At 59.0% G+C, this 85,824-nt stretch carries 92 protein-coding genes, 2 tRNA genes and 7 pseudogenes; 55 read left to right on the forward strand and 46 right to left on the reverse strand.

From position 1 onward, the window contains the following. Both dnaX and JCM12178_RS03015 read right to left on the reverse strand, forming a co-directional pair. On the reverse strand, positions 1–1,209 hold a 1,209-nt coding region (gene dnaX, locus JCM12178_RS03010), incomplete at its 3' end, for a DNA polymerase III subunit gamma/tau (protein WP_157054705.1). Positions 1,210–1,289: 80 nt separating this feature from the next. Beyond that, a complete protein-coding gene (locus tag JCM12178_RS03015) occupies positions 1,290–2,216 on the reverse strand; it encodes a branched-chain amino acid transaminase (protein WP_054648642.1) in 927 nt (308 codons plus the stop codon). Between the two features lie 366 nt (positions 2,217–2,582). Here JCM12178_RS03015 and JCM12178_RS03020 point away from each other — a divergent pair. From JCM12178_RS03020 to JCM12178_RS03060, 9 genes and pseudogenes are all read left to right on the forward strand, one after another. Further along, a pseudogene (locus JCM12178_RS03020) lies at positions 2,583–3,757 on the forward strand (aminotransferase class I/II-fold pyridoxal phosphate-dependent enzyme). Positions 3,758–3,762: 5 nt separating this feature from the next. Further along, positions 3,763–5,072, forward strand: a pseudogene (locus JCM12178_RS03025) (homoserine dehydrogenase). Between the two features lie 9 nt (positions 5,073–5,081). Further along, on the forward strand, positions 5,082–6,272 hold the full coding sequence (locus JCM12178_RS03030) for a cofactor-independent phosphoglycerate mutase (RefSeq protein ID WP_054648644.1): 1,191 nt from the start codon (positions 5,082–5,084) through the stop codon (positions 6,270–6,272). Next, entirely contained in the window at positions 6,272–6,685 is a 414-nt protein-coding gene (locus JCM12178_RS03035; protein ID WP_054648647.1) for an acyl-CoA thioesterase, read from the forward strand. Before JCM12178_RS03030 ends, JCM12178_RS03035 begins: the two co-directional genes overlap by 1 nt. A gap of 86 nt (positions 6,686–6,771) precedes the next feature. Continuing rightward, positions 6,772–7,557 (forward strand): amidohydrolase family protein, encoded by a 786-nt coding sequence (locus JCM12178_RS03040; protein WP_054648649.1) that lies wholly within the window; start codon positions 6,772–6,774, stop codon positions 7,555–7,557. A gap of 119 nt (positions 7,558–7,676) precedes the next feature. After that, complete coding sequence (locus JCM12178_RS03045; protein WP_054648651.1) at positions 7,677–7,967, forward strand: 4Fe-4S binding protein; 291 nt, start codon at positions 7,677–7,679, stop codon at positions 7,965–7,967. Between the two features lies 1 nt (position 7,968). After that, positions 7,969–9,141 (forward strand): pyruvate ferredoxin oxidoreductase, encoded by a 1,173-nt coding sequence (gene porA, locus JCM12178_RS03050; protein WP_054648653.1) that lies wholly within the window; start codon positions 7,969–7,971, stop codon positions 9,139–9,141. Further along, complete coding sequence (gene porB, locus JCM12178_RS03055; protein ID WP_054648655.1) at positions 9,134–10,096, forward strand: pyruvate synthase subunit PorB; 963 nt, start codon at positions 9,134–9,136, stop codon at positions 10,094–10,096. The genes porA and porB overlap by 8 nt, the downstream gene beginning before the upstream one ends. Before the next feature lie 115 nt (positions 10,097–10,211). Then, on the forward strand, positions 10,212–10,439 hold the full coding sequence (locus JCM12178_RS03060) for a YgdI/YgdR family lipoprotein (protein ID WP_054648657.1): 228 nt from the start codon (positions 10,212–10,214) through the stop codon (positions 10,437–10,439). Between the two features lie 12 nt (positions 10,440–10,451). On the opposite strand, the gene JCM12178_RS19225 is transcribed toward JCM12178_RS03060, so the two are convergent. Continuing rightward, positions 10,452–11,132 (reverse strand): hypothetical protein, encoded by a 681-nt coding sequence (locus JCM12178_RS19225; protein ID WP_245628583.1) that lies wholly within the window; start codon positions 11,130–11,132, stop codon positions 10,452–10,454. Beyond that, positions 11,105–11,743: a deoxyguanosinetriphosphate triphosphohydrolase family protein gene (locus JCM12178_RS19230; protein ID WP_245628584.1), complete on the reverse strand. Its 639-nt coding sequence runs from the start codon at positions 11,741–11,743 to the stop codon at positions 11,105–11,107. The genes JCM12178_RS19225 and JCM12178_RS19230 overlap by 28 nt, the downstream gene beginning before the upstream one ends. 115 nt (positions 11,744–11,858) lie before the next feature. Between JCM12178_RS19230 and JCM12178_RS03070 the strand changes: the two genes are divergently transcribed. Continuing rightward, positions 11,859–12,707, forward strand: coding sequence for a sugar phosphate nucleotidyltransferase (locus JCM12178_RS03070; protein WP_083465710.1), 849 nt, complete (start codon positions 11,859–11,861; stop codon positions 12,705–12,707). Positions 12,708–12,767: 60 nt separating this feature from the next. On the opposite strand, the gene JCM12178_RS03075 is transcribed toward JCM12178_RS03070, so the two are convergent. The 9 genes and pseudogenes from JCM12178_RS03075 to JCM12178_RS03110 all read right to left on the reverse strand — a co-directional run bounded on the left by JCM12178_RS03075 (position 12,768) and on the right by JCM12178_RS03110 (position 21,623). Then, on the reverse strand, positions 12,768–13,115 hold the full coding sequence (locus JCM12178_RS03075; RefSeq protein ID WP_054648661.1) for a DsrE family protein: 348 nt from the start codon (positions 13,113–13,115) through the stop codon (positions 12,768–12,770). 54 nt (positions 13,116–13,169) lie between these two features. After that, on the reverse strand, positions 13,170–14,018 hold the full coding sequence (locus JCM12178_RS03080) for a 2-oxoacid:ferredoxin oxidoreductase subunit beta (protein ID WP_054648663.1): 849 nt from the start codon (positions 14,016–14,018) through the stop codon (positions 13,170–13,172). Between the two features lie 15 nt (positions 14,019–14,033). Then, a pseudogene (locus JCM12178_RS03085) lies at positions 14,034–15,718 on the reverse strand (2-oxoacid:acceptor oxidoreductase subunit alpha). 550 nt (positions 15,719–16,268) lie between these two features. Then, a complete protein-coding gene (locus JCM12178_RS03090) occupies positions 16,269–16,775 on the reverse strand; it encodes a ferritin (RefSeq protein ID WP_054648665.1) in 507 nt (168 codons plus the stop codon). Between the two features lie 192 nt (positions 16,776–16,967). Further along, complete coding sequence (locus JCM12178_RS03095) at positions 16,968–18,347, reverse strand: MBL fold metallo-hydrolase (RefSeq protein WP_054648667.1); 1,380 nt, start codon at positions 18,345–18,347, stop codon at positions 16,968–16,970. Positions 18,348–18,463: 116 nt separating this feature from the next. After that, the gene (locus JCM12178_RS03100; RefSeq protein ID WP_054648669.1) at positions 18,464–19,450 is read right to left on the reverse strand and encodes a hypothetical protein; all 987 of its coding nucleotides are present in this window, start codon (positions 19,448–19,450) and stop codon (positions 18,464–18,466) included. A gap of 64 nt (positions 19,451–19,514) precedes the next feature. Continuing rightward, positions 19,515–21,182 (reverse strand): Na/Pi cotransporter family protein, encoded by a 1,668-nt coding sequence (locus tag JCM12178_RS03105; RefSeq protein ID WP_054648671.1) that lies wholly within the window; start codon positions 21,180–21,182, stop codon positions 19,515–19,517. A 79-nt stretch (positions 21,183–21,261) separates the two neighbouring features. Then, positions 21,262–21,417, reverse strand: coding sequence for a hypothetical protein (locus JCM12178_RS18130; RefSeq protein ID WP_157054709.1), 156 nt, complete (start codon positions 21,415–21,417; stop codon positions 21,262–21,264). Between the two features lie 130 nt (positions 21,418–21,547). Next, a tRNA-Asn gene (locus JCM12178_RS03110) sits at positions 21,548–21,623 on the reverse strand. Positions 21,624–22,009: 386 nt separating this feature from the next. On the opposite strand from JCM12178_RS03110, the gene lysS reads away from it, so the two are divergent. The 10 genes and pseudogenes from lysS to JCM12178_RS03155 all read left to right on the forward strand — a co-directional run bounded on the left by lysS (position 22,010) and on the right by JCM12178_RS03155 (position 31,868). Then, the gene (lysS, locus tag JCM12178_RS03115; RefSeq protein WP_157054715.1) at positions 22,010–23,518 is read left to right on the forward strand and encodes a lysine--tRNA ligase; all 1,509 of its coding nucleotides are present in this window, start codon (positions 22,010–22,012) and stop codon (positions 23,516–23,518) included. 12 nt (positions 23,519–23,530) lie between these two features. After that, positions 23,531–24,759, forward strand: a pseudogene (locus JCM12178_RS03120) (lipoprotein-releasing ABC transporter permease subunit). Next, the gene (locus JCM12178_RS03125; RefSeq protein WP_054648674.1) at positions 24,752–25,432 is read left to right on the forward strand and encodes an ABC transporter ATP-binding protein; all 681 of its coding nucleotides are present in this window, start codon (positions 24,752–24,754) and stop codon (positions 25,430–25,432) included. The pseudogene JCM12178_RS03120 and the gene JCM12178_RS03125 overlap by 8 nt, the downstream one beginning before the upstream one ends. After that, positions 25,422–26,207 (forward strand): POTRA domain-containing protein, encoded by a 786-nt coding sequence (locus JCM12178_RS19235; protein ID WP_245628585.1) that lies wholly within the window; start codon positions 25,422–25,424, stop codon positions 26,205–26,207. Before JCM12178_RS03125 ends, JCM12178_RS19235 begins: the two co-directional genes overlap by 11 nt. After that, on the forward strand, positions 26,159–28,138 hold the full coding sequence (gene bamA / locus JCM12178_RS03130; RefSeq protein WP_245628586.1) for an outer membrane protein assembly factor BamA: 1,980 nt from the start codon (positions 26,159–26,161) through the stop codon (positions 28,136–28,138). The genes JCM12178_RS19235 and bamA overlap by 49 nt, the downstream gene beginning before the upstream one ends. 33 nt (positions 28,139–28,171) lie before the next feature. Then, positions 28,172–28,699: an OmpH/Skp family outer membrane protein gene (locus JCM12178_RS03135; RefSeq protein WP_054648676.1), complete on the forward strand. Its 528-nt coding sequence runs from the start codon at positions 28,172–28,174 to the stop codon at positions 28,697–28,699. A gap of 4 nt (positions 28,700–28,703) precedes the next feature. Continuing rightward, positions 28,704–29,732, forward strand: coding sequence for a UDP-3-O-(3-hydroxymyristoyl)glucosamine N-acyltransferase (gene lpxD / locus JCM12178_RS03140; protein ID WP_054648678.1), 1,029 nt, complete (start codon positions 28,704–28,706; stop codon positions 29,730–29,732). Positions 29,733–29,736: 4 nt separating this feature from the next. Then, positions 29,737–30,198, forward strand: a complete 462-nt coding sequence (fabZ, locus tag JCM12178_RS03145; protein WP_054648786.1) for a 3-hydroxyacyl-ACP dehydratase FabZ — start codon at positions 29,737–29,739, stop codon at positions 30,196–30,198. Further along, positions 30,199–31,011, forward strand: coding sequence for an acyl-ACP--UDP-N-acetylglucosamine O-acyltransferase (gene lpxA, locus JCM12178_RS03150; RefSeq protein WP_054648680.1), 813 nt, complete (start codon positions 30,199–30,201; stop codon positions 31,009–31,011). Between the two features lie 29 nt (positions 31,012–31,040). Beyond that, positions 31,041–31,868, forward strand: coding sequence for an LpxI family protein (locus JCM12178_RS03155; RefSeq protein ID WP_054648682.1), 828 nt, complete (start codon positions 31,041–31,043; stop codon positions 31,866–31,868). Positions 31,869–31,940: 72 nt separating this feature from the next. On the opposite strand, the gene JCM12178_RS03160 is transcribed toward JCM12178_RS03155, so the two are convergent. Genes JCM12178_RS03160 through JCM12178_RS18135 form a run of 5 tightly spaced genes read right to left on the reverse strand, consistent with a single transcriptional unit; the run spans position 31,941 to position 34,547 of the window. After that, positions 31,941–32,174 (reverse strand): FmdB family zinc ribbon protein, encoded by a 234-nt coding sequence (locus JCM12178_RS03160; RefSeq protein ID WP_054648684.1) that lies wholly within the window; start codon positions 32,172–32,174, stop codon positions 31,941–31,943. A gap of 12 nt (positions 32,175–32,186) precedes the next feature. Then, on the reverse strand, positions 32,187–32,552 hold the full coding sequence (locus JCM12178_RS03165; protein ID WP_054648686.1) for a CGGC domain-containing protein: 366 nt from the start codon (positions 32,550–32,552) through the stop codon (positions 32,187–32,189). Positions 32,553–32,564: 12 nt separating this feature from the next. Further along, positions 32,565–33,425, reverse strand: coding sequence for an ATP-binding protein (locus tag JCM12178_RS03170; RefSeq protein ID WP_054648688.1), 861 nt, complete (start codon positions 33,423–33,425; stop codon positions 32,565–32,567). Beyond that, entirely contained in the window at positions 33,422–34,291 is an 870-nt protein-coding gene (locus JCM12178_RS03175; protein ID WP_054648690.1) for an ATP-binding protein, read from the reverse strand. The genes JCM12178_RS03170 and JCM12178_RS03175 overlap by 4 nt, the downstream gene beginning before the upstream one ends. Then, positions 34,266–34,547, reverse strand: coding sequence for a hypothetical protein (locus JCM12178_RS18135; RefSeq protein WP_157054710.1), 282 nt, complete (start codon positions 34,545–34,547; stop codon positions 34,266–34,268). Before JCM12178_RS18135 ends, JCM12178_RS03175 begins: the two co-directional genes overlap by 26 nt. A gap of 207 nt (positions 34,548–34,754) precedes the next feature. On the opposite strand from JCM12178_RS18135, the gene JCM12178_RS03180 reads away from it, so the two are divergent. Genes JCM12178_RS03180 through JCM12178_RS03190 form a run of 4 tightly spaced genes read left to right on the forward strand, consistent with a single transcriptional unit; the run spans position 34,755 to position 40,140 of the window. Beyond that, positions 34,755–35,603: a damage-control phosphatase ARMT1 family protein gene (locus tag JCM12178_RS03180; RefSeq protein ID WP_054648788.1), complete on the forward strand. Its 849-nt coding sequence runs from the start codon at positions 34,755–34,757 to the stop codon at positions 35,601–35,603. A gap of 18 nt (positions 35,604–35,621) precedes the next feature. Beyond that, the gene (locus tag JCM12178_RS03185; protein ID WP_054648692.1) at positions 35,622–38,552 is read left to right on the forward strand and encodes an AsmA family protein; all 2,931 of its coding nucleotides are present in this window, start codon (positions 35,622–35,624) and stop codon (positions 38,550–38,552) included. Then, a complete protein-coding gene (locus JCM12178_RS18140; RefSeq protein WP_157054712.1) occupies positions 38,549–38,686 on the forward strand; it encodes a hypothetical protein in 138 nt (45 codons plus the stop codon). Before JCM12178_RS03185 ends, JCM12178_RS18140 begins: the two co-directional genes overlap by 4 nt. Positions 38,687–38,745: 59 nt before the next feature. Further along, the gene (locus tag JCM12178_RS03190; RefSeq protein WP_054648694.1) at positions 38,746–40,140 is read left to right on the forward strand and encodes a YihY/virulence factor BrkB family protein; all 1,395 of its coding nucleotides are present in this window, start codon (positions 38,746–38,748) and stop codon (positions 40,138–40,140) included. On the opposite strand, the gene JCM12178_RS03195 is transcribed toward JCM12178_RS03190, so the two are convergent. Genes JCM12178_RS03195 through nth form a run of 3 tightly spaced genes read right to left on the reverse strand, consistent with a single transcriptional unit; the run spans position 40,137 to position 42,544 of the window. Further along, positions 40,137–40,787: a YdcF family protein gene (locus JCM12178_RS03195; protein WP_054648696.1), complete on the reverse strand. Its 651-nt coding sequence runs from the start codon at positions 40,785–40,787 to the stop codon at positions 40,137–40,139. The genes JCM12178_RS03190 and JCM12178_RS03195 overlap by 4 nt on opposite strands. Then, positions 40,788–41,906 (reverse strand): tRNA guanosine(34) transglycosylase Tgt, encoded by a 1,119-nt coding sequence (gene tgt / locus JCM12178_RS03200; protein WP_054648698.1) that lies wholly within the window; start codon positions 41,904–41,906, stop codon positions 40,788–40,790. Next, positions 41,906–42,544, reverse strand: a complete 639-nt coding sequence (nth, locus tag JCM12178_RS03205) for an endonuclease III (RefSeq protein WP_054648700.1) — start codon at positions 42,542–42,544, stop codon at positions 41,906–41,908. Before nth ends, tgt begins: the two co-directional genes overlap by 1 nt. Positions 42,545–42,675: 131 nt before the next feature. Between nth and cutA the strand changes: the two genes are divergently transcribed. The 12 genes and pseudogenes from cutA to pal all read left to right on the forward strand — a co-directional run bounded on the left by cutA (position 42,676) and on the right by pal (position 52,360). Further along, positions 42,676–42,990, forward strand: coding sequence for a divalent-cation tolerance protein CutA (gene cutA / locus JCM12178_RS03210; protein WP_054648702.1), 315 nt, complete (start codon positions 42,676–42,678; stop codon positions 42,988–42,990). A 74-nt stretch (positions 42,991–43,064) separates the two neighbouring features. Beyond that, positions 43,065–43,996: pseudogene (locus JCM12178_RS03215) on the forward strand (carbohydrate kinase family protein). Positions 43,997–44,028: 32 nt separating this feature from the next. Continuing rightward, positions 44,029–45,111, forward strand: coding sequence for a phosphotransferase family protein (locus tag JCM12178_RS03220; protein WP_054648704.1), 1,083 nt, complete (start codon positions 44,029–44,031; stop codon positions 45,109–45,111). Next, positions 45,111–45,701, forward strand: coding sequence for an adenylyl-sulfate kinase (locus tag JCM12178_RS03225; protein WP_054648706.1), 591 nt, complete (start codon positions 45,111–45,113; stop codon positions 45,699–45,701). The genes JCM12178_RS03220 and JCM12178_RS03225 overlap by 1 nt, the downstream gene beginning before the upstream one ends. Before the next feature lie 77 nt (positions 45,702–45,778). After that, positions 45,779–47,125, forward strand: coding sequence for a tRNA (N6-isopentenyl adenosine(37)-C2)-methylthiotransferase MiaB (gene miaB, locus JCM12178_RS03230; RefSeq protein WP_054648708.1), 1,347 nt, complete (start codon positions 45,779–45,781; stop codon positions 47,123–47,125). Then, positions 47,119–47,613, forward strand: a complete 495-nt coding sequence (locus JCM12178_RS03235; RefSeq protein WP_054648710.1) for a bifunctional nuclease family protein — start codon at positions 47,119–47,121, stop codon at positions 47,611–47,613. Before miaB ends, JCM12178_RS03235 begins: the two co-directional genes overlap by 7 nt. Positions 47,614–47,622: 9 nt before the next feature. Further along, a pseudogene (locus tag JCM12178_RS03240) lies at positions 47,623–48,272 on the forward strand (histidinol phosphate phosphatase domain-containing protein). Between the two features lie 48 nt (positions 48,273–48,320). Beyond that, on the forward strand, positions 48,321–49,010 hold the full coding sequence (locus tag JCM12178_RS03245; protein WP_054648712.1) for a MotA/TolQ/ExbB proton channel family protein: 690 nt from the start codon (positions 48,321–48,323) through the stop codon (positions 49,008–49,010). Between the two features lie 9 nt (positions 49,011–49,019). Continuing rightward, positions 49,020–49,436 carry a protein TolR gene (gene tolR, locus JCM12178_RS03250; protein ID WP_054648714.1) on the forward strand — a complete coding sequence of 139 codons (417 nt, stop codon included), beginning with the start codon at positions 49,020–49,022 and terminating at the stop codon, positions 49,434–49,436. Positions 49,437–49,459: 23 nt separating this feature from the next. Further along, complete coding sequence (gene tolA, locus JCM12178_RS03255) at positions 49,460–50,380, forward strand: cell envelope integrity protein TolA (RefSeq protein WP_054648716.1); 921 nt, start codon at positions 49,460–49,462, stop codon at positions 50,378–50,380. Between the two features lie 7 nt (positions 50,381–50,387). Then, entirely contained in the window at positions 50,388–51,695 is a 1,308-nt protein-coding gene (locus tag JCM12178_RS03260; RefSeq protein ID WP_054648718.1) for a PD40 domain-containing protein, read from the forward strand. Between the two features lie 110 nt (positions 51,696–51,805). After that, positions 51,806–52,360 carry a peptidoglycan-associated lipoprotein Pal gene (gene pal, locus JCM12178_RS03265; RefSeq protein WP_054648720.1) on the forward strand — a complete coding sequence of 185 codons (555 nt, stop codon included), beginning with the start codon at positions 51,806–51,808 and terminating at the stop codon, positions 52,358–52,360. 223 nt (positions 52,361–52,583) lie between these two features. On the opposite strand, the gene JCM12178_RS03270 is transcribed toward pal, so the two are convergent. From JCM12178_RS03270 to JCM12178_RS03320, 11 genes and pseudogenes are all read right to left on the reverse strand, one after another. After that, positions 52,584–52,660 (reverse strand) — tRNA-Val (locus JCM12178_RS03270). A 49-nt stretch (positions 52,661–52,709) separates the two neighbouring features. Beyond that, positions 52,710–54,820: pseudogene (locus tag JCM12178_RS03275) on the reverse strand (RnfABCDGE type electron transport complex subunit B). A gap of 13 nt (positions 54,821–54,833) precedes the next feature. After that, positions 54,834–55,193: a cupin domain-containing protein gene (locus JCM12178_RS03280; RefSeq protein WP_054648722.1), complete on the reverse strand. Its 360-nt coding sequence runs from the start codon at positions 55,191–55,193 to the stop codon at positions 54,834–54,836. Between the two features lie 10 nt (positions 55,194–55,203). Continuing rightward, positions 55,204–55,779: an electron transport complex protein RnfA gene (locus JCM12178_RS03285; protein ID WP_054648724.1), complete on the reverse strand. Its 576-nt coding sequence runs from the start codon at positions 55,777–55,779 to the stop codon at positions 55,204–55,206. Positions 55,780–55,794: 15 nt separating this feature from the next. Beyond that, complete coding sequence (locus JCM12178_RS03290; RefSeq protein ID WP_054648726.1) at positions 55,795–56,304, reverse strand: DUF2059 domain-containing protein; 510 nt, start codon at positions 56,302–56,304, stop codon at positions 55,795–55,797. Continuing rightward, positions 56,294–56,788, reverse strand: coding sequence for a DUF2059 domain-containing protein (locus JCM12178_RS03295; protein ID WP_054648728.1), 495 nt, complete (start codon positions 56,786–56,788; stop codon positions 56,294–56,296). Before JCM12178_RS03295 ends, JCM12178_RS03290 begins: the two co-directional genes overlap by 11 nt. Before the next feature lie 8 nt (positions 56,789–56,796). After that, on the reverse strand, positions 56,797–57,471 hold the full coding sequence (gene rsxE / locus JCM12178_RS03300; protein WP_054648729.1) for an electron transport complex subunit RsxE: 675 nt from the start codon (positions 57,469–57,471) through the stop codon (positions 56,797–56,799). 9 nt (positions 57,472–57,480) lie between these two features. Then, positions 57,481–58,071 (reverse strand): RnfABCDGE type electron transport complex subunit G, encoded by a 591-nt coding sequence (gene rnfG / locus JCM12178_RS03305; RefSeq protein ID WP_054648731.1) that lies wholly within the window; start codon positions 58,069–58,071, stop codon positions 57,481–57,483. Beyond that, positions 58,068–59,027, reverse strand: a complete 960-nt coding sequence (locus JCM12178_RS03310) for an RnfABCDGE type electron transport complex subunit D (RefSeq protein WP_054648733.1) — start codon at positions 59,025–59,027, stop codon at positions 58,068–58,070. Before JCM12178_RS03310 ends, rnfG begins: the two co-directional genes overlap by 4 nt. Further along, positions 59,024–60,193 (reverse strand): 4Fe-4S dicluster domain-containing protein, encoded by a 1,170-nt coding sequence (locus tag JCM12178_RS03315; protein WP_172677063.1) that lies wholly within the window; start codon positions 60,191–60,193, stop codon positions 59,024–59,026. The genes JCM12178_RS03310 and JCM12178_RS03315 overlap by 4 nt, the downstream gene beginning before the upstream one ends. Before the next feature lie 19 nt (positions 60,194–60,212). Then, positions 60,213–60,854, reverse strand: a complete 642-nt coding sequence (locus tag JCM12178_RS03320; protein WP_054648738.1) for a cytochrome c3 family protein — start codon at positions 60,852–60,854, stop codon at positions 60,213–60,215. Positions 60,855–61,239: 385 nt separating this feature from the next. Between JCM12178_RS03320 and JCM12178_RS03325 the strand changes: the two genes are divergently transcribed. Further along, positions 61,240–62,736, forward strand: coding sequence for an alkaline phosphatase (locus JCM12178_RS03325; protein ID WP_054648739.1), 1,497 nt, complete (start codon positions 61,240–61,242; stop codon positions 62,734–62,736). Between the two features lie 65 nt (positions 62,737–62,801). Then, positions 62,802–64,013, forward strand: coding sequence for a YibE/F family protein (locus JCM12178_RS03330; RefSeq protein ID WP_083465713.1), 1,212 nt, complete (start codon positions 62,802–62,804; stop codon positions 64,011–64,013). Here the strand turns inward: JCM12178_RS03330 and JCM12178_RS18145 are convergent. After that, positions 63,920–64,207 (reverse strand): hypothetical protein, encoded by a 288-nt coding sequence (locus JCM12178_RS18145; protein ID WP_157054713.1) that lies wholly within the window; start codon positions 64,205–64,207, stop codon positions 63,920–63,922. The two genes, JCM12178_RS03330 and JCM12178_RS18145, sit on opposite strands and share 94 nt — an antisense overlap. 104 nt (positions 64,208–64,311) lie before the next feature. On the opposite strand from JCM12178_RS18145, the gene JCM12178_RS03335 reads away from it, so the two are divergent. Next, complete coding sequence (locus JCM12178_RS03335; protein WP_054648741.1) at positions 64,312–64,932, forward strand: PilZ domain-containing protein; 621 nt, start codon at positions 64,312–64,314, stop codon at positions 64,930–64,932. Here JCM12178_RS03335 and JCM12178_RS03340 read toward each other — a convergent pair. From JCM12178_RS03340 to JCM12178_RS03360, 5 genes are all read right to left on the reverse strand, one after another. After that, positions 64,919–65,827: an NAD(P)/FAD-dependent oxidoreductase gene (locus JCM12178_RS03340; RefSeq protein ID WP_054648743.1), complete on the reverse strand. Its 909-nt coding sequence runs from the start codon at positions 65,825–65,827 to the stop codon at positions 64,919–64,921. The two genes, JCM12178_RS03335 and JCM12178_RS03340, sit on opposite strands and share 14 nt — an antisense overlap. A gap of 72 nt (positions 65,828–65,899) precedes the next feature. Next, positions 65,900–66,691, reverse strand: a complete 792-nt coding sequence (locus tag JCM12178_RS03345; protein ID WP_054648745.1) for a sterol desaturase family protein — start codon at positions 66,689–66,691, stop codon at positions 65,900–65,902. 11 nt (positions 66,692–66,702) lie between these two features. Then, positions 66,703–67,791 (reverse strand): tetratricopeptide repeat protein, encoded by a 1,089-nt coding sequence (locus tag JCM12178_RS03350; RefSeq protein WP_054648747.1) that lies wholly within the window; start codon positions 67,789–67,791, stop codon positions 66,703–66,705. 39 nt (positions 67,792–67,830) lie between these two features. Then, positions 67,831–68,634: an HD domain-containing protein gene (locus tag JCM12178_RS03355; RefSeq protein WP_054648749.1), complete on the reverse strand. Its 804-nt coding sequence runs from the start codon at positions 68,632–68,634 to the stop codon at positions 67,831–67,833. Next, positions 68,631–68,951: a hypothetical protein gene (locus tag JCM12178_RS03360; RefSeq protein ID WP_054648751.1), complete on the reverse strand. Its 321-nt coding sequence runs from the start codon at positions 68,949–68,951 to the stop codon at positions 68,631–68,633. The genes JCM12178_RS03355 and JCM12178_RS03360 overlap by 4 nt, the downstream gene beginning before the upstream one ends. Before the next feature lie 152 nt (positions 68,952–69,103). On the opposite strand from JCM12178_RS03360, the gene JCM12178_RS03365 reads away from it, so the two are divergent. From JCM12178_RS03365 to JCM12178_RS03385, 5 genes are all read left to right on the forward strand, one after another. Then, entirely contained in the window at positions 69,104–69,502 is a 399-nt protein-coding gene (locus JCM12178_RS03365; RefSeq protein WP_054648753.1) for a response regulator, read from the forward strand. Positions 69,503–69,807: 305 nt separating this feature from the next. Continuing rightward, positions 69,808–70,254, forward strand: a complete 447-nt coding sequence (locus JCM12178_RS03370) for a TIM44-like domain-containing protein (RefSeq protein WP_054648755.1) — start codon at positions 69,808–69,810, stop codon at positions 70,252–70,254. Between the two features lie 42 nt (positions 70,255–70,296). Beyond that, positions 70,297–71,016, forward strand: coding sequence for a class I SAM-dependent methyltransferase (locus JCM12178_RS03375; RefSeq protein ID WP_054648757.1), 720 nt, complete (start codon positions 70,297–70,299; stop codon positions 71,014–71,016). Further along, on the forward strand, positions 71,017–72,753 hold the full coding sequence (locus JCM12178_RS03380) for a YcaO-like family protein (protein WP_054648759.1): 1,737 nt from the start codon (positions 71,017–71,019) through the stop codon (positions 72,751–72,753). Positions 72,754–72,946: 193 nt separating this feature from the next. Next, positions 72,947–73,264 carry a TusE/DsrC/DsvC family sulfur relay protein gene (locus JCM12178_RS03385; RefSeq protein ID WP_054648761.1) on the forward strand — a complete coding sequence of 106 codons (318 nt, stop codon included), beginning with the start codon at positions 72,947–72,949 and terminating at the stop codon, positions 73,262–73,264. Between the two features lie 84 nt (positions 73,265–73,348). Here the strand turns inward: JCM12178_RS03385 and JCM12178_RS03390 are convergent, their stop codons facing one another. Further along, positions 73,349–73,822: a phosphatidylglycerophosphatase A family protein gene (locus JCM12178_RS03390; RefSeq protein WP_054648763.1), complete on the reverse strand. Its 474-nt coding sequence runs from the start codon at positions 73,820–73,822 to the stop codon at positions 73,349–73,351. A gap of 95 nt (positions 73,823–73,917) precedes the next feature. Here JCM12178_RS03390 and JCM12178_RS03395 point away from each other — a divergent pair, with 95 nt between their 5' ends. Next, on the forward strand, positions 73,918–74,304 hold the full coding sequence (locus JCM12178_RS03395) for a hypothetical protein (protein ID WP_054648765.1): 387 nt from the start codon (positions 73,918–73,920) through the stop codon (positions 74,302–74,304). Positions 74,305–74,354: 50 nt separating this feature from the next. On the opposite strand, the gene JCM12178_RS03400 is transcribed toward JCM12178_RS03395, so the two are convergent. From JCM12178_RS03400 to JCM12178_RS19240, 3 genes are all read right to left on the reverse strand, one after another. After that, positions 74,355–74,939: a DJ-1/PfpI family protein gene (locus JCM12178_RS03400; RefSeq protein WP_054648767.1), complete on the reverse strand. Its 585-nt coding sequence runs from the start codon at positions 74,937–74,939 to the stop codon at positions 74,355–74,357. A 125-nt stretch (positions 74,940–75,064) separates the two neighbouring features. Then, entirely contained in the window at positions 75,065–75,622 is a 558-nt protein-coding gene (locus tag JCM12178_RS03405) for a hypothetical protein (protein WP_054648769.1), read from the reverse strand. 182 nt (positions 75,623–75,804) lie between these two features. Next, a complete protein-coding gene (locus tag JCM12178_RS19240; protein ID WP_245628587.1) occupies positions 75,805–76,050 on the reverse strand; it encodes a GNAT family N-acetyltransferase in 246 nt (81 codons plus the stop codon). 683 nt (positions 76,051–76,733) lie between these two features. Between JCM12178_RS19240 and JCM12178_RS03415 the strand changes: the two genes are divergently transcribed. Next, a complete protein-coding gene (locus JCM12178_RS03415) occupies positions 76,734–77,243 on the forward strand; it encodes a GNAT family N-acetyltransferase (protein ID WP_054648771.1) in 510 nt (169 codons plus the stop codon). Between the two features lie 201 nt (positions 77,244–77,444). After that, positions 77,445–78,167, forward strand: coding sequence for a DUF6125 family protein (locus JCM12178_RS03420; protein ID WP_054648773.1), 723 nt, complete (start codon positions 77,445–77,447; stop codon positions 78,165–78,167). A gap of 135 nt (positions 78,168–78,302) precedes the next feature. Here JCM12178_RS03420 and JCM12178_RS19245 read toward each other — a convergent pair whose 3' ends face one another. Further along, positions 78,303–78,653 carry a DUF362 domain-containing protein gene (locus JCM12178_RS19245; protein ID WP_245628588.1) on the reverse strand — a complete coding sequence of 117 codons (351 nt, stop codon included), beginning with the start codon at positions 78,651–78,653 and terminating at the stop codon, positions 78,303–78,305. A gap of 15 nt (positions 78,654–78,668) precedes the next feature. After that, positions 78,669–79,016: a flavodoxin family protein gene (locus JCM12178_RS19250; RefSeq protein ID WP_245628589.1), complete on the reverse strand. Its 348-nt coding sequence runs from the start codon at positions 79,014–79,016 to the stop codon at positions 78,669–78,671. A 230-nt stretch (positions 79,017–79,246) separates the two neighbouring features. Between JCM12178_RS19250 and JCM12178_RS19255 the strand changes: the two genes are divergently transcribed. From JCM12178_RS19255 to JCM12178_RS17550, 4 genes are all read left to right on the forward strand, one after another. Next, positions 79,247–79,456, forward strand: a complete 210-nt coding sequence (locus tag JCM12178_RS19255) for a helix-turn-helix domain-containing protein (protein ID WP_245628590.1) — start codon at positions 79,247–79,249, stop codon at positions 79,454–79,456. A 56-nt stretch (positions 79,457–79,512) separates the two neighbouring features. Continuing rightward, entirely contained in the window at positions 79,513–79,827 is a 315-nt protein-coding gene (locus JCM12178_RS19260) for a TetR-like C-terminal domain-containing protein (RefSeq protein WP_245628591.1), read from the forward strand. A 432-nt stretch (positions 79,828–80,259) separates the two neighbouring features. After that, positions 80,260–80,751: a hypothetical protein gene (locus JCM12178_RS03435; protein WP_054648775.1), complete on the forward strand. Its 492-nt coding sequence runs from the start codon at positions 80,260–80,262 to the stop codon at positions 80,749–80,751. Positions 80,752–80,984: 233 nt separating this feature from the next. Beyond that, a complete protein-coding gene (locus tag JCM12178_RS17550) occupies positions 80,985–81,641 on the forward strand; it encodes a NeuD/PglB/VioB family sugar acetyltransferase (protein WP_083465714.1) in 657 nt (218 codons plus the stop codon). 109 nt (positions 81,642–81,750) lie between these two features. Here the strand turns inward: JCM12178_RS17550 and JCM12178_RS03440 are convergent, their stop codons facing one another. Then, on the reverse strand, positions 81,751–82,371 hold the full coding sequence (locus JCM12178_RS03440; protein ID WP_054648791.1) for a Maf family protein: 621 nt from the start codon (positions 82,369–82,371) through the stop codon (positions 81,751–81,753). Positions 82,372–82,543: 172 nt separating this feature from the next. Between JCM12178_RS03440 and JCM12178_RS03445 the strand changes: the two genes are divergently transcribed. The 4 genes from JCM12178_RS03445 to JCM12178_RS03460 all read left to right on the forward strand — a co-directional run bounded on the left by JCM12178_RS03445 (position 82,544) and on the right by JCM12178_RS03460 (position 85,245). Next, on the forward strand, positions 82,544–82,873 hold the full coding sequence (locus JCM12178_RS03445) for a flagellar motor protein MotB (protein WP_054648777.1): 330 nt from the start codon (positions 82,544–82,546) through the stop codon (positions 82,871–82,873). After that, entirely contained in the window at positions 82,843–83,223 is a 381-nt protein-coding gene (locus JCM12178_RS03450) for an OmpA family protein (protein ID WP_054648779.1), read from the forward strand. The genes JCM12178_RS03445 and JCM12178_RS03450 overlap by 31 nt, the downstream gene beginning before the upstream one ends. 36 nt (positions 83,224–83,259) lie before the next feature. Next, entirely contained in the window at positions 83,260–84,153 is an 894-nt protein-coding gene (locus tag JCM12178_RS03455; RefSeq protein WP_054648780.1) for a motility protein A, read from the forward strand. 90 nt (positions 84,154–84,243) lie between these two features. Beyond that, a complete protein-coding gene (locus tag JCM12178_RS03460; protein ID WP_054648782.1) occupies positions 84,244–85,245 on the forward strand; it encodes a glycosyltransferase family 2 protein in 1,002 nt (333 codons plus the stop codon). A gap of 76 nt (positions 85,246–85,321) precedes the next feature. Here the strand turns inward: JCM12178_RS03460 and JCM12178_RS03465 are convergent. Continuing rightward, on the reverse strand, positions 85,322–85,824 hold a 503-nt coding region (locus JCM12178_RS03465), incomplete at its 5' end, for an aldehyde ferredoxin oxidoreductase C-terminal domain-containing protein (RefSeq protein ID WP_218185623.1).

Genomic DNA, 85,824 nt, shown 5'->3' on the forward strand with positions numbered 1-85,824 from the left:
CTCGGCTGTTGTGCGCCCTGCGGGCGGTTCATGGCCGGAGGCGGTCCCTGCCTTCCCGGGAGCCTGACCGCGCGGCGCGGCAGCGGGCGATCCGCCTGCTTTGGAGAGGCTGACCAGCTCGGGCAGCGAAGCGAGGTTGAAGAGCAGCAGCTCCAGCGAAAGCGCGGGTTCGAGGCTGGACATGACCTTTTTCTGGCCATCCAGCGTCATCTGCCACGCGGCGTGGATGTGGCCCGGCTCGAATTTTCCTGCCCAATCGAGCCATGTTTCGGCTTCCTCGCCGGAAAGACCGAGCAGTTCCAGCGCGTTCCTGCCGGACTGTCTGAGCAGGAACATGTTCCGCCAGCAGCCCACGAGTTCGCGCAGGAAGAAGCCGAGGTCGAGCCCCTGATCCAGCACTTCGCGCAGCATGGTGCCCAGCGCCACGAGGTCGCGCTCGTGGATGGCACCCATGAGCCGGAAAAACACGTCCTGACCGGCGAGGCCGAGGAAGGTGCGCACATCGGCTTCGTTCAGGCCTTCGGTGCTGAGGGCCAGCGCCTGTCCGAGCAGGGACATGGAGTCGCGAACGCTGCCCGCCCCGCGCTTGGCGATGATTTCCAGCGCGCCGGGCTCGAAGGAGACGTTCTCCTGCGTCAGGATGCTGGTCAGGTGCGCCACCAGTTCGGCCTGCGGCAGCATCTTGAATGTGTAGTGCTGGCAGCGGCTGATGATGGTGGCGGGAAATTTGTGGGCCTCGGTGGTGGCCATGATGAACGTGGCCCGCGGCGGCGGCTCTTCAAGCGTTTTCAGCAGCGCGTTGAAGGCCTCCTTGGTGAGCATGTGCGCCTCGTCGATGATGAACACCTTGTAGCGGGCGTCGATGGGCGCGTAGCCGACGTCTTCCTTGAGGGCGCGAATGTCGTCGATGCGGCGGTTGGACGCGCCGTCCATCTCGATGACGTCCACGGCGGCCCCGGCGGTGATCTGCTTGCAGTGGATGCACTGGTTGCAGGGCTCGGCCGTGGGCGCTGTCTCGCAGTTGAGCGCCTTGGCGAAAATGCGTGCGATGGTGGTCTTGCCCACGCCGCGCGTGCCGCTGAAGAGGTAGGCCGGGGCGACCCGGTCGTGCTCGGCGGCGCGGGAGAGGATGGTCTTGACCGCCTCCTGCCCGGCAACGTCGGCAAAGGTCTGTGGGCGGTATTTGGCGGTAAGGCTGGTGGTGCTCATGCTGTGCGCTCTCTGGGATGAAAAAAGGGGAATCCGGCAGTGGCCGCCGAACTCCCCGGTCAATAACAGATACGCGGCCGCTAATCCAGCGTGTAACGGTGCAGCCAGTGCTCGTAGTCGGGGTTGTCGCCCTTGAGAATCTTGAAGAATTCGGTCTGCAGGGTCTTGGTGATTTCCCCGGCCTTTCCTTCGCCGATCTGGCGGCGGTCGATCTCGCGGATGGGGGTCAGCTCGGCGGCGGTGCCGGTGAAGAACACTTCGTCGGCGGTGTAGAGCATGTCGCGGCCGATGGACATCTCGCGAACTTCGAAGCCGAGGTCGGTGGCGAGCTGCATGACGGAGTCGCGGGTCAGCCCGGCAAGCACCTGCGAGATGTGCGGGGTGTAGATGACGCCGTCGCGCACCATGAAGATGTTCTCGCCGGAGCCTTCGGCGACGTGGCCGGTGGTGTCGAGCAGGATGCCTTCGTCGTAGCCGTCGGCAACCGCTTCGGTCTTGGCGAGCACGGAGTTCACGTAGTTGCCGCAGGCCTTGGCCTTGGTCATCATCACGTTCACATGGTGGCGGGTGTAGGAACTGCACTTGACGCGGATGCCCTTTTCGAGGGCGTCTTCGCCAAGATATGCGCCCCACGGCCATGTGGCGATGCACACGCGGATGGGGTTGTTGCCGGGATGAACGCCCATGGCGCCTTCGCCAACAAAAACGAGCGGGCGGACGTAGGCTCCGGCCAGCTTGTTGACCTTGAGGGTGTCCTCGGTGGCCTGAATCAGTTCTTCAAGGGAGTATGGCACCTTGAAGCCGATGATCTTGGCGGAATCCAGCAGGCGCACCATGTGCTCGCGAAGGCGGAAGACCTCGGAGGAGCCGTCGGTGCACTCGTAGGCGCGGATGCCTTCGAAGACGCCGGTGCCGTAGTGCAGGGCGTGGGTGAGGACATGGACGTTTGCCTCGGCCCACGGGACCTGTTTGCCGTCAAACCATATGAACTCGGACTGCTGAACCATTCGTATACTCTCCTTTCGAAAGGGTAATGCTCAAAGTATGGAACGAAAGAGGCTAATTCAAGGCCGCTTCGTGGTCAAGAATCCAGTCTCCAATTTGTCGCTTCATGCGGATGGTTCTTCCGGACCGGTGGCTGGTTTTGTGTTCGGGTTTTTTGATTGGAAAGTTGGTGCCTCCTCAGGCAAGCCCTCATGAAGAAACCAGACCGTGAACGTGTGGGATTGTACCGCGAAACCGGATTGTTGCCGACGTTTTCGCGCTGGCATTTCTTTTCGGAACCGTGCAGAATCGTTTTGACAGTTCCCGCCCGGCGCGGATATGTACACTGTTTCCAGCTTTAACCTTTTTACCAAGCGAGGAGTTCGTCCATGCAGCAATTCGCCCGCGTGCACCGGCTGCCGCCCTATGTCTTCGCTCAGGTCAACGAACTGAAGATGCAGATGCGCCACCAGGCGCCGACATCATCGACCTGGGCATGGGCAACCCCGACGTGCCCACACCCAAGCACATTCTGGACAAGCTTGCAGAGGCGGCGTACCGCCCCGGCAACTCCCGCTACTCGGCGTCCAAGGGGATCAAGGGACTCAGGAAGGCCATAGCGGACTGGTACAAGCGTCGCTACGACGTGTACCTCGACAAGGACATGGAAACCTGCGTGACCATGGGCGCCAAGGAAGGGCTCGCGCACCTCGCGCTGGTCATGCTCACGCCCGGCGACGTGGTGCTCGCACCGGACCCGGCCTATCCCATTCATCCTTACGCCTCCATTATCGCAGGCGCGGACGTTCGCCGTATTCCTATCGGAAAGGGGCGCGACTTCTTCGAGGACATGAGCACGGCCGTGCGCCATACGTGGCCCAAGCCCAAGCTCCTCATTATCAACTATCCGCACAACCCGACAACGGAGTGCGTGGACGTCTCGTTCTTCCAGCGCATTGTTGATTTTGCCAAGGAAAACAACATCTACGTCATTCACGATCTGGCGTATGCGGACTTCACCTTTGACGGCTACGAGGCCCCGAGCTTCCTGCAGGCCGAAGGTGCCAAGGACGTGGGCGTGGAATTCTTCTCGCTCACCAAGAGCTACTCCATGGCCGGGATGCGCGTCGGCTTCTGCTGCGGCAACCCCGACATGGTGCAGGCCCTGACCCGGATCAAAAGCTATCTTGACTACGGCATATATACTCCCATACAGGTAGCGGCGACCCATGCTCTCAATGGCGATCAGGAATGCGTCAAGGAGATCATGGACATCTACAAAGACCGCCGCGACGCCCTGTGCGAAGGGCTCAACCGCATCGGCTGGGAAGTGACGCCGCCGCAGGCGACCATGTTCCTCTGGGCCGAGATTCCGGACGAGTTCAAGCACATGGGTTCCGTGGAGTTTTCCAAGCTGCTGCTCAGGGAAGCCGAGGTGGCGGTCTCGCCCGGCCTCGGGTTCGGGCAGTACGGCGATGACCACGTTCGTTTCGCCTTCGTGGAAAACAGGCACAGAACCAATCAGGCAATACGAAACCTGCGAAAATTCTTCGCAAAGGGGTAATATACATGGAAAGTGTGAAACTCGGACTCGCCGGATTCGGCACAGTAGGCTCCGGCCTCGCCGCAATCCTTGAGGAAAACGGGGACTGGATCGAGCGCCGTATTGGACGCAAGCTCGAGATCAGAACCGCGGTCGTTCGCGACCTGAACAAGGCCCGCGCAGTCAATCCGGGCCCTGATACCGAGTTCACCACCGACATGACCCGCCTGACCACCGACCCCGAAATCGACATCGTGGTGGAATGCATGGGCGGGCTCGAAACAGCATACGACCTTATCCGGACCGCGCTCGAAGCGGGCAAGCATGTGGTCACGGCCAACAAGCACCTGCTGGCCGAGCGCGGTCCGGAACTCTTTTCCATCGCCCGCAAGAGCGGCAAGGGCCTTTACTACGAGGCGAGCTGCGCCGGGGGCATCCCCATCGTGGAAACGCTCAAGTCCAGCCTCGCCGGGGACCGGGTGCTCGAAATGCTCGGCATCCTCAACGGCACGGCCAACTATATCCTCTCGGAAATGACCACCAAGGGCATGGACTTCGGTACCGCGCTGGCGCTGGCGCAGGACCTCGGATATGCCGAGGCCGACCCGACCTTCGACATTGAGGGGTTCGACACCGCGCATAAGCTTTGCGTGCTCTCCCGGCTTGCTTTTGGTGTGGATTATCCGCTCGACAGGCTGCCCATTCAGGGTATCACCTCGGTAACGCCGCTGGACATCCAGTTTGCCCGCGAGTTCGGCTACCGGGTCAAGCTGCTGGCCCATGCCCGGTCCGTGGAAGGGCGAATCGAGGCGGGCGTGCATCCTGCGCTGGTGCCGTACACCTATCTGCTGGCGCGTGTGGGCGGCAACTACAACGCCGTTCGCGTGGTGGGCAATGCCGTGGGACCTGTCATGCTGCACGGGCAGGGTGCCGGGGACAAGCCTACCGGCAGCGCGGTGCTGGCCGATATCCTCGACATCGCCAAGCACATGAACCGCCCCGGATGCGAAGAAGCCTACCGCCCGGACAACACCGGTTTCGGCAACGCCGACCTGCCCGAAGCGGACATCCTTCCGCCGGAGGAAGCGCGCAGCAAATACTATTTTCGCTTCACCGTGGCGGACCGGCCCGGCGTCATGGCTGCCATCGCCAAGAGCATGGCCGATCATTCCATCTCCATCGCGCAGGCCGTGCAGAAGACCGACGAGGATTCCGAAGGCGTGCCCGTTGTCTTCATCTCCCACGAGTCGCGTGCCAAGGATGTGACCGACTGCATCGAGCCATCGACGCCATGGACTTCACGGTTCTGCCTTGCGTCTGCTTCAGAATTCTTTAAGGTGTCGACATGAAATTCCTCTCCCTCGTGGCCGACGGCATGGGCGACTGGCCCTTGTCCGAACTCGGCCACCGTACGCCGCTTGAGGCTGCCGTCACGCCCGTCATGGATGAACTGGCCCGAACCGGAATCGTCGGCCGCTGCGCCACCATTCCGAAGTCCATGCCTCCGGGTTCGGACGTGGCCAACATGGCGCTGCTCGGCTTCGATCCCGAAAAATATCACACCGGACGCGGCCCTATCGAGGCTGCAGCCCAGAACCTCAAAGCCGGACCCGACGACCTGATCTGGCGCATGAACCTCGTGACCGTGGAGGACTACGGCCCGGACGGCATCATGCGTGACTATTCAGCAGGGCACATCGAGACGGAAAAATCCCGTCCGCTGGTGGAGCGGATGCAGGAGGTGGTGGGCAACGATACCTATCAGTTCATCCCCGGCATCCAGTACCGCCACCTGCTTTTGCAGAGCGGCGGCGCGCTCGCTCCCGAGGCCGATCTGGACATCAACCCTCCGCATGACATTCTGGACAAGCCCATCAACAAGGACATGCAGCGGTATTCGCGCAATCCCGAGTTCTGGGACGTGCTTCAGGAAGCGCGGGAGATTTTGGTCAAGAACGGCACGACCCGCGCCAACGCGGTCTGGCCGTGGGGGCAGGGCAGGCGACTCTCGCTTCCGGATTTCGAAAAGACCTTCGGCATGAAGGGCGCTGTCATCTCCGCCGTGGACCTCATCAAGGGGCTCGGCTTTGCCTCGGGCATGGAGGTCATCGACGTGCCCGGCGCTACCGGCCTGCTGGATACCAATTACGAGGGCAAGGTTCAGGCCGCGCTCGAATTTCTCAAGACCGGGGATTTTGTCTTCGTCCACCTTGAAGGCCCGGACGAGTGCGGGCACGGCGGCGACGCAGACGACAAGCGCGAAGCCATCGAGCGGTTCGACAGCCGCGTGGTGAAGCCGCTCCGCGAGGCGCTGGCAGACGAAGAGACCGCGTGGCTCATCTGCTGCGACCACTACACGCCTTGCATCGAGCGGACGCACACAAAGGACCCGGTGCCGTTCATCGTCAATGCTCCGGGCTGTGAGGCTTCCGGCCTCGACCACTTTACGGAAAAGACCGCCGATTCCACAGGCGTGCGGGTGGACGACGGCTTCGAACTGCTGCCGTATGCGCTTGAGCACGCGAGGAAAAAGTAATGGCAAAGGAATTTCCAGAACCGGAGTTTAGGTACCACCATTTTGTCTCCTACGGCGAAACCGACGCCATGGGCGTTCTGTATAACGCCGAATATCTGCATCTTTTTGAACGCGCCCGCAGTTTTGCCATGCGGCAGCTCGGCATGAGCTACGCCGAGGTGGAAAAACGCGGGGTCATCCTGCCCGTGCGCGAGGCCTCCTGCCGCTACCGCAAGCCCGTGACCTACGATGAGGAGATCATCGTCAGGGTAGGCGTGGAACAGTGGAAGAAGGCCTCCATGCGTTTTGCCTACGAGATTCGAAGCACGGACATGGAGACCCTCTACGCCACCGGCATGACCGAGCACGCCTGCGTCTCCCCCGAGGGCAGGGTGGTTCGCTGCCCGGACTGGCTTCGCGATATGTTCCGCTGATGCCGTAAACCGTTCTGATGTTCATGCCGCTTCGGTTTCGAGGCGGCATGTTTTCGTTTCATCTTCCCACGCAGGCTGCACGACCAATGAAACTCGACGTCCACACCCACGCTTTTCATCCCAAGATCGCACACAAGGTGCTTGCCCAGCTCAACGACCATTACGGCATCGATCCGGTGGGTTCCGGCACCGTTGACGATCTGCTCGACCGGGCAGAAAGCGCCGGGCTGGACGGCGTGGTCATTCACACTGCGGCCACAGACCCCTCGCAGGTCATTCCGGCCAACAACTGGGCCATGGAGCTGACGCGCGACAATCCCGGCGTCATCGGCTTCGGCTCCATGCACCCGGACTTTGACCGCATTGAGGATGAGCTTGACCGCATTGAGCGAAAGGGCGTCAAGGGCCTGAAATTTCATCCGGACTTTCAGGGTTTCCGCATGGACGACCCGAAGTTTTTCCAGCTTATGGAGATTGTCGGCGGTCGGTTCACGCTCATGTTTCATGTGGGCGACGTGCTGCCGCCGGAACAGAATCCGTCCTGCCCGGCCAAGCTGGCTCGGTTGCGGGAAATGTTTCCGGAACCGGTCATGATCGCCGCGCACATGGGCGGGTATCGCCACTGGGAATATGCCCTGGAACACCTTTGCGGCAAGGATGTGTTCTTCGACACCTCCAGCACGCTCGATTTTGTGGACGACGACCTGCTCGGCAGGCTGTTCAGGAGCCACGGCATCGACCGGCTGCTCTTCGGCAGCGACTATCCGCTCTATGATCCGGGCAGGGAATTGGACGAGCTGAAGCGGCGCATGTCGCTTGGTTCCGCCGATCTGGACGCCCTGCTTACCACCGCCTCCACGCTGATCGCCTGACCGCCGTTCACCGTTTCTAACGGCCGCTTGTCGAAATCTTTTTGTTAATCACCGGCGAGTTTGGTAATAGAGAGCCTTCGAAGGATTGCACCAAATGCCAACCAAGGAGGAGGCTCGACATGAGCAAACAGTCCATCTGCGCGTGGCAGAAGCTGGAACTGGGCGCGGCCATCCGCGACCCGGGCAACGCGTCTGCCCTGAAGACAGGTGACTGGCGCACTCTCGTTCCGGTTCTGGACGAGGAAAAGTGCATCAAATGCACGCTCTGCGCCATCTACTGTCCGGAATTCTGCATCAGCGAGCGGGAAGACGGCCTGTTCCGTCCCGATCTCAACTACTGCAAAGGCTGCGGCATCTGTGCCAATGAATGCCCCAAGTCCGCCATTTCCATGGTAATGGAGGACAAGTAGCATGACCAAAAGAATAGGCACCGAAGTTTCATTGGCCGTGGCCGATGCGGTGAAGATGGCAAAGCCGGACGTTATCTCCGCCTATCCCATCACCCCGCAGACCCACATCGTTGAAGAGCTCTCCGAATTCGTGGCGAACGGCGAGCTTGACGCGGAATACATTCCTGTCGAGTCCGAACACTCCGCCATGAGCGCGGCAGTGGGAGCCGCCGCAGCAGGCGCGCGCGTCTATACGGCGACCTCGTCGCAGGGGCTTGCGCTCATGCACGAAATCCTTTTCATCGCCTCCAGCATGCGGCTGCCCATGGTCATGACCGTGGCAAACCGCTCCATCTCCGGTCCCATCTCCATCTGGAACGACCACTCCGACATCATGGCCCAGCGCGACATCGGCTGGGTGCAGCTGTTTGTTGAAGACGGTCAGGAAGCGCTGGAGCTCACTTGGGCAGCCTTCAAGATCGGCGAGGACAAGCGGGTATTGCTGCCCGTGGCCGTGAACATGGACGGCTTTATCCTCTCCCACATGATCGAGCCTGTCGTGATTCCGGAGCAGAGCGTGGTGGACGGGTTCCTTCCCGAGTTCGAGCCGCAGCTCAAGCTTGACCCTGCCGACCCGGTCACGTTCGGCCCGGTGGGCGTCCCTGAAGTGTACCTTGAAGCCAAGAAGCAGTGCGAGGTCGCCCTGAACGGCTCCAAGGCCGTGGTGAAGGAAGTGCTTGACGACCTCAACAAGACCTTCGGGCGTAACTACGACCTCATCGAGACCAACGGCAACACCGGTGCGGAAACGAGGATCGTGACCATGGGGTCCCTCGGCGAGTCGGTCATGACCGCTGTTGACCGCATGAATGGCGATGGCCGCGAGGTTGGGCAGATTCGCATCCGCCTGTGGCGTCCGTTCCCGGCCGAGGAGTTTATTGAAGCCGCAAAGGGCGCCAAGCGTCTTGTGGTCATCGACCGCGCCATCAGTCCCGGAACCGGCTGCGGTCCCGTGGCGCAGGAGCTCAAAAGCGTTTTTTACGGCCGCCCCGACGCACCGGAGATCGTCAACGTCATCGCCGGTATTGGCGGGCGCGATGTCCCGGTCAGCGATTTCGTGAAGATGGTCGAAATGGCCGAGAAGGGCGAACTGGCCGAAACCTATACGCTCTGGGGGTTGAACAGCGATGCTTAGAGATATCGACCTGAGCGGCGTCGCCAAGACCAAGCTCAAGGAAATCCATACGATGGAATCCATGGTCTCCTCGGGACACCGCGCCTGTCAGGGCTGCGGCGAAGTCCTCGCCATGGGCATGGTCACCCGCGTGGCCGGACCGGATACGGTTGTCTGCAACGCCACCGGCTGCATGGAAATCATCACTTCACCTTTCCCGGAGACCGCATGGAAGGTCCCCTGGATTCACGTTGCCTTTGAGAACGCCGGTGCCGTGGGCGCGGGCGTTGAGGCCGGAATCAAGGCCCTGCATCGCAAGGGCAAGGTCTCGAAAATGCCCAATATCATTTGCTTCGGCGGTGACGGGGCAACTGCGGACATCGGCTTCGGCTCGCTTTCCGGAGCCATGGAGCGCGGCCATAATCTCCTTTATGTCTGTCTCGACAACGAGGCCTACATGAACACCGGTATCCAGCGCTCCAGCTCCACGCCGTATGGTGCGTCTACCACCACGTCACCCTGCGGTTCCGCGAGCATCGGCCAGCACACGCAGAAGAAAAACATGCCGCAGATCATCGCGGCCCACGGCGTGCCGTACGTCGCAACCGCCAGCCCGAGCCATCCCACAGACCTCATGGACAAGGTGGCCAAGGCGCTGGCAGTGGAAGGCCCGGCCTATCTGCACATCTATTCGCCGTGCCCCACCGGCTGGGGAACCAAGGGCGAAAAGTCCATCGAGATCGCGCGGCTGGCTGTCGAGAGCAACAGCTTTCCGCTCTATGAAGTGGTGGGCGGGCGTTACGCCATCACCAAGAAGATCAAGAAGGTCAAACCGATACAGGACTACCTCAAAGTCCAGCGTCGCTTCCGCCACCTCACGGACCGCGACATCGCCTTCATTCAGGAAGGCGTGGACAACTCCTTCGAGCAGCTTGAGCGCCTGTGCGCGGCAACGGCCAAGCCCGAAGAAGAATAGATCTGTGTTGAAAGAATAGCCAAAGCCCCCGGTGCCGCGTGGTGCCGGGGGCTTCTTGTGTCATTTCTTGCGAAAATGCGGTACGGAAAGGGAAAATCAATCTGGAGGAATTGCCATGAAACGCATTCTGCTTCTGACGGCCGGTCTGCTGCTTGCTCTGTCCCTCACGGCCTGCGGGTCCAAGATGTACATCGTGGAAACCCACGGCGGTGAGAGCTACACTTCTGAGGGCATGCCCGAGTATGACTCCGCATCGGAAACGTATACATTCAAGGACGAGAAGGGCGCGGAGTACGTCATCCAGAAGAGCGACCTCAAGGTCATCCACGAAGAGATGGACTAGCCTGATTCCGGGTTACACGAGGTCGGTTATGGAGCCGAACTGCGGGTCGAACAGGCGGCGGTAGGTGCGCACCACGAAGCCGTCGGTCATGCCCGAGATGTAGTCGCAGACGATGCGGCGTTTCCAGCGCTTGTCATCGGCAGCGGCGATGGCTTCGGCGTAGTGTGCGGGAAGTAGCTGGTAGCGTGGTTTGCCGAGCCGCACGTATTCCTCGTCAAAGACCTCGAAGAGCCGCTTCAGGATGTTGCGGCCCTTGTATTCGGTCTGGTGAATCTGCGGGGTGCGGAAGACTACGGCAATGGACAGCTTCTTCATGAGCTTGCAAAGCTTGTGCATTTCCTCATCCACCACGAGTTCGTATCCGTAGCGGTTGGTCTTGCGGGAGAGAGGATTCTCCGCTCTCTGCTTGATCGAGGTGCCGTGGATGAAGTCCCCGATGAGCCTGTTCAGGTGGCTGTTGTGCTTGTCCTTGAGGATGGCCTCGCAGAGGGCGTTCAGCACGGAATCATCGTTCCCGGTATAGTCCTCGTCCTTGCCGTCCTGCCAGTTGCGGATGCTTTTAACCGTGACGAATCCGGCTTGAATGCCGTCCGAGACGTCGTGAATGCTGTAGGCGATGTCGTCGGCCCAGTCCATGATCTGGCATTCGATGCTCTTGAAGCTGTTCAGGGCCTGCTCGTCGCCCTCAAGCATGGTTTTGAATGTCGCTCGCCGGATACGAAATCCAACACACCTTCCTGAAAATCATATACGAAGTGGTTTCGCTTTTTCGCTGAATCATTGAAGAGCGTTTTGTACTTGAGCATCCCGTCCAGAAAGGCCCGGGTAGGCTTCATGCCCTGCCAGCAGGGGCCGCTGCGGTAGAAGAGGTCATCGAGAATCCGCAGGTTCTGGGCGTTACCTTCGAAGCCGCCCGCGTCCCGGTCGCACATCATTTCGTTCAGTACCGCCTCCCCGGCGTGGCCGAAGGAGGGGTGGCCGATGTCGTGCGCGAGGCAGATGGCTTCCACGAGGTTCTGGTCGATGATGAAGTCATCACCGAGCAGCCCGTCATCGGTGCGGTTCAGGTGGTTGCAGATGGAGCGGCCGATCTGCGAGACCTCTATGGAATGGGTCAGGCGGGTGCGGTAGAAGTCGAACTCGCCGGACAGAAATACCTGCGTCTTGTTTTGCAGCCTCCGGAAAGCGGGGGAGTAGATGATGCGGTCCCGGTCCTGCTCGAAAGGGGTTCGGCCTTTTTCCTTTCTGGACTGCCCGCTCTGGTGGCACTCGGTGTCGAAATCGTTGTAGAAGCTGCTCAGCACGGTTGTCTCCATCGGTTTCGGGCAATCTAGCCCAGCCGCGGGCAAAAGAAAACCGGGCAATGACAACGGAGCGGGCAAAGGGTATGGTCCCCGAAACGTTCAATCGAGGAAATCAATGCATACGATACGACACATGGTCATCCCCGCAGCCGGGCTCGGCACGCGGCTGGCCGGGGCCATCCCCGGCATCCCCGGTCACTTCCCCAAGGAGATGCTGCCCATCGGCGGCAAGGCAGCCATTCAGCACACCGTGGCCGAGGGCTACTACGCGGGCATCCGTGAATTCTGCATCGTTACCCGGCGCGGCAAGGAGATCATCCGCACCCTTTTCGAAAAAGGGGAGTATCCCGGCGGCATGGACGAAGCCAAGCAGGCCGAACTGGATGAAATCCTCTCGGAAAGCACGTTTCACTTCTTTGAACAGGAAAAGCTCGACGGCGAGTGCGGCGCGATTCACCTGACCCGCGAGGCCGTGGGCGACAATCCGTTCGTGGTGGCCTACCCGGACAACATCTGCAGCCCGTCTGGCACTGTAGGCCGACTGTTGCAGGCCTTCGGGGAAAAGCCCGTTGACCTGCTGTCGCTCATGCTGGTCAACGAGGAAAACATGATGTGCCTCAGTGATTCCGGCCGTGTGGACCTAGAGGGAGACAAGGACTCCGAACTGTACCGTATCACGGACTTTTTGCCCAAGGGCGGGGGCTGTTTCGAGCCGCGTTTCGAGGGCGAACTGCGAACCTGCGGCATCTACGTGGCCCTGCCGCATTACTTTGACTACATCGCGCAGGAGCTTGAAGGCATCGGCCGCGCCGAGCTGACGGACGGCATAGTGCGCCGGACCATGCTGAAGGACGGCGTATCGTTCTACGGCCTGCCGGTTCCCGAAGAGATTCACGATGCGGGCAACCCCGAAGTTCTGGCGCTGTGCGCAGGAGTTTGCGCGGAGTTGATGGTCGGGGATTGATCGACCGGAATGAAAGGAAAAAACCGGCCCGGACGTGTGCTTCACGCCGGGCCGTTTGTTTTAGAAGGTCAGAATCTGATAGCCTTTCTCCATGTATTCCCGCATGGCAGGATGGCCTTTTACGCCGTCAAGCAGCGGCAGGCCTTCCGCCTGAACCGCTTCCACCGCGCCGAGCTTGGCCGAACAGGCCTTGCAGGCACCCTCGATGAGCTCCTGCTCCTTGGCCTGTGTGTAAAGCCCGTGGAACGGGTTGGACTCGTTGGCGAGTTGCTCCACCAGCTTGACTGACGCGCCTTCGAACACGATGGTCGGGTCCATGCCGTTTTCCTTCATGTCCAGCGCGTTCAGCAGCACATGGACAAAGCACATCAGCTCTCCGTTGAATGCGAACAGGGCGACTTTCTGCATGATATCCTCCGTTTTTCGTCGGAAAAGAGAACGGGGGCCGAAGCCCCCGTGTGGTTATGCGAATGATTTGACGACGTCCGCCAATGCGGTTTTGTCGTATTTCCGTGTGGCGAGCGGTTCACCGTTCATGGCGGGGTTGTCCTCGCCGAAGACCGGCTTGTCGGTTTTCCAGATCACGCCGATGGGAATCTGCTCACCAAACTCGGCGGCCTTGGCTATGGCCGCTTCCCAGTTGGTGGGGTCATGGTCCTCAAGGTGGTAGCAGCGTTCCTTGTACCACTTGAACGTGTTGATCTTGTTGAAGGAAACGCAGGGCTGCAGGATGTCCACGAGGGCAAACCCCTTGTGGTTGACCGCCTGCTTTATCATCTTGGTGAGGTGATCCATGTCGCCCGAGAAGGATCGGGCCACGAAGGAGGCCTTCATGGCCGTTGCCACCAGCACCGGATTGAACGGCTCGCTCGGCGCGCCGTAAGGCTGGGCCTTGGTTTTCTGGCCGTGGGCGGTGGTGGGGCTGGCTTGCCCCTTGGTCAGGCCGTATATCTGGTTGTCATGCGCAAGCAGGGTCATGTTCACGTTGCGGCGTACCGCGGCCATGAAGTGGTTGCCGCCCTCGCCGTAGGAGCAGCCGTCGCCGGAATCCACGATGACCGTCAGTTCCGGGTTGGCGAGCTTGGCTCCCTGAGCGGCGGGAAGCGAGCGGCCGTGCAGGCCGTTGAACATGTTGCAGTTAAGGTATTGCGGCGTCTTGGCCGCCTGCCCGATGCCGGAAACCATGCCCAGCTTGTGGGGCGGGATGTCCATGTCCGCAAGGGCCTGCTTGAGGCTCTTGAGAATGCCGGTGTTGCCGCATCCGGGGCACCAGGCGGTCTCGAAGCTGCCGAAATCGTCTATTGTGGTCATTGGTTCCTCCGTGCCTTACAGGATGCTTTCAAGCCCTTTGAGAATGTATGCGGACGTCATGGGCCTGCCGTCAAAACGCAGGATGAAGCTGGACAGGCCGAGGCCCGTCTCCTGCCGTAGCAGGCGTCCGAACTGTCCCGTGGCGTTGCCTTCCACGCAGACCACGTTTTTCGCGGCCTCGATGAAGGGCATGAACTGGTCTTCCTTGAGGGGGTAAACCTGCTTGAAGTGCAGGACTGCGGCCTTGCCGTCGTATAGCTCCATGGCTTCGAGGCATGCTCCGACCGTGCTGCCCCAGCACAGGAAAAGCAGGTCGGGATTTTCCTCGCCATAATAGGAGGGCGGGACCACTTCCTCGAACAGGCCGCAGCCCTTGCAGAGCCGCTTGCTGTTCTGGGCCACGCGGGTGGGCGCGTCCTCGACGATATGGCCGTGCTCGTCGTGCTCGTCGGAGTCCACCTTGACCAGCGCCTCGGAAAACCCGGGCACCGCACGGGGCGAGATGCAGGATTCGCCGAGGGCGTACCGTTTGTACTCCTTGGGATTTTCCGGCTCCAGAACCGGCCCGGCCACTTCGGGCAGGGCGTCGAGGTCGAACGGCTCGACTGCGGTATAGGCGTCAGCCAGATGCTGGTCCGAGAGGACGAACATGGGTGTCTGGTAGCGTTCGGCCAGATCAAAGGAGAGGTGGGTCAATTCGAAGCATTCGTCCACGGTTCCGGGCGCGAAGATGGCGCGAGGGAACTCGCCGTGGCCTGCGTACAGGGCAAGATTGAGGTCTGCCTGTTCCGTGCGGGTGGGCAGGCCTGTTGCCGGTCCGGGCCGCTGCACGAGGATGGTCACCACGGGCGTTTCGGTGATGCCCGCAAGGCTGATGCCCTCGACCATCAGGCGAAGCCGCCGCCGGAGGTGGTCACGATGGACCGCGCTCCGGCCCACGATGCGCCAAGCGCCATGTTCATGGCCGCGATTTCGTCTTCCACCTGTTCGGCCACCAGCCCCAGCTTTGCGCCCTTGTTGATGAGGGTCAGCGCCACGGAGGTGGAGGGCGTCATGGGGTAGAAGGAAAGGAAGTTGGCTCCGGCTGCCAGCGCGCCCATGGCGATGGCCTCGTTGCCGTTTATCATGATCCGTTCGGGCGCGTTTTCCTCGGCCGGGGGCATACAGGCGAAATCAAATTCCTGTTCTTTTACCCAGTTGTAGGCGTTTCGCAAAACATCGAGGTTCGCGTCCACGATCTCGTCGCCCTTCTTGCCGAAGGTCTCCCGGAGCAGTTTTTCCAGAATCCCGATGTCGGAACAGATGGAGGAGCCGAGTACGCCGAGGGCCACCACGTTGTGGAAGAGCGGTTTGGGAGCCAGCTCCTTGAAGGGCACCTTCAGGGCGTTCAGGCCCGAGCAGTCAAGGGACTCGTCCGCCACAACTATGGCGCGTTCGGTGAGCTGCGGTTTGTGCAGCTCGATGGTCTCCTCGTTCAGGGCCACGAGGATATCCACGGCTTCAACTGCGCTGTGGATGGGCTCGGGACCGGTGCGGATGGCGAAGAAATTGTGCCCGCCGCGAATCCGGGACATGTAGTCCTGATTCACGAGCACATGGTATCCGCCGCGGACAAGGGCTTTGGTCATGAGCTGGCCGATGGTGGCGAGCCCCTGCCCGGCCTCGCCGCCGATCAGAATGTTGATGCTGGTTTCAGACATCGGTTCTCCCGTTTGTTTAGGCTCCGTCGAGGTTGCCGGACATGGCCCAGCCTCGGGGTCTTCGTAGTAGTAGACGAGGTCGGAAAGCATGGTCACGTTGTCCCGCAGCGTCTTGGTCATGTGAAGGGCGAACTTGCGCTCGGTCTCGTCGTCGGCCTCGTCTTCCCATTCGGAGTAGAAGTCGAGCACGGACTTTTCCATTTCAAGGCCCATCTCGGCGGTGCTGTTTTCCGTGGTGCAGGCTTCGCCCTCGTATTTGGCTGCGAAGGTCGTGAAGGTTTCCTTGATGTCTTCCTCCTCGTCGGGAGGCAGAGTGCAGGCGTTTTCCCACGCGTCGCCTTCACGGATGGATTCGTGTACCGAACCGACAAAGTCGAGGGTGTCTTCGGATCGATCCAGCAGCATTTCAAATACTTCTCGACCCAGCCCGTCCGGGCAGCCGTCCAGTTCGTCGCGGTAGAACTCGACGCTCTTGTCCGCCAGTTCCAGTGCCTTGCATAGTCTGTCGTACGATTCGCTCATGGTTTGCCCTCCCTCGTTGCAATCGTGTCTATTCGCCCTGCGGAGGCGTGAAAGCGCGCGTGGACAGGTCCCGGTCCAGCATGAAGAGCGCGCCGCCGTCGCCCACCAGCTTGAGCTTGCCGACGATGTCGCCCACCGTGGCCTCTTCCTCAACCTGCTCGGAGATGAACCATTGCAGGAAAATCGAGGTGGCGTGGTCGCTCTCTTCGCGGGCTATGTCCATAAGTTTGTTGATACGGCTGGTAACGAGCTGCTCGTGCTCCAGCGCGGTCTGGAAGGCAGCCAGCGGGGATTCCCACTCGGTGGCCGGGGCGTCGATGGCCGAAATGGTGGCCCGGCCGCCCGTTTCGTTCACGTAGTCGAACATCTTCATGGCGTGGAAAATCTCTTCCTGATACTGGGCCTTCATCCAGTTGGCGAAGCCCGGAAGGCCGTTTTCCTCGAAGTACGAGGCCATGGAAAGATAGATGTGCGCGGAATAGATCTCGAAGTTCATCTGGTCGTTAATGGCGTCTTCCATGCGTTTTACAAGCATATTATCTCCTTGGAATACAAGTTGTTGTTAATTCTGATGCGAGCGTCGAAGCTACAACGCTAGTCTGGATTCTACACACAATAGGATTTTTGCCAAGAGGTCAGGACAGTTCGGGCACGAACTTTTTCGGCAGCAGAAGAAAAAAGGCGGCACCGTCCCGGGACGGTGCCGCCTTTTGAATGCGTCTTTGGTCTATTGTTTGACGCCGTATCCGGCGCGGCTCCACGCAAGCATTCCGCCAGCCATGCCGCGCACGTCCTCGTATCCGTTGTTCTGCAGATATGATGCGGCGATATTGGAGCGGTAGCCCGAGCCGCAGTAAATGATGAGTTCTTCGTCCTTTTTGGCTTCGAGCTTGCCGTCCAGCACGTCAATGAGCGGCACGGTTTCCGCGCCGGGGATGATGCCCTGCGCGATTTCGGCCGGGGTTCGGACATCGATGATGCGTTGGCCGCCCTTACCGAGGACCGCGTGCAGGTCCTGCGCCGAGAGTTGCTGCAGACGCGATACCGGTCGACCCGAGTATACCCACGCTGCCACGCCGCCGTGCAGCCAGCCGAAGATGCGGTCGTAGCCGATGCGGTGCAGTTCCGTGACCATGCGTTTGTATTCGTCCTCGCTGTCCACCACCAGCAGCAGGTCGCGGTCCGGCGGGACGACCATGCCGACCCAGTTTGCCAGCTGCGGCTCGAAGCCGATGTTGACAGAGCCGGGCAGGTGGAAGCCGCTGAACGCCGCGGAGTCGCGCACGTCGATGACCACGGTGTCGTCTTCAATGGCCGCCTCGAACTGGTCCGGCTCCATGGCCTTGTCCATGGGGCAGCTTTCCAGTAGCGGCGCGCCGTCGGCGTTGGTGCCGATGATGTGCGTGAAGCTGCGCGGGCGGGCCGGGAACTCCTTGGTCATTTCAGCGTAAAAGTCCTCGTAGTTCTCGAACTGCATCATGGGGTTGTAGCGGCGCTCGTAGCCCAGCGTGGAGGACTGTTTGGAGCTCATGCCGCGCCCGCAGAGGGATCCCTGCCCGTGGGCAGGAAAGACTTCCACATAGTCGGGGTAGCGGGCCAGTTTGACCTTGAGGCTGTTCCAGAGGTTCTGCACCTGCTCGTCGAGCTTGGCCTCGCCTACGAGGTCCGGTCTGCCGATGTCGCCCACGAAGAGCAGGTCGCCCGTGAGCACCATCCACGGCTCTTCACCGCGCATGGTATCTGCCAGCAGGATGGAAAGCGCGTCGGGCGTGTGGCCGGGGCTGTGGAAGAATTCCATGTGTGCGCTGCCGATGGTCAGAGTGTCGCCTTCGCTGATCGGTTTGAACGGGAAGTTCACCGGCGAGGTCTCGTACATCATGAGCTCGCAGCCGGTCAGGGCGCGGAGCTCCTGATTGCCGCTGACATGGTCCGCGTGGACGTGCGTGTCGATGACGGCGGTGATCTTCATGCCCTCCTCGCGCGAGATGTCCAGATAGTCCTGCACGTCGCGTTTGGGGTCCACCACGATCATTTCCTTGGCACCGGGACAGCCGATGACATAGGAAAAACAGCCAAGGCCGGGAGTGACAATTTGCTTAAAATACATGTATTAATCCCCTTTGGATGAGTGGTTTCTGATAGTGATTCCTATCAATAATACCTTTCATCCAAAGGGGATTCAACCCGTGTTGGGAAAAAAACGGGTTCTTTTTTCAGGTTTCTTTATTCTTCCAGCAATTTCGCTGATCTGGCATCGAAGGCGTCTGCAAGGTCTGCAAGGCTGTCGGCCATGACCGTCAGGAAGTCCTCGGCATTGTCGGAGTCCAGCGAGCGGCGGTAGCTCCACATGGCTATGTAGAAGAGCTCTCCGGTTTCACAATCCGGGCAGTGCTCGCGCATTGCGTCCACAACGATGTTTTTGATGCGGTCACGTTCCTTGACCGCGCCCTTGAGCCGACTGCCGGCGACGGTGACTTCCTTGGCGCCCACGCCGTGGTCGGCCATGGCGGTCTGGAACGAGGCGTTGGCACGTTCTGCCGAGCGTGCGGCGCGGATGTAGCGGGCCACGGTCTCTGCAATGGCCGGGTCGATGGTGGCGCGAACCGCCTTGGAGGTGCGGCGCAGGCCTTTGGCATAGACCCTGAACATGTCGGAGATTTCGGGGACGGTCAGGGTATAGGTTTCTCCTTCCGGAGCAGTGGGTGAGGCCATACGGGCCGTTTCCTCTACCCTGTCCACGAATACCGGCTTGTAGTCGCGGAAAATTCCCTGAGCCATGCCCGGGGTGAGCAGATATTCAAAAAGCACGGCACGGGCCTTGGCGCTTTCCGAGCCTTCCACATTGAACCCCTCGAGGCTGCGCCCGAAGCGCATGTTCATCTTGCGGAAGCTCAAGTTCGTGGCCGGGTTGCCGGACTTGCTGAACCGGCCGGGCACGAACCCTTCCACCAGCGTGCGCGCGGCAGCGTCGAGAAAGCCCACCGTGACCACGTCGTCTTCCTCGACAACGCGTGGGGGAGCGGTTTCCTCAACCACGGGAACTTTGGTCTCGGCTTCTTCTGTGGTGGCGTTGTCCACTTCCGCAGTCGCGTTGGATGCGGTGTAGTCCGGTTCGGCTTTCTGGCCGTTCACGGTCCAGGCCGGTGCTTCAGGCGGGGCGTTAACGTCGGCCCGCTCTTCCGGGGCTTTTTCGCCCCCCGAGCGGAGCAACAGGGCGCTCCGCCGAGAAGGATGATTGCGCCGAGCGCGAGGGCCAGTCCGGTCATGCGTCCTTTCATGCCGATTGCTCCTTGGTCTCCGGATTGAACTTCCAGTTGTAGTCGTTTTCCTCGTTCGCACTGCGGCACATTTCAGCCGTCTCCCGCATTTCGGACCAGTAAACAGTCCCCTTGATGGCCTGCTCTGCCATGCGGCGCGACCGGGAGTAGAATTCAAGCAGGCTGACCATGGTGTCCAGATCGATGCTGCCGTCGGCCCCGGCCTTCAAGAGTGAGGCCTTGAGGGTGTGATACACGTCCAGCAGCTCGGCCATCAGGTCCTGAAGGTCGCTGAATTCCGGTGCGCAGGGCGTATGCGCCACGTTCAGAACATGCTTTACCATGGCACGGTAGGATTTGTCTGCATCGTAGACCGAACCGGGCAGAGAATGGTTCAGCGTTGCGTGCGCCCTTGAGTTTGTTTCTATGATTTCAAGGACTACCGTGTAGTACTGAAGCACGCGAAGCGCTTTTGGCAGTTGTTCGGAGAGTTGGCTCGGCAGGGCCATGCTCTGAAGTGAGGAGCAGAAGGCGCGGCAGGAGCTGATGAGGCTTTCCAGCGCGGCTTTGTCGCGCGGGAGATTGCCGTAGCGAAAATCTGTGGCAAGCGCCTTTTGCGCCATGAGACGGACTTCCTCGCCGAGTCTGCCCACTTCCATGAAAAGTGCGTCAATGGCCAGCGTGGGCGCACGCAGGACGTTTCGGTCTATGAAGCGTGGCTTGGCAATGTCCGGAAGCTGCGTTCCGATTCGGCGTTCAAGGAAGCCGACAAGCCGATCTGTGAACGGCAGGAACAAAAATGCCCCGAAAAAATTGAAGATGGTGTGAAAGAGCGCAAGTGTGACAGCCGGGTCTCCGTCGCCGTTCATGGCTTTGGCCACCGAGAGCAGGGGAACAAGCAGCAGCAGGGCGATACAGCCTGTAATGCCGTTGAAGGCGATATGGCCGAAGGCGACTTTCTTTGCGTTGGTGGTGGCGCCGATGACGCTCAGCGCGGCTGTGGAAGTGGTGCCGATGTTGGTTCCGATAACTGCGGCGGCAGCGGCTTCGACCGGGATGATGCCTGAGAGCGTGGCGGTCAGAACGATGGCCATGGCCGCGCTGGAGCTCTGCATGAGCAGGGTCAGCATGAAGCCTATGCCGAGAAAGATGGGCAGGGAAAGCGGGCCGGTGCTGAACGCGGCAAAGTCGATGTTCGGGGCAAGTTCAGTGAAGCCCCCCTGAAGTATTTCGATGCCGAGAAAAAAGAGGCCGAATCCGGCGAAGGCTTCGCCCATCGAGCTTTTTCGTCCATTCTTGGTGCATGTGAGTTTCAGGAGCGCGCCTATGCCGATGAGCGGCAGTGCAAGCGCCTTGACTTTCACGTTCACGCCGATGGCGGCCACGATCCAGCCGGTCATGGTGGTGCCGATGTTGCTGCCGTAGATGACGCCCATGGACTGGCGCAGGGTGATGAGTCCGGCGTTTACGAAGCCGATGACCGCGACGGTCACGGCGCTTGAAGACTGGACGATGGCGGTGATGAGAAAGCCGGAACCGAGGCCGCGGAGAGGGGTCTTGGTCCATTGGCCCAGAATGTTTTTCAGGGCGGTCCCGGCGGCGCTTCTGAGACCGTTGGTCATCATCCCCATTCCGATGAGGAACAGGCCTAGGCCGCCGAACAGGCCGGTTAGTATGGCTGTCATGGTGTTTCCGGATTCCTCCTGTGCGCGAATCCTACGTAATTCGTGGAGAAAATCAAGAAACTACGGGTGCGGAGTGCCCCTAGTAGCGGCGTTTCAGCTCGTTATCCTTTTCCTGATCGAAGTCGATGTCGATGTTCTGGCGGCCGTTGCCTCGTCCTTTCATGGTGGAGAGCGCGATGATACCGAGCGCGATAAGAGCAGTCACAAGCGTGACCGTGAGCGTGGTTTTGTCCATTGCTGTGTCCGGTTGGTTTCAGGTGGTCGTTCGGGAAGGCGGTTCTTATCAGGCCGGGGCGGGAAAGGGAAGCTCTATGGCTCAACAAAAAAAAAAGCTCCGGTCATCTGACCGGAGCTTTTGATTTTTCTGGCTCCCCAGCACGGACTTGAACCGCGAACTTAGTGGTTAACAGCCACTCGCTCTGCCGATTGAGCTACTGGGGAACAATCGGTGCGTCGTTGACGCGAGAAAGGGATTTATGTGAATCGGCAACCGCCGTCAAGGGATTTTTTAAAAAAAGTTCCCATGACTTCCCTTCTGTGCGGGTAGATGGCATTTCTTTCCTTGCAGAGTGGGTCGGAACTAATGTATTAGGTCCAGCCCGCTTCGGAAAAGACGGGTGGCCCGGTAGGGAAAAGGTGCAGTGTTTTCATGCAAAACGCTGCAATTTCTTGACTGGAATAGGAATATGGCTTAGGGATTCAACGTCTCTTGTTTTTTTCTAGACTTTTGGATCGCAAGGAACGAAGTTTTGGCAAACGACACGAATCGCAAGAAAAAACCCATCAAGCTGGCGACAAAGTCCGAACACGTCCAGCGCTTCATGCCCATGCTCGAAGCTCTGGATGCAAAGGACGACCTCAACCCTGTTACCAAAAACAGGGTGGAGAAAGCCTGCGCGCTGCTCGACGAAGGGGTGGACATCTACCCCAACGACTTTCGCCGGGACACTTACATTAAAGACATTATTGAGACTTACGGCGAACACAGCGGCAAGAAACTCGAGGAGCTCGACAAGGAGTTCTCGATTGCGGGTCGTGTCATGGCCTGGCGCTCTTTCGGCAAGGCGACGTTCTTTCAGGTGCAGGACCGCACCGGACGGATGCAGGCTTTTGCCGCACGGGATGACATCGGCGCGGACATCTACAAGCTGTTCAAGAAAACCGACGTTGGCGACATCGTTGGCATCCGCGGCAAGCTCTTTCGCACCAAAACGGACGAACTGACCATCGCCGTCGTGGAGTTCAAGCTCCTGACCAAGTCCATGCGCCCGCTGCCGGAGAAGTATCACGGCCTCAAGGACGTGGAAATCCGTTACCGTCAGCGCTACGTCGACCTCATCGTCACTCCGCGCACCAAGGAAATTTTCAAGGCCCGCACTGCCATTGTTCGCGAGATGCGCGACTTTCTTGACGAGCGCGGCTTCATGGAAGTGGAGACGCCCATGATGCAGCCCATCCCCGGCGGTGCCACGGCAAAGCCGTTTGAGACGCATCACAACGCGCTGGACATGAAACTCTTCATGCGCATCGCGCCGGAGCTGTACCTCAAGCGCCTGCTGGTGGGCGGGTTCGAGCAGGTCTACGAAATCAACCGCAACTTCCGCAACGAAGGCATCTCCACCCAGCACAACCCCGAGTTCACCATGCTCGAGTTCTATTGGGCATATGCCAACGTGTACGACCTCATGGACCTCACCGAGGACATGATCTCCCGCATCGCCCAGAAGGTTTGCGGAACCACCGTGGTTCATTATCAGGGCCACGACGTCGACCTCACCCCGGGCAAGTGGGTGCGCATGACCTTCCATGATTCACTTGAAAAGATCGGCGGCGTTCCGCCCGAAGTCTACACCGACTACGAGAAGTGTAAGGAGCTGGTGAAGAAGGGCGGGGAAAAGGTTGTCGAAGGCGAAAAGCTCGGCAAGCTGCAGGCCAAGCTCTTCGACATCCGCGTGGAACCCAAGCTGATCCAGCCTCATTTCATATATCATTACCCTACGGACATCTCGCCGCTTTCCCGGCGCAATGAGGATGATCCGGAGATCACAGACCGTTTCGAGCTGTTTATGGTCGGTCGGGAAATGGCCAACGCCTTTTCCGAACTTAATGATCCCGTTGACCAGCGCTGCCGTTTTGAGGAGCAGGTCAAGGAAAAGGATGCCGGTGACGAGGAAGCCCACCACATGGACGAGGACTATGTCCGCGCCCTTGAGTACGGCATGCCTCCCGCGGCCGGACAAGGGGTCGGGATCGACCGCCTTGTCATGCTGCTTACCGACAGCGCCTCCATCCGTGAGGTCATCCTGTTCCCGTTGCTGCGTCCCGAACACAGTTAGGCAAAGGACTGCATGAAATTCGAGACGTTTATCGCCCTGCGCTACCTCTCCGCACTACGGAGCAGTCGTTCATCACGCTCATTTCGGTGTTCGCGGTGCTCGGCGTTGCGCTCGGTGTCGGGTCGCTCATCGTCGTCATCGGCGTCATGAACGGCTTCTCGTCCGACCTCAGGGACAAGATTCTCGGTGTTAACGCCCACATTCTGGTGTCTTCCGTGCGTGGGGGCATCAAGGATTACCACTCGCTGGCCGATCAGGCAGAAAAGGTGCAGGGCGTGACCGGCGTGACTCCGTTCGTCTACTCGGAAGTGATGCTTTCCAACAAGCACGGTGTCAAAGGCGTCGTGTTGCGCGGCATTGACCCTGAATCGTCCCGCACTGTTTTGAGCCTTTGGGATGATATGGTGGCCGGTTCGGTGGACAATCTTGTGCGCGAAAACGATCTTCCGGGCATCATTGTCGGCTACCAGATGGCCCGTCGGCTGGGACTTGACGTGGGGTCGCAGGTCAATCTGCTTTCGCCCTCGGGGAGTTCCGGTGCGGTGGGATTCAGGCCCAAAGTGCGTCGTTTCCGCATCGCAGGAATATTCAAGACGGGCATGTTCGAGTACGACTCGTCGCTCGGGTACATGACCATTCCCGAGGCTCGTACGCTGCTCGGGTACAAGGGCGACATCGTTTCCGGCCTTGAAGTCAGCGTGGCGGACGTTGAAAAAGCCCCGGCCGTTGCAGAGGCTCTTGAAAGCCGCATCGGGTCTTTCGGGCTGCTCGTTCGGAACTGGCAGGAGATGAACGCCAACCTTTTCGCGGCCTTGAAGCTCGAAAAGACGGCCATGTTCATCATACTGGTCATGATCGTGCTGGTCGGCTCGTTCAGCATCGTCAACACGCTTGTCATGTTGGTGATGCAAAAGACGCGGGACATTGCCGTGCTCATGTCAATGGGCGCAGAAGCGTCCGGGATACGAAAGATTTTCATGCTGCAGGGGACACTTATCGGGTTCATCGGCACAGCGCTCGGGTTCGGGCTCGGCGTGCCGGTAAGTCTGTTGCTCAAGAAGTACCAGTTTATCAAACTGCCGAGCAACGTATACCCCGTGGACTATCTGCCGGTGAAGCTGGAGATGCTTGATCTGACCGTCATCGGCGTGTCGGCCATGGTGCTCTGTTTCCTCTCGACCATCTATCCTGCGCGGCGAGCCGCGTCGCTGAATCCGAGCGAGGCGTTGCGCTATGAGTAGTGCCGTCTACAGCCTGCAGGGCGTCAGCAAGGAGTTCGAGGGACCGGCAGGGACCGTGCATGTGCTTCGCAACATCAATCTCACGGTGGATGCCGGGAGCTGTGTGGCGGTTGTGGGGGCCTCCGGGTCCGGGAAAACTTCACTACTGCACATAATGGGCACGCTGGACAATGCCAGCGGAGGCAGCGTGCTTCTGGACGGGGTGGACCTTGAGACGCTGGATAACACCCGGCGGGCTCGGCTTCGCAACCGCGACATCGGGTTCATTTTCCAGTTCCACCATTTGCTGCCTGAATTTTCAACGCTCGAGAACGTGGCCATGCCGGGAATCATAGCCGGACGGGCCCGTTCCGAAAGCCTGGCCCTTGCGGATGAAGCCCTGAACGACGTGGGGCTTGAGCACCGCAAGAGCCACAAGGTTACGACCCTTTCCGGGGGAGAGCGGCAGCGTGCCGCCATTGCCCGGGCCATATTGATGCGCCCCAAGGTGGTGCTCGCGGATGAGCCTACCGGAAGTCTGGACGAAGAGTCCGGTCGGATGGTAGGAGAGTTGTTGGTTTCATTGGCCAGAAACCATGGCACCACGCTGGTCGTGGTGACGCACAACCGCGACCTGGCCGGACTGATGCACCAGCGTCATGAATTGCGTTCCGGAGAACTGTATGCCTGCTAAGCCTTTGTGCTCACGTCTGACTGGTTTCCTGACCATCTTTTTCGTTCTTATGGCGGTCCTGCCCGCGTTCGCCGCGCCGCAGACCGTGCAGGACGACATCAAGGTCGCTGTGCTTCCCTTCAAGGTGAACGCCAGTGAGGATCTTCAGTACCTCGAAGACAGCTTTCCCGCCCTGTTGAGCGAACGGCTCGCCGAGTCCGGTTTTCAGGTTGCGGATCAAAAGCAGGTCAAAAAGCTGATCACCGACCAAGCTGTCATGGAAGTGAATCGCGAGGGTGCGCAGCAGCTTGCCTTGCTGCTGAATTCGGGATTTGCAATTTTCGGTGACTTCACCCAGTTCGGTGAGACTTTTATTATCGATGCCAAGGTCGTTGACGCCTTCGGCGACAAGGAACCTGTTTCGATTCAGGTCCAGAAAAGCGGCGTGCTGAATCTTCTACCTGCGGTGGATGAACTTGTTAACCGCATGCGTTCCATTCTTCTGCGACAGGATGTGGTTGCCGAGGTAGAGGTTCGCGGGAACAAGATTCTCGACAAGGAAGTCGTGCTCATGCGCCTTCCCATCCAGAAGGGCCAGATTCTTACTGTGTCCGTTGTCAACGAAGCGCTTAAGAATATTTATGATCTCGGCTATTTCGATGACGTTAAGGTCATCGTGGATGACCTGCCGAAGGGAAGAAGGTCATTTTTGAAGTCCGCGAAAAGCCGCGGGTCGATACAATTGCCGTGCGCGGTGATGACGATAAGACCGAAGATATTCTGGAAACAATTGTGACCAAAAAGGGCGCGGTTGTGAACCCCAAGGTCCTTGCCGACGACATCAAGACCATCAGCGACATGTATCGCAAGGATGGTTTCTACAAGGCCAAGGTGACGCACGAGATCGAGTCCAACGATAGCGGGCTTGCCAAGCTTACCTTCGTGATCGAACCGGGACAGAAGATGTACGTTGAAGACATCGTCATTGACGGCGCGAAGCAGGTCGATCCTGATGACGTGAAAGACGTGCTGGCCTTGCAGGAGCGAGGCATGCTCTCATGGTTCACCGATTCCGGGGTTCTCAAGGAAGAGTTTCTTGAGCGTGACGCTGCGGCCATCATGGCGTTTTACAACAACAACGGTTTCCTTCAGGCACGAGTCGGCAGTCCCGACATCGAGGTTACGGATGACGGGTTGCGCATTGTCTACCGTGTATGGGAAGGACCGCGCTTCAAGATGGGAGAAACCCGTTTCAAGGGAGATTTGATTGAATCTCCGGAGAAGTTGAAGGAAGTTGTCGGCGTTGATGATCTTGCGGTGGATGATGAGTGGTTCAACCGCTCCCTTATTCGCGAGGACGTCAAGAATCTTACCGAATATTATAATAACTACGGCTATGCTCACGCGGATGTGCAGATCCATTTAGAGGACCTGCCGGAAGCCGGTATTGTCAATGTCGAATACACCATTGCCAAACACCAGCGTGTCCATATCCGCAGGGTGCTGATTGAAGGCAATACTGCTACCCGAGACAATGTCATTCTCCGCGAGATGCGCCTTGCCGATGGTGACATGTACAGCGGCAGCAAGGTGAATCGTTCCATGCAGCGCCTGAACGCGCTCGGCTATTTCGAAACGGTAGATATCTCTCCAGTTCAGACGGGCAACCCGGATGAAATGGACCTTCTGGTCAAGGTCAAGGACGCACCTACCGGCAACATCGGCGGGGGTATCGGCTATTCATCTTATGACGGTGTCTACCTGGCTGCCAAGATTTCCGAAAGAAACCTTTTCGGCAAAGGCTACCAACTGGCGTTCTCTGGTGCATTCAGTTCCAAGAAAACCGAGTTCTCCCTCGACTTCGTGAACCCATACATCTACGACTCGGATGTCGGGATGAAAGTGAATCTGTTCAGTAACGCCAGGGATGAGTCCGACTACGATCTGTATGAAGTTGGCTCCAATCTGAGTTTTTTCTATCCAATCGGCGAATACACCAAGCTTAACTGGAGTTATGGAGCCCGGTATTATGAGATAACAAATGTTTCTTCTGATGCTTCGAACAGCACCAGGGAAGATGCGGGTTCTCATTTTGCCAGTACTGCAAGCGGTACTATTACCCGCAGCACGCTTAACTCCACGCAGTTTCCGAGCGACGGCACAAAGACTTCGCTTTCGCTGATCATGGGTGGAGGAATTCTGGGCGGTACCGATGACTTCATGAAGGAATTGGGTACGTTTGATTATTACACGGAACTATATGAAGACTTGGTGTTTCACGGAAAGGCTGCAATGGGCTTCGTGCATGAGAACCTTTCCAATAGCGACATTCCCACTTCTCAGCGGTTCAAGCTTGGGGGCATTAGTAGTGTACGAGGGTATTCGAACTACAAGATTACTGCCTACGACGACAACGGTACGCTTGGGGGGAACAAGCAACTGTACACCAACCTTGAACTTCTTTACCTGCTGAGTGAAGAATACGGTATCCAGCTCGTCACTTTCTTTGACGCCGGTAACGTGTGGAAAGAAGGCGAGATGTTCTTCGAGCAGGTCGACCGTAAGGGAATTGAAGCTCCGTCCCTTGGCGTTTACAAAAGTGTCGGCGCAGGGTTCCGCTGGCTGTCACCGATGGGGCCGATTCGTGTTGAATACGGGCACGGCCTTGATGACCTCTACGACAGTGGCACTAACAAGGTCGAGCTTATGATGGGTCAGAGTTTCTAGAATGTAAAAAAGGGTATCTAAGGAGATATTGAGATGAAAAAAATTGTAGTTCTTTCTTTTGCCATGCTGCTGCTTTTCGCTGCCTCCGCTCAGGCTGGCAAGATCGCCATTGTCAATTCGATTCAGGCGGTCAGCGAGAGCAAGGCCGGTCAGAGCGTTGGCGCTGAAGTGAACAAGAAGAAGTCTGCCTACGAAGCTGAAGTCAAGGCACAGCAGGAGAAGGTGAACAACCTGAAGAAGCGTCTCCAGCAGATGGGTGCCCAGTACCAGAGCGGCATGATCAAGGAAGATCAGCTTCGCAAGGCCCAACAGGAATATGCCTCCGCCGGTGCCCAGCTGAACGTGCTCGGCGAAATGAGCACTATGAACTTCAAGAAGGACGTGCAGAAACTGCAGGCTCCCATCAAGAAGCTCTTTCTGCAGGTCGTGAATAAGTACGCCAAGGAGCAGGGCTTCGACGTCGTTATCGACGTGGTTCGTGGCGGCGTTGCCTATGCTGACGACTCGGTCAACATCACCGATGTCGTGATCAAGGAAATGGACAAGCAGTGGAAAAAGTAGCGACATGCGCATAACTGTTGCTGAGCTCGCTGAGAAGCTCGGCCTTTCCTGCAAAGGTGGAGAGGTCGAGCTTTCCGGCGTCAATACCCTGGAAAAAGCCGCGCCCGATCAGTTGTCCTTTCTCGTGAATCCGAAGTATTCGGATTTGCTTGAGACCACGAAGGCCGGGTGCGTTCTGACCGATGAAAAGCATGCCGAAGGGCTTGCCTGCGCCATCATCAGTCCTAACGTGTACATGGACCTTGCAAAGGTTGTGCACCTCTTCGAGATTCCTCAAGGCTGCATGCAGGGCCAGAGCGAACTTGCTTTCGTGCATCCTGACGCGGACATTGACGAGTCCGTTACTGTGTACCCCTACGCCTTTGTCGGTGAAGGGGCACGCGTTGGGGCTGGGAGCAAGCTGTTCCCCGGCGTTTATGTCGGAGAGCGGGCCACCGTAGGCGAAGACTGCATCCTGTACCCCAATGCAGTGGTCATGGGCGGAGTATCCATCGGTGACGGCGTGATTCTGCAGCCCGGAGCAGTGGTCGGATCCGACGGCTACGGCTATGCCCAGACACCCGCCGGACACATGAAGATCCCCCAGATCGGAACCGTCACTCTTGGCGACAATGTCGAAATTGGTGCCAACACCGCCATTGACAGGGCCGCGCTGGATGTCACCACCATCGGACGGGGCACCAAGGTCGATAATCTCGTTCAGGTGGGCCATAACGTGGACGTCGGTGAGAACTGCCTGCTTATCGGTCAGGTCGGCATCGGCGGCAGCTCCAAGGTGGGGAATAATTCCATTCTTGCCGGACAGGTTGGAGTGGCAGACAACGTAACCATCGGCAATGACGTCATTGTCGGGGCTCAGGCCGGGGTTGGTTCCGATGTTGGAGACGGCTCGCGTCTCAGCGGATCGCCCGCGATGCCGTTCAGTGTTTTCCTCAAGGCCATGGGGGTTTGCGCCCCGAAGCTGCCCGAGTTGTTCAAGCGTGTGAAGAAGCTTGAAAAACAGTTGGCAGCCCTTGAACAAAGCGGAGAGTAGAGTGATGACCAGTTCTTCGAATCTTCTGGATATCGGGCAGATCATGGAAAAGCTGCCGCACAGGTATCCTTTTCTTCTGGTGGACCGTGTGGTCGAGTTCAATGAGGGTGTCGGTCTTGTCGCCTACAAGAATGTGACCTTCAACGAACCGTTTTTCCAGGGCCATTTTCCTGGTCTTCCGGTCATGCCGGGCGTTCTTATTCTTGAAGCTCTTGCGCAGGCTGGCGGCATCTACGTTCTGCAAAATCTCAATGAACCGCTTGACGACAAGGTGTTTTTGTTCACCGGTCTCAACAAGGTCAAGTTCCGGCGTCCCGTGGTTCCCGGCGACAAGCTTGAGCTGCACGTGGAGTACACGAAGCATAAGCTCAACATCTGGCGCATGAAGGGGAAGGCCATGGTCGACGGCGATATCGCGGCGGAAGGCGAGTTTTCCGCTGCGGTCGCAAACAAAAAGGACATGTAAGTGGCATCCAGTATACATCCCACCGCAGTCATCGATCCCACCGCCACCATCGGTGAAGACGTGACTGTGGGGCCGTACGTCGTTGTCGAGGCCAACTCGACGGTCGGCGACGGCTGCAAGCTCGAACCCTTTGCGCTCATCAAGGCCAATGTCACCATGGGCAAGGCCAATCACGTGCACTCCAACGCAGTGATCGGCGGCGACCCTCAGCATCTCGGCTACAAAGGTGAAGACACCTTCCTGCGCGTGGGTGACAACAACATCTTCCGCGAGGGCGTGACAATTCATCGCGGCACCACGCAGGGCGGCGGCGAAACGGTCATCGGTTCCAACTGCCTGCTTATGGCGTATGCCCATGTCGCGCATGACTGCGCGGTCGGCGATAACGTCATCATGGCCAACGCCGTGCTTCTGGCGGGTCATGTCGAGGTCGGGTCCAACGTCATCATCAGCGGCATGGCTGCGGTGCAGCAGTTTGTGCGCATCGGCGATTTCGCCTTCCTTGGCGGCGCCAGTGGCTACAACCTCGACGTTCCGCCATACATGCTGGCCCACGGTGTCCGTGGCAAGCTTTATGGACCGAACCTCATCGGCCTCCGCCGTAACGGGTTCGACTCCACGGCCTGCAAGGCGCTCAAGAAAGCCTACAAGATCATCTTCCGTTCCGGCATGACCAAGGAACAGGCTTTTGAAAAGGTGGCTGAAGAGTTGCCGGGTATTGATGCGGTGGACAACCTTGTTGCATTCATTCGTGAAAGCAAGAACGGCGTCACGCCTGCGTCCATCAAGAACGGCAACGGCGACGAGCGTTAGCGCCTTTCTTCCGGAGCCGGGACAGAGGTATGAGCGACACCACCACCATCGGACTGATTGCCGGGGGACGACAGTTTCCCATGCTCATCGCGCGCGGCGTGAAGGCGCACGGCCATCGTCTTGTGGGTGTCGGGTTTTCCGGTCATTCAAACATGCAGGTGGCCGAAGTTGCCGATGCGTGGCGCGAACTCAAGCTCGGCAAGCTCGGCAAGCTTATCCGCTTCTTCAAGGAAGAAGGGGTCGAACGGGTCATCATGGCCGGGACTATCGACAAGCCCCGCGCCATGGATGTCGGCCTGCTGGACATGCGTGCCGCCAAGCTCATATTCAGCCTTCGCAACAAGGGTGATTCCTCTATTCTTGGCGCGCTTGCCGTAGAGTTTGAGAAAGAAGGCATGCCCGTTGCCCCGGCCCATGAACTCGTCCCGGAGCTGCTTACACCCGAGGGGGTGCTGACAAAGCGGCAGCCCGGCGAGCGTGAATGGCAGGATCTGCGTTTTGGCTGGAAGCTTGCCAAAGAGATGGGCAGGCTCGATGTCGGCCAGTGCGTTATTGTCCGTGAGGGCATTGTGGCCGCCGTTGAAGCGCTTGAAGGTACCGACAGGGCCATTGAGCGCGGCTGTTCGTTTGGTGGGGAAGGGTGTGTTGCGGTCAAGGTGTTCAAGCCCGGGCAGGAGGAGCGCATTGATCTCCCCAGCGCCGGAACCGACACCATCTCCCGTTTAGTGGAAGGCAAGGCGCTCTGCTTCGGCATTGAGGCGGGGAAAAGCCTGCTCTTCGATCAGGAAGAAGCCATTCGCATCGCCGACAGGCACGGCATTGCCATTGTCGGTCTGTCGCAGACCATGATGGAATAGCTGGACCGTATACTCCGAATTTGAAAAACGCCCCGGAACATGTTCCGGGGCGTTTTTTTCGCTGTTGTCAAATCAGGCTTTGCCGCAGCAGGAGCCGGGAACGCAACCCCTGCTGCCCGGGCGGTCCCCGCAACAGCCGTGGCCGTGGACATCAGGGACCGAGTCGTTTCCGCCGATGGTCGTGGCTGAGATGAGCCGCTCACCCTCTCCGCCGCATTTCGGGCAGTCAGGGGCCGGGGCGGTTGCCGCGACCAGTTCTTCGTATTCGTGACCACAGCCAAGGCAGCGGTATTCATAGATCGGCATGGTTTCCTCCGGCTAGGCGAAGATGTCGGCGGGCATGTAGGGGTGGGTGCCTTCGATCACGTCGATGCCGGACTTGGCCAGAATTTTCTTTATTATTTCATCCTTGTTGGGACAGTGCTGCGAGAGGCACGGCGCGATGTGGATGACCGTGGGCTTTTCATTCATGGGCGCGTTCCACAGCTTCACCTGCGCCATGCGGGTGACGATGCCCGCGCCGGGGCAGCCGCCGCAGCTCAGCAGGCCGATGAGTTCGGCGTCCTTGTCCTTGTATTCCTCAAACTCGCCCTCACGGCGGTTGAAGCCGACCATACACCGGGAGCAGCCGATGCAGACGTCGTCCATGGTGTTTTTGCAGCCGATGATAAGTACCTTTTCCATGAGGACCTCCGGTTAGAGAAGAAACTCGCGTGTCGCGTTCCATATTTCTGTGACCTGTCGGCCGAGACCGTCCGGGTCATATTCCACGATGGTCTGGCCCGCAGCCTGCGCCTCGTTGAATGCCTTGTCGTAGTCGAGGCTTCCGGCTATCTGCACATTGCGCTCCCTGCAGAAGGTGGCGATGCGCTCTTCAAGCTCCGGGTTTACTCCGCGTTTGTTGATAACGCAGTATGAGGGCAGCTTGAAATGTGTCAGCAGCTCCACCACACGGCCAAGGTCGTGCAGGGCCGAGACGGTCGGCTCCGCCACCAGCAGACAGGCGTCCGCACCGGTGAGCGATGCGATGACAGGGCAGCCGACGCCGGGTGATCCGTCAACGATCACGTATTCGGCGCCCTCGCGTTCAGCGATTTCGGCAGAGGTGCGGCGTACGTCGGTGACGAGCTTGCCGGAGTTCTCCTCTCCGATGCCGAGTTCCGCATGGACCATGGTGCCGTAGCGGGTTTTCGAGACCATCTTCACGCCGCATTTGCGTGGATGCATGGTCACGGCATCGGTGGGGCAGACATATTCGCACACGCCGCAGCCTTCGCAGTTCTCTTTTATGGGCTGGAAGTTGTCGTCGATGGCATCGAAGCGGCAATGCTCTGCGCACACGCCGCAACTGATGCATTCGACCGGGTCCATGGTCGGCGTTTCCCCGCTGTAGAAGTCTTCCTTTTCCAGAATGGTGGGGTGCAGGAGCAGGTGCAGGTCGGCGGCATCCACGTCGCAGTCGGCCAAAACCGCATTCTGCGCAAGGGCCGCGAGCGCGGCGGTGATACTGGTCTTTCCGGTGCCGCCCTTACCGCTTATGACAACGAGCTGTTTCATGCTGCTCCTCCCGTTCTTTCCTGAATCCTTTCGGCCAGTTCGACAAATGCCTGTTGCACGTCCGGAAGGGCGTCATAGAGCATCTCGCCTCGGGAGTATGCCCCGGCGGCCTCGATGGAGTGCGGGATCACGCCGAGCAGATCTATGTCGTTTTCCTTGAGGAACGGGCGTGCATCCGGCCCCATGCCTTCGCGGTTGATGACCGCGCCGAACGGGATATCCAGCTTGCGCAGCAACTGCACTGCGATGTTCAGATCGTGCAGGCCGAAGGGAGTGGGTTCGGTGACGAGCACGGCGAAATCCACGTTTTCAAGCGACTGAACAACAGGGCAGGATGCGCCGGGAGGGCAGTCGAGAATGCTCACGTCCGCAGCATCCATGTCCTTTGCCGCACGGTTCTTGACCTCGCGGATGAGCGGCGGTGCCATGGCCTCGCCTATGCGCATGAGGCCGTGATGGAAAGAGAGGGAATCGGTTGTGGCGTGTAATGCCTTGCCTATCTCACGCTTGCCTTCGCTGATGCAGCGGGCAGGGCAGGCGAGCATGCACAGGCCGCAACTGTGGCACATCTCGGTGAACGGCATGATGCTTCCGGCCATCCAGATGAGCGCCTTGTAACGGCAAAGCCTAACGCACTCGCGGCAATCCGAGCCAATGCAGGCATCCTCGTCTATCTCGGGGACAGGGACGTAGGCGGTCTCTTCGGACTGGGTTTCCGGCTTCAGAAAAAGATGGGCATTCGGTTCCTCGACATCACAGTCCACGAAGGCCACCGACCTTCCGCTGCGCATATAGTGCAGCGCGAGGTTGGTGGCCACGGTGGTCTTGCCGGTACCGCCCTTACCACTGGCGACGGCGATTCGCATTGTTTCCCGGCCTGTTGGAGGTTTGACGACGCTCGTTCATGCAGGATCCGTCGCGACGACGCAGGCCGAGTCCGCGGCCTTTGGCCTGTCCCTGTCCGCGTCCCTGACCCTGACCTTGGCCCTGTCCCTGACCGCGACCACCGCAGGAACCGTCACGACGCCCCTGACCCTGTCCTCTGCCTCCGCAGGAACCGTCACGGCGTCCGCAACCGTTTTGGCCGTTGCCTCTGTTCTGATTGTTCTGCATGTATCGCATGGTTTTCTCCTTTGTTTGCCAGAATTATGGCAAGGACTATGCCAGTTGTTTTTTGTGCGGAATCGTTTATCTTTTTCGTAGCGATGCTCGGGGTGAGGGCGCAGCCTGCGCCCGGTGGAAAAGCTGCGGGGCGCAAACATCCCCCGCATGCACGTTGCCAAGCGCCCACGAATGTGCAACATCGCGATGAGACAGGAGAATAGCGACTTGGATACAGCAATAGACTGCATGCCGTGCTTCATGAAGATGGCGGTCAGGGGCGCACGGCTGGCGGCCCCGGACGACCATGCGGCCCATGAACGTGTTGTGCGCAAATGGGCGGCCATGCTGCCAGATATGGATTTTTCCCAATCCCCGCCCGCGCTTGCCCGGACCCTGAACCGGCTCATCTGTGACGAGACCGGGTGCGGCGATGTCTTCGAGGAAGACAAGGTCACATCGAACCGGGAAGTCATGGAAGTCCTTCCGGACGTGAAAAAGGTGGTGGACGCTTCGGACCATCCGCTCGCCACGGCGCTTGAGGCTGCCATAATCGGCAACTACATCGACCGGGGCGTGGACCACGACTTCGACTGGGCCGCCGAACTTGCGCGGCTTGAGAAGGTGCTGGACGAGGACATGGTGCGCGAGTTTGCGGATCGTTGCCGCGCTGGCGCAGATGTGCTGGTGATCGGCGACAACGCCGGGGAGATTGTGCTTGATACGCTTCTGGTGAGACAGTTGCAGAGCGCCGGGTGTCGCGTAACCTACTCCGTGCGGTCCCATCCTGTGCTTAACGATGCTCTGATGGCCGACGCGCGCATGGTCGGCATGACCGATCTGTGCGAGGTGGTTGAGAGCGGGGTGGATACGCCGGGGACGGTTCTAGAACGGTGTTCAGAAGCGTTCATTTCGCGTATGAAAGAGGCGGATGTGGTCGTCTGCAAGGGGCAAGGCAATTTTGAAGCCCTTCACGGAAGGTGGCCCGGAGCCTTTTTCGCATTCAAGGCAAAATGCGCGCGTGTGGCCGAGCAAACTGGGAAACCCGTTGGCTGCTCGGTGTTCGGACGATTCTAAGCTCTTCAGGGGACAGTAATGAAACGCCTGCCGAGGATACTATTCAGCCTGACATTTATTGTCGCCGTGCTGATTGGTGTCGGCTTCTGGCAGCTCTATTCCTGGCTGCACAGCGAGTCGTTCAGGCGCGATGTCTCCAGTGCCCTCAGTCATGCCCTGCAACGCGACGTCTCCATCGGCGGCGATATCGATCTGACCTTTTTTCCGTGGCTCGGGTTTGCGGTGGAGGAGGTGGTCATCGGCAATATCGAAGGGTTTGCCGGAGACTTTGCCACTGTGGGCCGTCTGGCGGTCAAGGTTAGGCCCATGGACCTCTGGGACGGCAAGATCGTTGCTGACACCATTGATGTGGACCACATCAGCCTTCTGCTCGTCCGTGGCAACAAGGGCGAAAGAAACAACTGGGCGCTTCTGGACGACGCTGTCTCCGCACAATCCGGACAGAGCGAGGCTTCTTTTGCGCTTGTGAGCGTCCGTGGCATGGTGATACGCGACGCGGACGTGACCTTCCTTGACAGAGGCACGGGCCGCAAGTTCGTGCTGGAAGACCTGAACGTGCGCACGGGGCAGTACTCTCCCGGAAAGTTTTTGGCATACAACGTCAGCGGGTCCTTCAGTCCCGACGAGGACATTCGGCTGGACGTCAGCCTCAAAGGCAAGCTGGATACCTCGTTCAGCGACGAGACCGACTTGCTCAAGGACTCGGTCATCGATGTCATCGCGCGCGGTGACTCCCTGCCTGCGGAAACCACTGTGCGGCTGACCGCTCTCGTGAGTTTTGATCCCGTCAAAGACCACTTGTACGCCAGACGATTGGAGTTCGTGGCCTATGACATCCGTGGAACCGGAAAGGTGCTCGTGGAAAACCTCCTGAGTGCCCCGGAGTACTCCGGCTCGTTCAAGCTGCACACTTTCAGTCCGACGGACCTGCTTCGGGAGCTTGCGCCGGATTTCGACGTCTCCCGGACTGACGGGCTCAAGCGCATGAGGCTTGCCACGGATTTTTCCGGCAATGCCAAAAAGGTATCCCTTTCCGACCTGACACTTTTCCTTGACGGCATGACCATGATCGGCAAGGCGGCCATGGACATCCCGGCGAACAAGCAGACGTTTACGCTTGAGGCCGATCGGATTGATCTGGACAGATACCTGCCGCTCTTCATGACCGGTGAGCCGTGGTACTGGCGGGACTACGGGTTGGCTTTTTTCCGTGACCTGAACGCCGTGGGGACGCTGCGTGCCGGAGAGCTGTTGGCCGGGAAGCAGCGTTTTGGAAAAGTGCGCAGTACGTTCAAGGCTGAATCGGGCCGGGTGCAGACAGTGGCTACCGGTTCTCTGGCGGACGGCAAGCTTGACGCGGTGCTGGACACGGTTGTCGGCACCAACAAGAAGACGGATAACCCGACTGTTTCTCTGACACTGAACGCGCGCGGGGAGAACCTCGATGCTGCCCGGCTCGTGAATTCGCCTGACCTGAGCGTTTCCGGTCGGGCTTCCGGCAATGTTCGGCTTACCCTTTCGCATAAGGATTGTCCGCCGGACGCGCGTTCCATTGTCGGTCTGCGCGGGATGCGCGTTCATGCGGAGGCCGAGTGGAAGAGCATGGCGTTTCGGGAGAAGAACGGATCGCCAGTGGCTTCGGGGCCGATGCGCGTAGCCTGCGATCTTGACCCGCTGAAGGGGGGTGAGGGCTATCCGTTCAGGACCCTGGTAACGCTTCGCGGCAACCTTGTGGAGCCGGAGTTGAGCGGCGACCTGCGGCTTCAGGGGCCGGTCCGTTTCGGCCCGGAGCTTGAGTATGCCATGCTTGAGAAAGTCGTGCTGGGCGGTCGGGTTGGCGGATTCTTCATGCCCGGAAACCAGCGGACTGCGCTGGACATAGGTATTTCGTGGGACTCTCGCAAGGACTCCGTGACCCTGAACAGCGCAAACCTCACCGCACTTGGGGCCGAGGTCAATCTGACTGGGTCCTTCCTGCGTCCGTTCAAAAAGAACCGAAGCGCAAGCGGCACGTTTGCCATCAGCAAGTTCAACCTCAAGCGGAGCCTGAATCTTTACGGTATCGACCTGATCCGCATGGAAGATCCCAAGGCGCTTACGCAGGCCAATCTCGCCGGGAAATTCGAGTTGAACGGGCTGCGCGCGAAACTGACCGAACTCGACGGCGTTTTCGACGGGGCCACCGTGGCGGGAACCATAGTGGTGCCATCCATTCTGGAAAACGGGTTCGAGGTTGACCTGGACGGCGGCGACGTGAATGTGGACCAGTACTTCAAATACGAGGAAGAGATTGACCACAAGAAGTACCGCAACAAGCCCAAGCCGAAAGAGCGCCCGGTGCGGATGCCGCTCAAGTCGCTTCAGTACATCAACGTTCGGGGCAAGGTTCGCGTGGACTCTTTGACCTTTGTGGACAGCGTCATCAAGCCTGCGGTGGCGGATATCGATTCATGGGACGGCGATATTCGCATCAACCGCATCACCGGCGGGTTTTACGGAGGCACTCTTGACGGCAAGTGGACGGCCAAAGCCACGGACGAAGACGTGTCCACGCACGTGGTCCTTGACCTCAAGGATTTTCAGGCCGGGCCGTTCATGAAGGATATCGCCGGACGTGCCTACGTTCAGGGCAAGTCCGACCTTGAGTTGGAATTGAAGGGGCGCGGTGTCACCGATTATGAAATTATGAAGACGCTTCAGGGAGCGGGCTCGTTTACCGTGAAGGACGGCTCCTACAAGTTCTCCGGTTGGGATGGCAAGAACATGGGGGCCCGTACCGCGTTCAACACTGCCCGCGCCAAAACCACGGTGGACAAGGGCGTTTTCAATGTGGACATGCTGAGTGTGGAGTCGCGGGTGATGAGCACCAAGACAACAGGGTGGTTCAACCCCGCCGAGGATCTCATCGACATGAGCATCAAGCGACCTTCGTGGCGGTGCCGGGCGTGACCGTGCAGCTTGAGGGCAGGCTCAGCGATCCCAAGGTCAGCATGCCCGCCGGAAAGATCATTGGCGATACGGTGCGAAACATTCTTGGCCTTCCGGAAAAGTCCATCAAGTTTTTCCGCGACCTGTTCTTCTGATCTTGCCGGGATGCGTTGCGGCATATAGTATTTGAATAAACCCTGTGTCGGAGAAGACGATGAATACCGAAATGCTGTCCAAGACCAGAAAATACCGCTCCTATCTTTCCTCCGGCCTCTGGGCGCGGGAACAGGAAGGCCTGCCCCTGCCGTTCAGGCTGCTCAGGAAGTGTTTTCGCTTCGGCTATCTCGTCTTCCACAGTTTTTTTCAGGATCAGTGCATCATCCGTGCGGCCGCACTGACCTTCACCACCATTCTGTCTTTTGTCCCGTTTCTTGCGGTCGCTTTTTCCATTTCCAAGGGTTTCGGCCTTCAGAACGCAGAATTTATCCGCAACCTGTTGATGCGCCTTACCACCGGCAAGGTGGAGGTGGTGGACAAGATCATCGGCTACATCAACAACACCAATGTGCAGACCCTCGGCTGGGTCGGTGTGGCAACCCTGCTTTTCACTGTCTTTTCGCTCATCGGGACCATCGAGAGGGCGTTCAACACCATCTGGCGTGTTCAGAAAGGGCGCACAGCGTGGCGCAAGGTTGCGGATTTTTTTCCGGTCATCCTTATTTGTCCCATGTTCCTCATCGTGGCCTCAAGCTTCAACGTCAGCCTGCAGAAGCAGGATGTCGTTAAGAGTCTTCTGTCCATATCCGCCATCAGTTACCTTGAGGCCGGGCTTCTTAAGCTTGCACCGCTTCTTTTCATCCTGATCGCCTTTGCGTTCATGTACGCCTTCATCCCCTTCACCAAGGTCAAGGTCTCCAGCGCACTCTTCGGTGGATTGATCGGCGGCGTGCTCTGGCAGGGTGCGCAGTGGGTCTACATCAACTGGCAGATCGGCGCGGCCAAATACAACGCCATCTACGGCAGCTTCGCGCAGTTCCCGCTGCTGCTCATGTGGCTTTATATCAGCTGGGTCATCGTGCTGCTGGGGGCGGAGGTCAGTTATGCCTCGCAGAACCTCGGGTCGTTCCTCAAGCAGCGGACTTTCGGCAATGCCAGCGCGCTTGAGAAGCAGAAGATCGCCGTGGTCATTCTGGCCATGATCGTCAAGCGTTTCGAGCAGGGCGAGGAGCTGCCCTGCGCCGAGGAGATTTCCGACAAGCTTGTGGCGCCTCTGGGTGTGGTTGAGGAACTGGCGGAGCTGTTCATCAAGGCCGGGTTCCTCGTGCCGGTGGATAGCGGCGACTGTGAACGCTACGCTCCGGCCCGCAGGCTGGATGGCATTCGCATCGACGAGATAATCAGGATCATCAATACCAACGCAGGAAAGCGCACAGGAAGCGGCTTCATCGGTAATTTCGGGTTTGTAGGCGAGGTGTTTTCCTCGTTAACGGACGCCATGCGTCACAGCGACCACAACGTCACGCTGGCAGAATGTGCGTCCCGGCTGGGCGAGTCCATCGAGTCGATCAAGGACCCCGGCAAGGACCCCGAGCGCAAGGAAGCTGTCTAGATTGGTGCGTCGGTGGAGCGGAAGGCCCCGCCGAGCCAGTAGTGGATCAGCTTGGCGCTTTCCATGACGATATTCTGCGCCGCGGATTGATCCTTCCACCATTGCGCAGGGAAGCGGTCTTCCGGCGTGGCGGTCATGATGATCTCGCAGTTCGGCAGGATGTCTTCCAGTATGATCTTGGCGCGCCGCGCATGGGTCGGGGACGTCACCACCAGCAGCCGGGCCGGTTTTCCGTTCAGGTGGCGTTTCAGGGCCTCGGCCTCTTCAACCGTGCTGATGTGCCCGTCGCCGAATTCTTCGACACGGCTCAAGTCAAGGCCCATGTGTCGGACGATCAGAAGCTGAAGGGCTATGTCACTGATTAATCGCCAACCGAGTTCATCGCGAAGTAGGTCGAATCGGGTTTTGGGTTGCGGTTTGGCTTTGCTGAGCAGCAGTGTGGGTGCGTATCCTTCCTGCATGAGTTCCACTCCGCGCATCAATCGCAGGTAATCGCCCGCCAGCGGCAGAACGTAGTCCGCCTGCTGCGGCTTTTCATCCAGCTGCAGCCAGTGGCCCATGGCGAAAAAACCCACGGTGCCGACGAGGATGACGACAAAGGTCAGAAATCCGAGCGTCTTGAAGAACCATTCGGCGAGCTTTTTCATTTACTTTTTCCCGTACGCGTCTTCGTAGCGTTTCTTGAGCTGTGCGAACGTACCGTTTTCAATGCTCTCCCTGACCTGTTTCATGAGGTTCAGGTAGAAGTGCACGTTGTGGTAAGTGTTCAGCCGGTAGGAGAGCAGTTCTTTGGCGTGGTACAGGTGCCGCAGGTACGCCCGCGAGAAGTTGCGGCAGGTGTAGCAGTTGCACTCCGGGTCCAGCGGGGAGTCATCCTCGCGGTAGGTGGCCTTCTTGATGTTGACCTTGCCTTGCGAGGTGAAAAGTGTGCCGTTTCGTGCGTTGCGGGTGGGCAGCACGCAGTCGAACATGTCCACGCCCGCGCTGACGCCTTCGAGCAGGTCGAGAGGGGTTCCCACACCCATGAGGTAGCGCGGCTTGTCCTTGGGCATGAGCGGCGCGAGGTGGTGGGTCAGCTCGTACATCATCGGGATGGGTTCGCCCACGGACAGGCCGCCGATGGCGAAGCCCTCGAAAGGTATCTCGGCAAGCTGCTCAAGGCTTCGTTCGCGCAGGTCCTTATGGAAGCCGCCCTGAATGATGCCGAACATGAGCTGGTCGCCGGAGCCGACAGGGTAGTGGTCGCGGCAGCGTTTGGCCCAGCGGGTGGTCATCTCAAGCGACTTGGCGGTGTAAGCCTTGTCATGCTTGTAGCCCACGCACTCGTCTAGCACCATCATGATGTCCGAGCCGATGTTCTTCTGGATGTCGATGACCTTTTCCGGGCTGAAGAAGTGCTTGGACCCGTCGATGTAGGAGCGGAACTCAACGCCTTCCTCGGTGAGCTTGCGGATGCCTTCAAGGCTGAAGACCTGAAAGCCTCCGGAGTCGGTGAGGATGGGGCGGTCCCAGTTGGAAAAACCGTGCAGGCCGCCGTGGCGGGCCAGCAGTTCGTCGCCGGGCCTGAGGTAGAGGTGATAGGTGTTGCCGAGGATGATCTTGGCGTCCATCTCCTCAAGGTCCCCGGGAGTGAGGCTCTTGACGGTGCCCTGCGTCCCCACGGGCATGAATATGGGCGTGGGAATCTCGCCGTGCGCGGTGACGAGGGTTCCCCTGCGTGCGTTGCCGTCCGTGCAGTGGACGGTGAAATCTCCGGGTTTGGTCATTATCCTTTCACTCCCTTCTTCGGGCAGATGTCGCTGAGTTCGCATTCCGGGCAGGCGGGCTTTCTGGCGTTGCAGACCTCGCGACCGAAATAGACGAGAAAATGGTTTATGTCGCCCCACACCTGTTTGGGATACAGCGGCATGAGGTCTTTTTCTATCTTCACCGGATCGGTGTTCTTCGTCAGGCCGAGACGGAAGCTCAGGCGCTTGACGTGTGTATCCACCGCAATGCCCTCGTGGATGCCGAAGGCGTTGGAAAGCACGATGTTGGCTGTTTTTCGCGCAACGCCGGGCAGGCTGACAAGGTCGGCCATGGTGCGGGGCACCTCGCCGTTGTAAACCTCCATGATCCTCGTGGCCGCGGCTTTGAGGTTCTTGGCCTTGTTGCGAAAGAAACCCGTGGAGCGCACCGCTTCTTCCAGTTCCGACACGTCGGCTGCGGCGAAATCCGCTATCTCGGGCCAGCGGCGGAAGAGGGCGGGCGTGACCTTGTTGACGCGTTCGTCCGTGCATTGCGCGGCCAGCACCGTGGCCACAAGCAGTTGCCATGCGTTGGTCCAATCCAGCGCAGGCTCCGGGGCGGGGTAGCGCTTGAGCAGCCGCTTGAAGATGATTACGGCTCGTTCCTTCGTGTTCACGTGGTGTCTCCTTGTCAGGCAAAAATGCAGTATCACCAAGGGCCGCAAGGCACAAGTCCGTACGCGCCGCATTGCAACCGCCGGGAGATAGTGTATCATCCCCGCAACTCGAGAACCATCAGGAGGAACGCATGTCTCAATCTCTGGTTTACATTACTGCGGGCGACATGGAAGAGGCCGAGCGCATCGGCGCGGCGCTGGTGGAGGACAACCTCGCCGCCTGCGTGAACATCATCCCCGGCATGAAGTCCATGTACCGCTGGGAAGGCAAAGTGGAGAGTTCGCAGGAGGTGGTCGTCATCGCCAAAACGCGATCGGATCTGGTGCAGCGGTTGACTTTACGCGTGGCAGATGTTCACTCATACGAGGTTCCGTGCGTGGCCGCCGTCCCGATACAGGGTGGAAATCAGGCGTTTCTTCAGTGGATTACCGAAGAAACCTCCTGAGTGCGGTTCGTTGACACGGGTCATGGGACCCGGATAGTCTGCGCGGCTTCATCAACCACTATTTCGGAGGTCCAATGGACATCTATCTGACTGGTTCGCTCGCTTACGATAGAATAATGACCTTCCCCGGCAAATTTTCCGATCACATTCTGCCGGAGAAGATTCACATCCTGAACGTCTGCTTTCTCGTGGATGGGCTTGAAGAGAAATTCGGCGGCACTGCCGGAAACATCGCCTACTCGCTTTCCATGCTCGGTGAAAAACCCGTCGTCCTGAGTCAGGTCGGCAAGGACTTTGAAAAGTACGACCACCGGATCAATGAAATGGGTCTTTCCGTGGAAGGCATCCGCACCGTGGATCACGAGTTCACCGCAGGCGCGTTCATCACAACGGACATGAGCGACAATCAGATCACCGGCTTCAACCCCGGAGCCATGAAGCACTCCTGCTCCTTCGACATGACCCGCATCAAACCCGAGGACGCCGTGGGCATCATCTCCCCGGGCTGCGTGGAAGACATGAAATCCCACCCCAAGTATTACCGTGAGAACGGCATCCCCTATATTTTCGACCCCGGCCAGCAGATTACGGCCATGACCGGAGAGGAACTGGCCGAAGCCCTCACCGGTGCCGACATCCTGATTACCAACGACTACGAGCTTGAACTCATCATGAACGCCACCGGCCTCTCGCGTGACGACGTGCTCTCCCGCGTGAACAATCTCGTGACCACGCTGGGCGAACAGGGCTGTATTGTGGTAGAGGATGGAGAGGAAACCCGCGTGCCCGCCGCCAAGCCCGCGAAGTGCTCGACCCCACCGGGGCCGGAGACGCCTTCCGCGCTGGCATGCTCAAGGGCATGGCCATGGGCCGCACGCTGGCGGAATCCTGCAGGATCGGCGCTGTGGCCGCCGCCTACTGCGTCGAGCAGCGTGGCACGCAGGAGCATCGTTACACTTGGGACGAGTTCACGACTCGTTACGAGGAGAATTTCGGCGCCATGTAGGCCGGTTCTCCTCGAACAAGGGGAGAACGGCAATGATCACAATGGAAAAGGGCCGCATCGAGGCCTATCTCAAGCAGGTATTCGGCGACGACACCCGGCTGCTGGCAGCGGGTGACATCGGCAATCTCGACGAGCAGGGGATGAAGGGCTTCGGCTACGGAAAACCCCTGCTCGTCCGTTTTTCCGTGGGCGGAGAAGGCCGCGAGGCGGTCTTCTCCATCATGAAGGGCGACAAGTACGGCCACCAGTTTCTCTGGGACCGCGCCTCCATTCTCATGTTCCAGTATTTCACCTCGGACCGGCTGGAAAAGCACGTGCGCCCGCTCGGCCTCGGCTATCTGGACGAGTCCGGGAAGATGATCCCCCTCAATGACCTGAGTGAGTTTTTCATCGTTAATGAGAAGCTTGAGGGCCATGACTACTTTCTCGACCTCGACCGCATAGCCCGTGAGGGACTCACCGAGACGGACGTGGAGATGGCCCGCGAGTTCGCCCGCTGGCTGGCGCGCATTCACGCCGACAAGCAGGCCGACCCCGATCTGTATTGGCGGCGCATCCGCAACCTCATCGGCTCGGATGAGTGCATCATCGGTCTCATTGATGAAGCCTACCCGGAAGGCTATGAGGAGTTCCCGCGTGAACGATTCGAGAAATTGGAACGCTCACTGGTTCGCTGGCGCTGGAAGCTCAAGGGGTACTCGCATCGTCTGAGCGCGGTGCACGGCGACTTTCACCCATGGAACGTGCTGGTGGATGACGGGGATTTCCGGGTGCTGGACCGTAGCCGGGGCGAATGGGGCGAGCCGGGGGGCGACCTCTGCACCATGGGCATCAACTACCTGCTCTGGAGCCTTCGCAAACACGGCAGGCTGGCCGGTGACTTTGAAATCCTTTACCGCGAGTATTTCCAGACCTACCTTGATGCCACGGGGGACAGCGAGGTGCTTGACGTCATGGCGCCGTTCATCGTTTTCCGCTGTCTCGTCATCGCCTCGCCGCAGTGGTATCCGGATCATCCGGTGGAGGTGCGGCGCGGTCTGTTCCGGCTCATGGAGAACGTCCTTGAGGAGGACTCCTTCGACTGGGCCGACGTGAACCGCTACATGGAGGTCTGATGTCCGGCTGGGCCGTCTGGTTCGTGGGGCTGCCGGGAAGCGGCAAGAGCACGCTTGCCCGCGGCGCTGTGGAAATGCTTCGGCAGCGCGGCGAGGACGTGGTGCACCTTGAAATGGACGTACGCCGCAGAGCCTACTTCCCCAACCCGGAATACACCGAAGAAGAGCGTCACAAGGCGTACGCCATGTTTGTGGACGAGGCCGCCGGACTGTGCGCCGAGGGCCGTAACGTCGTCATGGACGCAGCCGCGCACCGGGCCGCCTTTCGTGAGCGGGCGCGGGCGCGAATTGAGCGTTTTGCCGAAATCCTGATCCTCTGCGACGTGGAGGAGGCCATGCGCCGCGAGGCGGCTCGGGAAGGCGGCAAGGTCATGGCGGACCTGTATGCCAAGGCGCTGGAGCGCAAGCGCACCGGGCGACAGTTCGAAGAGCTCGGCGAGGTCGTTGGCGTGGATGTTCCGTTCGAGGAGGACGACAGGGCAGAGCTCGCCTTCGACAACACCAGCCTGACCCGCGACGCAGCGTTGCGCAAGGTGCTGCACTTTCTGGACAGATGGCCCGGCAGGGATTACGTCTCGGATGTCTTTTGAATCGTCACCGAAAAGTAACAGCAAGCGCGGCCGGACCCGGTATGGTCGCGGGCGAGACGTACAGGAATGCAAAAGTAATGAAATTTCATATAGTAACCTTCGGATGCCAGATGAACGTCCACGACTCCCAGTGGCTTGCTCGCGCCCTTGAGGCGCGCGGCTGGGAGCAGGCGGAAGAGGACGAGGCATCTGTTTTCGTCATCAACACATGCAGCGTCCGCGACAAGCCGGAGCAGAAGGTCTACAGCGAGTTGGGTCGCCTTGCCCGCCACCTGAAGCGCGATCCGCAGATGTTCGCGGCGGTCGGCGGCTGCGTGGCCCAGCAGATCGGCAAGGGCTTCTTCAACCGGTTTCCCTTTGTGCGGCTGGTCTTCGGCACTGACGGTATCGCCAATGCGCCCAACGCGCTTGAGCGGCTGGCCGAAGGTGCCGAGGAGCGCGTCGCGCTTCTGGATTTCGTGGATCTGTATCCGGAGCGGGAGCTTGCGGCGGACGGAACCGTGACCATGCCCGGTACGCGGCAGGCCTTTGTGAACATCATGCAGGGGTGCGACAACTTTTGCGCCTACTGCATTGTGCCGTATACGCGCGGGCGGCAGAAGTCCCGCAAGCCCGACGCGGTCATCGAGGAATGCCGCGCCCTTGCGAACAAGGGGGTGCGTGAGCTGACCCTTCTGGGCCAGAACGTGAACAGCTTTGGCATGGATTCCGGCGGGACCGGAGTGAGCTTTGCCGAATTGCTGCGGGAGGTTGCGGCCATCGACGGCATCGAGCGGCTACGTTTCACCACGTCGCACCCGAAGGATATCGCAGACGAGGTCATCGCGGCTTTCGGCGAGCTTGATAATCTTTGCCCCTCGCTGCACCTGCCCATGCAGGCCGGTTCGGACGCGGTGCTGAAGAAGATGCGCCGTAAATACGACATGAAACGGTATCTCGGCATCGTGGACGCGCTGCGCGAGGTGCGGCCGGACATCAGCCTGACCACGGACCTCATTGTTGGCTTTCCCGGCGAGACGGATGAGGACTTTGAACAGACGCTGGCCATGGTGAAGCGCGTGGGTTTCGAGTCGAGCTTTTCCTTCAAGTATTCCGACCGCCCGGGCACTGCTTCGGTGAACATGGAACCCAAGGTAGACCCGGAAATCGCACAGTCCAGACTGCAACGGTTGCAGGAATTGCAGAATACCATTACTAAAGAAAGTCTAAAGAAGCTTGAAGGCCGTGAGACCACAGTGCTCGTCGAAGGAAAGAGCCGCAGGCAGGAAGACTCTGCGGTGTCTTGGCGTGGCCGTGACCCGGCGGGTCGTGTGGTCAACTTCACCAGCAGGCGCGATGGGCTCACGGGGATGATCGTCCCGGTGCGTATCGCGCAGGCCAAGAAGCACTCCCTTGTGGGAGAAAGGACCGGTGAGCCATGGTAGCGATGAAGATTTTCGGCCTTGCCCTCGAAGAGAAGGGGCAGGCCCCCATCATTTTGCTTCAGGACGAGGAGAGCAACCGCGTGCTCCCCATCTGGATCGGTGCGGCCGAGGCCATGTCCATCTCCATGGCCCTCAACGACGTGCCGTTTCCGCGCCCCATGACCCATGACCTGCTTGTGAATACCATCAAGCTCCTCGGCGGCAGGCTTGATTCCGTCGAGATTACGGAGATATCCGAAGGCACTTTTTACGCCGAATTGGTCGTTAATTCCGGGGAAAACGAGCTTCGTGTGGACTGCCGTCCTTCGGATGGCGTGGCGCTGGCCGTTCGGGTGGACGCCGAGATCCGCGTCTCGGACCAGGTGCTCGACGCCGCCGGCATGCCCATGGAAAATCTCGGGGACAAGGTTGTCCATCATTCGGACTCCAACCGGTGGAAGGACCTGCTGGAAGGGCTGGATGAGGACGAGACCAAATACAAGATGTAGGAACGGCACATGATTGATCTGCACATGCACACCGTGTTCAGTGATGGCGAACTGATTCCCTCGGAGCTTGTTCGCCGCGCACAGGTTGCCGGATACAAGGCCGTGGGCATCACCGACCACGCTGACCTCAGTAATTTTGAACACATAATTGCCAACGTGGGTCGCTTTGCACGCGAGCACGGACACTTTTTCGACGTCACGGTGCTTACCGGGTTGGAGATCACCCATGTGCCGCCGAGCCTGATCCCGGATATGACCGCCAAGCCCGCGAGGCCGGGGCGCAGTATGTGGTGGTTCACGGCGAGACCGTGGTGGAGCCGGTGGCGCCGGGCACCAACCTTGCCGCCATAGAGGCCGGGGTGGACATCCTCGCCCATCCGGGGCTCATCACCGATGAAGAGGTGGCGCTGGCGGCCGAGAAGGGCGTCTGTCTGGAAATCACCACCCGCGGCGGGCACAGCTATACCAACGGCCTCGTGGCCGCGCTTGCCCGAAAGCACGGGGCAAAGCTGGTCATCGACAACGACGCGCACGCGCCAAGAGACCTTGTCGGGCCGGAAATGCGCCGGGCCATCGCGCTGGGCGCGGGCATGACCGCCGCAGAGATTGAAGCGGCGGAACGCAATTCTTGGGAAATCGTGCAGCGGCTCATGAAGTAGCCGCTGTTTACTTGACGCGGGCAACACCGCAAAAAATGGGGTAACGGTATGAACATTCTGGCCGAAACCAACATGCTGCAACTGATCCTTGGCGCCACGCTGGCCGTGAAGGCGGTCATGCTGCTGCTTGCGCTCATGTCGATCTGGAGCTGGACCATTATTTTCTACAAATCCTTCAGCATCCTTTCTGCGCGCAGGAAGGTGCTGGCAGGCTATCAGGCGTTCATGGCCGCGGACGACCTCTCCTCGGGCATGAAGTCGCTGGGCGGCAAGCATTCCCCGCTGAGTACGGTCAGCTCGCTGGCGGTGAAGGAATTCCGCAAGCTCGAAAAGGCCGAGCTGGACCGCGACCGCAAGCGGATGCTCGTCAAGGACACCCTCAGGCGCGTGCTGCGTCAGGGCATCAGCGCCGAGATGCGCCGTTTGACCCGCAACCTGCCGTTCCTTGCCACCTGCGCCAACGCCGCGCCCTTCATCGGCCTGTTCGGCACGGTTTGGGGTATCATGCACTCCTTCCACTCCATCGGCCTGCAGCAGTCGGCAGCGCTGGCAACGGTCGCTCCGGGCATCTCCGAGGCGCTCATCGCAACCGCCATCGGCCTCGGCGTGGCGATTCCCGCCACCATCGGCTATAACTTCTTCCTCGGAAAACTCTCGGAAGTGGAGACCGGCATGATCGACTTTGCCGGAGCATTCCTGAACCGCGCAGAGCGCGAGATCGCCTGGGCCGGCAAATAGGAGGCCGTCATGGCGCTCAAGACCGGAAACGGCTACCTCGCGGAAATCAACGTCACGCCATTCGTGGACGTGATGCTGGTTCTGCTCATCATCTTCATGGTCACTGCCCCGCTCATGACGCAGGGGGTCGAGGTGGACCTGCCCAAGACGCGCACGGTGCGAAACCTGCCGCAGGACAAGGATCACCTCGTGCTCACGGTCAAGGCGGACGGGACCATCATGCTCGACAAGTATGAGGTCCCGGAAGGCGAGCTTGAAGACTTCCTGACCCGGCTGGTGGCCTCGCAGAACAAGCAACTCTTCCTGCGCGCGGACAAGGCCGTTGCCTACGGCGTGGTGGTGGATGTGATGGGCGAGATCAAGGCCGCAGGTATCGACAAGCTCGGCATTGTGGCTGAAGAGAAAAAGGACCGGAAGGAACGCTAGGCGTTCGGGACGTGTCACCTATCATGAAATTTTTCGGCCTCTTTCTATCCATCGTCTTCCATGCGGCGGTCATAGCTGCGGCGCTGTTCTGGACAACCGTCCCGGACCGGCCCGTGAACCTTGACCGTCCCGTGTATTCGGTGGACATCGTCAACCTTGCCCCTCCCGGGCCGCCACCGCCGCCCGGCCGTACTTCGTTGGCAAAGACAGACGCCACCCCGGCTCCCAAGCCTTCCAAGCCGGAAGCCAAGGCCGTTGAGGTGGAAAAGCCCGAGCCGAAGCCGGAACCCAAACCGGAGCCGGAAGCCAAGAAGATCAGCGAGACCAAGAAGGAACGAAAGGTCGTCGTCAAGGAAAAGAAGCCCGAACCAAAGCCGGAACCCAAACCGGAACCGAAGCCCGAACCGAAACCAGAGCCGAAGCCCGAACCAAAGCCAGAGCCGAAACCGGAACCCAAACCGGAGCCCAAGCCTGAGCCGACTTCGGATGAACTGCTGGCTGACGCGCTTAGTGACGTCAAGCAGAATGTGAGCGCAGAGGAGCGCAAGGAGCAGCAGGAGCTGGCCAACGAACTGGCTTCGCTGCGCCAGCAGGAGGGCAAGGAAATCTATTCGCACGGCGGAAAGCCCGGCGGCGGAGGTGCCGTGGGCGGCACCGGCTCCGGGCTTGCGCAGGTCTATGCCATGATCGTGGCCTCGACCATCAAGCAGAATTGGCGCTACCCGGCCTTTGCGGGCGATGCGAACATGCTGGTGTCCGTCGAGATATCCATAGACGACGCGGGTATGATTACCGGATCGCGCGTGGTGGAGGCTTCAGGGAACGCGGAGTTCGACAGTTCCGCGCTGCGGGCGGTGCGTGAGACCGAGAAGGTCGAGCCGCCGCGTACCGAGCGCGACAGAACCATAGTCATCAATTTCAACAGCCAGGACCTCAACGAGTAGGGACGACATGAAACGATACGCCGTCATCGCATTGGCCTTGGTCATGATGCTTAGCACTTTCAGCCTCGCCAGCGCGCAGGATCAGGCCCCGCTTACAGTGGACATCTTCGGCCCCGGCCAGCGGCAGGTGAATCTGGTGATTCTCCCGCCCCGTTCCCTTGAGGAGCAGATGCCGCAGTTTGCCGAAACTTTTGAGAAAACCGTCAAAAACAATTTATCGTATCTGCCCTTTATCAAAGGCACGCAGATGTCGCAGCTTCTCGGCGGCGACCCCAGCAAGGGCGTCAGGTCGACGGAGATCGACTTCAGGCCGCTTCAACTGGCCAAGATCGACCTCGTGATGACCACCGGCTGGAAGCCCAACGGCGTGGAAGTGCGGGTGTTTGATACGTTTGGCCGTCGCATGATCATCGGCAAGGCCTACGGCCGCGTCTCGAAAGAGAACGTCGTGTCCATTGCCGACCGCTTTTGCTCGGCGTTTGTAGATGCCCTGACAGGCAAGAAGGCGTTTTTCGATTCGCCGCTGGCCTTCGTGCGTCAGCTCGGCAAGAGCAAGGAAATCTACACCGTCCTGCCGCAGGGGCGCGAGTTGACGCGCATCACGACCATGGGCGGGTTCAACCTCGGCCCGGCGTGGTCCCCGGACGGCTCCAAGCTGGCGTTCACCCACATCGGCGGCAAGAGCCATTACCTTGGCATTTTCGACGCCAAGACCGGCAAGACCACCCTGCATACCGAAAAGCTCGGCCAGTCGGTCATCAGCCCCGAGTTCATGCCCGGCGGCGGCCTTGCCGTAACGCTCAACCGTCATGGTCACGCCGATATCTTCCAGCTTGACGGCAATTACAAGCCTCGCCGCGTGCTGGCAAAAAGCTCGTTTATCGATGTGTCTCCGAGCTTTGACCGGGCCGGACGCAAGATGGTCTTTACCTCCGGCAGGGCAGGCAACCCGCACATCTACATGATGGACCTTCAGAGCGGGTCCGTCAGGCGCATAACACTGGACGGCCCATACAACACCCACCCGTGCATCAGCCCCGACGGCCGTTACATCGCCTACAACCGGCGCACCGGCTCCGGGCATCGCATATTTGTCTACGACCTCGCCACCGGCAGGGACAGGCAGGTTTCCTTTGGTCCCGGAAGCGACGAATACCCCGCGTTCGGCCCAGATGGATACTTCATCGCGTTCGCCTCGAACCGTTCGGGACAGTACAAATTGTACCTGACCACGAGGCACGGCGATGCGGCGAAAATGATCCAGACCGGATCGGGCGCGGCCTTTGCCCCGGCATGGGATACCAAGTTGCAATAGTGAAACGTATTGCATGGGGGGTTGATTTTTGCAGAATAACAGGTACATCTTGTAAGAATTCTCAATCATGATGATCACGTCGCGGACGTGGCTCGGCTCAAGGAGTGAACATGAATACCAGATTGGCACTTGTCATGGCGATGATCCTCTGCTTCGCGATCACCATCGGAGCCGGTTGCTCCAGCAAAAGCGGTTCCATGCCGCCGGGAGCGACCCAGGTGAAGGTGGAAGATGAAACGCCTCCGGAACCGGCACCGGAACCCGAACCGATGCCTGAGCCGGATTACGATCAGGAAGCGCTCATGCAGCAACAGCGTCAGGAAGCTGCTGTCCAGCTTGGCTTCATGATCAATTTTGCGTTCGACTCCTATGAGCTTTCTCAGGAAGCCCGCGACCTGCTGTCCCAGAAGGCCCGCCTGATGAAGCAGTACACCGGCATGACCATGGTCATCGAAGGGTACTGCGATGAGCGCGGCACCGAGGAATACAACCTCGCGCTCGGTGAAAAGCGCGCCCGCGCCGCCTTCGAGCATTTGGTCATTCTAGGCGTGGAGCCAGAACGGCTCAGTATCGTCAGCTTCGGTGAGGAGCGCCCGCTTGACCCGGCCCACAACGAGGCAGCTTGGGCCAAGAACCGCCGCGACGAGTTCAAGGTCTCCTTCTAGAGCCGACACCGTCTATTGAAGCAATGCCCCCGCGAACATTGTTCGCGGGGGCGTTTTTTATGGTGTTGCGGATGGGCTTGGCTGTGCAGGCCATCAGGCGGGATGGTCGGTTGTTGTCAGAGGAGATATCGTGCTCTAGAGATGCTTTTCACAGGAGATGAGCGAATCCATGAGCCATAAAAAAGAACGCCAGACTTTTGTCTGGCGTTCGGTGTGTTTTCGGTGGTGGGCGATACTAGATTTGAACTAGTGACTTCCACCGTGTGAAGATGGCACTCTGACCAACTGAGTTAATCGCCCACAGCGGAGATGTCTTATACGCTCGGGGTTTTGCCTTTGCAAGCGTTTTTTATATTTTTTCCTGAATTTCCTTCGTGGGTTGCTCGCACTGTTCGCAGGAGTCTGCCGTGCGGTCGTAGCAGGTCAGTCCGCAGCGCATGCAGCGGCACATTTCGTACTGCGCCTGCTCGGTGTTCAGCGCCCCCTCGACCTCGGCGAATGTGCAGACCCTGTCTTCGCCGTCGCAGAGGTGCGGCATGGTCGAGCGGTACTTCACGTTCACGTTTTCCACGTCCTTGAAGAGCGTGTAGGGGATCATTTCCCGTTGCAGGCGCTTGGGAACGGCCAGTTCGCCCTCGGTGAGCAGCTGGTGGATGCTCCGGGCGGCCTTGCGGCCTTCTCCGAGCGCGGAGATTACGAGGTCCGGGCCGAGGTGCGCGTCGCCGCCTACAAAGACGTTGGGGACCGCTGTCTGGAGGGTGTCCGGGTCGGCCGCCACGGTCCGCCATTTGGTGGACTCGATGGGGCAGGACTCGGCCTCGTCGTACAGGCAGTTGAGGTCAGGCTTCTGGCCGATGGCGAGAAACACCGTGTCGCATTCGATGAGCGTCTCGGAGCCTTCGACGGGAACGGGGCGGCGTCTGCCGGACTCGTCCGGTTCGCCAAGCTCCATCTTGAGGATTTCAAGGTGCGTCACCCGGCCGGAATCGTCCGTGATGAACCTGTTGGGCGAGGAGAGCATCTGGAACTTGATGCCTTCATCGTCGCAAGCCTCGATTTCTTCTTCATTTGCGGGCATTTCCGCACGGGTTCTGCGGTAGACCATGGTGACGTCCGCGCCCATGCGCAGGCTGGTTCGCGCGCAGTCCACCGCGGTGTTGCCGCCGCCGATGACAATGACCTTTTTGCCCACCTCGCTTCCGCGCCGAGGCCGACCTTGGTCAGGAATTCGATGCCCGCCATCACGCCCTTGGCGTCCGCGCCCTCAATAGGCAAGTGCGTGCTCTGCCAAGCGCCGATGCCGAGGAAGAAGGCCTCGAAGCCTTCCTCTTCCAGCGAGGTGACGCTCACATCGCGCCCGAATTTGGTTTCGGAGCGGACCTCGATGCCGAGGTCGAGGATGCCCTCGATCTCCCAGTCCAGTACGGCGTTGGGCAGCCGGTACTCCGGGATGCCGTAGCGGAGCTGGCCGCCAAGCTTGGGCATGGAGTCGAAAATTGTAGGTTCGTGCCCGAGGCGGCGCAGAAAATAGGCGCAGGAAAGACCGGCGGGGCCACCGCCGACAACCGCCACCTTGCGGCCGGTGTCAGGCAGGCAGCTTACGGGCTGGCGTTCACCGGAGTTGAGCTCCCAGTCCGCGATATAGCGCTTAATCATGTTGATGCCCACCGGGTCTTCCACGTGCTGCCTGCGGCACTGCGATTCACAGGGGCGCGGGCAGACGCGGCCGATGGAAAGTGGCATGGGGATGCGTTCGCGAATGGTTTCGAGCGCCCCGGCAAGGTCGCCGCGGCTGGCCTGTTCGATGTAGCGCGGGATGTTGATCTGGCCGGGACAACGCTGGCGGCAGGGGGCGAGACAGTCGGTCTCAAGGTTCAGGTGGGTAAGCCGTGAGGAGAGGCTGACCAGCGAGATGACCCCGCGCGGGCAGGCTGTGACGCAGGAGCCGCAGGCCACGCAGTGGTCGGGATGGACTACCGGATAGCCGTTCGGACCCATGCGGATGGCGTCGAAGGGGCAGGCGGTGACGCAGGAGCCGTAGCCGAGGCAGCCCTCGGGGCACATCTTGGAGCCGGTGTAGAGCATGGCTTGAGCGCGGCAGTCCTTGGCCCCTTCGTATTCATAGACTTCTTCTGCGCGGTCGCCGCCGGTGCAGTCTACGAAAGCCAGCTTCGGCTCGGCCACCTTGAGTTCTATGCCCATGACCTCGGCCACATTCGCGGCCACTTCAGGGCCGCCGATGACGCAGACGTCGGAACCGGCTTTTCCTTCCACCACGCCACGGGCTGCGCCGTTGCAGCCTGGGTAGCCGCACGCGCCGCAGTTCGCCCCTGCGAGCACGCGCTCCACCTTTTCGATGCGCGGATCTTCATAGACGTAGAAAATCTTGGAGGCCGCCACGAGGACGATTGCCGCCGTAAAGCCTATGCCGAGAAGGACCAGTACCGATGATACAATCATATAGCCATCCGTATCACTGTGGTTTGCTTGAGGCTACGTCGCCAGTGGGTTCGGTTTCCGAGGAGTGGAAGCAGAGCGTCACGGTTCTGATGTCCGCGCGGGTGCGGTGCAGGGTGCCTTGTGGAACCACCAGCATGTCGCCCGCGCCGAGAACTTCGGTGTGGCCCTCGAAATCAACCTCCAGACGGCCCTGAATCACATAGAAGGCCTCGTCCGAATCGTTGTGCGTATGCCAGTGAAAGTCGCGGTTCAGGACGCTCAGGCGCATCACCTGATCGTTGATGTCCGCGATCTTGGTGCTCTTCCAGTCTTCGTCCACTTTGTTGGCGATATCCAGAAGGCTTATCTTCGAAAGTCTTCCCTTTTTCTTCATTGCTGCTCTCCTAGGCGGCCATGCCCTTGAAGGCGAAAAAGGCCAGCGACATGAGCCCGGCCATTATCAGCGCCATGGGGGTTCCCCGCAGGGCTATGGGGATACGGACCATGTCGAGGCGTTCGCGGATGCTTGCCAGCACCACCAGCGCGAGCATGAAGCCCGCGCCCGAAGCGATGGAATAGACCACGGTCTGCACCAGCGTGAATTCCTCGCGCTGGCAGATGATGGCGATGCCGAGCACCGCGCAGTTAGTGGTAATGAGCGGCAGGAAAATGCCAAGCGAGTTGTAGAGCGGTGGAACCATTTTCTTGAGGAAAATTTCCACGAACTGGACCAGCGAGGCGATGACGAGGATGAAGGCGATGGTCTGCAGGTAGCCGAGATCGTTGGGCGCGAGCAGGTTTTTTTGCACCAGCCAGGTGATGGTCGCGGCCATGGTTGCCACGAACACCACCGCGAATCCCATTCCGATGGCCACGCCTGTTTCCTTGGACGTGCCGATGAACGGGCAGTTGCCGAGATACTGGGCGAGGACGATGTTGTTGACGAATATCGCCCCGATGACGAGCAGGAAGTAATCCATGCCTTCTCTCCCTATCTAGAATTCAATGCCGTGTTCATGCAGGCGTTCGCGGATGCGCTCCAGGCCCTTGGCCATGATGGGCGCGCCCGAGCGCTGCATTTCCTCGGTCATCTGGCGGTACATCTTGCCCTGCAGGGCCACCTGTTTGCGCCAGACCGGGCTTTCATAAATGGCGATGAGTTCCTTTATTTCCTCATGCGTGAAGTTCCTGTCGTACATCCCCACGAATATGGCCATGGTCGTGTTCATCAGATCATTGAAAATCTTCTGGATTTCTTCTTCAACCGCTGCGGTGGCCTCTTCGGACATATCCGGATGCTTGTGGCGCAGCTTGGAGACGATGCCGTCGATGTTAGGCCGAATCAGGTCAGGCAGCGACGCGGTGGCGCCCGTCAGTTCCAGCATCTTTTCGATGTCCTTTCGTTTGGCGTCGTCACTGGCTGCGCAGGGCAGTGCGAGAACGAGAACGAGAGCGGCAGCGGTGATCGCGGCGAGTGTATTTTTCAGCGGGGAGTTATTGGACAAGACCTTCTTCCTCCAGTCGTTTGCGAATGCGCTTGTCAGCCTGTTGCGCAAAGACGTTTGCCCAGCCCCGGGCCAGCATCATGCCGTCCTGGGAAATCTCCGGGCGTTTCTTCTTGAGCTTTTGCCACGTGTCCGAGGAGTAGAACTCCAGAAGCACCGTGACGTCTTCCTGTGTAAGATGCGGCATCCACGCCTCGGCCATCATGTCGGCCAGCTTGGGCAGGCTCTCCTCAAGCTCGGCGTCGATGCTTTCCTCCACGATGGCGCTGACCTGATCAGCATGCTCCGGGACAGCCGCGGCGTAGCGTTCGCGGGCGACCTTCTGCATACGGTCGATGACCACACGGACCATGTCGAGCTCACCGGAGAGCTTGAGCATGCGAATGACGTCGGCGCGTTCCGGAGCCTTGGCCTGCACGGCGGCGGCAAGGCAGAGCGTGAGTGCGAGCGCGAGTGCGAGGTGCTTTGCGAGAGATCGAATCATCAATGTTCCTATTTCAGTGGGGTGTTGCACATGCCGCAGGCCTTGCAGTCGTGCTTTGGCCCTTCTACGGCTTCAAGGCCTTTGACGCCGCGCTGCCAGTTGGTCAGCGCGTTCATGGCGGCCAGTACCAGTCCGAGGCACACGAAGGCGCCGGGTGCTTCTATCATGAACGTGAACGGCTCGAAACCGCTCCACATGACGGATTTTCCGAACAACGTGCCGTACCCGAAGGTTTCGCGCAGTGCACCGAGGAAGGTCAGGGAGAGGGCAAAGCCGATGCCAAGCCCCAGCCCGTCGGCCGTGGACATCAGGACCGTGTTCTTGGACGCGAACGCTTCGGCCCGGCCCAGAATGATGCAGTTAACCACGATGAGCGGCACGAAGATGCCGAGCTGCTGGTACAGTGGATATGCGAACGCCTGCATCAGAAGTTCCACGCAGACCACAAGCGAGGCCGCGATGACGATGAAGCAGGCGATGCGGACCTTGCTGGGGATGATGTTCCTGAGCAGCGAGACGAAGACGTTGGACAACGTCAGCACGAATATGACCGCCAGCCCCATGCCGAGGCCGTTGTCCGCGGTCTTGGTCACGGCCAGCACGGGGCAGAGGCCGAGCACCAGCCTGAACGGCGGCAGGTCGCGCCAGAGTCCTTTTGAAAATTCTTTCCAGAGCGTGCTCATGCGACTCTCCTAGGACCCGAATTCGGACGGGATTTTGTCCTTGATTTCATTGAACGTCTTGATGGCGTGGTTCACTGCGGCAACCGCACCCGTTGACGAGACAGTGGCCCCGGAGACCGCGGCGATGTCTCCGCCGCCGGACTTGAGCGCCACGTCGTCGAGCGGGTGGCTGACGAACTGGTTGCGAAAGTCACCCTCGGTGATGCGCGTACCCACGCCGGGCGTTTCCTTCATGGTGGTCACGCCGATGCCTGCCAGCTCGTTCTTGCCGCCCTGATCGACCGCGAAGCCGACCATGATGCCGAGGTCGCCGCCGAAGCCTTTGCCGAAGGATTGGAAGGCAACGCCAACCAGCTTGCCGTCCTTGCGGGCAGGGAAGACGATGTGTTCCTGCCCCTGCGCGTCGGCGATGCGCGCCCTGTCCTTGACCGGGTTGTTGTCGATGTCGGAAAAAATCTGGTTCAGGGCCGGACCCTGCACGTAGGTCAATTCCTGCTCTTCAACTCGTTGCGCAGTGGCGTCGCGGATGGTTGCCAGCGTGAAGCCGGAAGCGCCGCAGATGAGCGAGAGCACGAGAACCATTCGAATCATTTCCATCATGCCTTGACCCTCCCTGTGCCGAACGGCTTGGGCGCGATGCGCTCCAGAAGCGGGGTGGCGAGCTGAGCCAGAAGCAGCGCAAAGGGCACTGCGTCGGGGTACATGCCGTATTGCCTGATGAGCATGGTCAGGATGCCTCCCATGAGGCCGTATGCGATCATGGGAACCGGAAGCACCGGCGAGGGAGCCGGGTCCGTTGCGAGAAAGAACGCGCCGAAAAGGGTGCCGCCGCCGATGAGGTGGAACGTGGCCGAGGCGTTGGTTCCATCGCCGGTCAACTGGAAGACGAGTGCTGCCAGCGCGATGCCGCCGATGAAGGCCACGGGGATTTCAGGGCGGATGATGCGCCGGGAGAGCAGATACAGCCCGCCGAGCAGTATGGCCCCACTCTGGGCAGCACCGAGGCCGCCGATTTGTTCGCCGAGGAGCATGTTCGTGGCGCTGATGTCGCTGACCGCCTGCAGGCCGAAATAGTGCAGCTCGTGCAGCGGGGCCCTTAGCGGGGAGTCGAGCATGGTGGTGTACGGGTCCATGAAGGTCCCCCACGAGATGCGGCAGGTGGTCCAGCCGACCAGCGCCGCGCCGAGCGGGTTGCCGCCGTTGCCACCGAAGATCATTTTGCCGAGGATGATCGACGCTGCCGCTCCGCTGACCACCAGCCACCACGGGGCCGATGCCGGGAGCAGGAAGGCGTAAAACAGGCCGATGAGCACGGCGGTGCCGTCGTCAACCGCGCTTCTTCGTTTGATGGCCTTCCAGCACACGGCTTCCGTGAGCACGGCCACGGCGCAGGAAAGGAGCATCACCCGCGCGGCAGGCAGGCCGAAGTGCCAGACTGCCATGATTGCGGCAGGCATGAGCGCGAGGATGGTCTCCAGCGTCATGCCCTTGAAGGTGCGGCCGCAGTGGACGTGCGGCGGCGAGGCTACGGTCAGCAGTGGTTCTATGGGTTTCATGATGCCGGTGCCTCCTCGATTTCGCACGCTCCCTTGAGAAGGGTTATCTCCTGTTTGGCGAGCCTGATATATTGGAGGATGGGCCGTCTGGTGGGGCAGAAGTAGCCGCAGATGCCGCACTCCATGCAGGAAAAAATGTTGTAGCCCTCACAGCGCTCGAACAGCTTGAACTCCGAGGCCTTGCTCAGCAGATCGGGCCGAACGCGTGACGGGCAGCGTCTTGCGCATTCGCCACAGCCCACGCAGGCCGAGTCACCGGAGTGCATGAAAAGCCCTTCGGGGACCACGTGGACTGCGTTTGTCCGCTTGTCCGTTCCCTGTTCAAGGTTGCAGGCGGTGCTGCCTGTCATCAGACCGCCGAAGACGATTCGATCCCCTTGCGAGGCCGTGGTGCCGGTTTCGGCAAGCAGGGTGGCCGCCGTGGTGCCGAGGGGAACCATGGCGGCGCGCTGGCCGAGCTGGCAGATGACATTGGTGTACGGGCGACCTGATTCGACGATGCGGCCCGCGATATACAGGTCTTCGAGGGTGACGATGCAGGCCGATGTCGGCGGAGTGCCGTTGACGGGCTCCTCGCCGGTGACCGCGCGGATTACCATTGGGGCCATCCCGTACGGGTGGCGGGCCGGAACAAAGGTCACGCTGCAGTCCGCGAATGCGACCACCTTGGTGCCTTTGGCTGCGGCCAGCACGGTGCGGCTGGGCTGGACGATGTTCTTGATCGTTTCCAGCCCGAGCTCCACGGCCTTTCGGTGGTCGTTCATAAGCGGGGCAAAGATGCCGTGCCCCGGTTCGGGCGGAACGGCATTGACGATCAGCAGTGGGGCGGTGCGGATGGACGCCGTGTTCATGCCCATGCGGGCGAGCCATTTGAGCAGCTCCGGCGAATCTGAGGGCACGCTTTCGCGTTCCACCGTCTTGGTTCCAGTGGTCCTGATCTCGATGAAGGTATCGGTGACCGCCTCTACCGTCCCCGAGACACCGCTGTGCAGGTCGCCGGTGCCTGCTCGCGTGGATGACGCGATGCGGGTGCCAGTCAGCACCTCGTCTCCTGCCGCCACCACTGGATCATGGCATTCAAGTCCGACGCGCAGGAGCGGCGGAGTGGGGATGGTGCCGAGCGGACCGGTGTCGAGCGTTCCGAGTCGGAAATCGTATCTGTCCATGGTCATGCGTCCCGTGATCCTACTGTATATGGCATTGGTAACATGCATCCTTGCCGTATGGTCCAGTGCCAGCCTTTTCATGGCACCCCTGACACTGCTGATGGAATGCTGCCACGCGGGACGGCACGGAGTTGGAAACCGGTTCGCTGTGGCAGTCCGCGCATGGCGTGTAATCCACCTCGTCCGCCGGAGCCGGGAGCCGCTTGTGGCAGAAGCCGCAGTTGCGATAGCTGTCGCTGAAATCCTCTTCGTGACAGTTTGCGCAGCGTTCGTGTGCCGCATTCATCAGCGAGGGGATGCCGGAGTCCGTTTCCTCATGGCAGTTGGAGCACTGCTGGGGTTCGTCCTCTATGTCGGTGTCGTGGTGACAGTCGGTGCAGTCCGAGGTGTATTCGTCCACGTGCAGGTCATGGTCGAAGGGGGAAATGTCCGCGCGGGGGTGGTGGCAGCTCGCGCACTGTTGCGGAGACATGTTCAGCTCCGTGTGTTCTTCCAGATACTGGGCGCTGAACTTGGCCGGGTGGCAGTCCGTGCACCGTGGCGGGTTGGGGTCCTCGCCGCTGGTGTGGTGGCAGTCGCCGCAACGCATGTCGCCCATGTCCGCGTGTTGCTGATGGGTGAACAGAACGTTGCCGCCCTTGCTTTCAAGAAGGACTTTCACGGGCGGGGACTGGGACTGCCGGGACGACGTAGCCCGCGACTGCGGCTATGAGCATGACTACCGTGATGATGGAGATTGGCAGGTAGCGTTTCTGCAAGAAGGCACCCCCGATATTTTGACTGATTATCGTTTTGTAGCTGAAAACACGGAATTTTGTCCACCTCTTTCCCTAAAGCCCGGCCGCTTTCGCCGATTATTTGTCCAGTCGTTTGAGAAGATGCGAAAAATCTCGAAAAGTGGAGTTTTGGCCTCCACTTTTTTCGTAACGCCATCGTCAAACAGGCGTTTCGTTACCTTGTGTCTTCGTCATAAACCTGTCGCCAACGATTGATACTCACTCTCTTAGTTGTAAATCCGTAACTACAGTATTTCTGGAGGAAACATCATGAGGGGTTTTGTGATCAGATTCGTTGCCCTTATGCTCTTCGCCGTTCTGGTGACGGGCTGCAGCAACGAGAAGAAACAGGCCGAAGCGCCGGCCGCCAAGCAGGCTTCCAAAGTCAAGTACGTCATGCTTTTCATCGGTGACGGCATGGGGCTGCCGCAGCGCGCCGCAACCGAACAGTTCCTCGGCCGCAAGCTGCATGTGGACGCCATGCCTGCGCAGGGCATCACCACCACGTTCGCCAATGACCGTTTCATCACCGGTTCTGCCGCGTCTGCCACGGCCATTGCTTCCGGTATCAAGACCAATATCAACTACATCGGCGTCGACCCCGAGTTCAAGCCGGTCAAGACCATTGCTGAAATGGCAAAGGACAACGGCATGAAGGTCGGCATCGTGTCCAGCGTGTCCATTGACCACGCCACGCCTGCGGCTTTCTATTCCCACGTCAAGACTCGCAAGATGTACCATGAAATCGACTGTCAACTCGCCGAGTCCGGCTTCGATTTCTTTGGCGGCGGCGGCCTGAAGGATCCCAGCGGCAAGAAGTCCAAGGCTCCTCTTGGCGACGCCATCGAAATGGCCAAGAAGAACGGTTACAAGATCATCACCGACAAAGCGGCCTTCAAGGCTCTGAAGCCCGGCGACGGCAAGGTGCTTTCCTGGAACGCCAATCTGCCCGACGGCAAAGCCCTTCCCTACGCCATGGACATGACCGACGAAGACATCACCCTTCCGGAGTTCACCGCCAAGGCCATCGAAATGCTTGATAACCCCGACGGGTTCTTCCTCATGGTGGAAGGCGGAAAGATCGACTGGGCCTGTCACGCCAACGACGCAGCCGCCTCCGTGCGCAACACCGTTGCTTTTGACGACTCCGTCAAGGTCGGCCTCGACTTCCTTGCCAAGCATCCGGACGAAACGCTCATCGTCGTCACCGGCGACCACGAGTGCGGCGGTCTGACCCTCGGTTTTGCAGGCACCAAGTACAAGAGCTACTTCGATGTCCTCGGTGCACAGAAGATATCCTTCCAGAAATTCACCGATGAAATCGTTGCTGACTTCCGCGCCAAGAACGGCACCTTCGAAGAAATGAAACCGATGATTACCAAGTATTTCGGTCTCAAGTTCGAAGGCGATCCCAAGAAGGACCGCCTCGTGCTGGCTCCGTATCAGGTCGAGCAGGTCAAGCAGGCTTTTCGTCGCAGCATGGCCGGTGAAGAAGAGCAGGCCGGTGAGGAGAACTACATCCTCTACGGCGGCTACGATCCTCTGACCATGGCGCTGACCCACACCCTGAACCAGAACGCCGGTCTTGCATGGACCTCCTACAAGCACACCGGTGTGCCCGTTTCCACCTCTGCGGCCGGCAACGGTTACGAAGCCTTCAACGGTTCGTATGACAACATCGACATCGCACTCAAGCTGATGAAAGCCATGGGCATGGACGCGCAGCCCCAGTATCTGCCGAGCCAGAAGACCGCCATGGCCCAGTAGGGAAAGATAAGACAACGCTTAACCTTGGGGCGGGGGCCTGAGCCTCCGCCCTTTCGGTGTATCCAATGCTGACGTATTTTCATCACAGGCGCGACCTTGCGCTGGTTCTTTTTTTTCGCAGTGCTTTGCGCTGTTTTGTATCTTGTTCCCACCGGTTCGAGGATCGTTCCAAAGCGGAGTCCGTCCGTTCGCGCTCACGCGTTGTCGAGGTGGACAACAGTGAGATCAGGACCTTCGGACTCATCCGGAAGGGAACGCAAGATGTGGTCATGGAGATTCTCTCGGGACCGTATGAGGGGATGGTTCTTGAGGGGCATAACCAGCTTCTCGGCCAGCTTGACCGTGACAAGCTCTTCAAGGCCGGTGACGAGGCGCTGGCGGTCATCACGCCCGGTGCGGACGGCAGCCCCGAAGTTGTCAACCCGCAGGCGCATTATCGACTCGGACTTGAGCTCTGGCTGCTGGGCCTGTTCGCCGCGCTGCTCATCGCCTTTGGCGGCTGGACAGGGGCCAAGGCCCTTCTGTCGTTTCTCTTCACCGGCCTGATGCTCTGGAAGGTCATGGTGCCGCTCATGCTCGAAGGGGCGAATCCAATTCTGGTGGCCCTCGGTGTCACCGCGCTTTTGTCCGGAGCCATCATCTTTCTCGTGGCCGGGGTCAATCGCACGGGACTCACCGCGTTTGCCGGGGCGTTTACCGGCATCCTGACCAGCTGCGTGCTGGCGGTCTGGTTTACTGACAAGTTTCATGTGCACGGCGCGGTCATGCCGTTTGCCGAGACCCTTCTTTACGCGGGATATGAATACCTCGATCTGACCGCCATATTCGTATCCGGGGTGTTTCTGGCCTCCTCAGGCGCTGTGATGGACCTTGCCATGGACGTTGCCGCGAGCATGCGGGAGGTGGTGGAAAAGAAGCCCGGCATCGGCAGGGCAGAGGCGGTCATGTCCGGAATACGCGTCGGCAGGGCTGTCGTGGGAACCATGACCACCACGCTGCTGCTGGCCTATTCGGGCGGCTACCTTACTTTGCTGATGGCTTTCATGGCGCAGGGGATTCCGTTGGAGAGCACGTTCAACTTCGTCTATGTGGCGGCCGAGGTCCTCAAAACCCTGGTGGGGAGTTTCGGACTGGTGCTGGTGGCACCGTTTACCGCACTTGCTGGCGGGGTGCTTCTTGCCCGTCAGCGGCGGGAGCCGAAGGCCGAGAGCACGGCCCAGAGCATGCAGAATCCTGCACCGGCCCACCAGAGCGCCTCGGCCAGCTTGACGGAATAGAGAACGTATCCTGTCCTGACCGCCCATTTCGGGGGGAGGTCGGCAGCGAGGCTGACCGGAGATACGCCAAGGACTCCGGCAACATCCATCAGCGTGAACCATTCCCAGGTTCCGCTCGTGACGGCGATGATGCCCTGTATGCCGAGGACGATCAGGCACAGGGCCCAGAAGAGTACGCAGAGGAATCGAAACATGGCCGGATCATGGCTCTTTTTTATCCGGAGTGCAATTTTTCACTATCAATAATTGCCGATGCGGGGCGGGGGCTGCTAGGGTGAGAGAAATCGGAGGGTGGCGTATGCAGCTTGGCGTTGGCGACAGGGCGTTGTTCGAGTTTCCCCCGCTCGGGGACCGCTTTGTTGGCGTTGTCACGGAATGTGACCTGCCCGAAGCCATGACCGCGTTCGTTTCGGCCCCTGCCAATGCCGCACAGCGCGTGCAGACAGGGGCGCCGGTGCTGGTCATGTTTGCCCATGAGGGGCGGCTGCTCGGGTTCCGGGCGGCCATTGAAAAGACGCAGTCCGGAGCAGGATTGGTCATCCGCATGCGCCCCGACAGTGAAGTCGAGGACGTGGACCTTCGCTGCGAGCCCCGCGCCCCATGTTCATTCCCTGCCGATCTGGAAAATGGTTCCGCTACCTTCACAGGGTTCGTTGTAGACATGAGCCTCACCGCCGCCCGCATGCGGGTGCAGGATCCGGCCGGTTTGCCGGATTCCGGTTCCAAGGCGACCCTTCGATTTTCCGTGTTCGGTTCCGATGATGTCTATGAAACGCCGTGCCGGGTGTTTCGCTCCTTCCTGAAAGAGAACGTGCCCTATGTGGTGCTGCAATATGAAGGGCCCGACGAATCATTTCGCCGGGCCGTTCAGGAATATATCCAGCACCAGAGCCGGTCTGGCGGTCTTAACGCTGTTTGAGCGCCTTTGCATACGCGGCTGCTTCCACACCGGCCACGCATCCTTCGCCAACGGCTTTTGCCATCTGTAGGGGCGGTCCGGTGATGTCGCCTGCTGCATAGACGCCTTCCACGTTGGTCCGCTGTTTGCGGTCCACATCCACGTAGCGCATTTTGTCGTCCAGCATGATCCCGAGGCTTGCGGCCAGTTCAAGCACGCCCTTGGCACCGAGCTCGATGAACACGCCGGAGCAAGCGATGAGTTCGTCGTTGTCGAGCGTCACGCCGCTCACGGCGGTCTTGCCTTCGATGCGCTGGATTTTTCGTCCTTCATGCAGAATGACGGCAGCGTCCAGAATGCGCTGTCGAAGAGCGGGAGCCACGTCCAGTTCTTCGCAGACGAGGTGGGTTTCCGAGGCATATTTCGAGAGGGTAGAGGCCCCGCCCGCAGCCGCGCTCTGGCAACCTGCCACCACAACGACCTCCTTCTTGAAGAAGCCCGCGTCGCAGTCCGCGCAGTAGCTGACGCCCTTGCCAAGCAGGTCTTTTTCTCCGGGGACGCCCAGCTTGTTGCGCGTGGTGCCGGTGGCGATTATCAGCGTGGGTGATTCAAGCAACCGTCCGCCCTCGGTTTCGACCTGCAACAGGTCGCCTTCCTTGGTGACCTTGAGCACGTCTTCATCAAGGAATTCGGCACCGAAGGACTCGGCCTGCTCACGGCCGGTGCGAAGAATCTCCTCACCTGAAACCTTGAACATGCAGCAGTAGTTCTCAACATGCGCCCAATAGAGGCTCGATTCACTGAGGCGGCCGAGCATAAGGGTCTTCGCTTTCTTGCGTGAGGCATGAATGGCGGCCTGAATACCGGCCGGGCCGGAGCCGAGGATAATCACGTCATATTGTTTCGGTTCGCTCATGTGCGCTCCTTGTGCATTAGTGGGGATACCACACAAGGGTACCATGAACTGGCCGATTGGCAACAGTTTCGATCAACCGTTTTTCAGGAAGGGGATGGCGAGCATTCCCGGCAACCTGCGGAAGCGGGTGTCACGCAGGATGTTCAGGCCGATGCGCATGTCGAGGTGGCCGTCGTCCGGCTGGGCCTTGTAGGTGCGGAACAGGAAATCCCACCACGGTACGCAGAACCCGTAGTTCCGGTTGGCTTCCCGCATGTCGGTAGAGTGGTGCACGCGGTGCATGTCCGGTGTGACCAGCAGCAGTCTGAGCGGGGCATCAAGTCGGAGCGGCAGGTGCAGGTTGGCATGATTGAAGAGCGAGCAGGCGTTGAGAATGATCTCGAAGGTAAGCACGGCCATGGCCGGTGCGCCGAGGACCACCACCAGCAGGCATTTGAAGGCCATGGATGCGGCAATCTCGATAGGGTGGAAACGCACGCCCGTGCTGGCGTCTATGTCCGTATCCGCGTGGTGCATTCGGTGGATGCGCCAGAGTGGGCGGATGCGGTGGAAGGCAACGTGTTGCCAGTATATGGCCATGTCCAGCAGGGCGACGCTGAGGGCAAAGGACGCCCAGTAGGGCAGGTCCATGAGGTTGAAGATTCCCCAGCCGCGTTCTGTGGCGAGTGCGGCGAGCGCAACGGGCAGCACCGGGAAGATGAGCCGCACCACGCCTGTGGACAGCACCGAGATGCCGATGTTGTTGAAAAACGATCCGAATTTCGGGCTTCGCGGCGATCTGCGGGGCCAGATGGACTCCGCTGCGAGCATGAGCAGCAGGACTGCGATGAAGGAGCCGGAGCGGAGCAGGGCTTCTGTGGGCATGACCGCCTCCGTCAGACGTCCTTGGCCGAGGAGGATGCGCCGCGTGTCTCCTGCGCCTGACTGATGACCGGCGTCCAGGGCTTGCCGTATATTCGCTGGAACAGCTTTGCCGCCTCAGGAAAGTCTCCGCACATTTTCAGGGCCAGGATCACGTTTTTTCCCGCGTCTTCCTTGTGGCCCATGAAATAGTACGCCTTGGCCATGTTGAAGAATATGTTCTCGTCGTTTGGCGTCAGCTCAACAGCCTGCTTGTAAGCGTGCAGCGCGCCGGGGTAGTCGCCTTGGCGGCGCAGGCGGACGCCGAGGGTGTTGAACGGGTTCGGCGTCTCGGAGTCGTACTTGAGGATTTCGATGAACACTGCCTTGGTGTCTTCAAGCCGGTCGAACTGGGCGTATACCTCGGCCGCCTTCTGAAGATAATACTTGGTGGCCTCGTCATCCCCCTTGCCCTTGTAGGCGTCGGCCAGGCCCTTGTAGGCCTCGCCGTACAGGTCGTTGATCTTGACCGCCTTCTTGAAGGAGACGATGGCCTTGCCGTACTTGTGCTGTACGAGGAAGTTGCAGCCCATGTCGTAGTAGCGCTGGGCCTCGTCCTGATAGGAGATGAGCTCTTCAAAGGCCTCGATGGCCTCGTCGAACTCGCCTCGGCTGACCATGTCCTTGGCTTCCTGCAGCTCCAGTTCTTCGATTTCGGGGTAGTTGTCGAGCTGCTTGGCGAGAATCAGGTACCTTTCCAGCGTGGCCACGGAATAAGGGCGCAAAATATACCCAGTGCAGCCGGCGGAAATGGCATCGAGCACGTGGTCCTTGCGGTTCTCCAGAGTGATCATGATGATCGGCACCGGCCTTCGGGTGTTCTTGCGCATTATCTGGCAGAGCTTGGCACCCGCCATGTCGCTGAGTTCGGAGTCGCAGAGCACGAGGTCGACGTCGTTGACGCTCATGTAGTCGATGGCTTCAGTGCCGGAGGTGAAGGTCACGATGTTTTCGACACCGAAGCCTTTGATGCTCTCAGCGTCGCGGCGGGCATGAACCTCCACGCTTGTGGCGATGATGACGTGATTGAACGCCTTGTATGCCTTGCTGTCGACTTTGCTCATGCAGAAATCCTTTTGGATATTACTGTGATGCTTGCCAACTTACCCGGTGCATGACGCGATGGCAACCGCGTTATTTGCCGATCTTCGTTCGATCTCTCCGAGAACCCTTTGCTTGAGTTCCCGGATTTGCGGGGTGTCGGGCAGGAGGTGCAGGAGCCTGTCAATCAGACCGCGTTTGCTCAGGTGATGGCTGCTGAAGCCGTAATTGAGGTCGAATACCCACCCGGAGAGCAGGATGGCGAAGTCGTTGCTCCACTCCATGAGGGAGTAATCGCCCAAGGCCCCGGAGAGAATCTGTTCCAGCAACTCGGGCGTGTAGCGCTCAGGGTCGCGGCGGGTGTTCATGAGGATCACGCCACCGTCCATGTCGGGGTTTTCAAGGTGGTCGAGCACCACGGGAAAGATGTCCAGCTTGTCGGCGTCGCGCACGGCACAGACCACGCGGCGAATCTCGGCGGGCGTGTTTTGGGGCAGGATGCGGACGTTATGCAGTGAAACGGCGGCGTGGACAGTGCGCCTGAGGGTGTCCGGCAGGTCCTTGAGAAAACGGTTGCGGTGCAGCGCGCCGATGCCCAGTAGGGCGTGGTTGGCGGAGTCGCTGTCGCGGAAGGTGCCATAGTCCCTGTACTGCGGGAAGCGGCCGATGTCGTGATAGAGCGCGCCGAGGAGCACGGCCTTTCTCGTATCACCGTTCAGGCTATGAAAATCGCAGAGTGCGCGGGCATTGTCGAGCACGCGGAAAGTGTGGGCCTGCTTCAGCGAGACATTGCCGTCGCCCCCGGCCAGAAAGGGCCTGGTGTATGCCCGGAACTGCTCTTCGTGGCGGGTGAGGAGGTCGTTCATTTCAGGGAGCGCATTTTGAGTTCGTATTCGGCCTCGTTGATTTCTCCGTCCTTTAGTTGACGATCCAGTTCTTCCCTTTCGCGGCGGAGTTCTTCCTCTGCCTCGCGGTCCAGTTCGTGATCGCGCAGGAATCCCTTGGGGCCGAAAAGGATCCTGAGAAAAAGAAGTATGGCGCCCATCAGCAGGGCCACGAAGGCCAGCCGGGCGAGGTTTGGCAGCAGAGTCTGGCCGTAGCCGGGGCCGAAGGGCCAGAGCCGCCATTCAGGGTCGCTGAAAAAGTCCTGAAGGCTGGACAGGATGACGAGAATATCGGTCATGGATTGCTCCGTTGTGTGGCTGTTTCGCAGAATACGTACTTCTTCCGGCCGGAACGCGCAAGGATTGCTTGCAGGGCGAAAAGGGTTCTTGTGAATTGCCGGATGCAAAGGTATCGTGTATGTGGTTTTCAATTCCATTTGCGGAGAGAGTCATGCGCATCCTGATTGTTGAAGATGAATATACGAGCCGAAAGCTGCTGAAAGCGATTCTGAGCGACTACGGCGAGTGCGATACTGCCCCTGACGGCAAGAGCGGACTTGAGGCGTTCAAGAGTGCGCTTGTGGAAGGCAGGCCCTACGGGCTTGTCTGTCTCGACATCATGATGCCCGTCATGGACGGCCACGAAGCGCTTCGGGCGATCCGCGAGGCCGAGGCTGAGCATGGCATCCGGGCGCAGGACGAGGTCAAGGTCATCATGGTCACAGCCATCAATGACCCCGTTACCGTGGTCAAGGCCTACTATCAGGGCGGTGTGGCAGCTTACATCCCCAAGCCCATCGAGGTCGATTCGCTCATCTCGATCCTCAAGGATCTGGAAATAATCAGTTGATCCATTTGTATGCGAAATAATTTCAATATATCGGCCCTTGTGGCCATTGCGGTCCTGTTTCTTCCGGCAGTTGCAAATGCAAATGACGCAGCGCCGCCCAGAGGGTTGGGCATTCTCGACCTGCTGCTGTTCGGGTTTCTCATTTTTCTTCTGATCCGCTTTTTCCGTAGGCGGTTCGGCAGTGGTGACGATTCCGGCGATCAGGACACGCCATCCCGCCGTCAGCCGCGCGGAGATGATTCCGAGCAGTATGGCGAGCAGGGGCAAACTCCTAATCGCCATGACGCGGCCAAGGCCATGTGGACATGCTCTCCTCTGATGATCAGCCGTCCCAGCCCGCACAGCAGTCGCATCCTTCGGCGGCCCGGGCCCGTTCCGGTGACGACTTCGATCCGGCCGAGTTCATCGAAGGTGCAAAAATGTTTTTCTCGCGTTTCCACGAAGCCCGTGACGCCGGAAAGCTTGAACAGCTCAAGGACTTCATTGCCCCGGAGCTATACGAAGAGCTCCAGCAGGGCGGTGAATCCGGCGAGCCTGCACGCACCGAGGTCATGCTTGTCGATGCTCGGCTGGGTGACAGGCAGAGCGCGGACGGGCGAACCGTGGTAAGCGTTTTCTTCGACGCCACGCTCCGAAAGGGCGTGTCGGGCGAAACCCCCTACAACTACAGGGGCGTGTGGGAGTTCTCCAAGCCGATGGATTCCCCCGACTCCCTGTGGACTCTGGAAAAGATGGAAAGGGTTGACCACTAGGCCCTTTTTACCGTCAAAAAAGCATACCCGGAGGGTATAAAATTGTCCGTTCAGGATTTTGATCTTGAGCAGCCTCTTGAGGCGCTCATTGCCGAGGCTGACCGTCGTTTCGGCGGTATAGTCTTTGAGAACGTCACGGTGGGTGGCGTGGACTTGGCTATTCCTCAAATCAAGGATATGCCGCGCTATTTGGACCGTCTTGTTGGCAAGACACGACCGGGCGAGTCCGTCGAGCTTCCGCTGTGGGCCAAAATCTGGCCCTCCTGCCTGATGCTGTCCATGTTCATGACCCGCTGCCCGCTGGAAAAGGGCGCGAGCGTCATCGAGCTTGGAGCCGGTGTAGGCGTTGCCGGTCTGGCCGCCGCAAAGAAGGGCATTGCCGTGACCGTGACGGATATCGAGCCCGACGCACTGCTCTTTTCCCGCATTGGGGCGCTCAAGAACGGCGTGGAAGATTTGGTGAACGTGGTCCGTTGCGACTTCACCAAGGATGCTCTCGACCGTCGTTACGACATGATAATGGGTTGCGAAATTCTCTATCAGGATCATGTCTACGAGCCGCTGCACGAGTTTCTCGAGGCGCATCTTTCCGAAGAAGCCACGGCGGAAATCGTCATCGCGCTGGACGGCGTCCGCAAGGGCAAGGGCTTTTTCCAGCGTGCCGAGGACCGGTACTCCATGATGCGGCAATCGTTCCCTTACAAGGACGAGGAGAGCGGGCAGGAGCGCGCCGCCGTCCTGTATCGCCTGCGGAGGAAGTAGATGATTCGTCTGCAGGATTGTTTCAAGGGCTATACAACGGATCAGGACAAGGCGGTTACGCCGGAGCAGACCGTCGCCTCGGTGAAGGCCTGCATGGCCGAGGCCTGTGCGGGCGTGCTTCAGGAGACCGACCGCGTGGATACCGGACGACTCGGCATTCCCGTGTTCGTCAGCAAGTGCGGACCCAAGGCCGCCGAGGTCATGCCCACCCGAAAGCAGATGGGCAAGGGTGCTTCGCCGGAACAGGCCGAGGCCTCCGCGCTCATGGAACTGGTGGAACGCTTCAGCTACTTCACCTTCTGGAATACGCCGTCCAATTTTGAGGAACTCACGTGGAGCGAAGCCGCAGAGCGCTGGCCCGATGAGCTTCTTCCGGTCTCGGAGATCATCAAGTCCGTGGGCGAGATCGGTCTGAGCGAGGCCGACGCGGTGCGGCTGCTCGATCTGGTCCGCTGGAAATTTCACCCCGCGCACGAGATCGCCACGGAAAAAGACGTGTACGTGCCGTTGGACTGGTTCAAGAAGCTCAACGAATTCAACGGATCATCCGCAGGGAACACCTTTGAGGAGTCCATCCTGCAAGGGGCTTGCGAGCTGGTGGAACGACACGTCTGCGCCGTGGTGGATCGTACCCGACCCGAGTTGCCAACCATCGACCCGGCAAGCTCCGACGACCCGGTGCTTGCGCGTCTGGTGGAATGTTTCGCCAAATGCGGCGTGAAGCTGGTGCTCAAGGACTTCACCCTCGGTTTCCCGGTCCCGACCGTGGCGGCCGTGGCGTGGGATCCTGGTACATTCCCGGGCCTGAGCGAAATTGTCTTTACGGCCGGAACTTCGGCCACCCCGGAAAAGGCGGCAGTGCGTGCCGTGACCGAAGTGGCCCAGCTCGCCGGGGATTTCGAGACCAGCCGCGTCTATGAGGCCTCAGGGTTGCCCAAGTTCACGCAACTGGAACAGATCGACTGGCTGCGCCAAGGTCCGACCGCTTCCGTCGGTGACTTGCCAGACGTGGAACATCAGAACATTCGGCAGGAACTTCAGTCACTTGCCGAGGGCCTCAAAGCCATGGGCTATACGCTTTTTTCCGTGGATACCACTCATCCGGAACTGGGCGTGACTGCCAACTACAACTTCGTGCCCGGTTTTCTTTTCCGTGAGCGCACTCCGCACGCCAGCCTCGGTATGTTCGTGGGCCGCATTCTGGCCGAGGAAGCCGAGTTCGACGAGGCGCTCATCGGACTGGAGGTGCTTGCCGAAGTCTATCCTGACGCGCATTTTGTTCCGTTCTTCAAAGGATTGCTGGCTCTGCGCATGGACGACGTCATGTTTGCCGCGGACCGCTTTGCAGAGGCCGAACCGCTCCAGCCCGCGCCGGAGGAGGCCGCCCTGTGCGCCTTCTATCAGGCATACGCCTTGACGCTGGCCGAGGAATGGGAAGAGGCCGTGCCGCATCTGGAGCGCGCCATCGCGCATGACGCGGAGGTCAAGGAGTTTTTCAATCTTCGCGGAGTCTGCTTTTTCAGGCAGGGGGATTACGAGGCCGCGGCAGCAGATTTTCAGGCTTCACTGGACATCGATTCCGGCAACCCGGAAGACCTCGCCAATCTCGGCCTGTGTCACAAGTTCATGGGCAACAAGGCCGAGGCCGTTGATTATCTCGACGTGGCGTTATCCATGAATCCCGGTCTGGAATGGGCGCGTGCGCACTACGAGGAATTGCTTGCGGAACAAGACTGATTTCGCCTCTGGAGCGAGCGGGTAAAACGCTGTGACGTGGTTGACAAAACACGGAAAGTGACATTATACACTGGCTCAGACTTCGTAACGCAATGAAACGAGTCACCAAACAGCGGATCGCTGTTTACGGATAAGGATAGCCCCCGGGATATTCCGGGAATAATGTACGTAAGTATCCGTACAGGAGGAAAAAATGGCTGTTGTTGAATTTCAGGGTAAATCTTTCGAAGTCGATGAAGACGGTTTCCTGCAGCGTTTTGAAGACTGGACCCCGGAATGGGTCGAGTACGTGAAGGAATCCGAAGGCATCAAGGACATGACCGAAGACCACCAGAAGGTCATCGATTTCCTGCAGGACTACTACAAGAAGAACGGCATCGCTCCGATGGTCCGTATTCTTTCCAAGGTCACCGGCTTCAAGCTGAAGCAGATCTACGAACTGTTCCCCTCCGGACCCGGTAAGGGAGCCTGTAAGATGGCTGGCCTGCCCAAGCCCACCGGCTGCGTCTAGTTCGCTGCCAATTGCGTGGAATTCAAAGCGGGAGTCGAAAGGCTCCCGCTTTTTTTTTGTTCGATTTCCGGTGAAATCTGAAAGCTAGAACACCCAGCGGATGATGCCCAGCGAGATGGCGGCATAGGCTCCGGCGGCCACGTCGTCGACCATGACGCCGAGCCCGCCCTTGAAGGCCGTTTCCATCTGGCGCACCGGCCACGGCTTGGTGATGTCGAAGAGGCGAAACAGGCCGAAGCCGAGCAGGTAGCCGATCGCGGAGAGTTCCGGAAAGAGAGCGTATGCAGCCCAGAGGCCGAGGACTTCGTCGATGACCACGCATCCGGGGTCCTTGCGGCCCATGATGCGTTCTGATTCCCCGGCTGCCCAAGTGCCTGCAGCCAGCACAAGCAGCAGGACCGCAATCCGGCCCGGCAGGTTGAGCGGCATGAACAGCACCGGCGCGAGCAGCATTGCCGCCAGTGAGCCCCATGTGCCGGGGGCGGGTTTCAGGTAGCCCGAGTAACCAAACGTGGCGACGAATACCGCAAGTCTGTCTTTGTTCTGATCGTTCATCATTGCGAAGGTGTACCTGTAAAATCCGGGACAGGGCAAGCGGCAATGGCCCGGATTTCCTCTTTCTCTTCCAAGCCTGTCATGTTAGACGGCCCCGCATGTTGAGCAAATATCTCATAGCATGGTTTCCCATGATCCTCATTGCCATCGCCAACGGGACTGTGCGGGAGTTCGTCTATGGCCCGCGCATGAGCGATCTGGCGGCGCATCAACTTTCGACTTTCACGGGCATCGTGTTGTTTGCGGCCTATACTTGGGCGCTCGCTGTCTGGATGCCTCTTGCAAGCGCAGGACAGGCCCTCCGGGTCGGACTCATGTGGCTGGTGATGACCATCGCCTTCGAGTTCGTCTTCGGCAGGTATGTGGCCGGGCACTCGTGGGCCGCGCTGTTTGCGGATTACAATATCTTCAAGGGCCGCGTCTGGGTGCTTATCCCCGTGGCCGTCTTCATTCTGCCGTATCTTGTGCATGTGATGCGCCGGTAGCGCCAAGCAGACAAAAAAAGGGACGCCTCGTGGCGTCCCTTTTCATTATTCTAGGGTGTGATTGTGGTGCCGAGCAGCTCGACGTATTTTCTCATCCATTCGGGATGCGCGGGCCACGCTGCGGCGGTGACGAGGTTGCCGTCCACGTAGGCGTCGCTGAAGGTCTCGTTCTGGCTGATCCAGGTGCCGCCCACCATTTCGATGTCCGGCTTCACCGCAGGGTAGGCCATGCAGGAACGGCCCTTGAGCACGTTCGCGGCAACGAGCACCTGCTGGCCATGGCATACCGAGGCGACCGGCTTGTTTTCATCAAAGAAATGGCGGGTGAACTCCAGCACCTTGTCGTTCAGACGGATGTATTCCGGTGCGCGTCCGCCGGGGATGACCAGTCCGTCGTAATCGGCGGGGTCGACCTTGTCGAAGTCGTAGGTGAGCATGAAGTTGTGCCCACGGCGCTCAACATAGGTCTGGTCTCCTGCAAAATCGTGCACGGCGGTCTTGATGAACTCCCCGGCTTTCCTGTCCGGGCAGACAGCGTGCACCTCGTGGCCGACCATGGTCAGCATCTGAAAGGGCACCATGACTTCGTAGTCTTCCACAAAGTCGCCGACGAGCATGAGAATCTTCTTGGACATAACGCTCTCCTGCGTTTTCTGGTTCAAGGAATCGGCAGAAGTATAGCGTATTATGTAATGTATGCAAGAGAAGAGCGCGCCTTTTCGGGAAAAGACGCGCTCGTTGAATGCATTGTCGCAGTGAACTACTTGAAGGAGCGGGCAAAGAGTTCCCTGATGGCGTTGCGGCCGTTTTCTTCAAGGAAGCGGGTGCCGGTGCCGCAGAAGTGCGGGTGGGCAATGACCGGAGCATCGACGGATGCCCACTCGGCCTTGTCATGGTCCCAGATAAACCAGCCGTCGCGGACCTGACCGTAGGCGTAGAGCGGTTTGTTGCAGATCTTGGCGAATTCGGCGCCCCAGCCGGTGCCGCCCTTGATGGTGCCGTCTTCCTGCAGGGTGCCGACCACGAAGACTTCATGGCTGCTGTCCACCTGATACATGATGGTCTGCAGGACCGAGCGCATCAGCTTGGCGTTGGTGAATTTCCTGTGCAGGAGGTTGGAGACGTAGGTGAGGCTCACGTCTTTCTTGGCGAGTTCTTCCGGGGTCAGGGGGCGCAGACCGCGCGTGCGGGCCGGGGAATGGCCTTCAAAGGTGAAGTTCACTTCGTTGAGGCCGTACTGTTCAGCCATTTCGCCGAAAAATGCTTCCGCGCCCTGGGCGCCGCCGCTGAACAGGGTGTATTCCTTGGGATCTGCCACGAGGTACTCCTTGTGTTGGTAGGTTTCGGACGCGAGGTCCGGTCGTCATCGTGTATGCGATCGGCCGTACCGAATGCTGCCGAGCCGTGCTCCATCGCTCATAACGCGATGGTTCGTCAATACTAATTTCACATTCGTCGGGAGAATACCATGCAGATGCAAGGTTTCGTCAAGTATTCGTTTCACTCGCCGTGGTTCCGCAGCGGGAGCGCCATTTCGTGCCACTGCACGCCGCCGTGTTCGCTGTCCGAGAACCCCCGATCCTTGAAGCCGAACCGGGAGTAGTAGCCAACGAGTTCGTCCTTGCAGAGCAGCAAAACCGTCTCGCGCCCCTGTTTGCGGGCGTCGTCGGCAAAACGGCGAAGCAGCGCCCCGGCGATTCCCCGGCGGCGATAGTCCGGCAGGACGGACAGGCTGAATATGACCATGTTTCGCCCGTCTTTCTCGTGGCCGACGAGTTGCTTGAAAGCCTCGTCCGTGATGTCGTCCTTGTTCGTGGCGCCGCTGTTGATCTGGCCAGCACGGTGCCGTCTATTTCGGCCACGAGGAACCCTTCGGGAAAGGTCTTAATCCGTTTTTCAATGCCTTCCCGAGTGGCCGCTTCATCTGGTGGGAAACAGGCCGTCTCGATGCGTAAGCAGGCGTCCAGATCGTCAGGGCGGACAGTGCGGATGAGAGAGGATTCGGTCGTCATGTGCTGCTCTTGTTCGTGTCTGATGGTGAGTGCCGGGCCGTGACCATGTGTATGTCAAACGGTGCCATTTTGCCAATCGAAATGCGCGGTGGTTCAGATCGTTGCGGCTGTTCTTCTTGACCGGGGCTGCGGCCGGGTATATTCCGGTACGCGGATGAAGACAATTCATAATTCCATATCAAGCGTGGAGCTTGCTCCGGCGGTTGCGGCCTAGGCACGCACCCCGCAGGTTTCCGCTTTTCCTGCATTCCCTGACGGCAGGGCGCGTCTTGCGGCGCGGCTCTCCTCAGCGGGTCTTTTGTCGTGTCCTTGCCGCGACCGTTTTCATGTCGACGTTTCAGGTTTCGTCACGCACTTGAACTAGCCGGTGCTGGCGACATCAGGGTATCCAGAACGTTTGCGCAAGGAGCAGACATCATGATTATACGAAATGAACACGCTGCCGACCTCGGCAGCATCACCGAAATACACTACGCCGCATTCAAGGACCATCCGCAGCATGAACCGGGAGCCGAACCAACCGAGCATCGCATCGTGGAGCGTCTCCGTGATGCCGGGGCGCTGGCGTTTTCACTTGTGGCCGAAGTCGGTGGCGAACCCGTCGGGCACATTGCCCTTTCTCCGACCCTTATAGGCAATGACTCTTCGGGTTGGTTTCTCCTTGGTCCGGTCGGCGTCCAGCCCGAGCATCAGGGCAAGGGCATAGGCTCTGCGCTTGTGAGGGAGGCGATCCGGCTGATGCGCGAGTCAGGTGCCGCCGGGATAGCCCTGATCGGCAATCCCGGCTTTTATGGCCGCTTCGGCTTTGTCTGCCGGGAGGGGCTGACCTTCAAGATCGTGCCGCCGGAATACGTGCTGGCGCTTTCATTGAACGGCAGTGACCCGCAGGGCGAAGTGGGGCACCACGAAGCCTTCGGGCTGGATTGATAATGATATGACAACGGGAAGGCCGAAAGGTCTTCCCGATTTTTGTAAGGACTTCATGCCACCTGATGCAGGTCTTGGTCAGGATGGTGTTACGCTGCTTGGGCCCCCTTGCCATTGGTTTCAAAATCCCTGTAAGTTGGTTTCAATTTGAAAAAGCGCTGAAGCGGGCATCACGCCTCGCAACAGTAAAGGAGCAAGCTGATGAAAAAGTTGGGATCGGCCCCTGCAACGGGTCTTGAGGACATAACGGAGATCATCCGCCAGCTTGCTTCGCATTACGGGCTGTGGCTTGCCGAGACCGTTCACCAGTTGGGCCTTGAGGCTGCCCTTGATGCGGAAAAGCAGAGCGGCGACCTGTTCTTTTCCATTCTCACCGGTAAACTGGAGCGCGCGCTAGGCGTGGACCTGAAGGAGCAGTGCGCCGGGGTGGACCCGGAGACGCTGGACAAGCTGGGCATGGCGCTTCGTTCCGCATGGCTTGCCACCGACGGTGTCTGGTTTCAGGCCGTTGAGCGCAGGGCTGGCATGGATGCGGCCAAACGGGTGAACGACACCTGCTGGTCCCGTTTCGCTCCGCTTGAGGCGCGCCGGGCCAAGGACATCCTCGGACTGCCGGAAAACGGCGGGCTGGACGCGCTCAGACAGGCGCTCGGCGCACGCATGTACGCGAGCCTGAACCGCTGGGAGTTCGTTGAAGAGACCGAAAATTCCCTTGTCTTTCGCATGACCGAGTGCCGGGTCCAGACGGCCCGCAAGCGCAAGGGGCTCGACGACTATCCGTGCAAATCCGGCGGCACCACCGAATACACCACCTTTGCGCGGGAGATCGACTCTCGGCTACGTTGCGAGTGCGTGGGCTGCCCGCCTGACCCGCATCCCGAGGAGTGGGTCTGCTCGTGGCGGTTCACGCTTGTTGACGAATAGCCGTGCGCATGGAACTGCCTGTGAAGAAAAGACGATTGTTTTTGTTTCTCATCTGTGTATGACTCTTCATAGGGGCTCCCGTCTGGCGTGGGGGTGATCCCATCATAGTGACGGATAGAAGCTTCTAAGCCAACCTTACAGAAACAGTTCAGGCTCTCTCCTCTCCTTGAAAAGACTGTTGAGCCTGTGGGCTGCATCCATCACCGGACCGGGCTTCATGGTTCTGGCATTTTGGGGGCAACTCTTAATGCATGCACAGCAGGTGAGGCATTTGACCTGATCGATCCGGGAACTGTCTTGCGGGTCGACTGCGCTCTGCGGACAGACTTTGGCGCACTTGCCGCATTGAACACATTGTTCACTGACTTCGATGAAATCAACATCCCATAGCGTGGTAACACCCTCATAGGGGTACGAGCCTGCTACATTCAGCTCTGGCAGCTCTGAAAAATCGGAAATTGCATCCAGTTTTTCCTTGATCCTCATGCCGAACTGCGCGGCCTAAGCAAGGTCGTTTTGGTCAGGTCGTCCCTGTGCTGTAGGCGTTTCCGGGCTTGAGAACGAATGCTCGCCGACAAAGGCCGCCCCGGCAACCGGAATACATCCCCGGGACTGAACGATGTCTTTCAATTCGAGCAGGGCATTTTCGTACGCGCGGTTTCCGTACACGACGACGCAAATCGCAGGGGTGTTGTCAGCTTCAATTCTGTTCAGCCAGTCACCAAGCAAAGCCGGAACGCGGCCCATGTAGACCGGCACCCCAATGACCAGAAGCGCGTCATTTGAAAGGGTAAGTGACCGCTTGCGGCCAGCAGGTAACGTTATGTCAACGTATTCCGGAGCATTCATGCCGGATGCCTTTGCGATCTCACAAAGCGTTTTTTTTTGTTGTTCCAGTGGGGGAAAAGTAAACCACTTTCGTTTTGTTCAGGTTCATTTTTAATCCTTTCATCTTATCATGACTGTTGAAGACTATTCACACTGAAGTTATCTTAAGTTACGAAACGTAACGTAATTAAACTTGCCAAGGTATGTCAAGCATGGCACAAGACCTTTCAGCAAAGTGAGGTGAGGATTTGATGAAAACGAGAGTTGGACGCCCCAGAAGCGAGAAGTCCCGGGAGGCTGTATTGGCGGCAACCCATGCCCTGCTCGGCGAGGGGGGGAGGTTGACCTTTGAAGCAATCGCAAAGCGGGCCGGAGTGGGCAAACCCACCATCTACGCTGGTGGCCTTCGCTGGCGGATATTGTTCTGGAAGCGCTTCTCTCTCAGGCAGATGCCGAGATAAAGGTTTCACGCTCCTCAAGCCTGCGGGATACTTTGCAGGATTTCCTCAGGCAATCAATGCAGGCCATAACGGCCGGTGCGGGCACCCACCTTCGGTTTCTGATGGCTCAGGCACAGCAAGACGAGGCGTTTCGCGTTCGATTCAGGGAGAAGTTCACGGCTGAACGGCGCAAGGTCTTGCGTTCGATCTTTCAGGATGCTGTGGAGCGCGGGCAGTTGGACAAGCGGCAGAATCTGGACATTCTGGCAGACATGGTCTTCGGGGCAATGTGGTACCGTCTCATGCTGGGTCACTTGCCCATGGACGAACTCTTTGCCGGCGAGTTGGCTGAGACTGTTGCCAAACTCGTTCAGTCTCACGCTGCGGATTGAGATAAAGAGGACACTTGATTCTTCCGTCTGGACCTCTGAGCGGGTAACGCGGTTTCGAAGTGGACGAGCATAAGAGACACACGGTCCACACATCGATCTTTTGAGAGCGCCCTTATTTCGTTTGGGGCACAACCGCTCCCCGCTCCGACCGCACATCCACCAGCCTCGCCACAGGGAGGCCCACCACCTTGAATAGAATGGCAAAATGGTAAACCTTGTCATTACTAAAGATTAATATCGTAAGGCATAGTTGAGTGGAGACTTGTGTGAGAATCCCAAACGGAGTAAAGTATGACAAGAAGCTGTAAGTATCGGATATAGTTATAGTGTGTATTGGTTGCCATAATGGCAAAATCTTTGAGGTTTGAACTGGTACTCGTGCAAGTCTTCTAAAAGAATTGCACCTTACATTACAGAATCCTGCAAGTTTTCATGAATTCAAATAAAAAAGCTTTCCTAAAAAGTATCAGGTACTATGAAAATGACTGGTTGACCATTTTAGCAACGTTGGCGGCCTTTCTCTTTCTTTATACAAGATTCTTCAATGATGAGGGGTGGCACGTAAATAATCCCGTTGAATCCACGACGCTGAGCATTGTCGTTGTGATTGTTCTGCATTGGATCATGCCGCTTTTCTTTATTTTATCTGGTATGAGCCGTGGATATGCATTCAAGTCGAGAACTACTTTGCAATATTTCTCTGACATAGTTGAACGGCTTATGATTTCGTTTTTATTAATTTTTTTTGCGTCAGGCATTCCTGTTCAAGGCTGGATCGAGCGTGTAACGCACAGTGCCTTTTCGGGTTCTTTCATTGAGTTCTCCCCCCCCCACGATTTCGATGGGTTTTATGTTTTTGGCGGCAACTTCGCATGGATGCGGCTTCACCTTTGGTACCTGCTCATCTATTTTTGTTTTCCGTAGCCACTCTTCCGCTGTTTCGATTTTTCAACCTCAAAGTCCTGCAGAAGTTTTTCTTGTCAATTGATTCATCCTGTAGTCCATATTTGCTGGATTTGGGTATCAGTGGCAGGCGGGCCAGCTGGGGTAGGAGGTCCTAGTGTCCCATAAAGGATTAGCCCCCAGAAACATCGCCTCCATGGACACTGTAAGTAAAGAAAAACGCTTTTTTAGCTACACGCTATGCAAGGGTTAAAATGATTAAAGATATAATAATAATTGGCACAGGTGGAAATTGTATCGATATCGTCGATGCGATTATCGACATCAATAAATCATGTGCCAAGTACAATATCCTTGGCTTTTTAGACGACAATCCAAATGTACAGGATAATGTAATCTTTGGGATTCCTGTCCTTGGCACTCTTAAGGACGCCTGTAATTTCCCTGATTCTTTATTCGTGAATGGAATTGGAAGTGAATTTAACTATTATAAGAAAAGTGTTATTATCGCCAAGACTGGGATTGGTATAGAAAGATTCGAGACGATCATCCATCCCTCTGCATCAATATCTAATTTTTCACATATCGGTTCCGGAACTGTTATTCTTCAAAATGTTACCATTGCTTCTAATGTTTCTGTTGGTAACCATGTTATCATTTTGCCAAATACTGTTTTAAGCCATGACGATAAAGTCGGCGACTACTGCTGCATTGCTGGAGGGGCTTGCGTTAGTGGCGGATGCAGCATAGGAGACTCTGTTTATATAGGCACGAATGCGGCAGTTAGAGGTAATCTGACCATTGGCTCTGAAAGTCTAGTTGGAATGGGGGCTGTGGTTACCAAGGATGTTCCACCCAGGGTTGTCGTTGCGGGATGCCCGGCAAAAAAAATCCGAATGGTATACTTTTAAAGCCATCCTCTTTTCAGAGAATTGAAGCAATAGCCCTGTCCAACAAGTGGGATTCAAGTGGGAATCTGATGGGGAGGTTGCCAGGAAAACCCGGCGATGCGGGGGCTTTTCAAGCTTGTGTTGGAACGATAACTCCCCAACTTCCTAACACTTCTAATACTTTAGCCACAGGCAAACCCACCACATTCGTATACGACCCCGTTATTTCGCGAACCAGAAACGTTCCGATACCCTGAATCGCGTAGGCTCCGGCCTTGTCCGTGGGCTCTCCGGTGGCGATGTAGGCCAGTAGTTCGTCGCGGCTTGAATTGCGCATGACTACGTCGGTGCAGGCGGCAAAGGTCTCGGCCTTTCCGTCCGGCATGATGACGCTTACCCCGGAAACAACTTGATGCGTCTTGCCGGAAAGGGCGGTCAGCATCCGCAGGGCGTCCTCATTGTCCTTGGGTTTGCCCATGATCTCGTCATCCAGCGCTACCACTGTGTCAGAGCCTATCACCACCTCGTCGGGGCGGCGTGAAGCCACCTCTGCGGCCTTCATGTGCGCCATTCGCTTGGCGTAATCCACGGGCGTTTCGCCTTTCTCCGGGGCCGGTTCCTCGGCCTTGCTGACAACGACCTCGAAGCTGATGCCGAGGTTTTCAAGAAGCTCGCGCCTGCGCGGGGAGCCTGAGCCGAGGACGATGGGGGCAAGGGCCTTGAACGGCCCGCTCTTTGTTTCGTTCTGCATGGCGGAGTCATAGCGCATCCCGTCCGCGAGGCAAAGCCCGGACTGCTGTCGGGAAACCGTCAGTCCCTTGGCGAAGGCTATGTTGTGATTTAAGAAAATCAGTCTAAACAGTTGGTTGCTGATGTGGCAGATTTTTTGCTTCATGTAAGGCGAAAACCGATCCGGAGGAACGATGAAGGAATACTTCGCCGACATGCACGCCGATCCGCTGGCGGTTGCCGTAACCGAAGAGCAGGGCGGCGACTGGTCCACATCGTGGGCAGACCTGATGATGGTCATGTTCGTGCTGTTCACCGTGCTGTTCGTGTACGCCAGCAGCAAGACAGACCTGAAGGTGCTGTTCAGCCCGGAAACTGCCGGGCGGGCCATGGAGACGAGCTCCATCGATCCGCTTCTCGGTCTTATCGGCAACATATCGGGACTGGCCGAGTCCGGCAACGCGGTCAAGGGGCCGGTCGCTATGCCGGAGAGATGGTCTACAAGGCCCGCGACAACGCCGTGACGGTCATGCGCGAGGGCGACGCCCTGCGGATCACCATGCGCGGAGACGTATTTTTCCTGCCCGGCGGTGAAACCCTGCAGCCCGGTGCGGACGACTATCTTGATGAGATCGGCGACATTATTCGCCGCACGCCCGGCAACGCCATGGTCGTGGGGTACGCCGATCCTTCGGAAGCGGGCGGGGCCGACAGCTTCGGCCTTTCGGCCCGGCGCGCCGAGGCGATCGCTGCGCGGCTGATGAAGCGGTACGGCATGGAGCCGTGGCGCATCGCCGTTACCCGGACGCGGAGCCTTTGCGCCCGACGTCCCCGGCAACATGGAGTCAAGCGCGGAACTCAACCGCCGCGTTGAAGTCATCGTGATGACGAGATAAGGGAGGTTCTGAACATGAACATCAAAAGCACCATCGGAACCGGAATATGCCTCCTGATTTTCATCGGGAGCTTCCTCATGTCGGGCAGCGCGTCCGTCTACTGGAATCTGGCCGCGTTTCTCGTGGTCCTGTCCGGTGTGGGTACGGCCATGATGCTCGGCAATCCGCTTGAGCGAATCGTGGATGCCTTCCGGGCAGCAAGGAGGTCTTTCGGCACCGACTTCGCGTCCCACGGCGACATCGTTCGCACCCTGCTGGACCTCTCGGTGAAGAGCAAGGTGGACGGCGTACTCTCGCTGGAAAAGAAGGAACGCGAAGCCACAAGCTCGTTTCTCAAGAGCGGCCTGATTCTTCTGGTGGACAACTACTCGGAAGAGGAAATTCGTGACTGCCTTGGCGCGGAGATGCACTTCTTCAACATGCGACAGGGCCGCAGCGAGCGGGTATTCCGCACCATGGCACGCATGGCTCCGGCCTTTGGGGTCGCGGGTAGTGTCATCGGTCTTGTGGGCATGCTCATGGGCCTCAACGACACCGCCGCGATTCTGACGCACATCCCGGTCGCGCTCATCTCCACGCTGTATGGCCTCGTTATCGGCAACCTCGTTTTCGCGCCGGTGGCCGAGCGGATCAACGACACCACCCGGACCGAGCTGCTGAACCAGAAGCTCATCATGGAAGGGGTCATCGCCATCAGCAAGGAGCAGAATCCGTACAAGCTGGAGCGCAAGTTGGCTTCGTTCCTGCCGCCTGAAGAGCGCAACGGCAATGTCGAGATGCTGCGTGGGATCACCCGCAAGTACATCGAGCGGCGCAAGAAGGCCGCAGAGCCAAAGGATGTGCCAGAAGGCGCTACGGAGACCGCAAGGCCCCAGACCAAGACAGAACCTGTCGCGGAAGCTGTCTAAGCACGGATTGAAGCACGAAGACCATAGTACACGGGCGGAGAACCCTCCGTCCGTGTTCACGTTCCAACGAATACGAATGCGGAGAATCTGATGTCTCAAGCAGAGTCCGAAGCACTTATATCCGTCGTCCTGCCGACCAGAGACCGGCCGGACGACCTGCAAAACGCTTTGAAAAGCCTTGGCGCGCAAACGTATGACCGGTTTGAGGTCGTTGTGGTTAATGATGGCCGAACCGATGTCGCCGACATAATCTCCGACTCAGTGCTTTCTGAGCGGGGCGTTCCGATCCGTCACGTCTGGAACGAGTGCGACACTGGGCCGTCCGCTGCCCGGAACAGAGGGCTGGAGGTGGCGCAGGGGGATGTCATCGCTTATCTGGATGACGATGATTTTTTCAAGCCGAATCACCTTGCAGTGCACGCCCGTCAGTACGCCGAAGGGGTGGCCGACGTGGTGTATACGGATGCCAGCCGGTGCCGTATCGACATGGTGTGCGACGAATCGGTGTCCGTCTCGAACGAAGTGGTTTTCTCTCGGGACTTCGATCCGGACGCGCTGCTTGTCAGTAATTATATCCCCATGATCTGCTTGAGCCATCGTCGTGAATGTATTGAGTATTCCGGTATGTTCGAGGAGTCCCTTTCATCGCTGGTGGACTGGGATTTCTTTATCCGACTGGCACATCATTACGACTTTCTGCATCTTCCCGAAGTCACTGGCGTGTATGTGGAAAACGCAAGCGCAGACAGTGTTCAGAAGGAGAACAGGGGCTGTTTTTTGCAGAACCTTGATACGGTTTACAGCCGTTCGGACTGGCTCATGAAGGATGATCCGGATCGCAAGGAGCGTATATGGGAAATGCGGCTTCGATATGTTGCTGGAATCATATATGAAACAGGGCTGTATTTTGAGTCCGCTGGGGAGACGCAGAAGGCGTATGATGTTTTCCGGCAGGCTATTGAGACCGATGCGAAGCCGGAGTATCTCATTGCGCTTTCGCGAGTGCAGAAACTCTTGGGGCAGTATGACGAGGCGTTTGTGTCCATGCATCTCGCGCAGCAGAGCCGGGAGCTATCGGAAATGCGAGTGTGATGGCGTTTGCTTATAAGGAAAAAAAGGGAGCGGCCGGTTGGCCGCTCCCTTTGCTTTTGTGCTGTGGCGAGGGTGACTAGTCGACCTTGGCGCCCTGCATTTCTTCGGCGCTGAAGTCCCATGCCACGTTGTGCGGGGGCAGGGCTTCGGTGGTGAAGAAGCGCGGCAGCTGGTCGTCCTTTTCGGTGAACCCGGCGCGCTTGTTGAATTCCAGCTCGTCCTTGAGGCAGTTCACGCCCATGGCGAGGAATTCGTCGGCAGTGAACTTGAGGCCGGTGTGTGCGGCAACGGTGTCGCACATGGCCTGCACGCCGTTTGCGTCGTCAAGCACGGCAAAGGCCACGAACAGGCACAGGCCGAGGGAGTCGATGGCAGCGGTGGCGATCTGCAGGTTCTTGGAGACCTCCACGTTGCCTTCCTTCTTGTGGCCGTCGATTTCGCCGCCGACCTTGAGGACGTTCTGGCAGACCGCGTAACCAGCGGTGTGGTCGCCGCCCATGGGGGTGGTGGCGTAGGTCACGCCGACACCCTTGACCGCGCGGGGGTCGTAGGCGGGCAGGGACTGGCCCTTGACGGTGG

The sequence above is a fragment of the Salidesulfovibrio brasiliensis JCM 12178 genome (genome assembly GCF_001311825.1).
In the GTDB taxonomy this organism is placed as follows: domain Bacteria; phylum Desulfobacterota; class Desulfovibrionia; order Desulfovibrionales; family Desulfovibrionaceae; genus Pseudodesulfovibrio; species Pseudodesulfovibrio brasiliensis.

Bases quoted from the DNA above. Each gene is read 5' to 3' on its own strand.
- JCM12178_RS03015 (WP_054648642.1), bottom strand. From the start codon at position 2,216: ATGGTTCAGCAGTCCGAGTTCATATGGTTTGACGGCAAACAGGTCCCG.
- JCM12178_RS03030 (WP_054648644.1), top strand. From the start codon at position 5,082: ATGAAATTCCTCTCCCTCGTGGCCGACGGCATGGGCGACTGGCCCTTG.
- JCM12178_RS03035 (WP_054648647.1), top strand. From the start codon at position 6,272: ATGGCAAAGGAATTTCCAGAACCGGAGTTTAGGTACCACCATTTTGTC.
- JCM12178_RS03040 (WP_054648649.1), top strand. From the start codon at position 6,772: ATGAAACTCGACGTCCACACCCACGCTTTTCATCCCAAGATCGCACAC.
- JCM12178_RS03045 (WP_054648651.1), top strand. From the start codon at position 7,677: ATGAGCAAACAGTCCATCTGCGCGTGGCAGAAGCTGGAACTGGGCGCG.
- porA (WP_054648653.1), top strand. From the start codon at position 7,969: ATGACCAAAAGAATAGGCACCGAAGTTTCATTGGCCGTGGCCGATGCG.
- porB (WP_054648655.1), top strand. From the start codon at position 9,134: ATGCTTAGAGATATCGACCTGAGCGGCGTCGCCAAGACCAAGCTCAAG.
- JCM12178_RS03060 (WP_054648657.1), top strand. From the start codon at position 10,212: ATGAAACGCATTCTGCTTCTGACGGCCGGTCTGCTGCTTGCTCTGTCC.
- JCM12178_RS19225 (WP_245628583.1), bottom strand. From the start codon at position 11,132: ATGCTTGAGGGCGACGAGCAGGCCCTGAACAGCTTCAAGAGCATCGAA.
- JCM12178_RS03070 (WP_083465710.1), top strand. From the start codon at position 11,859: ATGCATACGATACGACACATGGTCATCCCCGCAGCCGGGCTCGGCACG.
- JCM12178_RS03075 (WP_054648661.1), bottom strand. From the start codon at position 13,115: ATGCAGAAAGTCGCCCTGTTCGCATTCAACGGAGAGCTGATGTGCTTT.
- JCM12178_RS03080 (WP_054648663.1), bottom strand. From the start codon at position 14,018: ATGACCACAATAGACGATTTCGGCAGCTTCGAGACCGCCTGGTGCCCC.
- JCM12178_RS03090 (WP_054648665.1), bottom strand. From the start codon at position 16,775: ATGCTTGTAAAACGCATGGAAGACGCCATTAACGACCAGATGAACTTC.
- JCM12178_RS03095 (WP_054648667.1), bottom strand. From the start codon at position 18,347: ATGTATTTTAAGCAAATTGTCACTCCCGGCCTTGGCTGTTTTTCCTAT.
- JCM12178_RS03105 (WP_054648671.1), bottom strand. From the start codon at position 21,182: ATGACAGCCATACTAACCGGCCTGTTCGGCGGCCTAGGCCTGTTCCTC.
- JCM12178_RS18130 (WP_157054709.1), bottom strand. From the start codon at position 21,417: ATGGACAAAACCACGCTCACGGTCACGCTTGTGACTGCTCTTATCGCG.
- lysS (WP_157054715.1), top strand. From the start codon at position 22,010: ATGCTCGAAGCTCTGGATGCAAAGGACGACCTCAACCCTGTTACCAAA.
- JCM12178_RS03125 (WP_054648674.1), top strand. From the start codon at position 24,752: ATGAGTAGTGCCGTCTACAGCCTGCAGGGCGTCAGCAAGGAGTTCGAG.
- JCM12178_RS19235 (WP_245628585.1), top strand. From the start codon at position 25,422: ATGCCTGCTAAGCCTTTGTGCTCACGTCTGACTGGTTTCCTGACCATC.
- JCM12178_RS03135 (WP_054648676.1), top strand. From the start codon at position 28,172: ATGAAAAAAATTGTAGTTCTTTCTTTTGCCATGCTGCTGCTTTTCGCT.
- lpxD (WP_054648678.1), top strand. From the start codon at position 28,704: ATGCGCATAACTGTTGCTGAGCTCGCTGAGAAGCTCGGCCTTTCCTGC.
- fabZ (WP_054648786.1), top strand. From the start codon at position 29,737: ATGACCAGTTCTTCGAATCTTCTGGATATCGGGCAGATCATGGAAAAG.
- JCM12178_RS03155 (WP_054648682.1), top strand. From the start codon at position 31,041: ATGAGCGACACCACCACCATCGGACTGATTGCCGGGGGACGACAGTTT.
- JCM12178_RS03160 (WP_054648684.1), bottom strand. From the start codon at position 32,174: ATGCCGATCTATGAATACCGCTGCCTTGGCTGTGGTCACGAATACGAA.
- JCM12178_RS03165 (WP_054648686.1), bottom strand. From the start codon at position 32,552: ATGGAAAAGGTACTTATCATCGGCTGCAAAAACACCATGGACGACGTC.
- JCM12178_RS03170 (WP_054648688.1), bottom strand. From the start codon at position 33,425: ATGAAACAGCTCGTTGTCATAAGCGGTAAGGGCGGCACCGGAAAGACC.
- JCM12178_RS03175 (WP_054648690.1), bottom strand. From the start codon at position 34,291: ATGCGAATCGCCGTCGCCAGTGGTAAGGGCGGTACCGGCAAGACCACC.
- JCM12178_RS18135 (WP_157054710.1), bottom strand. From the start codon at position 34,547: ATGCGATACATGCAGAACAATCAGAACAGAGGCAACGGCCAAAACGGT.
- JCM12178_RS03185 (WP_054648692.1), top strand. From the start codon at position 35,622: ATGAAACGCCTGCCGAGGATACTATTCAGCCTGACATTTATTGTCGCC.
- JCM12178_RS03190 (WP_054648694.1), top strand. From the start codon at position 38,746: ATGAATACCGAAATGCTGTCCAAGACCAGAAAATACCGCTCCTATCTT.
- JCM12178_RS03195 (WP_054648696.1), bottom strand. From the start codon at position 40,787: ATGAAAAAGCTCGCCGAATGGTTCTTCAAGACGCTCGGATTTCTGACC.
- tgt (WP_054648698.1), bottom strand. From the start codon at position 41,906: ATGACCAAACCCGGAGATTTCACCGTCCACTGCACGGACGGCAACGCA.
- cutA (WP_054648702.1), top strand. From the start codon at position 42,676: ATGTCTCAATCTCTGGTTTACATTACTGCGGGCGACATGGAAGAGGCC.
- JCM12178_RS03220 (WP_054648704.1), top strand. From the start codon at position 44,029: ATGATCACAATGGAAAAGGGCCGCATCGAGGCCTATCTCAAGCAGGTA.
- JCM12178_RS03225 (WP_054648706.1), top strand. From the start codon at position 45,111: ATGTCCGGCTGGGCCGTCTGGTTCGTGGGGCTGCCGGGAAGCGGCAAG.
- miaB (WP_054648708.1), top strand. From the start codon at position 45,779: ATGAAATTTCATATAGTAACCTTCGGATGCCAGATGAACGTCCACGAC.
- JCM12178_RS03235 (WP_054648710.1), top strand. From the start codon at position 47,119: ATGGTAGCGATGAAGATTTTCGGCCTTGCCCTCGAAGAGAAGGGGCAG.
- JCM12178_RS03245 (WP_054648712.1), top strand. From the start codon at position 48,321: ATGAACATTCTGGCCGAAACCAACATGCTGCAACTGATCCTTGGCGCC.
- tolR (WP_054648714.1), top strand. From the start codon at position 49,020: ATGGCGCTCAAGACCGGAAACGGCTACCTCGCGGAAATCAACGTCACG.
- tolA (WP_054648716.1), top strand. From the start codon at position 49,460: ATGAAATTTTTCGGCCTCTTTCTATCCATCGTCTTCCATGCGGCGGTC.
- JCM12178_RS03260 (WP_054648718.1), top strand. From the start codon at position 50,388: ATGAAACGATACGCCGTCATCGCATTGGCCTTGGTCATGATGCTTAGC.
- pal (WP_054648720.1), top strand. From the start codon at position 51,806: ATGAATACCAGATTGGCACTTGTCATGGCGATGATCCTCTGCTTCGCG.
- JCM12178_RS03280 (WP_054648722.1), bottom strand. From the start codon at position 55,193: ATGAAGAAAAAGGGAAGACTTTCGAAGATAAGCCTTCTGGATATCGCC.
- JCM12178_RS03285 (WP_054648724.1), bottom strand. From the start codon at position 55,779: ATGGATTACTTCCTGCTCGTCATCGGGGCGATATTCGTCAACAACATC.
- JCM12178_RS03295 (WP_054648728.1), bottom strand. From the start codon at position 56,788: ATGATTCGATCTCTCGCAAAGCACCTCGCACTCGCGCTCGCACTCACG.
- rsxE (WP_054648729.1), bottom strand. From the start codon at position 57,471: ATGAGCACGCTCTGGAAAGAATTTTCAAAAGGACTCTGGCGCGACCTG.
- rnfG (WP_054648731.1), bottom strand. From the start codon at position 58,071: ATGATGGAAATGATTCGAATGGTTCTCGTGCTCTCGCTCATCTGCGGC.
- JCM12178_RS03310 (WP_054648733.1), bottom strand. From the start codon at position 59,027: ATGAAACCCATAGAACCACTGCTGACCGTAGCCTCGCCGCCGCACGTC.
- JCM12178_RS03315 (WP_172677063.1), bottom strand. From the start codon at position 60,193: ATGGACAGATACGATTTCCGACTCGGAACGCTCGACACCGGTCCGCTC.
- JCM12178_RS03325 (WP_054648739.1), top strand. From the start codon at position 61,240: ATGAGGGGTTTTGTGATCAGATTCGTTGCCCTTATGCTCTTCGCCGTT.
- JCM12178_RS03330 (WP_083465713.1), top strand. From the start codon at position 62,802: ATGCTGACGTATTTTCATCACAGGCGCGACCTTGCGCTGGTTCTTTTT.
- JCM12178_RS18145 (WP_157054713.1), bottom strand. From the start codon at position 64,207: ATGTTTCGATTCCTCTGCGTACTCTTCTGGGCCCTGTGCCTGATCGTC.
- JCM12178_RS03335 (WP_054648741.1), top strand. From the start codon at position 64,312: ATGCAGCTTGGCGTTGGCGACAGGGCGTTGTTCGAGTTTCCCCCGCTC.
- JCM12178_RS03340 (WP_054648743.1), bottom strand. From the start codon at position 65,827: ATGAGCGAACCGAAACAATATGACGTGATTATCCTCGGCTCCGGCCCG.
- JCM12178_RS03345 (WP_054648745.1), bottom strand. From the start codon at position 66,691: ATGCCCACAGAAGCCCTGCTCCGCTCCGGCTCCTTCATCGCAGTCCTG.
- JCM12178_RS03350 (WP_054648747.1), bottom strand. From the start codon at position 67,791: ATGAGCAAAGTCGACAGCAAGGCATACAAGGCGTTCAATCACGTCATC.
- JCM12178_RS03355 (WP_054648749.1), bottom strand. From the start codon at position 68,634: ATGAACGACCTCCTCACCCGCCACGAAGAGCAGTTCCGGGCATACACC.
- JCM12178_RS03360 (WP_054648751.1), bottom strand. From the start codon at position 68,951: ATGACCGATATTCTCGTCATCCTGTCCAGCCTTCAGGACTTTTTCAGC.
- JCM12178_RS03365 (WP_054648753.1), top strand. From the start codon at position 69,104: ATGCGCATCCTGATTGTTGAAGATGAATATACGAGCCGAAAGCTGCTG.
- JCM12178_RS03370 (WP_054648755.1), top strand. From the start codon at position 69,808: ATGCTCTCCTCTGATGATCAGCCGTCCCAGCCCGCACAGCAGTCGCAT.
- JCM12178_RS03380 (WP_054648759.1), top strand. From the start codon at position 71,017: ATGATTCGTCTGCAGGATTGTTTCAAGGGCTATACAACGGATCAGGAC.
- JCM12178_RS03385 (WP_054648761.1), top strand. From the start codon at position 72,947: ATGGCTGTTGTTGAATTTCAGGGTAAATCTTTCGAAGTCGATGAAGAC.
- JCM12178_RS03390 (WP_054648763.1), bottom strand. From the start codon at position 73,822: ATGATGAACGATCAGAACAAAGACAGACTTGCGGTATTCGTCGCCACG.
- JCM12178_RS03395 (WP_054648765.1), top strand. From the start codon at position 73,918: ATGTTGAGCAAATATCTCATAGCATGGTTTCCCATGATCCTCATTGCC.
- JCM12178_RS03400 (WP_054648767.1), bottom strand. From the start codon at position 74,939: ATGTCCAAGAAGATTCTCATGCTCGTCGGCGACTTTGTGGAAGACTAC.
- JCM12178_RS19240 (WP_245628587.1), bottom strand. From the start codon at position 76,050: ATGGTCATATTCAGCCTGTCCGTCCTGCCGGACTATCGCCGCCGGGGA.
- JCM12178_RS03415 (WP_054648771.1), top strand. From the start codon at position 76,734: ATGATTATACGAAATGAACACGCTGCCGACCTCGGCAGCATCACCGAA.
- JCM12178_RS03420 (WP_054648773.1), top strand. From the start codon at position 77,445: ATGAAAAAGTTGGGATCGGCCCCTGCAACGGGTCTTGAGGACATAACG.
- JCM12178_RS19245 (WP_245628588.1), bottom strand. From the start codon at position 78,653: ATGAGGATCAAGGAAAAACTGGATGCAATTTCCGATTTTTCAGAGCTG.
- JCM12178_RS19250 (WP_245628589.1), bottom strand. From the start codon at position 79,016: ATGAATGCTCCGGAATACGTTGACATAACGTTACCTGCTGGCCGCAAG.
- JCM12178_RS19255 (WP_245628590.1), top strand. From the start codon at position 79,247: ATGAAAACGAGAGTTGGACGCCCCAGAAGCGAGAAGTCCCGGGAGGCT.
- JCM12178_RS19260 (WP_245628591.1), top strand. From the start codon at position 79,513: ATGCAGGCCATAACGGCCGGTGCGGGCACCCACCTTCGGTTTCTGATG.
- JCM12178_RS03435 (WP_054648775.1), top strand. From the start codon at position 80,260: ATGAATTCAAATAAAAAAGCTTTCCTAAAAAGTATCAGGTACTATGAA.
- JCM12178_RS17550 (WP_083465714.1), top strand. From the start codon at position 80,985: ATGATTAAAGATATAATAATAATTGGCACAGGTGGAAATTGTATCGAT.
- JCM12178_RS03440 (WP_054648791.1), bottom strand. From the start codon at position 82,371: ATGCAGAACGAAACAAAGAGCGGGCCGTTCAAGGCCCTTGCCCCCATC.
- JCM12178_RS03445 (WP_054648777.1), top strand. From the start codon at position 82,544: ATGAAGGAATACTTCGCCGACATGCACGCCGATCCGCTGGCGGTTGCC.
- JCM12178_RS03450 (WP_054648779.1), top strand. From the start codon at position 82,843: ATGGTCTACAAGGCCCGCGACAACGCCGTGACGGTCATGCGCGAGGGC.
- JCM12178_RS03455 (WP_054648780.1), top strand. From the start codon at position 83,260: ATGAACATCAAAAGCACCATCGGAACCGGAATATGCCTCCTGATTTTC.
- JCM12178_RS03460 (WP_054648782.1), top strand. From the start codon at position 84,244: ATGTCTCAAGCAGAGTCCGAAGCACTTATATCCGTCGTCCTGCCGACC.